Source organism: Pseudorhodoferax sp. Leaf274, assembly GCF_001422445.1.
Classification (GTDB): domain Bacteria; phylum Pseudomonadota; class Gammaproteobacteria; order Burkholderiales; family Burkholderiaceae_C; genus Pseudorhodoferax.
Window position 1 is genome coordinate 56,797 of record NZ_LMNA01000012.1, and the last position, 111,431, is coordinate 168,227.

General features: G+C 69.8%; 107 protein-coding genes and 1 other RNA gene (2 of these 108 only partly in view). 37 read left to right on the forward strand and 71 right to left on the reverse strand.

The annotated features are described in order from the left end of the window. Nucleotides 1-33: the start of a CNP1-like family protein gene (locus ASF44_RS14335; RefSeq protein WP_056899906.1), read on the reverse strand. 489 nt of this gene lie to the left of the window's left edge; the window shows 33 of its 522 coding nt (coding positions 1-33); the start codon lies at nt 31-33; the stop codon falls past the left edge of the window. Then, the gene (locus ASF44_RS14340; RefSeq protein ID WP_056899907.1) at nt 20-673 is read right to left on the reverse strand and encodes an RNA pyrophosphohydrolase; all 654 of its coding nucleotides are present in this window, start codon (nt 671-673) and stop codon (nt 20-22) included. The genes ASF44_RS14335 and ASF44_RS14340 overlap by 14 nt, the downstream gene beginning before the upstream one ends. A gap of 109 nt (nt 674-782) precedes the next feature. Between ASF44_RS14340 and ASF44_RS14345 the strand changes: the two genes are divergently transcribed. Both ASF44_RS14345 and ASF44_RS14350 read left to right on the forward strand, forming a co-directional pair. Continuing rightward, nucleotides 783-2,534 (forward strand): proline--tRNA ligase, encoded by a 1,752-nt coding sequence (locus tag ASF44_RS14345; RefSeq protein WP_056899908.1) that lies wholly within the window; start codon nt 783-785, stop codon nt 2,532-2,534. 76 nt (nt 2,535-2,610) lie between these two features. Beyond that, entirely contained in the window at nt 2,611-3,183 is a 573-nt protein-coding gene (locus ASF44_RS14350) for a lytic transglycosylase domain-containing protein (protein ID WP_235579224.1), read from the forward strand. On the opposite strand, the gene ASF44_RS14355 is transcribed toward ASF44_RS14350, so the two are convergent. From ASF44_RS14355 to hemA, 6 genes are all read right to left on the reverse strand, one after another. Beyond that, nucleotides 3,170-4,504, reverse strand: coding sequence for a hemolysin family protein (locus ASF44_RS14355; protein WP_056899910.1), 1,335 nt, complete (start codon nt 4,502-4,504; stop codon nt 3,170-3,172). The two genes, ASF44_RS14350 and ASF44_RS14355, sit on opposite strands and share 14 nt — an antisense overlap. Beyond that, nucleotides 4,501-5,496, reverse strand: a complete 996-nt coding sequence (locus tag ASF44_RS14360; RefSeq protein WP_056899911.1) for an AAA family ATPase — start codon at nt 5,494-5,496, stop codon at nt 4,501-4,503. The genes ASF44_RS14355 and ASF44_RS14360 overlap by 4 nt, the downstream gene beginning before the upstream one ends. Nucleotides 5,497-5,597: 101 nt before the next feature. Then, nucleotides 5,598-5,924 (reverse strand): Grx4 family monothiol glutaredoxin, encoded by a 327-nt coding sequence (grxD, locus tag ASF44_RS14365; protein WP_056899912.1) that lies wholly within the window; start codon nt 5,922-5,924, stop codon nt 5,598-5,600. Nucleotides 5,925-5,955: 31 nt separating this feature from the next. Further along, entirely contained in the window at nt 5,956-6,777 is an 822-nt protein-coding gene (prmC, locus tag ASF44_RS14370; RefSeq protein WP_369820925.1) for a peptide chain release factor N(5)-glutamine methyltransferase, read from the reverse strand. Between the two features lie 57 nt (nt 6,778-6,834). Beyond that, complete coding sequence (gene prfA / locus ASF44_RS14375; RefSeq protein WP_056899914.1) at nt 6,835-7,920, reverse strand: peptide chain release factor 1; 1,086 nt, start codon at nt 7,918-7,920, stop codon at nt 6,835-6,837. Between the two features lie 73 nt (nt 7,921-7,993). After that, on the reverse strand, nt 7,994-9,271 hold the full coding sequence (gene hemA / locus ASF44_RS14380) for a glutamyl-tRNA reductase (protein WP_056899915.1): 1,278 nt from the start codon (nt 9,269-9,271) through the stop codon (nt 7,994-7,996). A 71-nt stretch (nt 9,272-9,342) separates the two neighbouring features. Here hemA and ASF44_RS14385 point away from each other — a divergent pair, with 71 nt between their 5' ends. Beyond that, nucleotides 9,343-9,609, forward strand: a complete 267-nt coding sequence (locus ASF44_RS14385) for a hypothetical protein (protein WP_056899916.1) — start codon at nt 9,343-9,345, stop codon at nt 9,607-9,609. A 7-nt stretch (nt 9,610-9,616) separates the two neighbouring features. Here the strand turns inward: ASF44_RS14385 and ASF44_RS14390 are convergent, their stop codons facing one another. Genes ASF44_RS14390 through ASF44_RS14405 form a run of 4 tightly spaced genes read right to left on the reverse strand, consistent with a single transcriptional unit; the run spans nt 9,617 to nt 13,356 of the window. Then, the gene (locus ASF44_RS14390; protein WP_056899917.1) at nt 9,617-10,921 is read right to left on the reverse strand and encodes a GNAT family N-acetyltransferase; all 1,305 of its coding nucleotides are present in this window, start codon (nt 10,919-10,921) and stop codon (nt 9,617-9,619) included. 28 nt (nt 10,922-10,949) lie between these two features. Further along, on the reverse strand, nt 10,950-11,771 hold the full coding sequence (gene nudC, locus ASF44_RS14395) for an NAD(+) diphosphatase (protein WP_082524809.1): 822 nt from the start codon (nt 11,769-11,771) through the stop codon (nt 10,950-10,952). 54 nt (nt 11,772-11,825) lie between these two features. Then, nucleotides 11,826-12,437 carry a protocatechuate 3,4-dioxygenase gene (locus tag ASF44_RS14400; RefSeq protein ID WP_056899918.1) on the reverse strand — a complete coding sequence of 204 codons (612 nt, stop codon included), beginning with the start codon at nt 12,435-12,437 and terminating at the stop codon, nt 11,826-11,828. 37 nt (nt 12,438-12,474) lie between these two features. Next, complete coding sequence (locus ASF44_RS14405; RefSeq protein WP_056899919.1) at nt 12,475-13,356, reverse strand: NUDIX hydrolase; 882 nt, start codon at nt 13,354-13,356, stop codon at nt 12,475-12,477. A gap of 109 nt (nt 13,357-13,465) precedes the next feature. On the opposite strand from ASF44_RS14405, the gene ASF44_RS14410 reads away from it, so the two are divergent. Both ASF44_RS14410 and gshA read left to right on the forward strand, forming a co-directional pair. After that, entirely contained in the window at nt 13,466-14,377 is a 912-nt protein-coding gene (locus tag ASF44_RS14410; RefSeq protein WP_056899920.1) for an SDR family NAD(P)-dependent oxidoreductase, read from the forward strand. 90 nt (nt 14,378-14,467) lie between these two features. Next, nucleotides 14,468-16,078: a glutamate--cysteine ligase gene (gene gshA / locus ASF44_RS14415; protein WP_056899921.1), complete on the forward strand. Its 1,611-nt coding sequence runs from the start codon at nt 14,468-14,470 to the stop codon at nt 16,076-16,078. Between the two features lie 4 nt (nt 16,079-16,082). Here gshA and ASF44_RS14420 read toward each other — a convergent pair whose 3' ends face one another. Further along, nucleotides 16,083-16,298: a hypothetical protein gene (locus ASF44_RS14420; RefSeq protein WP_056899922.1), complete on the reverse strand. Its 216-nt coding sequence runs from the start codon at nt 16,296-16,298 to the stop codon at nt 16,083-16,085. Next, a complete protein-coding gene (locus ASF44_RS14425) occupies nt 16,295-16,669 on the reverse strand; it encodes an HPF/RaiA family ribosome-associated protein (RefSeq protein WP_056899923.1) in 375 nt (124 codons plus the stop codon). Before ASF44_RS14425 ends, ASF44_RS14420 begins: the two co-directional genes overlap by 4 nt. Nucleotides 16,670-16,816: 147 nt before the next feature. On the opposite strand from ASF44_RS14425, the gene ASF44_RS14430 reads away from it, so the two are divergent. After that, the gene (locus tag ASF44_RS14430) at nt 16,817-17,803 is read left to right on the forward strand and encodes a Bug family tripartite tricarboxylate transporter substrate binding protein (protein WP_056899924.1); all 987 of its coding nucleotides are present in this window, start codon (nt 16,817-16,819) and stop codon (nt 17,801-17,803) included. 7 nt (nt 17,804-17,810) lie between these two features. Here the strand turns inward: ASF44_RS14430 and ASF44_RS14435 are convergent, their stop codons facing one another. The 3 genes from ASF44_RS14435 to ASF44_RS14445 all read right to left on the reverse strand — a co-directional run bounded on the left by ASF44_RS14435 (nt 17,811) and on the right by ASF44_RS14445 (nt 21,719). Continuing rightward, nucleotides 17,811-20,396 carry a fused MFS/spermidine synthase gene (locus tag ASF44_RS14435; protein WP_056899925.1) on the reverse strand — a complete coding sequence of 862 codons (2,586 nt, stop codon included), beginning with the start codon at nt 20,394-20,396 and terminating at the stop codon, nt 17,811-17,813. After that, nucleotides 20,393-21,016, reverse strand: a complete 624-nt coding sequence (locus tag ASF44_RS14440) for a putative 2OG-Fe(II) oxygenase (RefSeq protein ID WP_056899926.1) — start codon at nt 21,014-21,016, stop codon at nt 20,393-20,395. Before ASF44_RS14440 ends, ASF44_RS14435 begins: the two co-directional genes overlap by 4 nt. 118 nt (nt 21,017-21,134) lie before the next feature. Beyond that, the gene (locus ASF44_RS14445) at nt 21,135-21,719 is read right to left on the reverse strand and encodes a VPLPA-CTERM sorting domain-containing protein (protein WP_056899927.1); all 585 of its coding nucleotides are present in this window, start codon (nt 21,717-21,719) and stop codon (nt 21,135-21,137) included. Nucleotides 21,720-21,917: 198 nt separating this feature from the next. Here ASF44_RS14445 and ASF44_RS14450 point away from each other — a divergent pair, with 198 nt between their 5' ends. From ASF44_RS14450 to ASF44_RS14465, 4 genes are all read left to right on the forward strand, one after another. After that, on the forward strand, nt 21,918-22,364 hold the full coding sequence (locus ASF44_RS14450) for a copper chaperone PCu(A)C (protein WP_056899928.1): 447 nt from the start codon (nt 21,918-21,920) through the stop codon (nt 22,362-22,364). 126 nt (nt 22,365-22,490) lie between these two features. After that, nucleotides 22,491-24,701, forward strand: a complete 2,211-nt coding sequence (locus tag ASF44_RS14455) for a hypothetical protein (protein ID WP_056899929.1) — start codon at nt 22,491-22,493, stop codon at nt 24,699-24,701. A 114-nt stretch (nt 24,702-24,815) separates the two neighbouring features. Further along, on the forward strand, nt 24,816-25,679 hold the full coding sequence (locus ASF44_RS14460; protein WP_056900290.1) for a peptidyl-prolyl cis-trans isomerase: 864 nt from the start codon (nt 24,816-24,818) through the stop codon (nt 25,677-25,679). Next, the gene (locus ASF44_RS14465; protein ID WP_235579225.1) at nt 25,676-26,632 is read left to right on the forward strand and encodes a HupE/UreJ family protein; all 957 of its coding nucleotides are present in this window, start codon (nt 25,676-25,678) and stop codon (nt 26,630-26,632) included. The genes ASF44_RS14460 and ASF44_RS14465 overlap by 4 nt, the downstream gene beginning before the upstream one ends. Before the next feature lie 37 nt (nt 26,633-26,669). On the opposite strand, the gene ASF44_RS14470 is transcribed toward ASF44_RS14465, so the two are convergent. From ASF44_RS14470 to ASF44_RS14500, 7 genes are all read right to left on the reverse strand, one after another. Next, nucleotides 26,670-27,377: a DUF4198 domain-containing protein gene (locus ASF44_RS14470; protein ID WP_056899930.1), complete on the reverse strand. Its 708-nt coding sequence runs from the start codon at nt 27,375-27,377 to the stop codon at nt 26,670-26,672. Nucleotides 27,378-27,397: 20 nt separating this feature from the next. After that, nucleotides 27,398-29,455, reverse strand: a complete 2,058-nt coding sequence (locus ASF44_RS14475; RefSeq protein ID WP_056899931.1) for a TonB-dependent receptor — start codon at nt 29,453-29,455, stop codon at nt 27,398-27,400. An 89-nt stretch (nt 29,456-29,544) separates the two neighbouring features. Further along, on the reverse strand, nt 29,545-30,150 hold the full coding sequence (locus ASF44_RS14480) for a HupE/UreJ family protein (protein WP_056899932.1): 606 nt from the start codon (nt 30,148-30,150) through the stop codon (nt 29,545-29,547). Then, nucleotides 30,147-30,734, reverse strand: coding sequence for a HupE/UreJ family protein (locus ASF44_RS14485; RefSeq protein WP_056899933.1), 588 nt, complete (start codon nt 30,732-30,734; stop codon nt 30,147-30,149). Before ASF44_RS14485 ends, ASF44_RS14480 begins: the two co-directional genes overlap by 4 nt. A gap of 30 nt (nt 30,735-30,764) precedes the next feature. Next, entirely contained in the window at nt 30,765-31,748 is a 984-nt protein-coding gene (locus tag ASF44_RS14490; RefSeq protein WP_056899934.1) for a hypothetical protein, read from the reverse strand. A gap of 191 nt (nt 31,749-31,939) precedes the next feature. Beyond that, complete coding sequence (locus ASF44_RS14495; protein WP_156374508.1) at nt 31,940-32,500, reverse strand: hypothetical protein; 561 nt, start codon at nt 32,498-32,500, stop codon at nt 31,940-31,942. Between the two features lie 114 nt (nt 32,501-32,614). After that, on the reverse strand, nt 32,615-34,432 hold the full coding sequence (locus ASF44_RS14500) for a glutamine--tRNA ligase/YqeY domain fusion protein (RefSeq protein ID WP_056899936.1): 1,818 nt from the start codon (nt 34,430-34,432) through the stop codon (nt 32,615-32,617). Nucleotides 34,433-34,608: 176 nt separating this feature from the next. Between ASF44_RS14500 and ASF44_RS14505 the strand changes: the two genes are divergently transcribed. Further along, nucleotides 34,609-34,986, forward strand: a complete 378-nt coding sequence (locus tag ASF44_RS14505) for a hypothetical protein (protein ID WP_056899937.1) — start codon at nt 34,609-34,611, stop codon at nt 34,984-34,986. A 9-nt stretch (nt 34,987-34,995) separates the two neighbouring features. On the opposite strand, the gene crcB is transcribed toward ASF44_RS14505, so the two are convergent. Genes crcB through ASF44_RS14525 form a run of 4 tightly spaced genes read right to left on the reverse strand, consistent with a single transcriptional unit; the run spans nt 34,996 to nt 38,202 of the window. Beyond that, a complete protein-coding gene (gene crcB, locus ASF44_RS14510) occupies nt 34,996-35,373 on the reverse strand; it encodes a fluoride efflux transporter CrcB (RefSeq protein ID WP_056899938.1) in 378 nt (125 codons plus the stop codon). Further along, entirely contained in the window at nt 35,373-36,683 is a 1,311-nt protein-coding gene (locus ASF44_RS14515; protein ID WP_056899939.1) for a TRAP transporter large permease, read from the reverse strand. The genes crcB and ASF44_RS14515 overlap by 1 nt, the downstream gene beginning before the upstream one ends. Nucleotides 36,684-36,687: 4 nt before the next feature. Further along, entirely contained in the window at nt 36,688-37,221 is a 534-nt protein-coding gene (locus ASF44_RS14520; RefSeq protein ID WP_082524810.1) for a TRAP transporter small permease subunit, read from the reverse strand. 15 nt (nt 37,222-37,236) lie between these two features. Then, entirely contained in the window at nt 37,237-38,202 is a 966-nt protein-coding gene (locus tag ASF44_RS14525) for a TRAP transporter substrate-binding protein (RefSeq protein WP_056899941.1), read from the reverse strand. 137 nt (nt 38,203-38,339) lie between these two features. On the opposite strand from ASF44_RS14525, the gene ASF44_RS14530 reads away from it, so the two are divergent. Beyond that, a complete protein-coding gene (locus ASF44_RS14530) occupies nt 38,340-41,969 on the forward strand; it encodes a hydantoinase B/oxoprolinase family protein (protein ID WP_056899942.1) in 3,630 nt (1,209 codons plus the stop codon). On the opposite strand, the gene ASF44_RS14535 is transcribed toward ASF44_RS14530, so the two are convergent. From ASF44_RS14535 to gyrA, 12 genes are all read right to left on the reverse strand, one after another. Beyond that, a complete protein-coding gene (locus ASF44_RS14535; protein ID WP_056899943.1) occupies nt 41,930-42,220 on the reverse strand; it encodes a helix-hairpin-helix domain-containing protein in 291 nt (96 codons plus the stop codon). The genes ASF44_RS14530 and ASF44_RS14535 overlap by 40 nt on opposite strands. 6 nt (nt 42,221-42,226) lie before the next feature. Then, complete coding sequence (gene rfaD / locus ASF44_RS14540; protein ID WP_056899944.1) at nt 42,227-43,225, reverse strand: ADP-glyceromanno-heptose 6-epimerase; 999 nt, start codon at nt 43,223-43,225, stop codon at nt 42,227-42,229. A 1-nt stretch (nt 43,226) separates the two neighbouring features. Next, the gene (gene rfaE1 / locus ASF44_RS14545; protein WP_056899945.1) at nt 43,227-44,189 is read right to left on the reverse strand and encodes a D-glycero-beta-D-manno-heptose-7-phosphate kinase; all 963 of its coding nucleotides are present in this window, start codon (nt 44,187-44,189) and stop codon (nt 43,227-43,229) included. 136 nt (nt 44,190-44,325) lie between these two features. After that, a complete protein-coding gene (gene lapB, locus ASF44_RS14550) occupies nt 44,326-45,483 on the reverse strand; it encodes a lipopolysaccharide assembly protein LapB (protein WP_056899946.1) in 1,158 nt (385 codons plus the stop codon). Then, complete coding sequence (locus tag ASF44_RS14555) at nt 45,473-45,793, reverse strand: lipopolysaccharide assembly protein LapA domain-containing protein (RefSeq protein WP_369820930.1); 321 nt, start codon at nt 45,791-45,793, stop codon at nt 45,473-45,475. Before ASF44_RS14555 ends, lapB begins: the two co-directional genes overlap by 11 nt. A 76-nt stretch (nt 45,794-45,869) precedes the next feature. Beyond that, nucleotides 45,870-46,184: an integration host factor subunit beta gene (locus ASF44_RS14560; protein WP_056899948.1), complete on the reverse strand. Its 315-nt coding sequence runs from the start codon at nt 46,182-46,184 to the stop codon at nt 45,870-45,872. Between the two features lie 119 nt (nt 46,185-46,303). Continuing rightward, on the reverse strand, nt 46,304-47,992 hold the full coding sequence (rpsA, locus tag ASF44_RS14565; protein WP_056899949.1) for a 30S ribosomal protein S1: 1,689 nt from the start codon (nt 47,990-47,992) through the stop codon (nt 46,304-46,306). 179 nt (nt 47,993-48,171) lie between these two features. After that, on the reverse strand, nt 48,172-50,187 hold the full coding sequence (locus ASF44_RS14570; RefSeq protein ID WP_056899950.1) for a bifunctional 3-phosphoshikimate 1-carboxyvinyltransferase/cytidylate kinase: 2,016 nt from the start codon (nt 50,185-50,187) through the stop codon (nt 48,172-48,174). 2 nt (nt 50,188-50,189) lie between these two features. Further along, complete coding sequence (locus ASF44_RS14575) at nt 50,190-51,068, reverse strand: prephenate dehydrogenase/arogenate dehydrogenase family protein (protein ID WP_056899951.1); 879 nt, start codon at nt 51,066-51,068, stop codon at nt 50,190-50,192. A 13-nt stretch (nt 51,069-51,081) separates the two neighbouring features. Continuing rightward, on the reverse strand, nt 51,082-52,188 hold the full coding sequence (pheA, locus tag ASF44_RS14580) for a prephenate dehydratase (RefSeq protein ID WP_056899952.1): 1,107 nt from the start codon (nt 52,186-52,188) through the stop codon (nt 51,082-51,084). 27 nt (nt 52,189-52,215) lie between these two features. Then, nucleotides 52,216-53,325 carry a 3-phosphoserine/phosphohydroxythreonine transaminase gene (gene serC, locus ASF44_RS14585; protein ID WP_056899953.1) on the reverse strand — a complete coding sequence of 370 codons (1,110 nt, stop codon included), beginning with the start codon at nt 53,323-53,325 and terminating at the stop codon, nt 52,216-52,218. A 74-nt stretch (nt 53,326-53,399) separates the two neighbouring features. After that, nucleotides 53,400-56,045, reverse strand: a complete 2,646-nt coding sequence (gene gyrA / locus ASF44_RS14590; RefSeq protein WP_056899954.1) for a DNA gyrase subunit A — start codon at nt 56,043-56,045, stop codon at nt 53,400-53,402. A 212-nt stretch (nt 56,046-56,257) separates the two neighbouring features. Here gyrA and ompA point away from each other — a divergent pair, with 212 nt between their 5' ends. The 4 genes from ompA (at nt 56,258) to ssrA (ending at nt 58,807) form a co-directional block, all read left to right on the forward strand. Continuing rightward, a complete protein-coding gene (ompA, locus tag ASF44_RS14595; protein WP_056899955.1) occupies nt 56,258-56,902 on the forward strand; it encodes an outer membrane protein OmpA in 645 nt (214 codons plus the stop codon). A gap of 93 nt (nt 56,903-56,995) precedes the next feature. Further along, complete coding sequence (gene ubiG, locus ASF44_RS14600) at nt 56,996-57,724, forward strand: bifunctional 2-polyprenyl-6-hydroxyphenol methylase/3-demethylubiquinol 3-O-methyltransferase UbiG (protein ID WP_056899956.1); 729 nt, start codon at nt 56,996-56,998, stop codon at nt 57,722-57,724. Then, a complete protein-coding gene (locus ASF44_RS14605; protein ID WP_056899957.1) occupies nt 57,714-58,412 on the forward strand; it encodes an HAD-IA family hydrolase in 699 nt (232 codons plus the stop codon). Before ubiG ends, ASF44_RS14605 begins: the two co-directional genes overlap by 11 nt. Nucleotides 58,413-58,420: 8 nt before the next feature. Next, nucleotides 58,421-58,807, forward strand: a transfer-messenger RNA (tmRNA) gene (gene ssrA, locus ASF44_RS31050). 53 nt (nt 58,808-58,860) lie between these two features. Here ssrA and ASF44_RS14610 read toward each other — a convergent pair. Continuing rightward, a complete protein-coding gene (locus ASF44_RS14610) occupies nt 58,861-59,751 on the reverse strand; it encodes a YihY/virulence factor BrkB family protein (RefSeq protein WP_056899958.1) in 891 nt (296 codons plus the stop codon). A 238-nt stretch (nt 59,752-59,989) separates the two neighbouring features. On the opposite strand from ASF44_RS14610, the gene ASF44_RS14615 reads away from it, so the two are divergent. From ASF44_RS14615 to ntrC, 10 genes are all read left to right on the forward strand, one after another. Beyond that, nucleotides 59,990-60,742: a 16S rRNA pseudouridine(516) synthase gene (locus tag ASF44_RS14615; RefSeq protein WP_056899959.1), complete on the forward strand. Its 753-nt coding sequence runs from the start codon at nt 59,990-59,992 to the stop codon at nt 60,740-60,742. Between the two features lie 76 nt (nt 60,743-60,818). Further along, nucleotides 60,819-61,772, forward strand: coding sequence for a cytochrome D1 domain-containing protein (locus tag ASF44_RS14620; protein WP_056900292.1), 954 nt, complete (start codon nt 60,819-60,821; stop codon nt 61,770-61,772). Beyond that, nucleotides 61,759-62,592 carry a polysaccharide deacetylase family protein gene (locus tag ASF44_RS14625; protein ID WP_056899960.1) on the forward strand — a complete coding sequence of 278 codons (834 nt, stop codon included), beginning with the start codon at nt 61,759-61,761 and terminating at the stop codon, nt 62,590-62,592. The genes ASF44_RS14620 and ASF44_RS14625 overlap by 14 nt, the downstream gene beginning before the upstream one ends. Continuing rightward, nucleotides 62,580-63,548, forward strand: coding sequence for a sterol desaturase family protein (locus tag ASF44_RS14630; protein ID WP_056899961.1), 969 nt, complete (start codon nt 62,580-62,582; stop codon nt 63,546-63,548). The genes ASF44_RS14625 and ASF44_RS14630 overlap by 13 nt, the downstream gene beginning before the upstream one ends. A gap of 21 nt (nt 63,549-63,569) precedes the next feature. After that, nucleotides 63,570-64,493, forward strand: a complete 924-nt coding sequence (locus ASF44_RS14635; RefSeq protein ID WP_056899962.1) for an EI24 domain-containing protein — start codon at nt 63,570-63,572, stop codon at nt 64,491-64,493. Beyond that, nucleotides 64,465-65,301, forward strand: a complete 837-nt coding sequence (locus ASF44_RS14640; RefSeq protein ID WP_056899963.1) for a molybdopterin-binding protein — start codon at nt 64,465-64,467, stop codon at nt 65,299-65,301. The genes ASF44_RS14635 and ASF44_RS14640 overlap by 29 nt, the downstream gene beginning before the upstream one ends. A 214-nt stretch (nt 65,302-65,515) precedes the next feature. Next, the gene (gene glnA, locus ASF44_RS14645; RefSeq protein ID WP_056899964.1) at nt 65,516-66,931 is read left to right on the forward strand and encodes a type I glutamate--ammonia ligase; all 1,416 of its coding nucleotides are present in this window, start codon (nt 65,516-65,518) and stop codon (nt 66,929-66,931) included. A 157-nt stretch (nt 66,932-67,088) separates the two neighbouring features. Further along, nucleotides 67,089-67,580 carry a hypothetical protein gene (locus ASF44_RS14650; protein ID WP_056899965.1) on the forward strand — a complete coding sequence of 164 codons (492 nt, stop codon included), beginning with the start codon at nt 67,089-67,091 and terminating at the stop codon, nt 67,578-67,580. 83 nt (nt 67,581-67,663) lie between these two features. After that, on the forward strand, nt 67,664-68,686 hold the full coding sequence (gene glnL / locus ASF44_RS14655) for a nitrogen regulation protein NR(II) (RefSeq protein ID WP_056900293.1): 1,023 nt from the start codon (nt 67,664-67,666) through the stop codon (nt 68,684-68,686). Nucleotides 68,687-68,736: 50 nt separating this feature from the next. Next, the gene (ntrC, locus tag ASF44_RS14660; RefSeq protein WP_056899966.1) at nt 68,737-70,269 is read left to right on the forward strand and encodes a nitrogen regulation protein NR(I); all 1,533 of its coding nucleotides are present in this window, start codon (nt 68,737-68,739) and stop codon (nt 70,267-70,269) included. Between the two features lie 9 nt (nt 70,270-70,278). Here ntrC and ASF44_RS14665 read toward each other — a convergent pair whose 3' ends face one another. From ASF44_RS14665 to ASF44_RS14695, 7 genes are read right to left on the reverse strand one after another with little or no spacing between them, the layout of a single operon-like run. Next, nucleotides 70,279-72,282, reverse strand: a complete 2,004-nt coding sequence (locus tag ASF44_RS14665; protein WP_056899967.1) for a transketolase — start codon at nt 72,280-72,282, stop codon at nt 70,279-70,281. Beyond that, complete coding sequence (locus tag ASF44_RS14670; RefSeq protein WP_056899968.1) at nt 72,282-73,289, reverse strand: transketolase family protein; 1,008 nt, start codon at nt 73,287-73,289, stop codon at nt 72,282-72,284. Before ASF44_RS14670 ends, ASF44_RS14665 begins: the two co-directional genes overlap by 1 nt. Next, nucleotides 73,286-74,140: a transketolase gene (locus ASF44_RS14675; protein ID WP_056899969.1), complete on the reverse strand. Its 855-nt coding sequence runs from the start codon at nt 74,138-74,140 to the stop codon at nt 73,286-73,288. Before ASF44_RS14675 ends, ASF44_RS14670 begins: the two co-directional genes overlap by 4 nt. A gap of 18 nt (nt 74,141-74,158) precedes the next feature. Continuing rightward, a complete protein-coding gene (locus tag ASF44_RS14680) occupies nt 74,159-75,418 on the reverse strand; it encodes a TRAP transporter large permease (RefSeq protein ID WP_056899970.1) in 1,260 nt (419 codons plus the stop codon). Between the two features lie 10 nt (nt 75,419-75,428). Then, nucleotides 75,429-75,965, reverse strand: a complete 537-nt coding sequence (locus tag ASF44_RS14685; RefSeq protein WP_056899971.1) for a TRAP transporter small permease — start codon at nt 75,963-75,965, stop codon at nt 75,429-75,431. Between the two features lie 8 nt (nt 75,966-75,973). Next, complete coding sequence (locus ASF44_RS14690; protein WP_056899972.1) at nt 75,974-76,954, reverse strand: TRAP transporter substrate-binding protein; 981 nt, start codon at nt 76,952-76,954, stop codon at nt 75,974-75,976. A 60-nt stretch (nt 76,955-77,014) separates the two neighbouring features. Beyond that, complete coding sequence (locus ASF44_RS14695) at nt 77,015-77,764, reverse strand: SDR family NAD(P)-dependent oxidoreductase (RefSeq protein WP_056899973.1); 750 nt, start codon at nt 77,762-77,764, stop codon at nt 77,015-77,017. Between the two features lie 138 nt (nt 77,765-77,902). On the opposite strand from ASF44_RS14695, the gene ASF44_RS14700 reads away from it, so the two are divergent. After that, complete coding sequence (locus tag ASF44_RS14700) at nt 77,903-78,799, forward strand: LysR substrate-binding domain-containing protein (RefSeq protein WP_056899974.1); 897 nt, start codon at nt 77,903-77,905, stop codon at nt 78,797-78,799. A 1-nt stretch (nt 78,800) separates the two neighbouring features. Here ASF44_RS14700 and xth read toward each other — a convergent pair whose 3' ends face one another. Continuing rightward, entirely contained in the window at nt 78,801-79,574 is a 774-nt protein-coding gene (gene xth, locus ASF44_RS14705; RefSeq protein ID WP_056900294.1) for an exodeoxyribonuclease III, read from the reverse strand. 76 nt (nt 79,575-79,650) lie between these two features. Then, the gene (locus ASF44_RS32355) at nt 79,651-80,742 is read right to left on the reverse strand and encodes a helix-turn-helix domain-containing protein (protein ID WP_162243811.1); all 1,092 of its coding nucleotides are present in this window, start codon (nt 80,740-80,742) and stop codon (nt 79,651-79,653) included. A gap of 196 nt (nt 80,743-80,938) precedes the next feature. Here ASF44_RS32355 and ASF44_RS31795 point away from each other — a divergent pair, with 196 nt between their 5' ends. The 3 genes from ASF44_RS31795 to ASF44_RS14725 all read left to right on the forward strand — a co-directional run bounded on the left by ASF44_RS31795 (nt 80,939) and on the right by ASF44_RS14725 (nt 86,297). Next, nucleotides 80,939-83,362, forward strand: a complete 2,424-nt coding sequence (locus ASF44_RS31795; RefSeq protein WP_056899976.1) for a hypothetical protein — start codon at nt 80,939-80,941, stop codon at nt 83,360-83,362. Nucleotides 83,363-83,411: 49 nt separating this feature from the next. Continuing rightward, entirely contained in the window at nt 83,412-85,232 is a 1,821-nt protein-coding gene (locus tag ASF44_RS14720; protein WP_056899977.1) for a hypothetical protein, read from the forward strand. A gap of 270 nt (nt 85,233-85,502) precedes the next feature. After that, the gene (locus tag ASF44_RS14725) at nt 85,503-86,297 is read left to right on the forward strand and encodes a phosphodiesterase (protein WP_056899978.1); all 795 of its coding nucleotides are present in this window, start codon (nt 85,503-85,505) and stop codon (nt 86,295-86,297) included. Here the strand turns inward: ASF44_RS14725 and ASF44_RS14730 are convergent, their stop codons facing one another. Both ASF44_RS14730 and ASF44_RS14735 read right to left on the reverse strand, forming a co-directional pair. Next, the gene (locus ASF44_RS14730; protein ID WP_056899979.1) at nt 86,298-87,128 is read right to left on the reverse strand and encodes an amidohydrolase; all 831 of its coding nucleotides are present in this window, start codon (nt 87,126-87,128) and stop codon (nt 86,298-86,300) included. 40 nt (nt 87,129-87,168) lie between these two features. Further along, entirely contained in the window at nt 87,169-88,080 is a 912-nt protein-coding gene (locus ASF44_RS14735) for a TauD/TfdA family dioxygenase (protein ID WP_056899980.1), read from the reverse strand. A 115-nt stretch (nt 88,081-88,195) separates the two neighbouring features. Here ASF44_RS14735 and ASF44_RS14740 point away from each other — a divergent pair, with 115 nt between their 5' ends. Together ASF44_RS14740 and cysS are read left to right on the forward strand one after the other, a co-directional pair. Continuing rightward, nucleotides 88,196-89,161: an arsenic resistance protein gene (locus ASF44_RS14740; protein WP_056900295.1), complete on the forward strand. Its 966-nt coding sequence runs from the start codon at nt 88,196-88,198 to the stop codon at nt 89,159-89,161. 288 nt (nt 89,162-89,449) lie between these two features. Beyond that, nucleotides 89,450-90,841 (forward strand): cysteine--tRNA ligase, encoded by a 1,392-nt coding sequence (gene cysS, locus ASF44_RS14745; protein WP_056899981.1) that lies wholly within the window; start codon nt 89,450-89,452, stop codon nt 90,839-90,841. A gap of 105 nt (nt 90,842-90,946) precedes the next feature. Here the strand turns inward: cysS and ASF44_RS14750 are convergent, their stop codons facing one another. The 5 genes from ASF44_RS14750 to coxB form a co-directional block, all read right to left on the reverse strand. Continuing rightward, nucleotides 90,947-91,606, reverse strand: a complete 660-nt coding sequence (locus ASF44_RS14750; RefSeq protein ID WP_056899982.1) for a CoA pyrophosphatase — start codon at nt 91,604-91,606, stop codon at nt 90,947-90,949. Nucleotides 91,607-91,665: 59 nt separating this feature from the next. Continuing rightward, nucleotides 91,666-92,412: a cytochrome c oxidase assembly protein gene (locus tag ASF44_RS14755; RefSeq protein WP_056899983.1), complete on the reverse strand. Its 747-nt coding sequence runs from the start codon at nt 92,410-92,412 to the stop codon at nt 91,666-91,668. Further along, nucleotides 92,397-92,789 carry a hypothetical protein gene (locus ASF44_RS14760; RefSeq protein WP_056899984.1) on the reverse strand — a complete coding sequence of 131 codons (393 nt, stop codon included), beginning with the start codon at nt 92,787-92,789 and terminating at the stop codon, nt 92,397-92,399. Before ASF44_RS14760 ends, ASF44_RS14755 begins: the two co-directional genes overlap by 16 nt. Before the next feature lie 191 nt (nt 92,790-92,980). Further along, the gene (ctaD, locus tag ASF44_RS14765) at nt 92,981-95,503 is read right to left on the reverse strand and encodes a cytochrome c oxidase subunit I (RefSeq protein WP_082524779.1); all 2,523 of its coding nucleotides are present in this window, start codon (nt 95,501-95,503) and stop codon (nt 92,981-92,983) included. Beyond that, nucleotides 95,500-96,243, reverse strand: a complete 744-nt coding sequence (gene coxB / locus ASF44_RS14770; protein ID WP_200930605.1) for a cytochrome c oxidase subunit II — start codon at nt 96,241-96,243, stop codon at nt 95,500-95,502. Before coxB ends, ctaD begins: the two co-directional genes overlap by 4 nt. On the opposite strand from coxB, the gene ASF44_RS14775 reads away from it, so the two are divergent. Next, nucleotides 96,235-96,717, forward strand: coding sequence for a DUF2231 domain-containing protein (locus tag ASF44_RS14775; RefSeq protein ID WP_056899985.1), 483 nt, complete (start codon nt 96,235-96,237; stop codon nt 96,715-96,717). The two genes, coxB and ASF44_RS14775, sit on opposite strands and share 9 nt — an antisense overlap. Nucleotides 96,718-96,888: 171 nt before the next feature. Here the strand turns inward: ASF44_RS14775 and ASF44_RS14780 are convergent, their stop codons facing one another. The 8 genes from ASF44_RS14780 to ASF44_RS14810 all read right to left on the reverse strand — a co-directional run bounded on the left by ASF44_RS14780 (nt 96,889) and on the right by ASF44_RS14810 (nt 101,526). Continuing rightward, nucleotides 96,889-97,332 carry a CopD family protein gene (locus tag ASF44_RS14780; protein ID WP_056899986.1) on the reverse strand — a complete coding sequence of 148 codons (444 nt, stop codon included), beginning with the start codon at nt 97,330-97,332 and terminating at the stop codon, nt 96,889-96,891. 7 nt (nt 97,333-97,339) lie between these two features. Further along, nucleotides 97,340-97,468, reverse strand: a complete 129-nt coding sequence (locus ASF44_RS33100; RefSeq protein WP_255358199.1) for a hypothetical protein — start codon at nt 97,466-97,468, stop codon at nt 97,340-97,342. A gap of 232 nt (nt 97,469-97,700) precedes the next feature. Then, entirely contained in the window at nt 97,701-98,201 is a 501-nt protein-coding gene (locus tag ASF44_RS14785; protein ID WP_056899987.1) for a dihydrofolate reductase, read from the reverse strand. A 10-nt stretch (nt 98,202-98,211) separates the two neighbouring features. Continuing rightward, a complete protein-coding gene (locus ASF44_RS14790) occupies nt 98,212-99,024 on the reverse strand; it encodes a thymidylate synthase (protein ID WP_056899988.1) in 813 nt (270 codons plus the stop codon). 13 nt (nt 99,025-99,037) lie between these two features. Further along, nucleotides 99,038-99,352: a CcdB family protein gene (locus tag ASF44_RS14795; protein WP_056899989.1), complete on the reverse strand. Its 315-nt coding sequence runs from the start codon at nt 99,350-99,352 to the stop codon at nt 99,038-99,040. Nucleotides 99,353-99,355: 3 nt separating this feature from the next. Next, a complete protein-coding gene (locus tag ASF44_RS14800; protein ID WP_056899990.1) occupies nt 99,356-99,625 on the reverse strand; it encodes a type II toxin-antitoxin system CcdA family antitoxin in 270 nt (89 codons plus the stop codon). Nucleotides 99,626-99,680: 55 nt separating this feature from the next. Continuing rightward, nucleotides 99,681-101,117, reverse strand: coding sequence for an FAD-binding oxidoreductase (locus ASF44_RS14805; RefSeq protein ID WP_056899991.1), 1,437 nt, complete (start codon nt 101,115-101,117; stop codon nt 99,681-99,683). Between the two features lie 16 nt (nt 101,118-101,133). Continuing rightward, nucleotides 101,134-101,526: a DUF2069 domain-containing protein gene (locus tag ASF44_RS14810; RefSeq protein WP_056899992.1), complete on the reverse strand. Its 393-nt coding sequence runs from the start codon at nt 101,524-101,526 to the stop codon at nt 101,134-101,136. A gap of 21 nt (nt 101,527-101,547) precedes the next feature. Here ASF44_RS14810 and ASF44_RS14815 point away from each other — a divergent pair, with 21 nt between their 5' ends. After that, a complete protein-coding gene (locus ASF44_RS14815) occupies nt 101,548-102,789 on the forward strand; it encodes a YihY family inner membrane protein (protein WP_056899993.1) in 1,242 nt (413 codons plus the stop codon). A 76-nt stretch (nt 102,790-102,865) separates the two neighbouring features. Here the strand turns inward: ASF44_RS14815 and ASF44_RS14820 are convergent, their stop codons facing one another. From ASF44_RS14820 to ASF44_RS14835, 4 genes are read right to left on the reverse strand one after another with little or no spacing between them, the layout of a single operon-like run. Then, nucleotides 102,866-103,207: an Mpo1-like protein gene (locus ASF44_RS14820; RefSeq protein WP_056899994.1), complete on the reverse strand. Its 342-nt coding sequence runs from the start codon at nt 103,205-103,207 to the stop codon at nt 102,866-102,868. 37 nt (nt 103,208-103,244) lie between these two features. After that, nucleotides 103,245-105,611, reverse strand: a complete 2,367-nt coding sequence (locus ASF44_RS14825) for a GDYXXLXY domain-containing protein (RefSeq protein ID WP_056899995.1) — start codon at nt 105,609-105,611, stop codon at nt 103,245-103,247. Beyond that, nucleotides 105,611-106,429 carry an alpha/beta fold hydrolase gene (locus tag ASF44_RS14830; RefSeq protein ID WP_056899996.1) on the reverse strand — a complete coding sequence of 273 codons (819 nt, stop codon included), beginning with the start codon at nt 106,427-106,429 and terminating at the stop codon, nt 105,611-105,613. Before ASF44_RS14830 ends, ASF44_RS14825 begins: the two co-directional genes overlap by 1 nt. Then, nucleotides 106,426-107,748, reverse strand: a complete 1,323-nt coding sequence (locus ASF44_RS14835) for an O-acetylhomoserine aminocarboxypropyltransferase (RefSeq protein ID WP_056899997.1) — start codon at nt 107,746-107,748, stop codon at nt 106,426-106,428. Before ASF44_RS14835 ends, ASF44_RS14830 begins: the two co-directional genes overlap by 4 nt. Before the next feature lie 100 nt (nt 107,749-107,848). Between ASF44_RS14835 and ASF44_RS14840 the strand changes: the two genes are divergently transcribed. After that, nucleotides 107,849-108,307, forward strand: coding sequence for a CBS domain-containing protein (locus tag ASF44_RS14840; RefSeq protein WP_056899998.1), 459 nt, complete (start codon nt 107,849-107,851; stop codon nt 108,305-108,307). 33 nt (nt 108,308-108,340) lie between these two features. Here the strand turns inward: ASF44_RS14840 and ASF44_RS14845 are convergent, their stop codons facing one another. Next, nucleotides 108,341-109,558, reverse strand: coding sequence for a polyhydroxyalkanoate depolymerase (locus ASF44_RS14845; RefSeq protein ID WP_056899999.1), 1,218 nt, complete (start codon nt 109,556-109,558; stop codon nt 108,341-108,343). 138 nt (nt 109,559-109,696) lie between these two features. Between ASF44_RS14845 and ASF44_RS14850 the strand changes: the two genes are divergently transcribed. Beyond that, nucleotides 109,697-110,356 carry a glutathione S-transferase gene (locus ASF44_RS14850; RefSeq protein ID WP_056900000.1) on the forward strand — a complete coding sequence of 220 codons (660 nt, stop codon included), beginning with the start codon at nt 109,697-109,699 and terminating at the stop codon, nt 110,354-110,356. 27 nt (nt 110,357-110,383) lie between these two features. Here the strand turns inward: ASF44_RS14850 and ASF44_RS14855 are convergent, their stop codons facing one another. Next, complete coding sequence (locus ASF44_RS14855) at nt 110,384-110,806, reverse strand: cupin domain-containing protein (protein WP_056900001.1); 423 nt, start codon at nt 110,804-110,806, stop codon at nt 110,384-110,386. Nucleotides 110,807-110,923: 117 nt separating this feature from the next. Between ASF44_RS14855 and aroC the strand changes: the two genes are divergently transcribed. Beyond that, nucleotides 110,924-111,431, forward strand: partial view of a chorismate synthase gene (gene aroC, locus ASF44_RS14860; RefSeq protein ID WP_056900002.1) — the beginning only. 587 nt of this gene lie beyond the right edge of the window; the window shows 508 of its 1,095 coding nt (coding positions 1-508); its start codon is at nt 110,924-110,926; the stop codon falls past the right edge of the window.

Here is a 111,431-nt window from a genome sequence, read left to right on the forward strand (position 1 = left end):
CCAGGCCGACAGGCGGCCACTACGAAGAAACATGGTTGTTGTGTGGAGCGGCACCAAGCCGCTCGTTGGTTTGGGGGTCGGGTTCGAAACTGCCGCCCGGCGGCAGCTCGAACTGCTGCGCCGGCGTGTCGCGGCGCATGTCCTGCATCTCGCCTTCGCGCGCGCGCATGCTGGAGCGCAGGTAGCGGTTGCGGTGGTCGTGGCGGGGCAGGTAGCGCGCCAATTCTGTCAGCGCCATTTCATAGACGCCGCGTTTGAACTCCACCACCACATCCAGCGGAACCCAGTAGTCGTTCCAGCGCCAGGCGTCGAACTCCGGGTGGTTGGTCGCACGCAGGTTCAAGTCCCAGTCGTGGCCCACCAGCTGCAGCAGATACCAGATCTGCTTTTGTCCCTTGTAATGGCCGCGCGCATCGCGGCGGATGAAGCGGTCCGGCACCTCGTAGCGCAACCAGTCGCGCGTGCGCGCAACGACCCGCACATGCTCCGGACGCAAACCCACTTCTTCGTGAAGTTCACGGAACATGGCCTGCTCTGGCGACTCGCCCCGGTCAATGCCCCCTTGAGGGAACTGCCATGAGTGGGTGCGAATGCGCTTGCCCCAGAACACCTGGTTCTTCTGGTTGAGCAGGACGATGCCGACGTTGGGCCTGAAGCCTTCCCGGTCAAGCATAATCAAACCCCAATTTTTTAACTGAAACCATTATGCACAGCGTGCCCTGTGTATCAAGCGGCGACCTGCCCGCGACGGTTTCGGGTCTTCCCTGTACACCCCCGCCGACATGAAAGCGTCCCAGTTCCTGATCTCCACACTCAAGGAAGCGCCTGCCGATGCCGAGGTCGTCAGCCACCAGCTGATGACCCGCGCCGGCATGGTCAAGAAGCTCGGCGCGGGCATCTACACCTACATGCCCATGGGCCTGCGTGTGATCCGCAAGGTCGAGGCCATCGTGCGCGAGGAGATGAACCGCGCCGGCGCCGTCGAGATGACCATGCCCGTGGTCCAGCCCGCCGAGCTGTGGCAGGAAACCGGCCGCTTCGAGAAGATGGGGCCGGAGCTGCTGCGCATCCAGGACCGGCATGAACGCAACTTCGTGGTGCAGCCGACCAGTGAAGAGGTGGTGACCGACATCGCGCGCCAGGAGCTGCGCAGCTACAAGCAGTTGCCCAAGAACTTCTACCAGATCCAGACCAAGTTCCGCGACGAGCGCCGTCCGCGCTTCGGCCTCATGCGCGGACGCGAGTTCACGATGAAGGACGCCTACAGCTTCGACCGCGACCAGCCGTCCGCCAAGCTGAGCTACCAGGTCATGGCGCAGGCCTACCGCCGCATCTTCGACCGTTTTGGCCTGCGCTACCGCGCGGTGGCGGCAGACAGCGGCGCCATCGGCGGCGATATGTCCGAAGAATTCCAGGTGATCGCCGCGACCGGCGAGGACGCCATCGTCTACTGCCCGGACAGCGAGTACGCCGCCAACATGGAGAAGGCCGAGGCGCTGGCACCGACGCAGGCCCGCGTTGCCGCGACCCAGGCCATGGCCAAGACGCCCACGCCCGGCAAGGCGACCTGCGCGGACGTGGCGGAGTTCCTGGGCGTGCCGCTGGCCACGACCGTCAAGTCGCTGGTGCTGGCCACCGAGACCGCCGGCGCCGATGGCGCCACCGTGGTGCGCGTCTGGCTGTTGCTGCTGCGCGGCGACCACGGCATGAACGAGGTCAAGGTCGGAAAGCTGGCGGGCATGGAGCAGGGTTTCCGCTTTGCCACGCTGGCCGAGATCGACGCGCATTTCGGCTGCCAGCCGGGCTACCTGGGCCCGGTCGGCATGCGCAAGCCGGTGACCGTGGTGGCCGACCGCGAGGTGGCCGTGCTGCACGACTGGATCTGCGGCGCCAACGCGCCCGACTTCCACATGACCGGCGTGAACTGGGGCCGCGACCTGCCCGAGCCCGACCTCGTGGCCGACCTGCGCAACGTGGTGGCCGGCGATCCGTCGCCGGACGGCAAGGGCGCGCTGGCCATCGAGCGCGGCATCGAGGTGGGCCACGTGTTCTACCTGGGCACCAAGTACAGCCGCGCCATGAACGCGACGTTCCTGGCCGAAGACGGCAAGCCGCAGTTCCTGGAGATGGGCTGCTACGGCATCGGCATCACGCGCCTGCCGGCGGCGGCCATCGAGCAGAACCACGATGCGCGCGGCATCATCTGGCCCGACGCGATCGCGCCGTTCACGGTGGCGGTCTGCCCGATCAGCCCGGACCGCAGCCCCGCCGTCAAGGAAGCCGCCGAAGCCCTGTACCAGGAACTGCTGGCCGCGGGCATCGACGTGATCCTGGACGACCGTGGCGAGCGCCCCGGCGCGATGTTCGCCGACTGGGAGCTGATCGGCGTGCCGCACCGCGTGGTGATCGGCGACAAGGCACTCAAGGATGGCCAGGTCGAGTACCAGCACCGGCGTGACGCGTCCGCAACGCGCGTGGCTTCCGCAGAGATTGGCGCGTTCGTAAAATCGCGCCTTTCTCCTGCAGCCGCCTGAGTTGAAGCCTGTTGCATCTCATCAATCGCTGGGTCTTTCGCGCCGCGGGCTGCTGGGCGGCCTTGCCGGCGTTGGCTTGCTGGGAAGCAGCACCCTGGCGCATGCCGGCGGCCAGGTCGAGGAACCGCTGGTCGATTCGGTCCGCAGCGCGCTGAGCGCCGCGGTGGCGCAGGCCGCGCCGCCGGTTCCCGAGTTCCACAGCACCGATGCACGCATGGCCTACCTGCGCTGGCTTGGTGCGGCCAGCCCGCTGCTGCTGCGGCGCAAGCCCGAGTGGGGCGAGCGGCGCGAGTTCCTCGACACGGTCTGGTACGAGAGCCGGCGCGCCGGCCTCGACACGGCCCTGGTGCTGGGGCTGATCGAGGTCGAGAGCAATTTCCGCCGCTTTGCCATCAGCGTGGCCGGCGCGCGAGGCTACACGCAGGTCATGCCGTTCTGGACGCGGGTGTTGGCCGATGGCGACGCGAGCCGGCTGTTCCATATGCAGACCAACCTGCGCTTCGGCTGCGTGATCCTGCGCCACTACCTGGACCGCGAGCGCGGCGACCTCTTCCTGGGCCTGGGCCGCTACAACGGCTCGCGCGGGCAGGCACCTTATCCGAACGCGGTGCTGGCGGCGCGCCGGCGCTGGGAGTTCAGCGCGGCGTAGCCGCAGCCGGCACGACCGGCCCGGCCGCGGGCGTGATGCGCGAGACCATCACCTGGTCGATGCGGAAGCTGTCCACGTCCAGCACCTCGAAGCGAAAGCCACCCCAGCTCACCGTGTCGGTGCGCCGCGGCACCCGGCGCAGCATCACCATCATGAAGCCGGCCAGCGTCTCGTATTCCTCGGCATGCGGCATCTCCTCCAGCAGCAGCGCGCGCTGCACGTCCTGCACAGGCGTGGCGCCGTCGATGAGCCAGGAGTTCTCGTCGCGCTTGACGATCTGCTCCTCGTCCAGCGGGTAGGACACCAGCTCGCCCATCACCGTGCTCATGACGTCGTTCAGCGTGACGACGCCGACGACGAGGCTGTACTCGTTGACGATGACCGCGAAGTCCTCGTGCACCAGGCGGAACTGGTCCAGCACCTCGGTCAAGGTCAGCCGGTCCGGCACCACGAGCACCTTGCGCACGAGTGCGTCGTCCATCAGCGAGATCGACTGGTTGTTCAGCACGCGTTGGAAAAGGTCTTTGGCGTCCACGTAGCCGACCACGCGGTCGATCTCGCCGTCGCAGACCGGGTAGGTCGAGAACGGCTCTGCCGCGATGCGCAGCCGGATCACGGCATCGGGCTCGTCGCGGCGGAAGAAGGCGATGCGGTCGCGTTGCGTCATGGCCGAGGACACCGTGCGCGTGTCCAGCTCGAACACGTTGGCGATCACCTGCTGCTCGCGCGCGGCCAGTGCGCCGGAGCGGGCTCCGGCCTCTGCCATCGCCAGGATGTCCTCCGACGTGATGCGGTCGTCGCGCTGCGTCGGCAGGTCGAACAGCTTGAACAGGGCGTCGGCCGTTCGGCTGTAGACCCAGACCAGGGGCTTGAACAGCGACATGCAGGTCTGCATGGGCCGCACCACGCGCATGGCCAGGGCTTCGGGTTGGGTCATGCCCAGGCGCTTGGGGAACAGGTCGGCAAACAGGATGAACAGCGAGGTCGTGACCAGGAACGACAGCAGGAAGCCCGCGGTGCGCGCCTGCGCGTCGTCCAGGTCCAGCCAGCGCCACAGGTCGGTGAACAAGGGGCTCAGCGCACCCTCGCCGACGATGCCGCCCAGGATGGCGACCGCGTTCTGGCCGATCTGCACCACGGTGAAGTAGTGACCGGGCTGCTCCTGCACCTTCATGACCAGCGCGGCCCGCGCATCGCCCTCGTCGGCCAGCTGGCGCAGGCGCAGCCGACGCGATGCCGCGAGCGAAATCTCGGCCACGGAAAAGAACGCGCTGGTCACGATCAGCGCGAACACAAGCAGGAGGCTGGTGGACAGGCTCAGTGGACGAACCCTATGCGGCTCTTGGCGGCGGCCGGGCGCGGCAGGTCGTCCACGCGCACGTGGTCGCGGCCGTCGAGCCTGGCGTTGCCAAAGCCGGTCATGAGGGCGCGGCGCATCTCGCGCGGCGCCATCTCGGCCAGCGCATCCAGCACATCGGCCTGGGCGTCGGGCTGGAATTGCGGCCCCCAGCCATGCTCGCCACGGATGGCCCCATAGAGCTGGCCGGCGATCTGGCGCGCCTGCTCGGGCGTGGGCGCCGGAATGCTGAACACGTTCATGCGGTTCAGGATGGGCTCGGGGATGGCGCGCTCGTCGTTGGCCGTCGTGATCCAGATCACCTGGCTGGCGTCGATCGCCACCTCGGCGAACTCGTCGACGAAGTTCTGCGCCGTGTCGTGCTCCAGCAGGCTATACAGCGCGCCGAGGGGGTCGTACTGGGCATCGGTGCCGGCCTTGTCGATCTCGTCCACGACCAGCACCGGGTTGGCGTACTGGCCATCGACAAGCGCCTCGAACACCTTGCCGGGCTTGGCGCCCTTCCATTGCGAGGAGGCGCCCGACAGCAACCAGCCGGCGGTCATGGAGCTCATGGGCAGGAGGCTCATGCCCGTGCCCAGCAACTCGGCCAGCTTGCGCGCGAAGTGGGTCTTGCCGATGCCGGGCGGGCCCAGCAACAGCATGGGCGTGACTTCCAGGCCGTCGGGGCTGTTGTGGCTCAGGGCCACGTGGCGGCGCACGTCGTCCAGCGCTTCGGTGAAGTTGGGCAGCGTCTGGTAGAGCGTGGCCATCTCGGGGATGCCGGACGGCTTGACCTGGAAGCGCTCGGGGCCTCGCTCGAGCATGCGCTCGTACGTGCTGCGCAGGTGGTCCTGGTCCTTGGACTGCAGCTTGGCCAACCTGCGCTCCACATCCTGCGTCTGGTAGACGCTGCGCATGCTGGCCACAGGCAGGTGGATCGGGGTGGCCGTCAAGGCGGTGCTGCGCGATTCCATCGAAGCTCCTCGTGAAAGTGACGAGAGTGACGAAACCATTTCAGCATAAGCCGTGCCAGCCCACCAGCGGCGCGCCGCCCGCTGTCGGGCGGCCGCAACCGTCAGGCCGGCGTGGCGCCCAGCAGCTGGCGCAGTTCGCCGGATTCGTACATCTCCATCATGATGTCCGAGCCGCCGACGAACTCGCCCTTCACGTACAGCTGGGGGATGGTGGGCCAGTTGCTGAATTCCTTGATGCCCTGGCGGATGGCATCGTCGTCCAGCACGTTGACAGTCTTGACGTTCTTGGGGTCGACGCCGCAGGCCTTCAGGACCTGGATGGCGCGGCCCGAGAAGCCGCACATGGGAAAGCTCGCGCTGCCCTTCATGAACAGCAGGATGTCGTTGGACTTGACCAGGTCGGCAATGCGTTGTTGGGTGTCGCTCATGGGGGGAACCTCCAGACGGAAATGGCCGCAATTATCCCGTGATCGGCCACTGCCCGCCGGAGCAGCGCGCGATGCCCGCCAGATCCATGCGGCTGCCCACCTGGACGAAGCCCTGGGCGCGCAGCAAGGCGCAGACGGCGTCGGCCTGGTCGTGTCCGTGTTCCAGCAGCAGCCAGCCGCCAGGGCTCAGGTGCGCTCCCGCGTCGGCGGTGATCGTGCGCAGGTCGTCCAGCCCGTCGGCACCGGCGGCCAGGGCAGCAAGCGGCTCGTGCACAAGCGCCGCCAGGTGCGGGTCTTCTTCGGCGATGTAGGGCGGGTTGGAGACGATCAGGTCGTAGGGCCCGTCCACGCCGTGCAACCAGTCGCCCTGCATGAACTGCACGCGCAGGTTCAGTTGCCGGGCATTGGCGCTGGCCACGGCCAGCGCGTCGGCACTGCGGTCCACGGCCGCCACCAGGGCGTCGGGCCGGGCATGGGCCAGGGCCAGCGCGATGGCGCCGCTGCCCGTGCCCAGGTCGACGACGCTGCCACCCGCGGGCAGGTGCTCGAGCGCCCATTCCACCAGCGTCTCGGTGTCGGGCCGCGGCACCAGCACGCGGGCATCGACCTGCAGTGGCAGGCCGAAAAACTCCTTGTGGCCGAGCAGGTAGGCCACGGGCTCGCCGGCAAGCCGGCGCGCGGTGTGGGCGTCGAAGCGCTGCAACACATCGGGCGCCAACGGGTCCTGGTCGTGCGCCAGCAGCCAGGCCCGGTCGTTGGCGTCGTGGCCCAGCGCGTGCAGCAGCAGCAGCTGGGCATCCAGCCGGTCCAGGCCGCGCGTGGCAGCCGCCGCCAGAAGCTCAGCGATGCGCATGGCCATTCCTTCTGCTTTCTTCGGAGTTCGCTTGCCTGGGGTGGCCCGGCACGGCGCTCACGCGGCGCCGACTTCCAGCTCGGCCAGTTGCTCGGCCTCGCGCGCGGCGCGCAGTGCCTGCACGACTTCTTCCAGGTCGCCTTCCATGATGAAGGACAGCTTGTAGAGCGTGAGGTTGATGCGGTGGTCGGTCAAGCGGCCCTGCGGGAAGTTGTAGGTTCGGATGCGGTCGCTGCGGTCGCCGCTGCCGATCAGGCCCTTGCGCTCGGCCGCGTCCTTGGCGGCGCGCTCGCTGCGCTCCTTCTCCTGGATGCGCGCGAGCAGCACCTGCAGGGCCTTCGCCTTGTTGCGGTGCTGCGAGCGGTCATCCTGGCATTCGGCCACGATGCCCGTGGGCAAGTGGGTGATGCGCACCGCCGAGTCGGTCTTGTTGATGTGCTGGCCGCCGGCGCCGCTGGCGCGGTAGGTGTCGATGCGCAGCTCGGCCGGGTTGATCTGCACGGCCTGGGCCTCGTCCGGCTCGGCCAGCACGGCGATGGTGCAGGCGCTGGTGTGGATGCGGCCCTGCGTCTCGGTGGCGGGCACGCGCTGCACACGGTGGCCGCCGGATTCGAAACGCAGGTGGCCGTAGACGTCGTCGCCGTCCACGCGCATCACCACTTCCTTGTAGCCACCCAGCTCGCTGGCGGATTCGCTGATGAGTTCGGTCTTCCAGCCGCGGCGCTCGGCGTAGCGGGTGTACATGCGCAGCAGGTCGCCCGCGAACAGGGCCGATTCGTCGCCGCCGGTGCCGGCGCGGATTTCGAGGAAGGCCGCGCGCGCGTCGTCCGGGTCCCTGGGCAGCAGCATGCGCTGCAGCTCGTTCTCCAGCTCCGTCAGTTCGGCCTGGGCGCCGTCGATCTCCTCGCGCGCCATGTCGGCCATGTCCGGGTCGGCCAGCATCTCCTGGGCGGTGGCCAGGTCGGACGAGCGCTGCTGGTGGCGCACGTAGCGGCCCGCCACCTGTGCCACGTCGGCATGCTCGCGCGACAGGGCCATGAATTGCTTCATGTCCGCCATGATGTCCTGGCGCGACAGAAGGAAGTCGAGCTCGGACAGGCGCAGCGCATAGCGCTCGAGTTGCTGGCGGAGAAAGGGTTTCAAGGCGGCGATCCGGTGTTCAGGCGCAAAAGGGGAGGGAGGCCCGGTGTGGCGGGCCGTCGCAGGCAGGACGCCGCTAACGTTCTTTGCGCAGGAACAGGCGCGAAATGGTCTCGGCCGCGTGCTCGCGCGCCGGGCCGTCGCCGGCATGCAGCTCGGCCATGGCGCCGTGCAGCATCTTCTGCGTGAGGCCCCTGGCCAGCGCCTCGAGCACGGCATGCACGTCATCGCCGCGCGCCAGTTGCTTGCGCGCACGGGTCAGCTCGGCCTGGCGCCACGCGTCGGCCTGGCTGTTGAGCTGGCGGATCAGCGGCACCACGCCGTGCTGGGGATCGCGCTGGCCCATCCAGTGCAGGAAGCTCTGCACGCCGGCGTCGATGATGACCTCGGCCTGCGCCACCGCGGCCTGGCGCTGCGCCTGGCCGGTCTGCACCACGCTGGCCAGGTCGTCCACGGTGTAGAGGAACACGTCCTCCAGGCCCTTGACCTCGGGCTCGATGTCGCGCGGCACGGCCAGGTCGACCATGAACATGGGGCGGTGCTTGCGCTGCTTGAGCGCGCGCTCCACGGCACCCAGGCCGATGATGGGCAGAGTGCTCGCGGTGCAGCTCACGATGGCGTCGAACTCGTGCAGCCGGGCCGGCAGGTCGGCCAGGCGCATGACCTCGCCGCCGAAGCGGCCGGCCAGTTTCTCGCCGCGTTCCAGCGTGCGGTTGGCAATCGCGATGGACTTGGGGCTCTTGGCCGCGAAGTGCGTGGCGGCCAGCTCGATCATCTCGCCGGCGCCCACGAACAGCACGCGCACCTGGCCCAGGTCCTCGAACAGCTGCGAGGCCAGGCGCACGGCGGCGGCCGCCATGCTGATGGAATGCGCGCCGATCTCGGTGGCCGTGCGCACTTCCTTGGCCACGGCGAAGGAGCGCTGGAACAGCTGGTTCAGCGTGGATCCCAGCGCACCAGCCTGGTCGGCCACGCGCACGGCGTCCTTCATCTGGCCCAGGATCTGGGCCTCGCCCAGCACCATCGAATCCAGGCCGCTGGCCACGCGGAACACATGGCGCGCGGCCAGGCCGTCGTGCAGCGTGTAGGCGTGCGAGCGCAACAGCGCCGGCGCGACGCCACCGGCCTGGGCCATCCAGTCCACCGTGCGGTCGATGGCCTGGGCGTCGGCCGCGCCATGCGCGCAGTAGATCTCGGTGCGGTTGCAGGTGGAGATGATGGCGGCCTCGGGCCCCGACAGCGCCGAGCGCAGGCCGGCCAGCGTCGGGGCGATCTGGTCCAAGGCGAACGCAAACCGCCCGCGCAGATCGAGCGGGGCGGTGTGGTGATTGATGCCGAGTGCCCAGACAGCCATAACCGGCGATTATAAAATCCGGCGCTTCTTCCTGCCGCTTGACCTGCGTCAAGCCTTGCGCTCTCTGTCCCATGGGTGTTGTCGATCTGCTGCTGCATGGGCTGGCTTTCGTGCTGCCGGCCTTGTGCGTCGCCCTGTGCACCACGCTGGCTGGCCGCATGGGCCGTGGCGGTGGCATGCGCTGGTGGGGCGAATGGCTGCTGACCAGCGCGGCCGGCAGCCTGGCGCTGCTGGGCGCGCTGTGGGCCATGGGCCGCGATGGCAGCATCGCCGGCTATGCGGCGCTGGTGGCCTGCTGCGCAACCTCGTCCTGGCTGTTGTCGCTGCGCCGCGGCTGAGCCGCGTTCACGACAGCAGGTCGTGGTGCGTATGCCCCGACTGCAGCGCGTGCACGCATTCGCGCCAGGGTTGGTCGGCCTGCGTGATCAGGAAACCGTAGGCGCCGTAGTCGTCGTAGCGCCGCCCGCGCATCACCGTGACCTGCAGCACCGATTGCTCGTCCGTGCCCAGGTGCACCACCACGCGCCCCGAGGCCTTGAGCGGCAGTTCTTCGCGCGCATGGGCCTGGAAGCCCTCGTTCGAGACGTCGACCACCTGCAGTTTCACGAGCCGGCGCTGGCCGCCGATCTCGATTTCGAGCCGGCCCTTGCACTTGAGCGAGAAGCGCGGGTGCCGGCGCAGCGTGTCCATCTGGTCCGGCGGCTTGTCCAGCGGCGGCAGCACGGCCTGGTAGGCCGGCAGGTCGTAGATCTCGTGCAGCATGGCCTTCTTGCGCGCGTCGAGTTCCGCGAAGCCCTGTGTGCGCTGGTTGAAGAAGTGGTCCAGCAGCGCCGGTGTCATGACCGGATCGTTGGTCGTGTAGTAGCGCCGCACCGGCAGCTTGATGTTGGGCAGCTCCATCTGGAAGAAGTAGTGGTGCAGGCTCTTGCGCGGCGGCTTGCCGGCGTAGGCGCGCGCGAACAGGGTCTCGGCCTGGCTCAGGTCCAGCGTGGCGCCCACGGCCGGCGCGCCGTTGGCGAAATCGTAGGCTGCCACGGTCTTCTGCGGCAACCGGCGGAACGACAGCAGCGATTCGTAGAGCTCGATGTGGTACGGGTTGACGGCGATCACCAGGTGCCGCGTGTCGAAGAAGCGCGTGCAGTAGGCGTGCATGAACTTCATCAGCGGGAACAGGATGGCGCCGCCCGTCTTGCGGTGCTTGGGGTGCACGGCCAGTGCCGAGACCTCGGCGATCTGGCCGCGCTCTGCCTCCACGCTGGACAGGTCGAACACCGCCTGCAGCGGAAAGCCGAACGGGCTCTGGCGGATCAGCGAGATGGTGCCGACGACCTCGTCGTCGTACTTGGCGCACAGCGTGGTGGTGGTCGGCAGCGCGTGGTAGAGCGTCGCGCGCAGGCCCGACGGTGACGGTTGCATGAAGCCCACGGCCACGTAGGCGTCGTGCAGCAGCCGGAAGCACGCCTCCAGTTCTTCCTGCGTGTCGGCGATCTTCAGCGTCAGGCGCGGGCCGGGCTCCGGGTCGCAATCGACGAAGGAGCGGGCCACCGCGAAACGCGCCGACTGCGGCAGGAAGCCGATGGCCTGGCGCATGCCCTTGTGCAACGCGCGCCGCGTGCGCGAAAGCAGGGTCTGTGACTTCGATCGGGCCATGGCGTGCTCCTCGCGCCGCAGTATCCCTTCAGCGGCCGGGCAGGTGGGCCTCGATCAGGTGTCCGGCGATGGACAGCCCGCGTGGGGGGATGGCCGGCATCGCGTCGCCGGGGCCGACCCACACCGCCTCCTCGATCTCGTTGTCGTCCAGCCGGATGTCGCCGCCGGCGTACTCGGCCGTGAAGGCGATCATGAGCGAGTGCGGGAACGGCCAGGACTGGCTTGCGAAGTAGCGCAGGTCGCGCACCTGCAGGCCGACCTCTTCCTGCACCTCGCGGTGGATGGCTTCCTCCACCGACTCGCCGGCCTCCAGGAAACCCGCCAGCGCCGTGTAGAACCGCGTGGGCGAGTTGCGGTGGCGCGCCAGCAGGATCTCGGGTCCGCGCCGCACCAGCACCATCATGGCCGGCGAGATGCGCGGATAGGCCATGTGGCCGCAGGCCGGGCAGCGCATGCAGCGTTCGCCGGCCACGTGGGTGGTGGCGCCGCCGCAGGCGCCGCAGAAGCGGTGCGTGCGCGCCCATTCGGCGATCTGCCAGGCGCGGCCGGCCACGGCCAGCAGGCCTTCGTCCATGCTGCCGAACAGGGACCGCAGCCGGCGCGTGCGCAGGCCATCGGGCAGCGGCGTGCCCTTGGGCAGCCAGGCCACGCGGCCATAGGCCTGGTCGAGCAGGCCCACGGGCAGGAAGTCCCGCGTGCCGATCCCCAGGGCGGCACACGCGGGTGTGCCAGGCAGGGCCAGGTCGGCCTCGCCGACCACGAGTTCATCACCACAGAACACGAAGTTCTGCACCAGGTCCTGCTCGCGTGCTGCCAGCAGCGGCGTGAACGAGGGAGGGGTCTGCAGCATGGCGGGCATCCGGGCCGTTGGGGCCCGCATGCTAACCGCCGCCGGCGGCGTGCGTCAGAGGGCCAGCACCAGGGCGGGGCGGGCGTGCAGGCCGTCTGCGGCCGGGGTGTAGGGCAGCGTCACGGCGGCGCGGTCGGCGGCATCGAGCCGGCGCCACAGGAAGTCGCGCGCATTGCCCGGGTCGCCTTGCACATAGAGCTGCGTGGTCAGCAGCGTGCGCGCGCCCAGCCGCACCTTGACGTGGATGTGCGGCGTGCGGCCGCTGTAGGGCACGGGCTGGATGGTGCGGAAACGCCAGCGCCCGTCGGCATCGACCGTGGTGCGGCCGAAGCCCTGGAAGGCCGGGTCCTGGCGGCTGCCATCGCCCGGGTGGTCGTAGTGGCCGTCTTCGTCGCATTGCCAGATCTCCACCTGGGCGCCGCGCACCGGCCGGCCGTCGACATCGCGCAGCGTGCCGTCCAGCCAGGCCGCACGGCCACGCGTGTAGCGCAGCGCGCCGTTGCGCAGCAGGTCGTTGTCGGCGTCGGCCGGGAAGGCGACGGGGTAGAACGGGCCCTCGGTCTGCGCGGGCGTGGGCCGCGGCCGCTGTGCGGTGGGCTGGGCCCGCGCGGTCAGCAGGGCGGGGCAGGCGATCAGGGCGGCGGCAAGCGTGCGTCGGGTCGGCATGGCGGTCAGATGCCGTCGGCCGCGTTGTGGTTCCGCGCTACAGGAACAGCGCGTCGAAGCCGTCCACCGGCTCGAAGCGCTTGTTGTTCCAGCGCAGGCGCAGCGGCCCGGCCATGGCGCGCTCGCGCACCGGGTGGCAGGCGTCGCCCGGGTAGCAGACCACGCGCGTGCCGCCATCCTCCAGGCTCTCGGGCTGGATCAGCGGGGGGCGGCGCGTGCGTGCCGCGGCCACGGCTTGCCCGGCGTTGTCGTGGCGCGCCAGCTGGGCCAGCGTCATGATCTGCGGCGGCGCCATCTCGATCTCGCGGTCCCAGTAGCGCTGCAGCGCGGCGCGCGGCGACAGCCAAGTGCTCTCGGTGGTCTCGTAGTCGTCGTGCGTGGCCACCTGTTCGGGCGGCACCACGGCGGCGAAGAAGCGCGTGTCGAAGCGCTTGTTCATGACCGAGGGCACGCGCGGCGTGATCCAGCGCGACCAGGGCGCCAGCCGGCGCGTCTGCAGGCGCAGGCCCAGCTCGGCCAGCATGGCGTTGAACGGCGTGCCGGCCTTGAGCAGCGCGGACGCGCGGGCCAGGTCGGGCTCGCCGCCCTCGAAGGTCTCGGCCAGCAGCACGCCGGCCTCCTCGAACGCCTCGCGCACGGCCGCCACGTACAGGCCGGCGGCATGCGCGTCGTCCAGCTCGGCGTCGTGCAGGCTGGCGTGCAATTGCGGCGCGGCCTGGTCGAGGTGGCGCGCCGCGTCGAGCTCGGCGTCGGCCGCATCGAGCTTGCCGCCCGGGAACACGTAGGCGCCGCCCAGCACGTCGGACAGGCCATGGCGCTTCATGAGCAGCACCTCCAGGCCGGCCGCCCCGTCGCGCAACATGACCACGGTGGAGGCCGCGCGGGGCGGGGTGTCGATGGCGTGCAGGTTCAGTTCCATGGGGTCTCGTCTCCAGTACAGTTGCGCGGCTTTTTCGCTGCGCCGCAGGCTAACAGAGGCCGCCGGCCCGTGCTGTCGCGCAGCTTGCACTTGCCAAGGAGACGAACGAATGGGTCTGGATTTCAAGGGCCGTGTGGCCATCGTGACGGGCGCCGGCGGCGGCCTGGGCCGTGAACATGCCTTGGCGCTTGCCCGGCGCGGCGCCAAGGTGCTGGTCAACGACCTGGGCGGCGCGCGCGATGGCAGCGGCGGCTCCACCAGCGCGGCGCAGGCCGTGGCCGACGAGATCGTCGCGGCCGGTGGCCAGGCGCTGGCCAGCGGTGCCTCGGTCACCGACTACGAGGCCGTGGCGGGCATGGTGCAGCAGGCGGTGGACGCCTGGGGCCGGGTCGACATCCTGGTCAACAACGCCGGCATCCTGCGCGACAAGAGCTTCGCCAAGATGGATCTGGCCGATTTCCGCCTCGTGATGGACGTGCACCTGATGGGCGCCGTGCACTGCTGCAAGGCCGTCTGGCCGTTCATGACCGAGCAGAAGTACGGCCGCATCGTGATGACGAGCTCGTCCTCGGGCCTGTACGGCAATTTCGGCCAGGCCAACTACGGCGCGGCCAAGATGGCGCTGGTCGGCCTCATGCAGACGCTGGCCATCGAGGGCGCCAAGAGCAACATCCGCGTCAACAGCCTGGCACCGACGGCGGCCACGCGCATGACCGAGGACCTCATGACGCCCGAGGTGCTGCGCGCGCTGGAGCCGTCTGCGGTGGTGCCCGCCATGCTGGTGCTGGCCAGCGAGGACGCGCCCACGCGCGCCGTGCTGTGCGCCGGTGCCGGCTCGTTCGAGGCCGCGCACGTGACGCTGACGCAGGGCCAGTGGATCGGCACCGGCGAGCAGGCCCCCGAGCGCCTGGCCGCCGCGCTGGACGCCGTGCGCGCGCGCGAGGGCGAAACCGTGCCGCAAAGCGGCTCGGAGCAGGGCCGGCTGGAAGTCGGCCGCGCCATGCAGCAAGCGGCGCGCTGAGCCCGCGCCAGCCTTCCAGGCCCTGCCCTGCAGGGCTTGTCGGCCTGTGATACCTTCCGGCCCCACACAGATTCCGGGGCTCGAAACAACATGGCCACAACGACCTTGCACGCCAGCACGCCCCTCACGGAGCGCGCCGGCGCCCTCGCGGCCGAACGCCTGCGCGGCATCCGCCGCGGGCTCGAAAAAGAAAGCCTGCGCGCCACGCCGGACGCGGGCCTCGCACTGACGCCGCATCCGGCCGCGCTGGGCTCGGCCCTCACGCACGAGCACATCACCACCGACTTCAGCGAGTCGCAGCTGGAACTCATCACCGGCGTGCACGCCGATGTCGACAGCTGCCTGGCCGAACTGCGCGAGGTGCACCAGTACGTGTACCAGGTGCTGCGCGAGCAGGGCGACGAGATGCTGTGGGTCTCCAGCATGCCCTGCGGCCTGCCGACCGACGAGACCATCCCGATCGGCCGCTACGGCTCGTCCAACGTGGGGCGCGCCAAGAGCGTCTACCGCATGGGCCTGGGCCACCGCTATGGCCGGCGCATGCAGACCATCTCGGGCATCCACTACAACTGGTCGATGCCGGGCGTGGGCAGCGAAGACTACTTCGGCCTCATCCGCAACTTCCGCCGCCACGCCTTCCTGCCGCTGGTGCTGTTCGGCGCCTCGCCGGCCGTGTGTGCCAGCTTCGTGCAGGGGCGCGAGCACGCGCTGCAGCCGCTCGGCGAGCACAGCATGGCCCTGCCGCACGCCACCTCGCTGCGCATGGGCCGCCTGGGCTACCAGAGCGACGCACAGTCCTCGCTGGCCGTGAGCTACAACAGCCTGGAGGGCTACGGCGCCTCGCTGCAGGAAGCGCTCACGCGGCCCTACCCGGCCTACGAGCAGGTGGGCATCCGCAATCCGGGCGGCGACTACAACCAGCTCGCCACCAGCCTGCTGCAGATCGAGAACGAGTTCTACGGCACGATCCGGCCCAAGCGCGTGATCCGGCCAGGCGAGCGGCCGCTGCACGCCCTGCGCGAGCGCGGCGTCGAATACATCGAGGTCCGCCTCATGGACCTGGACCCGTTCGAGCCGCTGGGCATCGCGGCATCGACCATGCGCTTCCTCGACGTATTCCTGCTGCACTGCCTGCTCAGCGACAGTCCGCCCGACACGCCCGAGGAGATCGCTGCGCTCGCGCGCAACCAGCACCGCGTGGCCGCGCGCGGCCGTGAAGGCGGCCTGGTGCTGGAGCAGGACGGCCGTGAGCGCCTGCTGACCGAATGGGCGCTGCAGCTCGTCGACGAATGCCAGCCCATCGCGCAGGCCATGGACGCAGCGCTGGGCGGCGATGCGCACGCGGGAGCCCTGCAAGCGGCCCGTGCCGCGCTGCTGGCGCCCGAGACGCTGCCCTCGGCCCGCGTGCTGGAGCACACCACGCGCGCGCACGGCGGCAGCTTCACGCGCTTCACGCTGCAGCACTCGCTGCAGGCGCGCGAGCAGCTGCTGGCGTTGCCGTTCCCGGCCGCGCTGCGCGAGCGCTTCGTCGCGGCATCGGCCGCGTCCATCGAGGCGCAAAAGCGCATCGAGGCCGGCGACACCATGCCCTTCGATGTCTACCGCGAGGAATATCTGCGGCCCGAGCGGCTGGGGCTGGGCCTCAAGCGCCGCGGCGCCGGTGCCGCGCCGCAGGTGCTGCAGCAGGCTGCTGCGCTTTGAGCCTCTAGCGCCGGTCGGCGCGCCGGCGCCACAGGAAGTGGCCGATGAAGGCCAGCCCCAGCACCAGCGCGAACCAGCCGACGATGGCCGATTGCGCCACCGTGTCGCGCAAGCCCGAGGGCGGCATGAACTGCGGCCCCAGCAGCACGGCCAGGCCGATCAGGCTGCACAGCCCGCCCTTCCAGGCCAGGTCGGCTTCCTTCTTGGCGTCGCGGCTCACAGGGCGGCCGCGTCGGCGTCCGGCACGCCGTCCTTGCGGATCGACTCGCGCTCGCGGTGGCGGCTGTCGCGGCCGCGGTCCACCGTGTGTTCGACCAGGCGCTTGAGCTTGTCGGCCGCGCCACGCACCGCGAGGTCCTGGCTGTCGCCATCATGGTGCACGGCCAGCGGCTGGTGGTGTGCCAGCCGGGCCTCGAGCGTGCAGCGCTTGTCGCCGCTGCCGGCCTTGCCGCCGTTCTCGTCGGACAGGTGCACCTCGATGCGCGTGATGTCGTGGCGAAAGCGCGCCAGTTCGTCCTGCAGGTAATGCTCGGCCCAGCGGTCCAGCGATTCCTTGTTGGGCAGTCCGGTCGTGTTCACTTGCACTTGCATGGGGTCGGGTCTCCGGTAAACCTGTGGACAGCCGAGTGTGCCTGAGCCCGGGCCGCTCCCGTGTAGGAACGGGACGAATCACCCGCCGGTGCTCTGGTATCGTTCTTGCGTTTTTTTCGTGCCCTCCGTCCTACAGGAACCGACCCCATGTCCCGTACTTCATTGCCCCGCACGGCGCGCCGCCGGTTGACCCAGGCGCTGGCCGTGGCCGCGCTGCTGGGCGCTGGCTTCGCGGCCCAGGCCCAGACCACGGTGCGCCTGCTGGTCGGTTTTCCGGCCGGCGGCGGCACCGACGTGATCGCGCGCACGCTGGCTGAAAAGCTGCAGGGCGAGCTGGGCCAGAGCGTGATCGTCGACAACCGCGCCGGCGCCGGCGGCCAGATCGCGGCCAACGCGCTGAAGACCGCCGCGCCCGACGGCAACACCTTGTTCCTCACGCACGACCACACCGTCTCCATCCTGCCGCTGGTCGTGAAGAACCCCGGCTTCGACCCGGCCAAGGACTTCGTGGCCGTGGCCGGGTTCGCCACCTTCGTGAACGCGCTGGCCGTGTCCGGCGGCACGCCGGCCAAGTCCATGCCCGAGTACCTGAACTGGATCAAGAGCCAGGGCGGGCGCGGCACCATCGGCATCCCGGCGCCGGCCTCGACGCCTGAGTTCCTGGTCAAGGTGCTGGCCGACAAGTACAAGCTCGACCTGCAGGCCGCGCCCTACCGCGGCAGCGCGCCCATGATCGGCGACATGCTGGGCAACCAGATCGGCGCGGGCATCGGCTCCGTGCCCGACTTCATCGAGAACCACAAGGCCGGCAAGATCCGCGTGGTCGGCGTGCTGGGCAACGCGCGCCAGGCCGCCATGCCCGACGTGCCGACCTTCGCCGAGCTGGGCGTCGCCGGCTTCGAGGACCTGCCCTACTACGGCATCTTCGCGCCGGCCGGCACGCCGCAGGCCGCGATCGACCGCTTCTCGGCCGCCCTGGCCAAGGTCATCGCCATGCCCGATGTGCAGGGCAAGCTCACGGCGATGGGGCTCACCGTGGGCTACATGCCGCAGCAGCAGCTGCACGCCCGCGAGCAGGCCTACACCAGGACCTGGGCCAGGATCATCAAGGACAGCGGCTTCCAGCCGCAGTAGACCTTCGTCAGGACGGCAGCCGGCGCAGCACTTCGCGGGCCTCCGGGCGCGCCGGCTGCAGCCGCACCAGTTCATCGAGCAGGGCCCGCGCTGCGGGCACGTCCAGGCGCGCCAGCGCGGCCGCCATCTGCAGCAGCGGATCGTAGGCCGGGCGGAAATCGGGGCTGGTGCGCAGCACCTCCAGCAGCGGTTGCTGCACCTGGGCCAGCATGCGCCGCACGTCGGCGCTGGGTTGCACGTCGCGGCCCGCAGCCAGGAAGCGCGTGCGCGCATCCCAGTAGGCGGCCAGCCGCGTGGCCGCGGCCGGATCGGCCTCGACGAGTTCCCGTGGTTGCAGCGACAGTTCGTCCAGCAGCGCAGCCAGCCGCGCGCGCGGCGGCGCGGCCGGCGCATAGGTGGCGCGCGGCGCGAGGTAGGCCACGATGGGGTGGTCGTCCGTGTTCGCGGGCGCGCCGGCCGCCAGCCGCTGCAGCGCCTGCGGCCCGGCCACCAGCGTGCCGAGCACGGCGTAGGCGTCGTCCAGGCCCAGGCTGGCCGGGCTGCGCGGCCACTGGCGGGCCGCGGCCACGCGTGCCTGCAGCTGAGCGAGGTCGAAGCGTCTGCCATCGGCATGGCCGACCAGGCCCAGCACCGGCGTCTCCAGGCTCAGCGTGGCCAGCACCGCGCCGCCGGCCGGGAAGGCCGTGGTGAAGGCGCGCACGATGCTGCGCAGCGTCGGCAGGTCCAGCTGGTGCAGCGGCAGCCACTGGCAGAACAGCCCGCCCGCGGCCAGGCGTTCGCGCACCGCGTGGAAGTGCTCGACCGTGTACAGCGCGGCCGAGCCGCTGCGCGCCGGGTGGAAGTTGTCGGAGACGATGAGGTCGTACTGCGCCGTGGACGCGCGCACGAAGCGCCGCGCATCGGCCGCAACGGTGCGCAGGCGCCCAGCCGGCACCGGCCCGGGCGGGGCGAACCAATGCGCAGCGGCGATCACTTCGGGCAGCAGTTCCACGGCCTCGACCTGCAAGGCCGGGTCCAGCGTGGCCGCGCGGGCGGTGGTGCCGGTGCCCAGCCCCAGGAACAGGGCCTTGTGCGGGGCCGGGTGCAGCAGCAGCGGCAGCAGCGCCTGGCGTGCGTCGGCCGACCAGGCCGCGTTGCTGCCTTCCTGCTGCCGGTTGTTGATGCGCAGCCGGCGCGTGCCATCGGCTTCCTCGACCACGCTGACCGCGGCCATGGCGCCCTCGCTGTAGCTCAGCACACGGCTGCCCTCGGGCAGGTGGACGAAGGCCAGCGGCGGCGCCGCGAGCGCAAGCACCAGGGCCGCCGCGCCGATGGCGGCCGGCAGCACGATGCCGCGCGGCCGCCCCAGCGGCCAGGCCAGCAGCAGGTAGCCTGCCGCCACGCCCAGCAGCGCGGTCTTGGCGCCCAGCGCCGGCAACAGCAGCAGGCCGAACACCAGCGGCGCCGCCGCTGCGCCCAGCGTGTTGACGCCCAGCGCCACGCCGAAGCCGAGGCCGGCCGCACGCGCCTGGGTTGCCAGGTGGCTGAACAGCGCGCCCATCAGCAGCGTGGGCGGCCCGAAGGCGACCGCGGCCAGCACCGCCTCGGCCGCCAGCGCGGCCGGCATGCCGGCGCCCAGCCAGTCCAGCGCCTGCGCCTTGAGTGCCTCGGCACCCCACAGGCTGGCCGTGCCGGCCAGGCAGGCCAGCGCCAGCAGTGCGGGCAGCCGTTCGCCGAGCCGCGCCACGCCGGCGCGGCGGGCCAGCCGGCGGTCGTAGTACGCCGCGCCGGCCGCGCTGCCGACCAGGTAGACGGCCAGCAGCAGCGCGAAGGTGTAGACCGTGTTCTCTGCCACCTGGCTCAGCACGCGCACCACCAGCACCTCGTAGCCGATCCCGAGGAAGCCGGTGGCGGCCAGCAGCGGCAGCCACCCGCGCGCGGCCTGCGGCACGGCTTCGGGTTCGGGTTCGGGTTCGGCCGGCGCGCTGCCGCGCAACAAGCGCAGCGCGGTCACCGCGCACAGCAGGTTCAGCGTGGCGCAGGCCAGCGCCGTGCGCGCCAGGCCGTACGCCGGCACCAGCCAGAACGCGCTGGCCAGCACGCCGGCCACGGCGCCGAAGGTGTTGCCGGCGTACAGCGCGGCAATGGTGCCGGGCCTCCCGCCGCGCCCGTGCTGCGCCAAGGCACGCTCCATCGCCGGCAGCGTGGCGCCCATGGCGGCTGTGGCCGGCAACAGCAGCACGAAGCTGCCGCCGAAGGCCACGCCCCATTGCCAGGCGGGCGAGGGCTGGGCGCCGATGAGGTGCAGCAGGGCCTGGCCGATGGGCGCCATCGCAGTCGCCAGCACCAGGCTCCACAGGCCGATCAGCAGTTCGCAGCCGGCATACCAGCGGCCCGGCCGGCGGCTGGCCGCGATGCGCCGGCCCAGCAGCAGCGCGCCCACCGCCAGGCCGCCGAAGAAGGCGGCTACCACGGCCAGCACGCCGGCGGTCTCGTGGCCCAGCCACAGCGCGCTCTGCTGCGTCCAGACGATCTGGTAGCCCAGCCCGGCGAAGCCCGATGCCAGCATCAGCGCCATCACCGCGGGGCGGTGCGGCCGGTTCTGGGCGCTCATCCGCCGAACGTGATCTTGTAGCCCCAGGAATCCAGCTGGGTCGGGATGGCGTTGAGCGCCATGGTGATGCGGCGCGGTCCCGGGTTGGCCGGCACGGCATGCATGAGGTAGCTCGGGAACAGCACCAGGTCGCCCGGCTCGGGCTGCGGGCTGATCCATTTGTCGGCGCTGTAGGGCGTGGTGTCCACGCCGGCGTGGTCGTTCTTGAACGCGAAGTCATGGCCGCCCGGCGACTTCATGAACACGGTGCGCGCATCGGGGTGGGTGGGCGTCAGGTAGACCACGCCCGAGATGAAGCTGTTCGCGTGGTTGTGCATGGCCTGGCGGCCGCCGGTGTCCAGCAGGTTGACCCACATCTCCTTGAGCGACCAGCCGAGCCGCTCACCGAACATCTGCGCGCCGAACTCGGCGAGGTGCGGCGTGATGGTGCGCGCGGCCTCCACCAGCAGAGGACTGTCGCCAGGCTTGAGCATGGCCGTGTGCGACAGCTGGCCCGACGCGTTGTTGGCGATGCCGGCGGCATGGCTGAAGTGGCCGACCAGGCCGGCGACCAGGGCGGCGTCCAGCGCCGCGGGCACGCGCATGAAGGGCGTGGGAAACAGTCCGAAGAGCTCGTGCATCGTGCTCGGTGGGCGCCGGTGGGCGCCGCTGGAGGAGGAAGTTCAAACGCAGACAGGCAGCATCCGGCGGGATGCTGCCTGTCTGCGCGGATGTGGGCGCGGACGCGTGCTGCGCGGCTTACTTGCGGCGGCGGCGCGAAGCGGCCAGGCCGGCCAGGCCCAGCCCCATCAGCAGCGCGCTGGCCGGCTCGGGCACGGCGTTGAAGGTGACGTCGTCGTAGCCGATGGCCTCGGCGAACGTCACCGAGTAGGCGACGCCGCTGAAGCTGGTGGAGAGCAGGTCGAAGTTGCAGTAGGTCGCGCCGTCGCAACCGTCCTGGGCGTTGCCGGCCAGGTCGAACGAGGCCAGCAGCGTGCCGTTGCCGTCCAGGCCGCTCCAGATGCTGACGCCGCCGAGCACGGCGTCCAGCGACGAATACCAGAAGCTGAACGCGCCGCTGAAGCCGCCGTCCACGTTCATCGTCGCGGCAGCAGCGTTGCCCACCAGGATGCCGACCGGGGACGGGTTGTTGGAGAAGTACACGAAGTCCGGATCCTGGTTGCGCAGGCCTTCGGCACCACCGCCGAAGCGCACGCCGCTGGCGGCGTAGTGCTCCGCGATCGGCGCCCATTCCGGTGCGGTCTCGAAATCGATGGTGACCGGTGCGGCCATGACGGGCGCAGCGGCCAGCAGGGCCAGGGCGGCCAAGGCTTGAAACTTCATTGGGAACCTCCAGGAATCGTGTTGTGGACGAGGGGGCGGCGCGCCAGGGCGCAGCTGTCGGCAAGGTGCAGACGCGGCCGGACTGTAGGCAGCGTTCAAGACAGGCCTGTGACGGCGCGCCGCGGTGCCGGCGTCCGTCATCGGGCTTTCACGGGCGGCCACTACGCTGCCGGCCCACTGCATTGCACAGGAGCCGTCATGCCCCCATCCATCCACCGGCGTGCCGCGCTGCGCGCCGGCCTGGCGTTCGGCGCCGCGCTCGCGCTGCCGCAGGCCCGCGCCTGCGAATACTTCGCCGACAACCTGCGCATCACGCACCCGTGGTGCACCGCCACGCGGCCGGGCGCGCGCTCGGTCATCGTGTCGATGATGTTCGACCAGGTGACCCGCCCCGACCGGCTGGTCGGCGCCACGACCATGGTGGCGGAAGGCGCCGAGATCGGCGGACAGCTCGCGCGGCCCGAGGTCGACTTCGCCATCCCCGAGGGCGCCGAGACGCACCTGAGCGAGCACGGCAGCTTCCTCAGGCTGGTCGGCCTGAAGTTCCCGCTCGAGGTGGCGCGCACCTATCCCATGGTGCTGACCTTCGAACATGGCGGCGTGGTGCAGGCCACGCTCAATGTGGACCTGCAGCGCTTCCTCTGACACATACCCGTCACGGCAGGGTCACGCCCCGTTCCTAGCATCGCCCGCGGTCCTGCCACCGACCCGAACGAGGGACTGCGCCACACCGGCGCAGCCAGGCAATTCCAGAAAGCCCATAGGAGTCTCATGAAGAACGTGTTCAAGAAGAACCCGGTCGCGCTTGCCGCGGTCACGGTTCTGGCCACACTGGCCATCGCACCGGCTGCCCACGCAGCCAAGCCGGCCGGCACCTACGTGACCGGCGACTTCCACAACCACACCACCTGCTCGGACGGTTCGATCTCGATGCAGAAGCTGGTCAAGAAGGTCACCGACAAGACCGACACGCCCTGGGGCCTGGACTGGTTCGTCCAGGCCGGCCACGGCGGCAACGGCAACCGCAACTGCACGCTGGCCGAGGACGCCTCGCTCGCCACGCCGGCCTACCCGCTGGTCTACGCTGCCGATGGCACCACCGTCGTCGGCCCCAACACCACGTGGCAGAACAGCGTGCCGCCGGTCGAGCCACAGGGCACGCCCAACGGCAGCCGCCCGAACCAGAACATGTGGCGCTGGCAGGCGATCCAGCAATACCAGTACCCCCTCACGGAGTACCTGAACGCGCTCAAGAACGTGCCGATCTTCACCGGCATGGAGTCGGTCGTGGCCGGCCATGAGCACACCTCGATGACCGTCATCACCGGCCAGGTGCCGGCCGCCATCGACACGCGCGCGCTGCCCACCACCAAGGGCTACACGCCGCTGGGCAACGCCAACGCGCTGTCGCAATGGGCCTACTGCTTCGACCGCGGCAACGACGGCGACCTCACGCGCGGCGGCACGAACGGCTGGTCCTGCGGCGTGCCGGGCAGCGCCAACGAGAACGGCGTGGGCTGGAACGCGGGCGCCGCCAAGCTGCTGCAGGGCAGCGGCACCGGCTCCGGCGAGCGCGGCCATGCCAAGACCGTCGAAGGCATCAAGTGGATGGCCGCCTACCACCCGGACGGCAGCTACTACGTGCCGGCCCACCTGGAGCGCGCCGGCCCGTTCAACCCGGCCGGCAACAACGGCTTCAACATCGAGCACCTGCGCAACTTCAACAACGCCGGCCCGCGCATCGCGGTCGGCTTCGAGTCGCAGCCCGGCCACCATGCGTCGGACAACCGCGGCGAGTACTCGCCCAACCGCAACAGCATCGGCGGCGTGCGCGTGGACTCGGTCGGCGGCACCACCTATGGCGGCACCGGCGTGTACGCCGCGCAGATCGGCGGCGTGTGGGACGCGCTGCTGGGCGAAGGCCGCAACTGGTGGTTCTTCGGCAGCTCGGACTGGCACAACCGCGGCCAGTTCGGTCCGGACGACCGCCGCTCCACGCAGGACTTCTACCCCGGCGAATACCAGCGCGACTTCGTGATGGTGCGCAAGGGCAACGACACCAAGCTGCGCCCGCAGGTCATCGTCGACGGCATCCGCAGCGGCAACAGCTTCGTGGCCACCGGCCAGCTGATCGACCGCCTGGCCTTCGTGGCCTGCGCGTCGTACGCCGGCCCGGCCACGCGCACCAACGCGGCGGTCCAGGCGATCGCGGTCAAGGCCGCCCTGGCCAACACCGACACCGACGTGGCCGGCTGCGCCACGATGGGCGAGAAGCTGCAGGTGCGTGCGGGCGCCGAGGTGGTGGTGTCCATCGTCGTGCGCGACCCGTCGGGCACGAACTACTCGCCCTACACCTTCAACAACCCCTCGCTGGCCCAGGTCGGCATCAGCCAGCCGCTGAACGCGCCGGTGCTCGCGCAGGTCGACGTGATCCGCGGCCTGGTGTCCGGCTACCGCCAGCCCGGCGCCGCCGACTACGCCGGCCAGTGGCCCAACGACTGGTTGCTCAACCCCAGCATGGCCAACGTGCCGGCTGCGGCCAAGAACACCTCGGCCGCCGTGCTGCGCACCTTCAACGACGCGACCTGGACGCCCGTGGCCGGCAACGCCGAGTACAAGGCCATGACCTTCCGCATCCCGGCCGTGGCCGCCTCGCAGTACCTGCGCCTGCGCGGCTCCAACCTGCCGCCGAGCGTGCCCTACGAGACCGACGCCAGCGGCAACCCGCTGGCCGACGTCTACACCAACGCCGGCGACACGAGCAAGCTGACCATCCCGTGCCAGGTGGCGGGCGTCAACGTGCCGGCCAACGGCGCCAACTACACCGGCACCACCATCGACGGCTGCCCGAACCACCTGCCCACGGTGGCCGGCCAGAAGTACCTGGCCTACGACGTGGCGGCCTGGGCCGACCTGTGGTTCTACAGCAACCCGATCTTCATCGAGGTGGCCGGTTCCACCACGGTGGCAGGTGTCAAGTAAGCAGGGCCTGAACCCCGCCCCGTAGTCCTCGAAGCGCCGCGCGGCCGTGTCCGCGCGGCGCTTTGCCATGCCGGGCGACCCAGGCCGCCCGCATCCGAATTCCGAGTGATCGCCATGTCTTCCTCCAAACCGAACCGCGCTCCCAGGACCCTCCCGGCGGGCGCGGCCGCACCCCGCCCGCGCTGGTGGCGCGAGCCGCTGCTGCACTTCATCGTCCTGGGCGGCCTGCTGTTCGCGGTCGACCACGTGATCGTCGGCCGCGCCGAGGACCCGCGCACCATCGTGCTGACGCAGGACGTCGATGCCGAGGCGCAGGAACTGTTCAAGGCCTCGCGCGGCCGCCTGCCGACCGCCGAGGAACTGGCCGCATTGCGCCGCACCTGGCTGGACAACGAGGTGCTGTACCGCGAAGGCCTGGCCATGCAGGTGGACCGCGGCGACGACGCGATCCGCGAGCGCGTGATCTTCAAGGCGCTCAGCGTGCTGGAGTCCGACAACAAGCTGCCGCCCTACGACGACGCGCTGCTGCGCGCCTGGTTCGAGAAGCACCGCGCCAAGTACGACGAACCCGCGCGCTTCGACTTCCGCGAGGCCGTGCTCTCGGGCGACATGACCGAGGCCGCGGCCGGTGAACTGGCCACGCGGCTGAACTCCGGCGTGCCGGGCGAGGTCGGCGCCGGCCTGCGCGTGTTCAAGGGCCGGCCGCACGCCAACCTGGTGCAGAGCTATGGCGAGTCCTTCGCCAAGGCGGTCGAAGGCGCCAAGCCTGGCGCCTGGCACGCGCTGTCCGGCAAGGACGGCTGGCGCGTGATCCAGCTCGATGCCGTGTCTGCCGCCAGGCCCGCCGACTTCGAGGTGCTGCGCGGCATCGTGCGGCAGGACTGGACCGACCAGGTGATGGCCGAGCAGCGCACCGCGGCCGTGCGCGTGCTGGCCGAGAAATACACCATCCGCATCGAGGCCGAGGCCGCGAAATGAAGCTGGGCCTGTTGTTGCGGCGGCTCATCGCCGCCATGCTGCTGGTGCTCGGGATGGGCCAGGTGTCGGCCCACGAACTGACGATTGCCGAGATGGAGATGCGCGAGACCTCGCGCGGCGAGTTCACCTGGCAGTGGACCGCGCGCGAGCGCGCTACCCAGCGCGACCTGAACCCGGTCTGGCCCGCGGGCTGCACGGCCGAGCCGCCGCTGCTGCACTGCGGCCCGAACGGCCTGACCGGGGTGCTGCAGGTCGAGGGCGTGGGCAAGGGCTACTCCGTCGCCATCGTCAAGATCCGCTGGCTCGACGGGCAGACGCGCGTCTACACGCTGACCACGGCCCAGCCCGCGGTGCACCTGTTCGGCACCGCCGACGACCAGCGTGGCATGGGCGAGATCGCCTCGGCCTACACCGTGCTGGGCATCGAGCACATCCTGACCGGCACGGACCACCTGCTGTTCGTGGTCAGCCTGCTGTTCCTGGTGGGCTTCAACCGCCGGCTGGTGTGGACCATCACCGCGTTCACGGCGGCGCACAGCATCACGCTGGCCCTGAGCGCGTTCGGCCTGCTGGCGCTGCGGCCGCCGCCGGTGGAGGCGACCATCGCGCTGTCCATCATGCTGGTGGCCGGCGAGGCGCTGGGCAAGCAGGCCACGCTGTCGCGCCGCTGGCCGGCGCTGGTGGCCTTCCTGTTCGGCCTGGTGCATGGGCTGGGCTTCGCGGGCGCGCTCAAGCAGATCGGCATGCCCGAGAACCACCTGCCGGTCGCGCTCCTGACCTTCAACGTCGGCGTGGAGATCGGCCAGCTCGGCGTGGTGCTGCTGGCCTGGGTGCTCTGCAAGACGCTGGCGCCGTGGCCCAGCTTCGCGAAGGCACGCACGCCTGCGCTGTATGGCATCGGCAGCGTGGCGATGTACTGGGCGAGCGGGCGGATCTGGGCGATCCTGACGTGATCCGCCCCGCTGGGTCGTGATGTCGACCCACCTGGCTTCAGTGCGTCTGGAACGCGAACAGGTATTCGTAGCTCAGCTGCGTGGTCCTGGGGTCGCCCTGGACCGGGATGCGGATGATCGCCAGCAGCTGGTTGCGGCCTTCCACCGGCGTGACCGTGGCTGTGCCGTCGGCCGCGCTCGTGACGGGCGGGCCGTCCTCGCCGATGGACAGGCGCGCGCCGGCCAGCGGCTTGCCGTCCTTGAGCACCTTCACCTGCAGGGGCTTGCCGGCCTGAGGATCCTTGGACTGCGTGCCGACGATCTCGAAGGCCTGGCCGAGCTCCTTGCGCGCGATCAGGCCCCACTGCAGCACGGTCTTGTGGAACTTCATCGCGTGCACGCCGCTCGTGGCGCCGGGGTTCTGGTCCATGGGCTTGTTGACCATGGGGCTGCCTTCGCTCTTGCTGAAGAAGCCGTTGTCGAACTCGGCCGCCAGCATGGCCGGCTCGCGCTCGGGCGTGACGCGCACACCGTCGCCAGCCGCCTGCGTGCGCACGTCGATCTTGCGGCCACGGCGGTCGTAGGCGGTGACGGACTTGAGCTTGTCGGCCTGCACTTCTTCCAGCTTGCCCTCGTGGCCGCCGAACTGCACCAGGTAGGCGCCCTGTGCGTCGGGCACCAGCCAGACGTTGTGGGCCTGTGCGGCGCCCATGCCCAGGGCCAGTGCGGCCAGGGCGGTGGCGAGGCGGGATCGGATCGGTGTCATGTCGTTGTTTCCTGGTGTGGTCAGAACTGCGCCTGCACGCCGACCTTGAGCGTGCGCGGCGCACCGGGCGCAAAGAGCTGCGTGCCACCGATGACGGAGGCGGAGGTGGCGTAGACCTTGTCCGTGACGTTGGCCACGCTGGCGTAGACCTGGTAGGACTGGGCGCGGTAGGTCAGGCCCACGTCCAGCGTGTTGTAGCCGCCGTAGACGACGCTGTTGTCGGCGTTGACGGCGTAGCTGCCCACGCGGCGCCAGGTCACGGTGCCGGTCCAGTTCGGCACGGGCGACCAGGCCGCGGAGGCGGTGGCCGTGTGGCGCGGCACGGCGGCCACGCGCTTGCCCAGCAGGGCGGGGTTGGCGTTGGCCGTCACTTCCGAGTTGGCGCTGCCGTAGGCCAGCGACAGGTCGAGGTCGCGGCGCGCCGCCCACAGCGCGCTGATCTCCACGCCGGTGCGCCGGGTCTCGCCGTAGTTCTCGTACACGCCCGGCGCCACCGTGCGGATCTCGTCCGACGAGCGCACGCGGTAGGCCGCCACGTCGAGCGAGACGCCGGGGCGCGGCTTCCACTGCGCGCCGACCTCGGTCTGGCGGAACACGTTGGGGTCGAGGTTGGCCGCGCCCAGCGCGTACTTGGCGAAGGTGTTGGGCAGCGCGAAGCCTTCGGACCAGCTGGCGCGCAGCTCGAGTTCGGGCAGCACGTCCGAACGCACGCCCAGCTTGGGGCTGGTGTGCGTGACCTCGTTGAGCGGGCCGCAGGGGTCGGTGCCGGTCTCCGCGCCGTTCTTCGCGCACGAACCGCTGAAGCGGTCCCAGCGCAGCCCGAGCGAGGGCTTGAACAGCCGGTGCACCGGCGCCTCGATCTCGGTGAAGGCCGACAGGCTGTTGAGCTTGGAGCGGCGGTCGTTGATGGCACCGGCCGTGCGCGCGCGCTGGACCAGGTCGTCGAAGTACTGGTAGTCGGTGCTCTCGCGGAAGGTCTCCACACCGGCCACCCAGTTCAACGGGCTCCAGGCCGTCTGGGTGCGGCCGTTCAGGCTGGTGCCTGCGCCGAACACCCTGCGGTCGTAGTTCTCCTCGCGCTGGCGCCAGGCGGTGGCATTGGCGGGCCGGCTGAACCAGCGCGTGAAGTCCTGCCGCGTGGCATACGCGAAGCTCAGCAGCTTGAGCTCGGGCGCGAGGCGATAGTTCACGTCGGCGCGCACGGTGCCGAAGTGCTTCTCGGCGCCGTCGTTCATGGCGCGCGCATCCTTGCCGTAGGGGTTGGTGGCGAACTGCGCGGCCGTCACGTAGCCGGGGTTGTCGCCATCGGCCTGGTGCAGCCGTGCCGACAGGGCGATGTCCAGGTCGGGCGTGACGGCCTTGGTCCAGCGGCCGGCGATGGTGGTGCGCTCGGACTGCGACTGCGCGCGAAAGCCGTCGCTGCGGTAGTGCTGGGCGGCCAGGTTGAGGTATTCGCCTTCGCGCACGCGCAGGCCCAGTGCGGCCTGCGCATCCACCGTGCCGTGCGAGCCGATGCTCACGTCCAGGTCCTTGTATTCGCCGCGCTTGCGCGTCTCCACCGCCACCAGGCCGGCGCGGTTGAAGTTGCCGTACAGGGCCGACACCGGGCCACGGAACACGCGCAGCCGGTTGATCTCCAGCGGCACGATGACGTTGAAGTCCACATACCCGTCGGCATGCGACATGGCCTCGTTCAAAGGGATGCCGTCCAGCACCACGCCCAGGTCACCGCCGTGGCCGCCGCCGCCGAAGCCGCGCAGCACGATGGTGTCGGCCACGCCGGCGAGCTGATAGTTCTGCACGTTCATGCCGGGCACCAGGCGGAACAGGTCCTGCGCCTGGCTCACGTGCTGCTGCTGGATCTCCTCGGCCTCCAGCGTGGTGGTGGAGTAGGAGGCAGCGGCGGCGCGAAGGGTCTCGCCCTTGACGTCCACGGAGCGCAGCTGGGGCGCGGTGTCCGTGGCGGGCGACTGGGCGGCAGCGTGCTGCGACAGCGCGGCGAGGATGGTGCAGGCCGTGGCACGGACGGTGGCGCGGATGGCGGGGGGCCTGCGGTGGCGGGTGGAAAGGGATCGCATGCGGCGTGTGAGATGAATTTGAGAATTTTCCTACACGTATTTGTAACGCACGCGTTCGACGGTGTTGTGACAGCCGCCGACGGGCGGCGTCAGGCGGGCCGGGCGACGGCGAGCGTGAGCACCAGCAGGGCGCTGGCGCTGAGCCAGGAGGCCAGCACGCGCACGCCGACCCGCGCCCAGGGTTGTTGCAGCGGGTTCACGATGCCGGCCAGGCAGGCCGTGCACAGCGTGGCCCCCACCAACGTGCCGACCAGCGCGGCATGGCGTTGCATCGGGGCCATGCCGTCGGGCGCCGAGCCCAGACCCACGGCCAGGCCGACCAGGGCCGCCAGCGGCACCAGCGCCCAGGTGGGCCAGGCCCGCGCCAGCACCACGCTCAGGCCGATCAACGTTCCCAGTGCCAGCAGCAGCGCATCGGGCTCGGGCAGGCCCAGCGGCCGCAGGCCGAGCCACAGCCCCAGCACCAGCGCGGCCACCAGGGCCAGCATGGCCTGCCGGCTGGCCAGCACACCACGCTGGCCGAACAGCAGGCCCAGCGCGACCAGCGCGATCAGGTGCGCAGGGCTGATGTAGGGGTGCAGCACGCCGCTGTAGAACGCGCCCACGCCCTTGATCTCGCCATGCGCCCAGGCGGCGCCGCCAGGCAGCGCCACGGCTGCCGCGCAGGCGAGCCGCGCGAAGCCGCGCCAGCTCACATGGCGCCTTGCAGGAAGAACAGGCCGACCACCGAGATCGCCCCGCCGGCGGCCCGCACCGCGACGCGGCCGGCCGGCGACCGCACGAGCGCGCCGAAGCCGATGCCGGCCAGATGCAGCATGCCGGTGGCGATGACGAAGCCCAGGCTGTAGACCAGCGGGTGGCTTTCGTGCGGCAACTCGGTGCCGTGGGCATGGCCGTGGAACACCGCGAACACGGCGACCATGAGGCCCGCCACCCACAGCGGCGGGCGCACCGCGAACGCGACCATGCCGCCCAGCAGCACGGCCGACAGCGCGATGCCCACCTCCACACCGGGCAGCGGGATGCCCAGCACGCCGAGCACGCCGCCCAAGGCCATCACCAGCGGGAACACCACCGGCAGCACCCACAGCGCCGGCGCGCCCAGGAACGCGCCCCACAGGCCCACGGCCACCATGGCGACCACGTGGTCCGGCCCCAGCAGCGGATGCATGAAGCCGGCGACGAAGCCGCCGCCCATGTGTTCGGTGGAATGGGCGAAGGCTGGCAGCGCGGCAAGCGCGATCAGCAGGCAGAGCAGGGAGCGGGCAATCGAAGGCATGGTCGTCGGCAGAAAAAGAACCGGCGGACTCTAGGGCGCATCCGTGACAGGCTGTTGACGTTCGGGCGGCGGCATGGCGTGGTAGCCCCGGCTCGGCAGCCGCCAGGCCTGCAGCCGCTGCGCAGTCTCGCGCCGTGCACCGGCCAGTTGCCCGGCGATCTGCGCCGCGCAGGCCCAGGCCGGCGGGTCCAGCGTCTCGCGCCAGGCCTGCAGCGCGGGCATCAGGCCGGGCTGCAGCCACACATCCCAGCACTCGGCATCGGCCGGCAGGCGCTTGAGCCCCTCGTGCACGGCGTCGGCCAGCGTGCGCAGCCGCAGCATGGCGCGCTCGGTGCGGCAGGCCGGCCGCAGGTCGCGCACGAGCCGGTTCTTGCCCGCGGGCCGCTGTGCCTGCAGTGTGAGCAGCCGCTGGATCTGCTGCAGCGCCAGCCGGGTGGAGCGGCAGGGCAGCGGCGCGCACAGCGGCAGCGCCGGCGCCGCCAGGTGGCGGGTGGCGAAGGCCGGCCCCAGCATCAGCGTGGCCAGGCGCAGCCACTCGCGCGGCGCGAGCCCGGCCGTGGCGTGCGGCAGGCCGGCCAGCAGCAGCACCTCCTCGAAGCTGCGCGCGCCCTTGGCGCGGTTGGCGCGCACGCTCATCACGGCGAGGTTGCTGGCGGCGTAGGCGGCGTCGTTGTTGAGCCGGTCGATCGACCAGTCGGTATCGAGGTGCTCGCCGTGGGTCAGCGCCTCGCGCGTGACGGGGCAATGCGTCACGTCCAGCGTGCGCAGCAGCGCGGGCGTGACCTCGTCGTCGACGATGCGGCCGCGGCGCCAGGCGCCTAGGCGCAGCTGCAGCCACTTGCGCGCGAAGCGGTCGGGCGTGGCGCGCGGCAGGCGTGCATGGGCGGCGGCGTCGAAGCCTTCGCGCACGGCGCCGGGCCAGCCCTCCAGGCGGGGCCAGCGCGTGCTGGTGTGGATGTCGTGGCCGAGCCGGCGCCCGGCCTCGGCGAGGTCGTGATCGGTCGATGCCGTCATGGGTGTCCTCCTTGCCCGGCCAGCGGACGCGCACGTCCACCGGACGGTGCTGGCTTGTGGGAGACCCGGCGTGCCGCAGCGGTCTGCGGCGGCGCGGGGCCACTGGCAAGGCGATGGCGCACGGCACGGCCTGGCCGGGTCGGCCGGTACGGCGTGCGCCATCGGGGCCCGCGCGCGGCGGGCCGCAGGCATCAGGCGCGCGGTGGGCGTTCGGGCAGGGCAGGCACGTGGCTGTGCCAGGGCGTTTCGCCGCGGTCCGGCCAGCGCAGCAGCCGGGCCGGTGCCGTCGGAATGGCCAGCGCCGCGGGCAATGCCAGCGGCATCAGCGTGCCGCCAGCCGTGGCCGCATCGGTGCCGCCGCCGTGGCCGTCGGTGGCGACGACCGAGGCGTCGTGCGGCGCGTGGTGGTGGCGCGCCAGCGTGTCGTGGTGATGGTGGTGCGCGCCCGACCCATGGGCATGGCCCGAGGCGGCGGGCCGCAGCCGGGCCTGCAGGCGCAGGTTCTCGACCAGCCGGGCGGTCTGCGGTCCCACCACGGACTGCACGAGCGATTGCACCGCCGACTGCAGGGTGCCGCCGACCAAGCCCGGCCAGGACGGCGCCTCGGCCGCCGCTTCATGCCGGTGCTCGGGCCCCAGCATGCGCAGCAGCGCCCCGCCCAGGCCGTGCAGGGGCAGGGCCACCAGCAGCAGGCCGACCACGAACCGGCGAAGGCACGCGGGCAGCTGCAGGAGAAGGCGTGGTGGCGTCACGGCAAGGATTCCGGCGCCAAAGCGCGCGGAACCTGCCATTGTCCAAAGCCATGTGAAACGCCGATGACAGCGGCGCAGCCCGCAAGGCCCTGGCGGCTGGGCCCCGTTGGAGGCTTACTTGCCCCAGCTGTCCCGCAGGCCCGTGGTGCGGTTGAACACCGGCTTGTCGGGATGGTGGTCGCGCCGGTCGGCCACGAAGTAGCCATGGCGCTCGAACTGGTAGCGGTCGTCCACGCCAGCGCTGGCCAGCGAGGGTTCCAGGTAGGCCTGCACGGTGCGCAGGCTGTCCGGGTTCAGGCTGTCCAGGAAGTTCTTGCCGCCGGCATCGGGGTGCGCATCGTTGAACAGGCGCTCGTACAGCCGCACCTCGGCCGGCACGGCGTCGTGCACGCCGACCCAGGTGATCACGCCCTTGACCTTGATGGCGTCCGCGCCCGGCGTGCCGCTCTTGGTGTCGGGCACGAGTTCGGCGTGCACCTCGGTGATGCGGCCCTGGTCATCGCGCAGGGCGCCCGTGCACTGCACCACGTGGCCGTACTTCAGGCGCACGCGGTTGCCGGGCTTGGACGTGCCATCGGCCGCGGTCTGCGGCGGGTACAGGCGGTGAAAGCCCTTGGGCGGCGTTTCCTCGTAGTCGCTGCGCTCGATCCACAGTTCCTTGCCGAACTGGAAGCTGCGCCGGCCCTGCTCGGGTGCGTGCGGGTTGATGGGCGCGCTGCAGTCGTCCAGCAGGCCGGCGCCGTGCAGCGCATCCCAGTTGGTGATGACGAGCTTGACCGGGTCCAGCACGGCCATGGCGCGCGAGGCGGTGGCGTCCAGCGTGTCGCGCAGCGCGCCTTCCAGTGTGCTGTAGTCGATCCAGCTGTCGCTCTTGGTCACGCCGATGCGCTCGGCGAAGAGCTGGATGGCTTCGGCCGTGTAGCCGCGCCGGCGCAGGCCCACGATGGTGGGCATGCGCGGGTCGTCCCAGCCGCTCACGCGCGCCTCGTTGACGAGCTGGGCGAGCTTGCGCTTGCTGGTGATCACGTAGGTCAGGTTCAGCCGCGCGAACTCGTACTGCCGCGGCGGCGGGGCCGACAGCAGGCCGCCTTCGGCCAGGCGCTCGAGCAGCCAGTCGTAGAACGGGCGCTGGTCTTCGAACTCCAGCGTGCAGATGCTGTGCGTGATCTGCTCCAGCGCGTCCTCGATCGGGTGCGCATAGGTGTACATCGGGTAGATGCACCAGCGGTCGCCCGTGTTGTGGTGCGTGGCGCGGCGGATGCGGTAGATCGCCGGGTCGCGCATGTTGATGTTGGGGCTGGCCATGTCGATCCTGGCGCGCAGCACGGCGGCGCCATCGGCGAGTTGGCCGTCGCGCATCTCGCGAAAGCGGGCCAGGTTCTCCGCGGGCGTGCGGCTGCGGAAGGGGCTGTCCACGCCGGGCTTGCCGAAGTCGCCGCGGTTGGCGCGCATCTCCTCGGGGCTCTGCTCGTCCACGTAGGCGTGGCCGGCCTCGATCAGGTACTCGGCCGCGCGGTACATGAAGTCGAAGTAGTCGCTGGCCTGGTAGAGGTGGTTGGTGCCGGCGGACTCCCAGTTGAAGCCCAGCCAGCGCACGCTGTCGACGATGCTGGCGACGTACTCCTGGTCTTCCTTCTCGGGGTTGGTGTCGTCGAAACGCAGGTGGCAGACGCCGCCGTAGTCACGCGCCAGGCCGAAGTTCAGGCAGATGCTCTTGGCATGGCCCACGTGCAGGTAGCCGTTGGGCTCGGGCGGAAAGCGCAGGCGAACCCGCGCCGGGTCGCTGGGGCCCTGGGCATGGTGGGCGGCATCGCCGGGGCTGCCGCCCCAGTGGCGGCTGGCATAGGTGCCCTGGGCCAGGTCGTTCTCGATGATCTGGCGCAGGAAATTGCTTTGCTTGTGGTCGGTCGGCTCGGACGCGGGGGAATTCATGCAACCGATTCTAGGAGGCCCGCGGCAGATGCCCGCTGGTGACGCGCTTGTGCGGCGCCCGCGCAGCAGTCGTTACCCGCCGTAACCGGTTTAACCCGCGCTGCGTCATCCATTTGCATCTTGGTGCGTCAATAGGGCATGGCCGCAGTCCGCGGCGACGCACAAGGAGTACGCACATGGCATTGAAGCAAGCTGGCCGCTGGGCCGCCGCTGCGGCCATCGGCATCGCCGGCCTGGCACTGGTGTCGGGCGCCCAGGCGCGCGACGTGGTCTGGTCGGTGGGCGTGGGCGCGCCGGGCGCCCAGGTCATCGTGGGCAACGCGCCGGTCTATGTGGGGCCGCCCGTCATCGTGCAGGCGCCGCCGCGTTATTACGCGCCGCCGCGCTATTACCAGCCGCCGCGCTACTACGAACCGCCACCGGTCTACTACGCGCCGCCGCCGCGCGTGTACTACCAGCCGCAGCCCATCTACTACGGCCCGCCGCCGCATTTCCATGGGCCGCGCCATGGCCACCGGTACGACCGCCGGGACCGGGACGGCTGGCGGCGTTGAGCGCGGCGTTCAGCGCCCGAGCACCAGCGCCACGGTCTTGAGGCCCGCGAACGTCAGCACCAGCGAGCCCAGCAGGTGCGTGGCGGCCGTGGCCAGGGCCAGGCCATAGCGCTGGGCCTGCAGCATCAGCACCACCTCGGCCGAAAAGCTCGAGAACGTGGTGAGCCCGCCCAGCAGCCCGGTGACCAGCGCGAGCCGCCAGACCGGGTCGATCTGCGGCATGGCCTGGAACACGGCCACGCACACCCCCACGAAGTAGCCGCCGATCAGGTTGGCGGCCAGCGTGCCCAGCGGCATGGGCCCACCGGTGTTGAGCCACACCGACAGCCGCCAGCGCAACAGCGCGCCGACGGCCGCGCCCACGCCCACGGCCACGGGCGCCAGCATCAGCGCGCCGCCCCCATCAGCAGGTCGGGCAGGCCCGTCACGATCTGGGGGAACACGGTGATCAGCACGATGCAGACGATCATGCAGACGAAGAAGGGCACGGCGGCCAGCGCGATGGTGTTGCTGTCCTTGCCCGTCATGTTCTGCAGCACGAAGAGGTTGAAGCCCACCGGCGGCGTGACCTCGGCGATCTCCACCAGCAGTACCACGAAGATGCCGAACCAGACCAGGTCGAAGCCGGCCTTCTGGATCATGGGCAGCACCACGGCGCTGGTCAGCACGATCATGGAGATGCCGTCCAGCGCCGTGCCCAGCACCAGGTAGACGAAGGTCAACACGAAGATCAGCGTGTAGGGCGACAGGTCCATGCTGTCCACCCATTCGGCCAGTTCGCGCGGGATGCCTGTGAAGGCCATGGTCTTGGTCAGGAAGGCCGCGCCGGCCAGGATGAACATGATCATGCAGCTCGTGCGCGTGGTGCCCATCAGGCCTTCCCAGAAGTTCTTCCATGTCAGCGAGCGGCTGGCCGCGGCGATGGCCAGCGAGCCCAGCACGCCCCAGGCCGCGCATTCCGTGGCCGTGGCCCAGCCGGCCACCAGAACCCAGACGATCAGCACGATCAACAGGCCACACGGGATCAGGCTGCCGGAGCGGCGCATCTTCTCGCCGAAGGACATCGGCGGCTCGCCGGGCGGCACCTTGTCGGGGTTGCGCAGGCTCCACCAGCCGATGTACAGCGAGAACAGCAGCATCAGCAGGAAGCCCGGCAAGAAGCCCGCCAGGAAGATGCGGATGATGGACGCATCGGCCGCGACCGCGTAGACCACCATGGTGATGGACGGCGGGATCAGGATGCCCAGCGTGCCGCCGCAGGCCAGCGCGCCCAGCGTGAGCTTCTCGTCGTAGCCGCGGCGCTGCAGCTCGGGCAGGGCCACCTTGCTGATGGTGGCGCAGGTGGCGGCCGACGAGCCCGAGACCGAGCCGAAGATGCCGCAGCCCAGGATGGTGGTGTGCATGAGCCGCCCCGGGATGCGGTTGAGCCACGGTGCCAGCCCCGAGAACATCTGCTCGGACAGCCGCGTGCGGAACAGGATCTCGCCCATCCAGATGAACAGCGGCAGCGCCGCCAGTTCCCAGGAAACGTTGGACTCCCAGAAGGCCGAGAACAGGTTCTTGCCTGGCAGCGTGGTGGTGAAGAACGCCTGGCCGACCCAGCCGGCGATCGCCAGCGCCATGGCGATCCAGACGCCGCCCGCGAGCAGCAACAGCATGACGAGGAGGAGCAGGCCTCCGACGGCGATCAGGCTCATGGTCTCAGATGTCTTCGGAGTAGTCGCCGCGCGCGTGCCGTTCCTCGACCAGGCGCACGTAGGTGGGTTTCTCGCCGCGCAGCACCAGCACGAGTTCGTCGAGCACGGCCAGCAGCAGCACGATGGCGCCGACGACGAAGGTCATCTGCGGCACCCAGATCGGGATCACGACCATGCCGCCGGCCATGTCGTGGAACTCCCAGCTTTCATAGGTGAAGCGCGCGGCCCACCAGGCGAGGTAGGAGACGGACACGGCGGCGATCGCCAGCGAGACGACCTCCAGCACGCGCCGCACGCCGGTGTGGACCTTGTCCAGCACCAACGTCACGCGCACGAAGTCGCCGTGCTTGAAGGCATGGCCCATGGCCAGGAAGGCCGCGGCCGCGCAGGCCCAGGCCACGACGTCGTTGACCCAGCCCACGCGCAGGTCGGCCATGCGGCCGATGGAGGCGTAGATCATGAGCGCGAAGATGGCCAGCACGCACAGGGCGGCGAGCCGGCCCGTCCAATCGAACAGGCCGTCGAGCAGGCGGCGCAGCACCGGACCGTGCCCTTACTTGCGGTAGGCGTCGACCACGGCCTGGCCGTCCGGCCCGGCCTTCTTGAGCCAGTCGGCCAGCATCACGTCGCCGACCTTCTTCATGTCGGCCATGAGCTGCGGCGTGGGCTTGACGATGTTCATGCCCTTGCCGGCGAGCTGCTGCAAATACCAGGCGGTCTTCTCCTCGCTGCTCTTCCACCCGCGCGCCTCGGCCTCGGCCGCGGCCTTCATGAGCGCCTCCTGCGTGGGCTTGTCGAGCGCGTCGAAGGCCTTGGCGTTGACGATCACCGCGTTCTTGGGCAGCCAGGCCTGGGTGTCGTAGAAGTTCTTGATGTGCTCGTAGGTCTTGGAGTCGTAGCCCGTGGAGCCCGAGGACATGTAGGAGTCGATCACGCCGGTGGCCATGGCCTGGGCCAGCTCGGCCTGCTGCACGGTGACGGGCTGGGCGCCCACGAGGTCGGCGATCTTGGCCGTGGCCGGGCTGTAGGCGCGCCACTTGAGGCCCTTCATGTCGGCGCCCGAGTTGATCTGCTTGTTGGCGAAGATGCCCTGCGGCGGCCAGGCCACGGCGTAGAGCAGCTTGAGGTTCTGGCTGGCCAGCAGCTTGTCGAGCGCGGGCTTTTGCGCCTTGTAGAGCTTCATGGCGTCGCCGTAGCCCGTGGCCAGGAAGGGCACGCCGTCCAGGCCGAACAGCGGGTTGTCGTTCTCGAAGTTGACCATCAGGATCTCGCCGGCCTGGGCCTGGCCGCCCTGCACGGCGCGCTTGATCTCGGGCGCCTTGAACAGCGATGCGTTGGCGTGCACCACGATCTTGAGCTTGCCGGCCGTGGCCTTGTCCACGTCGGCCGCGAACTGCGTCAGGTTCTCGGTGTGCAGGTTGGTCGCCGGGTAGGCGCTGGGCAGGTCCCACTTGGTCTGGGCGAAGGCCTGCGCGCCCAGGGTCAGGGCGGCCACGAGCATTCCGATGCGGTACTTCATACGGGAATCCCTCCGGGGAGATGGGGCTGAGATGGGGTGGGTGGAAATGGCGGGGTGCAGGATAAATGCAATTCCCGGGCCACCTTCACCGTGTTTGCCCCGGGGCCGCGGCACGTAGCATGCATGCAGGAGAGCCCATGCGCACTGAAGCTTCGACACCGGCCCGCTGGCAGTTCTGGATCGACCGCGGCGGCACCTTCACCGACATCGTGGGCCGCGGCCCCGATGGGCAGCTCTGTACGCACAAGCTGCTGTCCGAGAACCCGGAGCGCTACGACGACGCGGCCGTCGCCGGCATCCGCGCCGTGCTGGGCCTGGCGCCCGGCCAGCCCATCACGGCCGGGCAGGTGGAGTGCGTGAAGATGGGCACCACGGTGGCCACCAACGCGCTGCTGGAGCGCAAGGGCGCGCCCACGCTGCTGGTGACGACGCGGGGCTTTCGCGATGCGCTGCGCATCGCCTACCAGAACCGGCCGCGGCTGTTCGACCGGCGCATCGTGCTGCCCGAGCAGCTGTACAGCGCCGTGGTCGAGGCCGAAGAGCGCGTCGCGGCCGACGGCGCCGTGCTGCAGCCGCTGGACGAGGCCGCGCTGCGGGCCCGGCTGCAGGCTGCGTTCGACAGCGGGCTGCGCAGCGTGGCCATCGTTTTCCTGCACGGCTGGCGCTTCACGGCGCACGAGCAGGCGGCCGCGCGCATCGCGGGCGAGATCGGCTTCACACAGGTCAGCGCCTCGTACCGCACCAGCCCGATGATGAAGCTGGTGAGCCGCGGCGACACCACCGTGGTCGACGCCTACCTCTCGCCCATCCTGCGCCGCTACGTGGACCAGGTGGCGCGGCAGATGCCGGGCGTGCGCCTGCTGTTCATGCAGTCCTCCGGCGGGCTGGCCGACGCCCACGCCTTCCAGGGCAAGGACGCGATCCTGTCGGGGCCGGCCGGCGGCATCGTGGGCATGGCGCGGACCGCACGGATCGGTGGGCACGAGCGCGTGATCGGCTTCGACATGGGCGGCACCTCGACCGATGTGTCGCACTACGCCGGGGTGTTCGAGCGCGAGTTCGAGACCCAGGTGGCCGGCGTGCGCATGCGCGCGCCGATGATGGCCATCCACACCGTGGCGGCCGGCGGCGGCTCCATCCTGCAGTTCGACGGCCAGCGCTTTCGCGTGGGGCCGCAGAGCGCCGGCGCCAACCCGGGGCCGGCCAGCTATCGGCGTGGCGGGCCGCTGGCGGTGACCGATGCCAATGTGCTGCTCGGCAAGATCCAGCCGGCCTGGTTCCCGCAGGTGTTCGGGCCGGGCGGCGACGAGGCGCTGGGCCTGGAGGTGGTGCGCCAGCGCTTCGCCGAACTGGCGGCGCAGGCCGGGCGCAGCGCAGAGCAGGTGGCCGAGGGCTGCATCGCCATCGCGGTGCAGCAGATGGCCAACGCGGTCAAGAAGATCTCGGTGGCGCGCGGCTACGACGTCACGCGCTACACGCTGCAGTGCTTCGGCGGTGCGGGTGGCCAGCACGCCTGTCTGGTGGCCGATGCGCTGGGCATGGCCCGCGTGTTCGTGCACCCGCTGGCCGGCGTGCTGAGCGCCTACGGCATGGGGCTGGCCGACCAGTCCGTGCTGCGCGAGCAGGCGCTGGAACTGCCGCTGCAGCCCGACCAGCTGGCGGCCGTGGCCGCCGCGCTGGAGCAGCTGGCCGAGGCGGCCGGCACCGAACTCGCGCGCCAGGCCATGGGGCAGGGCGCCAAGCTGGTGCACCGGCGCGTGCACCTGCGCTACCAGGGCAGCGATGCGGCGCTGGTCGTGTCGTTCGGCGAGCTGCCCCGGATGCGGGAGGCGTTCGAGGCGGCCTACCGCCAGCGCTTCTCCTTTCTGATGGCTGGCCGGGCGCTGGTGGTCGAGGCCGTGTCGGTCGAGGCCGTGCTGGCCGGCGACGCGCCGGCCGAGCCGCTGCTGCCCTTGGGCGCGCCTCGGCCTGCGCCGGTGCGCGAAACCGTGCCCATGTACTGCGAGGGCGCCTGGCGCGAGGCCGCGCTGGTGGTACGCGATGACCTGCGGCCCGGCGACCGCATCGCCGGCCCGGCCATCATCGCCGAGCGCAATGCCACCACCGTGCTGGAGCCCGGCTGGGAGGCCCGCCTGACCGAGCGCGGCCACCTGGTACTGGAGCGCCGCCAGCCCCGTGCGTCGGCCCATGCGGCCGGCACCACGGTGGACCCGGTGCTGCTGGAGGTCTTCAACAACCTCTTCATGAACATCGCCGAGCAGATGGGCCTGCAGCTGCAGAACACCGCGCACTCGGTGAACATCAAGGAGCGGCTGGACTTCAGCTGCGCGCTGTTCGACGGCGAGGGCCAGCTCGTGGCCAACGCGCCGCACATGCCGGTGCACCTGGGTTCCATGGGCGAGAGCATCCGGGCCGTGATCCGCGACAACCGGCACCGCATGCAGCCGGGCGACGTGTTCGCGCTGAACGACCCCTACCACGGCGGCACCCACCTGCCGGACGTGACGGTGATCACGCCCGTGTACCTGCGCGAAGCCGATGCGCAGCCGCTGTTCTACGTGGGTTCGCGCGGCCACCATGCCGACATCGGCGGCAGCACGCCGGGCTCGATGCCGCCGTTCTCCACGCGCATCGAGGAGGAGGGTGTGCAGATCGTCAACTTCCTGCTGGTCGAGCGCGGCCAGCTGCGCGAGGCCGAGGTCCTGGCGCTGCTGGCGACAGGAGAGTTTCCAGCGAGGAACCCGCAGCAGAACCTGGCGGACCTCAAGGCCCAGGTCGCTGCCAACGAAAAAGGCGTGCAGGAGCTGCGCAGCATGGTGGCGCAGTACGGCCTGGACGTGGTGCGGGCCTACATGGGCCATGTGCAGGACAACGCCGAGGAGTCGGTGCGCCGCGTCATCACGCGGCTCAAAGACGGCGCCTTCACGCTGCCGCTGGACAACGGCGCGCAGATCCAGGTGGCCATCCGCTTGGACGCCGCGGCGCGCAGCGCGGTCATCGACTTCACGGGCACCTCGCCGCAGCAGGCCAACAACTTCAACGCGCCGACCGCTGTCTGCATGGCGGCCGTGCTCTACGTGTTCCGCACGCTGGTGGACGACGACATCCCGCTCAACGCGGGTTGCCTCAAGCCGCTGCGCGTCGTCATCCCGCCGGGTTCCATGCTGAACCCGAACCCACCTGCCTCGGTGGTGGCCGGCAACGTGGAGACATCGACCTGCATCACCAACGCGCTGTTCGGCGCGCTGGGCGTGATGGCGGCCGGCCAGTGCACGATGAACAACTTCACCTTCGGCAACGCGCAGCACCAGTACTACGAGACGATCGCCGGCGGCTCGGGCGCGGGCGAGGGCTTCGACGGCACCGGCGTCGTGCAGACGCACATGACCAACTCGCGCCTGACCGACCCCGAGGTGCTGGAGCACCGTTTCCCGGTGCGGCTGGAGAGCTACGAGATCCGCGCCGGCTCGGGCGGGGCCGGCCGCTGGCGCGGTGGCGACGGCGGCGTGCGGCGCGTGCGCTTCCTCGAACCGATGACGGCCAGCATCCTGTCGAACGGGCGCGTGCACCCGGCCTTCGGCATGGCCGGTGGCCAAGCCGGCGCGCTGGGGCGCAACCGTGTGGTGCGCGCCGACGGGCGGGTGGAGGAACTGGGCCACATCGGCCAGGTGGCGGTGCAGCCCGGCGATGTGTTCGAGGTGCACACGCCCGGCGGCGGCGGTTTCGGTCAGCGTGGCGCGGAGGAGGGGGCGGCCGGCCGCTCGTAGGCCTGGCCGTTCACGCGCAGGCCCTGGGCCGAGAAGCGCGCGGCGTTGCCCGGGCCGACGCCCTTGATGCGGGCCATCAGGTCGGCCCAGTCGCGGAACGGCGCCTTGGCGCGCTCTTGCAGCATGGGCGTGGACAGGCCGGGGCCGATGCCGCGCAGCCCGTCGAGCTCGGCCGCGCTGGCCTCGTTCACCTCGAGCGCCCAGGCCGGAGCGACCAGCACCAGCAACAGCGCGGCGAGGGCGGCGCGCATCGGATCTCAGGCGCCGGCCAGCGCCAGCGCCTGCATGTAGGCCGTGACACCTGTGCGCACGTCGGCAAAGGCGTGTTCGCAGCCGGCCGCGCGCAGCGCCGTGAGGTCGGCCTGCGTGTGGCACTGGTACTTGCCGCGCAGCGCGTCGGGGAAGGCGGTGTAGACGATGGCTTCCTGCTGCACGGCCTCTTCGAGCGTCAGCGCGGTGCCGCGGCGCGCGTTGACCACGGCCAGCGCCACGTCGTTGAAGGGCTGGGCGCGGCCCGTGCCCAGGTTGAACAGGCCGGAGCGCTCGGGATGGTCGAGGAACCACAGGTTCACGGCGACCACGTCGTCGATGTAGACGAAATCGCGCTCTTGCTGCCCGGGCGCGTAGCCGCCGTACTCGCCGAACAGCCGCACCTGGTTCTCGGCCTGGAACTGGTGGTATTGGTGGAAGGCCACGCTGGCCATGCGGCCCTTGTGCTGCTCGCGCGGGCCGTAGACGTTGAAGTAGCGAAAACCGACGGCCTGGTGGCGCGCATGCTCGAACTGGCTGCCAAGCTCGCGGCGCAGCCGCTGGTCCACCAGCAGCTTGGAGTAGCCGTAGACGTTCAGCGGCGCTTCGTTGGCGGGCTCTTCGCGGAACACGGCGGAGCCGCCGTAGGTGGCGGCGGACGAGGCGTACAGCAGCCGCGTGCGCTGGCGCTGGCAGGCCTGCCACAGGGCGATGGTCAGCTGGTAGTTGTTGGCCATCATGTACTGGCCGTTGCTTTCCATGGTGTCGCTGCAGGCGCCTTCGTGGAACACGGCCTCGACCCGGCCATAGTGGCCCTGGTCGAAGCGCTGGTAGAAGTCGGCGGCGTCCACGTAGTCGGCGATCGAGAGGTCGACGAGGTTGCGGAACTTGTCGCCCTGCGTGAGGTCGTCGACCGCGACGATGTCGGTCTCTCCGCGCGCGTTGAGCCCCTTGACGAGGTTGCTGCCGATGAACCCGGCGGCGCCGGTCACTACATAGCGTGTCATCTCAATGGCCCTCGAACAGTTCTTCGTAGCTGGCCGTCGCCGTGCCGAACTTGCCGACCACGATGGCGCCGGCCTTGTTGGCCATGGGCATGGCATCGCGCAGGCTGCAGCCGGCGGCCACCAGCGCCGCCATGGTGGCGATCACGGTGTCGCCGGCGCCGGTCACGTCGAACACCTCGCGCGCCTGCGCCGCCACATGGGCTTCGCCGTGCTCGTCGTACAGCGTCATGCCTTCCTCGCTGCGCGTGACGAGCAGGCCGTCGAGCGCGAGTTCGCCGCGCAGGCGCTGGGCCTTGGCGCGCAGTTCTTCCTCGTTGCGCCAGCTGCCCACCACCTGCTGGAGTTCGGCCCGGTTGGGCGTGATCAGCGTGGCGCCGCGGTAGCGCGAGTAGTCGCTGCCCTTGGGGTCGATCAGCACGTCCTTGCCGGCCGCGCGGGCCGCCGCGATCATCTGCTCCACATGGGCCAGGCCGCCCTTGCCGTAGTCGGAGAACAGCACGGCAGCGTGCCGAGGCATCAATTCGTCGAACAGTGCGGACTGCGAGGCCAGCGTCTCGTTCTCGGGCGAGGTCTCGAAGTCCAGCCGCAGCAGCTGCTGCTGGCGGCCGATCACGCGCAGCTTGACCGTGGTGCGCATCTGCGGATCGCGGCCGAAGTGCGGCACGATGCCGGTGGCGGCCACCAGCTTTTCCAGCTTGTGGCTGGCCTCGTCCTCGCCGACCACCGACAGCAGCGAGGCCTGGGCGCCCAGCGTGACGATGTTGTAGGCCACGTTGGCGGCCGCGCCGATGCGCTCTTCCTCGCGCGTCACACGCACCACGGGCACGGGCGCCTCGGGCGAGATGCGGTCGACGGCGCCGTACCAGTAGCGGTCGAGCATGACGTCGCCGACGACCAGCACACGGGCCTGCGCCAGCGCTTCGCGGGTGGGCAGGGGGTTGCGCAGCAGCGCAGGTGTTGTCATGGGTACTCCCTTCGGCCTGCGGCCTGTCGCTCCGAGAGAAAGCGAGCTTGCTTGGGGCGGCCGGGCGCGGCGCTCACTGGAGTTGCTTCGCGCTGCGCGCTGCGGTGCCGAGCACCTTGGGGCGGCCCGGCGGTGCTCATAGTTCCTCCACGCGGCGCGGCGGATAGCTGTCCCAGGCCTGGCAGCCCGGGCATTGCCAGAAGTGCTGCTTGGCCTCGAAGCCGCAGGCGGCGCAGCGGTAGCGGGTGAGCGGCCGCGTGGCGTGCTCGATGGCGCGCTGCACCTGCGGGTGGAACTCTTCATGTTCCAGCTTCTCGCCGGCCAGCCAGCGGGCCGTGGCCACCAGCGACTGCTCGCGTTCCAGGTGCTGCAGGTAGCGCTGGCGCGCCTGCTCGCGCTGCATGCCCTGGGCGCCTTCGAGCGCCACGATGGCGTCCAGCACATCCAGCGAGGCGAAGCCGTCGTAGCTGGCCTGCAGCGCGGCCAGCGCCTGCTGCGGCTGGCCAGCGGCGCTGCCGGTCTGGGCCAGCGCACTGGCGACCAGCGGCACCGACTGCGGGGCCACGGCGGCCAGCTCCAGCAGCGTGTGCAAGGCCTCGGTGTGGCGGTCGGCCTTGATCTGCATGAGGGCCTGGTCGATGCGCGGGCGGGGCGCCTGCGGCGCGGTGATGACGGCGCGGGCCAGCAGCTGGGCGGCGCCATCGAGGTCGCCCGTGGCATTGCGCGCGGCGGCCTGCTCGCACAGGTAATGGGCCAGGCGGCCGCTGAAGCTGCCTTCGCCGTGGTCCTGCAGCTTCTGGCCGATCTCGGCAGCCTGCGGCCAGTCGCGCGAGCGTTCGTAGATGGCCAGCAGCGCGAGCAGGGCCTGTGCTTCGTAGCGCGTGCCTTCGAGCTTGCGCAGCGCATCTTCTGCGCGGTCGAGCAGGCCGGCCTTCAGGAAGTCCAGCGCCAGGTCGTGCTGCGCACGGTGGCGGTCGGCGGCGCTGAGGTCGGCGCGCGAGAGCAGGTGCTCGTGCACGCGCACGGCACGCTGGTACTCGCCGCGGCGGCGGAACAGGTTGCCCAGCGCGAAGTGCAGTTCCGTGGTGTCCGGGTCCTTCTGCACCGCCTCGATGAAGGCGTCGATGGCCTGGTCCTGCTGTTCGTTGAGCAGGTAGTTCAGGCCCTTGAAGTAGGCCTTGGGTGCCCGCCGGTTCTCGATGCGCAGCTGGCGCAGGTCGAGACGGGAGGCCAGCCAGCCCAGCACGAAGGCCACCGGCAGGCCCAGCAGAATCCAGCCGAGATCAAAGTCCATGGCGCGGTACGTTGCCCAGGCTGGTGTCGGTGGCGGCCTCGGCCGCAGGTGGGGGCGTGACAGGCACGGGGGCCGGCGGCTCGACCACCGGGGCACGCGCCGTCTGGCGCTGGCGCCACCAGCGCGGTGCCATGGCGACCACGCCGAGCGCCAGGCCCAGCGCGAACGCGGCCAGCACCACGAGCACCATGGGCGCCCGCCATTCGGTGCCGAAGAAGAAGCGCACCGCGCCTTCGTGCTGGTTGTTCAGCGCGAATGCGAACAGGGTAAAAAAAATGGCTGCCTTCAGTATCCACTTGAGCAGCCACACCAGATTTTTCATGAAGCGAATGTCCTCATCCGGGGCATTCTACGGTCGGGCCGCAGGCCCGAAACAACACGCCGCGTCAGCGGTCGTAATGCCTTTCGTCGGCATCCAGCGGGCCCTTGTCCACGGCCTCGCGCAGCGCCTTGCCGGGCTTGAAGTGCGGCACGCGCTTCTCGGGAATGGCCACGCTTTCGCCGCTGCGTGGGTTGCGCCCCATGCGCGGCGGACGCCGGTTGATGGAGAAGCTGCCGAAGCCGCGGATCTCCACGCGGTGGCCCCTGACCAGCGCGTCGCCCACGGCGTCCAGGATGGTCTTGACCGCATGCTCGGCATCGCGGTGGGTCAGCTGGCTGAAGCGGGCAGCCAGTTCTTCAACGAGGTCGGATCGGGTCATGGTGTTCGGTGCTGCATCAACGGAATCGGGCCAGTCCTGCCGCCCCCGAAAGGTGGCGGTGGTGCTGGCCCGGCGACTGTCGCATGGAAACCGAAGTTTCCATGCGGTCCCAGCAACGCTCAGTTGTTGCTGTTGTTGTCCAGCTTGGCGCGCAGCAGGGCGCCCAGGCTGGTGGTGCCGGCGTTTTCACGCGCGGACTGCTGGGCCAGGGAAGCCATGGCTTCGTTCTGGTCGGCGGCATCCTTGGCCTTGATGGACAGCTGGATGTTGCGCGTCTTGCGGTCGACGTTGACGACCACGGCCGTGATCTCGTCGCCTTCCTTCAGCACGTTGCGCGCATCTTCCACGCGGTCGCGGCTGATTTCGGAGGCACGCAGGTAGCCGATGACGTCGCCGCCCAGGTCGATCTCGGCGCCACGCGGGTCCACCGTCTTGACCTTGCCGGACACGGTCTGGCCCTTGTCGTTGACCGTCACGAAGGTCGTGAACGGGTCGCCGTCGAGCTGCTTGATGCCCAGCGAGATGCGCTCGCGGTCCACGTCCACGGCCAGCACGATGGCGTCGACTTCCTGGCCCTTCTTGTAGTTGCGCACCGCGGCTTCGCCGGTTTCGTTCCACGACAGGTCGGACAGGTGCACCAGGCCGTCGATGCCGGCAGCCAGGCCGACGAACACGCCGAAGTCGGTGATCGACTTGATCGGGCCCTTGACGCGGTCGCCGCGCTTGGTGTTTTGCGCGAACTCTTGCCACGGGTTGGCCTTGCACTGCTTCATGCCCAGGCTGATGCGGCGCTTGTCTTCGTCGATCTCCAGGACCATGACTTCGACTTCGTCGCCCAGCGAGACCAGCTTGGAGGGTGCGATGTTCTTGTTGGTCCAGTCCATTTCGGAGACGTGCACCAGGCCTTCGATGCCGGGTTCCAGTTCGACGAATGCGCCGTAGTCGGCGATGTTCGTGACCTTGCCGAACAGGCGCGTGCTTTGCGGGTAGCGGCGCGAAACGCCCATCCACGGGTCGTCGCCCATCTGCTTCAGGCCCAGCGAGACACGGTTCTTCTCGGTGTCGAACTTGAGGATCTTGGCGGTGATTTCCTGGCCAGCCTGAACCACTTCGCTCGGGTGGCGCACGCGACGCCATGCCATGTCGGTGATGTGCAGCAGGCCGTCGATGCCGCCCAGGTCGACGAACGCACCGTATTCGGTGATGTTCTTGACCACGCCCTGCACGATGGCGCCTTCCTTCAGCGTTTCCATCAGCTTGGCGCGCTCTTCACCCATGGAGGCTTCCACCACGGCACGGCGCGACAGCACCACGTTGTTGCGCTTGCGGTCGAGCTTGATGACCTTGAATTCGAGGGTCTTGTTCTCGTACGGCGTCAGGTCCTTGACGGGGCGCGTGTCGATCAGCGAACCGGGCAGGAAGGCGCGGATGCCGTTGACCAGGACGGTCAGGCCGCCCTTGACCTTGCCGCTGGTCGTGCCGGTCACGAACTCGCCGGACTCCAGGGCCTTTTCCAGGGCCATCCACGAGGCCAGGCGCTTGGCGGTGTCGCGGCTGACGATGGTGTCGCCGTAGCCGTTCTCGATGGCGACGATGGCCACCGGCACGAACTGGCCGATCTGCACTTCGACTTCGCCCTGGTCGTTCTTGAACTCGTCGACCGGGACGTAGGACTCGGACTTGAGGCCGGCGTTGACGACGACGAAGTTGTGCTCGATGCGAACGACTTCAGCGGTGACGACCTCGCCAACGCGCGTCTCCGTTTTCTGGAGCGACTCGGCGAACAGATCGGCAAAAGATTCAGACATGTGTTTCCTTGGCCACGGAGCAGGTTTCGCCTGCGCGGGATTGCGCCGGCTTCTAAGGCTGTCGTGGCGGTAGTGTGCGGGAACGTCCCGCGACGGTTGGGTTTCGAACCACCCGGCCGATGCGCTGCTGCGCGGGCTGGCCGGATGGACCTGTCTTCGTGCGGCCCTGAGCCGTTGCTTCAGAAGCCCTGCCGTTGATCCCACCAGGCCAGCACCCGATCGACACAGGCTTGCACTGTCAGATCGGAGTTGTCCAGGGTGAGGGCATCGGCTGCGGCGCGAAGCGGGGCGACGGCCCGGGACGAGTCCCGCGCGTCGCGCGCCTCAAGGTCTGCGCGAAGGTCGGCGATTGTAGTTGAAATCCCCTTGGAAATCAATTGCTTATGCCGGCGCTCGGCGCGCCTCTCCGCGCTGGCCGTCAGATACACCTTGAGCGGGGCGGCCGGGAAGATCACCGTGCCCATGTCGCGCCCGTCGGCGACCAAGCCCGGCAGGCGCCGGAAGCTCAGCTGCAGGTCCACCAGCGCCGCGCGAACGGCCGGCAGGGCCGAGACCTTGGAGGCGTTCATGCCGGCCTCTTCGGTGCGGATGGCGTCGGTCACGTCCTCGGCGTCCAGCCAGATGCGGCCGTCGTCGAAGCGCACCGGCAGCGCAGCGGCCATGCGGGCGATGGCCGCTTCGCCGTCCGGGCCGATCGCGTGGCCGGCGCGCATTGCCGCGAAGGCCGTGATGCGGTACATCGCGCCCGAGTCGAGGAAGTGGTAGCCCAGCGCGCGTGCCACGGCCGCGGCCACCGTGCCCTTGCCCGAGGCCGTGGGGCCATCGATGCACAGCACCGGCACCTGGGCGGTCGGCGTGCGGCAGACCGACAGCAGCGTCTCGAAATAATCAGGGAAGGTCTTGGCCACGCAGCGGGGGTCGAGGATGCGCACCGGCGACCGCGACACGGCTGCGCCCGGACGCAGCCGGTGGAACGCGGCCAGCGAGAAGCACATGGCGACGCGGTGGTCGTCGTAGGTGTGGATGGCGGCGCTGGGCCAGGGCGCTGCGAGCGGCGGCGGCACGATGCGCAGGTAGTCCTGGCCTTCCTCCACCTCGGCGCCGAACTTGCGCAGCTCGGCCGCCATGGCGGCGATGCGGTCGGTCTCCTTGACGCGCCAGCTCGCGATGTTGTGCAGCCGGCTCGGGCCGTCGGCGTACAGCGCCATGACGGCCAGCGTCATGGCCGCGTCGGGGATGTGGTTGCAGTCCAGGTCGATGGCCTTGAGCGGCCAGGCGCCCCGCGCCACCGACAGCCAGTTGGGGCCGGCCTCGACCGCCGCGCCCATGGCCTGGGCGGCCTCGACGAAGCGGATGTCGCCCTGGATCGAGGCCGCGCCCACGCCTTCGATGCGCAGCGGCTCGCCGGCCGCGGCCGCGATCGCGCCCAGCGCCACGAAGTAGCTGGCCGAGGAGGCGTCGGCCTCGACATGGATCTCGCCGGGCGACTGGTAGCGGCTGCCGGCCGGGATCGTGAAGCGCTGCCAACCCTCGCGCGCCACCGCGATGCCGAAGCGCGCCAGCAGGTTCAGCGTGATCTCCACATAGGGCTTGGAGATCAGCTCGCCGACCACTTCGACGGTGATGTCGCGCCGGGCGACCAGCGGCAGCGCCAGCAGCAGCGCCGTGAGGAACTGGCTGGAGACATCGCCGCGCACGCGGATCGGCTGGTCCAGCTGCAGCGCGCCGGGCATGCCGATCTGCAGCGGCGGATAGCCCGGGTTGGCGCCATAGCCGATGGCACAGCCCAGTTGCACCAGCGCATCGACGAGGTCGCCGATGGGCCGCTCGTACATGCGCGGCACGCCGGTCAGCGTGAAGTTGCCGCCCAGCAGGGCCAGCACGGCCGTCAGCGGACGGATGGCGGTGCCGGCATTGCCCATGAACAACTCGGCTTCGGCCGTGCCGAGCTTTCCGTCCAGGCCGGTGATGGTGACGCTGTTGCCTTCGCGTGCGATGGCGCAGCCCAGCTGGGCCAGCGCCGCGAGCATCACGCGCGTGTCGTCGGAGTCCAGCAGGTCGCGCACGGTGGTCTGGCCGGCCGACAGCGCGGCCAGCAGCAGCACGCGGTTGGAGATGCTCTTGGAGCCCGGCAGCGCCACCGTTCCGGCGGCTCCCTGCAGCGGGGGGAGATCCAGAAAGGCGGTGTCGAACATTCTCAGGTCCCGGGTTTGAATGAATCCATGTGCCAGGCGGCACGGGTGTCGCTGGCCTGCGCGATGCGCTGCTCCAGCGCGGCGCCGTCGCCGGCCTCGATCAGCTGCTCGAACTGCGCCAGCGCCTGCCGGTGGTGGCGCAGCTGGTCCAGCAGCTCCTGGCGGTTGGCCAGCAGCACGTCGCGCCACATGCGCGGGTCGGCGGCGGCAATGCGCGTGAAGTCGCGAAAGCCCGGCCCGCCCAGCGCCAGGATGGCGGCGCCGCCGGGCTGCCGGGCGATGCCGTCGATGAAGGCGAAGGCCAGCAGGTGCGGCAGGTGGCTGACCGCGGCGAAGGTGGTGTCGTGGGCGGCAGGCGTCATCTCGACCAGGCGCGCGCCGATCGCGGCCCAGACCTCCTGGGCCAGCGCCAGCTGGCGCGCACCCGAAGTGGCCATGGGCGTGAGGATCACATGTCGACCCTGGTACAGCGCAGCATCGGCATGGTCCACGCCGGACCGCTCCTTGCCGGCGATGGGGTGGGCCGGCACGAAGCAGGGCAGGGCTGGGCCCAATGCGCGTTCGGCGGCGGCTACCACGTCGCTCTTGGTCGATCCCACATCCATGAGCAAGGTGTCGGCACCCAGCGCGGAGCGGATCGCTGCGAACGTGGCTTCGGTGGCGGCCACGGGCACGGCGACCAGCACCAGGTCGGCACCGGCGGCCGCCTCGGCGGCCGAGTCGGCCTGCACATCGATCACGCCGAGCTCGAGCGCGCGCTGCGTCGTCGTCGGCGAGGCGCTGAAGCCCGCGATCTGGCGGACCAGCCCGGCCTGGCGCAGCGCCAGCGCGAACGAGCCGCCCATCAGGCCGCAGCCGATCAGGCCCAGGCGTTCGAACATGGCCGGGCCGCCCTCAGGCGCTGACCGGGTAGGTGCCCAGCAGCTTGTAGAAGGCGCAGATCTCGCGCAGTTCTTCCAGTGCCTTGGCCACGTGCGGCTGCGAGGGGTGGCCGTCCAGGTCGATGTAGAAGTAGTACTCCCACTGGCCGGTGCGGGCCGGGCGCGACTCGAAGCGCGTCATCGACACGCCGTGGGTCTTGAGCGGCATGAGCAGGTCGTGCAGTGCGCCAGGGCGGTTGGGCACCGACACCACGAGGCTGGTGCAGTCCTTGCCCGAGGCCGGCGGCGCATCCAGCGTCTCGGGCAGGCAGATGATGGCGAAGCGCGTGCGGTTGTGCGCGTTGTCCTGGATGGAACGGGCCACCAGGTGCAGGCCGAACTGCGTGGCCGCGCGTTCGCCCGCCAGGCCGGCCCAGGCCGGGTTGGTGGATGCCAGCCGCGCGCCTTCCGCGTTGCTGGAAACCGCCCGGCGCTCGGCGTGGGGCAGGTGCGTGGACAGCCAGTCCTGGCACTGCGCGAGGGCCTGGGGATGGGCCAGCACGGCCTCGATGCCGTCCAGCGAGTCGGACAGGCGAAGCAGGTTGAACTGGACGGCCAGGCTCACGGAGCCGACCATGTGCGTGGGCGTGTTCAGCAGCAGGTCCAGCGAACGCGTGACACCGCCTTCGGCCGAGCTCTCGATGCCGACCACGCCGAAGTGTGCGGCGCCCGAGGCCGTGGCGTGGAACACCTCGTCGAAGTTGGCGCAATACTGCAGTTCGGCGGCACTGCCGAAGTACTGCAGCGCAGCCTCCTCGCTGAAGGTGCCGGCCGGTCCCAGCACGGCCACGCGCTGCGGTGCTTCCAGCGCCAGGCAGGCCGACATGATCTCGTTCCAGATCGACGCGACATGCTCGTCGCGCAGCGGGCCTGTGTTGCGCGACTGGATCTTGGCGATGACCTGGGCCACGCGGTCCGGGCGGTAGAAGGGCGAGCCTTCGCTGCGCTTGACCGCACCCACCTGTTCGGCGACGTGGGCCCGCTTGTTCAAGAGCGCCAGCAGTTCCTGGTCGAGTGCGTCGATCTGCACGCGCAGCGCCGCGAGATCGGGAGAGGAAACGGTGCTGGGCTCTGCGCGCATGGCGGGCTTGTCTCTTTCAGGCGTGTGTCAGGCGTGGGTCTGCGCAAATTCTCGCATGTAGGCCACGAGCGCCTGGACGCCTGCCAGCGGCATGGCGTTGTAGATGCTGGCGCGCATGCCGCCCACGGACTTGTGGCCCTTGAGCTGCAGCAGGCCACGCGCCTTGGCGCCCGCGAGGAAGGCGTCGTTGCGGCTTTCGTCGCGCAGGAAGAACGGCACGTTCATGCGCGAGCGGCAGGTCGGCGCGACCTTGTTGACGTAGAAGTCCGAGCCGTCGATGAACCCATACAGCAACTCGGCCTTGGCGCGGTTGCGCTGCTCCATCGCGGCGATGCCGGTCAGGGCGCCTTCCTGCTGGCGCTTGAGCCACTGGAAGGTCAGGCCGGCGATGTAGATGCCGTAGGTCGGCGGCGTGTTGAACATCGAATCGTGCTCCGCCACGGTCTTGTAGTCGAAGGCGCTCGGGCAGGCCTTGAGCGCATGGCCGAGCAGGTCCTCGCGCACGATCACCAGCGTGAGCCCGGCCGGCCCCAGGTTCTTCTGCGCGCCGGCGAAGGCCAGGCCCACGCGCGACCAGTCGATGGGGCGGCTCGCGACATGCGAGGAGCAATCGATGACGAGCGGCGTGTCCGAGCCCAGGGCCTTCAGGTCGGGCAGGGTCTGGAACTCCACGCCGTGGATGGTCTCGTTGCTGCAGATGTGCAGGTAGCTCGCGCCGGGGCTGAGTTTCCAGGTGGCCGGTTCGGGCAGCGTGGTGTGGTGGTCGCCGGCATTGCTGGCGGCCAGGTGCGGTGTGCAATAGCGCGCGGCTTCCTTGATCGACTTCTGGCTCCAGCTGCCGGTGACGACGAAATCCACCGTGCCTGCGCGCGATAGGTTCAGCGGCACGATGGCGTTCTCGCCCAGTCCGCCGCCCTGCATGAACAGGATCTTGTAGTCGCTCGGGACGGCCAGCAATTCGCGCAGGTCGGCCTCGGCGTTCTCGTAGATCGAGATGAATTCCTTGCCGCGGTGGCTCATCTCCATGACGCCCATGCCGCTGCCATGCCAGTCCAGCATCTCGGAGGCGGCCTCGGTCAGCACCTCTTCTGGGATGGCGGCCGGGCCGGCGGAAAAGTTGTAGGGGCGCTGTTGCATGGGCACTCCGTTGGCAAGAGAAGAAGAAAAAGGCCCCGGCCGCTCGCGCAGGCCGGGGCCGGTACGGGGCAGGGTCAGTTGGCGGGCTTGTCGTCGTCGCTGCCTTCGCCGCCTTCGCCGTCGGACAGTGCGGCATTGGCGTCGTTCTCCACGATGCGCTGCAGTCCGCTCAGCTTGGAGCCTTCGTCCAGCCCGATCAGCGTCACGCCCTGGGTGGCGCGGCCCAGTTCGCGAATCTCGGCGACGCGCGTGCGCACCAGCACGCCCTTGTCGGTGATCAGCATGATCTCGTCGTCCACATGCACCAGCGTGGCCGCCACGACCATGCCGTTGCGCTCGCTCTGCTGGATCGCGATCATGCCCTTGGTGCCGCGGCCGTGGCGGGTGTACTCGGTGATGCTGGTGCGCTTGCCGTAGCCGTTCTCGGTGGCGGTCAGCACGCTTTGCTGTTCATCTTCGGCCACCAGCATGGCGATCACGCTCTGGCCGGCTTCCAGCGTCATGCCGCGCACGCCGCGCGCCGCACGGCCCAGCGGGCGCACGTCGTCCTCGTCGAAACGCACGGCCTTGCCGCCGTCGGAGAACAGCATCACGTCGTGCTTGCCGTCCGTGAGGGCCGCGCCGATCAGGTAGTCCCCTTCGTCCAGATTGACGGCGATGATCCCGCCCTTGCGCGGATTGCTGAACTCGTCGAGCGAGGTCTTCTTCACCGTGCCCATGGAGGTGGCCATGAACACGTAGTGCGTGGCCGGGAAGCTGCGGTTCTCGCCCGTGAGCGCCAGCACCACGTTGATCTTCTCGCCCTCGGCCAGCGGGAACATGTTGACGATGGGGCGCCCGCGCGAGCCGCGCGATCCCTGCGGCACTTCCCAGACCTTGAGCCAGTACAGCCGGCCGCGGTTCGAGAAGCACAGGATGTAGTCGTGCGTGTTGGCGATGAAGAGCTGGTCGATCCAGTCGTCTTCCTTGGTCGCCGTGGCCTGCTTGCCGCGCCCGCCACGCTTTTGCGCCCGGTACTCGGACAGAGGCTGGCTCTTGATGTAGCCCGAGTGCGACAGCGTCACGACCATGTCGGTCGGCGTGATCAGGTCTTCGGTGCTCAGGTCGTACGAGCTGTGCTCCACGTGGCTGCGGCGCGCGCCCACCTTGGTCTGGCCGAACTCCTGCTTGATGGCGGTGAGTTCGTCGGTGATGATGACCGATACGCGCTCGGGCTTGGCCAGGATGTCGAGCAGGTCCTCGATCTCGGCCATGACTTCCTTGTACTCGGCGGTGATCTTGTCCTGCTCCAGGCCGGTCAGGCGCTGCAGGCGCATCTGCAGGATTTCCTGGGCCTGGGTGTCCGAAAGGCGGTACAGGCCGTCTGCGCCCATGCCGTAGGCGGGGTCCAGGCCTTCGGGGCGGTAGTCGTCGGCGTTGACCACGCCGCCGTCGGCACGCGTGCGCGTGAGCATCTCGCGCACCAGTTGGCTGTCCCAGCTGCGCGCCATCAGTTCGGCCTTGGCCACCGGCGGCGTGGGCGATTCGCGGATGATGCGGATGAACTCGTCGATGTTGGCCAGCGCGACCGCCAGGCCTTCCAGCACGTGGCCACGCTCGCGCGCCTTGCGCAGGTTGAACACGGTGCGCCGCGTGACGACTTCACGCCGGTGGTCGAGGAAGACCTCGATCAGGTCCTTCAGGTTGCACAGCTTGGGCTGGCCGTTGACCAGCGCCACCATGTTCATGCCGAAGGTGTCCTGCAGCTGCGTTTGCTTGTACAGGTTGTTCAGCACGACCTCGGGCACTTCGCCGCGCTTGAGCTCGATCACCAGGCGCATGCCCGACTTGTCGGACTCGTCCTGGATGTGGCTGATGCCTTCGAGCTTTTTCTCGTGCACGAGCTCGGCCATGCGCTCCTGCAGCGTCTTCTTGTTGACCTGGTAGGGCAGCTCGTCGACGATGATCGCCTGGCGCTGGCCGCGGTCGATGTCCTCGAAATGGCACCTGGCGCGCATCACCACCTTGCCGCGGCCCGTGCGGTAGCCTTCCTTGACGCCGCTGATGCCGTAGATGATGCCGGCGGTGGGGAAATCCGGGGCCGGCACGATCTCCATCAGCGCATCGATGCTGGCGTCCGGGTTGCGCAGCAGGTGCAGGCAGGCGTCGACGACCTCGTTGAGGTTGTGCGGCGGGATGTTGGTGGCCATGCCGACCGCGATGCCGCCCGATCCATTGATCAGCAGGTTGGGCAGCTTGGTGGGCAGGACCAGGGGTTCCTTCTCGCTGCCGTCGTAGTTGGGGCCGAAGTCGACGGTTTCCTTGTCCAGGTCGGCCAGCAATTCGTGCGCGATCTTGGTCAGGCGGATTTCGGTGTACCGCATCGCGGCGGCGTTGTCGCCGTCGACCGAGCCGAAGTTGCCCTGGCCGTCCACCAGCATGTGGCGCATGGAGAAGTCCTGCGCCATCCGCACGATGGTGTCGTAGACCGACTGGTCTCCGTGCGGGTGGTATTTACCGATGACGTCGCCGACGATACGCGCCGACTTGCGGTATTGCCGGTTCCAGTCGTTGTTCATCTCGTGCATTGCGAACAACACACGGCGGTGCACAGGCTTCAATCCGTCCCGTGCATCGGGCAACGCCCGCCCGACGATGACGCTCATCGCATAGTCGAGATAGCTCCGCCGCATCTCCTCTTCGAGACTGATTGGCAGGGTTTCTTTGGCGAATTGGGTCATGGTGTGAGCGACAAGGAAGGCCAAGCATTTTAGGTCCCTGCATCTGTAGCGTAGTTGCAACAAACGGCTTGGTTTTGGATTTTGTCCTACGGTCCGCCGCCTGGTCGCCAGGGGGGGCTATGGCACAATCAATGCGTACGTGCTCAGTGGTGGTCACTGAAGGCGTTCCGGTTTCGCAGCGCTGCTGCGCCTTTTTCCCCCAGAGGAGAACCATGAAGAAATTGAATAAAGTGGCGATGTTGTTGGCCTCCGCAGCGATCGCTACCGCGGCAGGTGCACAAACGGTCGACAACTGGCGTACCGCCGACGGCGCACTGGTTTGGAAGACTGCCGACCAAGCCCTGTGCTGGCGCAACGCCAACTGGACCCCGGCCACGGCAGCCAAGGGCTGCGATGGCGCCATCGTCGCCCAAGCTGCCGCTGCACCCGCTCCGGCGCCCGCAGCCACGCCGGCTCCGGCACCCGCTCCGGCACCTGCCGTTGTGCCCCAGCCGCCCGCAGCCACCAAGGTGACCTACGCTGCAGACGCCTTCTTCGACTTCGACAAGTCCGTGCTGAAGCCGGAAGGCCGCGCCAAGCTGGACGATCTGGTCGGCAAGATCAAGGGCATCAACCTGGAAGTCATCATCGCCGTGGGTCACACCGACTCCGTCGGCACCGATGCCTACAACCAGCGTCTGTCCGTGCGCCGTTCGGAAGCCGTGAAGGCTTACCTGGTGTCCAAGGGCATCGAGCGCAACCGTGTCTACACCGAAGGCAAGGGCGAGAAGCAACCCGTGGCCGACAACAAAACCGCCGAAGGCCGCGCCAAGAACCGCCGCGTGGAAATCGAAGTGGTTGGCACCCGCGCCAACTGATTCTCGTCAGAGAACAACTGCAGGCGCTTGCCTGCAGGCATCAAAGCCCGCGAGTTGCATCTTGCGGGCTTTTTTCTTTGTGCAGAGGAAACCATGAATGCTGCCTTGAATGCCGACCCGGCCGAACTGGCGAAGTTCTCCGAGCTGGCACACCGCTGGTGGGACCCGCAGAGCGAGTTCCGGCCCTTGCACCAGATCAATCCCTTGCGGCTGAACTGGATCATGGAGTCCGCTGCGTTGGCGGGCCGCCAGGTCGTCGACATCGGCTGTGGTGGCGGAATCCTGGCCGACAGCATGGCGCGTCGAGATGCCGATGTTCTCGGCATCGACCTGTCCACCAAGGCCTTGAAGGTGGCCCAGTTGCACGCTCTGGAAGCGGGCACGCCCAACATCCGCTACCGCGAGGTCAGCGCCGAGGAACTGGCTGCCGAGCAGCCGGCCAGCTTCGACGTGGTCACCTGCATGGAGATGCTCGAGCATGTGCCGGATCCGGCGTCTGTCGTGCGCGCCTGCGCCCAACTGGTCAAGCCAGGCGGCTGGGTGTTCTTCTCCACGCTGAACCGCAACCCCAAGTCCTTCCTGTTCGCCATCCTGGGTGCCGAATACCTGTTGAACCTGCTGCCGCGCGGAACGCACCACTACGACAAGATGATCCGGCCCAGTGAACTCGGCCGCCATTGCCGCGATGCAGGCCTGAGGCTGGAGCACAGCCGCGGGCTGGAATACAACCCGATCACACGGCGCTACTGGCTCAGCGACGACACGAGTGTCAACTACATGCTGGCCACGCGCCGACCAATGGAGGCAGCGCATGGCGCGTGAGCTCAAGGCCGTGCTGTTCGATCTGGACGGCACGTTGGTCGACAGCGCAGGCGATCTTGGCGCGGCCGCCGATCAACTGCGCACCGACCGCGGCCTGCCCGCCCTGGGTCTCGCCGCCTACCGTGCGATGGCAGGGGCCGGTGCGCGGGGCATGCTGGGCGTCGCATTCGGCATGGCGCCCGACCATCCGGACTTTCCGCTCTTGCGCGAAGAGTTCTTCCAGAACTATGAGCGCCGGCTCACCGAATTGACACGCGCGTTCGATGGCGTTGCAGCCCTCGTCGAAGCACTGCAGGCGTGCGGCCTGCGCTGGGGCGTCGTCACGAACAAGCCCTCGCGCTTCTCCCATCCGCTGACCGCGGGCATGCCGCTGTTCGCCAGCAGCGGCGTGCTGGTGAGCGGGGACACCACGCCCCATGCCAAGCCGCATCCTGCGCCCCTGCTGGAGGCCGCCCGCGTGCTGGGTTTGGATCCTGGCGCCTGCGTCTACGTGGGTGACGATGCGCGTGACATCGTGGCGGGCCGGGCAGCCGGCATGATGACCGTCGCCGCATGCTATGGCTACCTGGGCGCCGGTGCCGATACGCAGGATTGGGGTGCCGACGCTTCCATTGCTGCACCTTTGGACCTGTTGCCGGCACTGGATCTTGCGATCGATCTTGCAATTGCGCCAAGTAGCCTAAAATAGCGTGCTCTGGGGCTGCATTGGTTTCGACGTGGGTTCGGAATCGTGGCGGTGCATGTCGAGCTGAATGCGCTCGTTAAACAGATTCAAACAAACTAACTGCAAACGACGAACGTTTCGCACTCGCTGCTTAAACACCAGTGAGCCTTACAACAGCATGCCGACGGGCTGGGCAAGGGGTGACGGATGCAAATCCTGAGCTCCCGGCTGTAAGGTTATTTACGTTGGCTGGCTCCCTGCCGGGTACCTTGGCATGGGGCGAGATCCAAGGGTACTGGCGTCTCGTAGAGCGTGCGGCTGCGCGCTACGGGAAGTGAGATCCAAAACAGACCGCTAAACATGTAGATCTGCGCGAAGATGGCTTGCGGACGGGGGTTCAAATCCCCCCAGCTCCACCAAACCTCCCAAAGGCGTTCACCGCAATCCGGTGAACGCCTTTTTCTTTGGCGCATCAGCCATCCCCGATCGGCGTGGGCAGATCGTCTTCTCGGTCCTCGCGCAGCACACCGTTGACCTCCGCGCCGAAGATCAACGTGGAGCCGCTGATGTACAGGAACACGAGCATCGCCACCACGCCCGCGAAGCTGCCATACACCAGCGCCAGCTTGCCCGCGCTGCGCAGCGTGTACGACAGCGTGGCAGCCGCCACGACCCACAATGCAGCGCCCACGATGGCCCCTGGCAGCACCGTGCCGATCCGTTGCCGCGCGTCCGGAAGCCAGGCGTAGGCGACGGCATACAGGGCGCTCAGCACTACGAAGGCCGAGCCATAGCGCACGCTGTTGCGCAGCCAGGGCGTTTCCTGCCCCGCGCCGACCTGTTGCTGGAGCAAGTGCCAAAGGTAGGGCATCACGATCACCGAGCTGAAGGCGAACAGGATGCCGCCGCCGACGACCACTGTGAACAGCGTGACCTTGATGCGCGCCTTCCAGAACGCCGTGCCGCGCTCGATGCCGTAGGCGCGGTTCAGGGCCGAGCGCACGGCCTGCATGCCGGACGAGCCCGTCCACAGTGTCACCACCACGCCCATGGCCAGCAGCGCCTGGTTGCGTTGGGCCAGCACCTCGTCGATGACGGGCTGCACGGCATCGCGCACCAGCTGCGGGGCATAGCCCATGACGCGGCCGGCCAGCGCCGCGGCGTCGCCGGGCTGTCCCACATAGGCCGCGGCTGCGGACAACAGCAGCAGCAGCGGGAACATGGCCAGCACCGACGAGAACGCCAGGCTGCCCGCCTGGTTCGCGCTCTGGTGCAGGATGTAGTTGTGCATCGCACGCAGCAGCACGCCCAGCCCCGGGGCGGTCAGCGCGGCGTGTTGCAGGCGGCGCCAGGCGTTTTTCATGCGGATCTTCGGGGTGCGGTCGGGGACACCACGATGGGCCATGCGCGTGGATGGCGCTGCCGGACAAGATCGACGACGAGCGTGGGACGCGCCAGCCAATCGCGGGTGCATCGCGTGCGGCCGCAGCGTATGTAGGGACGCACCGCGCCGCCCCATGGCGCATTGCGGTCGCCGGTATCATCGGCGGCCATTTTTGCCAGGCGCCTGTGTCCTGGCCGCTCCGAACCCACCGTCATCCATGCAGCTGCAGGACATTCTGTTTTCACAAGGCTTCGGCACGCGGCGCGTTTGCGCAGGGCTCGTCCAGCAGGGGCATGTCGCCGTGGCGGGTGCGGACGGCGTCTTTGCGCCGTGCACCGAGTCCGCCGCAGACTTCGCTCCCGAAGGCCTGCGCTTTCGCGTCCAAGGCCAGGACTGGGAGTACTTCGAGAAGGCCTATGTGCTGCTCCACAAGCCGGCTGGCACCGAGTGTTCGCACAAGCCTTCGTCCTATCCCAGCGTCTACACGCTGCTGCCTGCGCCGCTGCGCCAGCGCCCGCAGAAGAGCGCGCTGCAGGGCGTGCAGGCGGTGGGCCGGCTCGACCAGGACACCACTGGCATGCTGCTGCTCAGCGACGACGGCCAATTCCTGCACCGCATGACCTCGCCCAAGAAGCTCACGCCCAAGGTCTACGAGGTGCAGGCCAAGCATGCGCTGGACAGCGGCCAGGTCGAAGCGCTGCTGCGCGGCGTGGTGCTCGACGACGACCCGCGCCCGGTGCAGGCCGCGGCCGCCGAGATCGTCGATGCGGGCGGGGCCGCGCGCCACCTGCGCCTGACGCTGACCAACGGCAAGTACCATCAGGTCAAGCGCATGCTGGCCGCGGTGGGCAACCGGGTCGAAGGCTTGCACCGTTCGCGCATCGGTGCCATGGAACTGCCGGCCGACCTGGCACCGGGCCAATGGCGCTGGCTGCGTGCTGCCGACCTCGCCGCGCTGGTGGCGGGCTGACGTCTTGGCGGCGATACACTGCGCGCTCTGTGCAAAGGGTGTCGTGAAATCCTTGTTGTTGTTCCGGATCGGCGCCATGCTGTTCGCGCTGGCCGTGTTGTCTCCTCTGGCTGCGCATGCGCAGCGCGCCCCGGTCTTCGTGCTGAACTCCCTGGACGCTTCCGTCAGCGTGATCGATCCGGTCACTTGGCAGGAAACGCGCCGCATCGCCACCGGCAAGGAGCCGCACCACCTGTACATGACGCCGGACGAGAAGTCGGTGATCGTGGCCAATGCGCTGAGCGACACGCTGACCTTCATCGACCCGCGCACGGCCGAGGTGCAAAAGGTGGTGCGCGACATCGTCGACCCCTACCACCTGCGCTTCTCGCCCGACATGAAGTGGCTGGTGATCGCTGCCAACCGGCTCAACCACGTCGACCTGTACCGCTGGAACGGCCACGACCTGCAGATGGTGCGCCGCCTGCAGACCGGCAAGACGCCCAGCCACATCTGGATCGACGCGCGCAGCACGACGGCCTACGTGTCGGTGCAGGACAGCGACGAGCTGATCGCCGTGGACCTGGCCACGCAGCAGATCCGCTGGCAGGTGGCCACCGGCAAGATGCCGGCCGACGTGTTCGGCACGCCGGACGGCAAGAGCCTGCTGGTCGGCCTCACCGGCGCCGACGGCGTACAGGTGTTCGACATCTCGGGCAAGGAACCCCGCGCCACCAAACTGATCAAGACAGGCAACGGGGCCCATGCCTTCCGCAGTGCCGGCGACGGGCGCCATGTCTTCGTGAGCAACCGCGTGGCCAACACCATCAGCAAGATCGATCTGCACACCCTGGAGGCCGTCGCCAGCTACGTGGCGCCCGGCGGGCCGGACTGCATGGAAGTCTCGGCCGACGGCCGGCTGCTGTACTTCACCTCGCGCTGGGCGCGCAAGCTCAGCGTGCTCGACCTGCAGAGCGGCAAGCTGGTGCAGCAGGTCAAGGTCGGCCGTTCGCCGCATGGCGTGTGGACCCTGGACCATGCCACGCGCTGAGCGTGGCCTGCCCTTGCGCAAGGCCATCGCGGCCGCTGTCGCGCTGGTGCTGACGGGCCAGGCCGCCGCCAATTGCACGCGGCCGCTCTACCTCACGCTGGACACCGGCCACATGGGCGTGGCCCCGCTCGTCGCCGAGGTGCTGCGGCGCCAGGATGTGCGCGTGACCTTCTTTGCCGCCAACGAGGCCACGCAGCAGGGCGATGGCAGCCTGGGCGACGACTGGGCCGCCTGGTGGCGCGAGCGCGCGCGCGAGGGCCACGCCTTCGCCTCGCACACCTATGACCACGTCTACTGGAGCGCCGACGTGCCGCCCGGTCGCGACGGCACGGCGCGCTTTCGCATGCGTGCATCGGCCGGCCCCCACATCGGCCAGACCCGGCTATTCACGGCCGCGCAGTACTGCGAGGAGATCGGCCGCGCCGCGCGCCGGCTCGAGCACATCACGGGCCAGCCGCCGCTGCCGCTGTTCCGGGCCCCGGGCGGGCGGACCTCGCCGGCGCTGCTGTCGGTGGCGCGCGGCTGCGGCTATGCCCACGTGGGCTGGGCGCCCGCCGGCTTCCTGGGCGACGAATTGCCCAGCGAGCGCTATTCCAACGCCGACCTGCTGGCCAAGGCCTTGCGCGACATCCGTCCCGGCCAGATCCTCGTGGCCCACCTGGGCATCTGGTCGCGCAAGGACCCGTGGGCGCCGGCCGTGCTCGAGCCCTTGATCGAGGGCCTGAAGGCCAAGGGCTTCTGCTTTGCGACCTTGCGCGAGCACCCGGACTATGTGCGCTGGATCGCGGCGAACAAGGACGACCCACCGTGGAGTCGCTGACCGACCTGTTCGCCAGCGCGCAGCAGTGGCTGTTCGAGTCGCTGGTGCAGCCGCTGGTGTTCGCGCTGGGGCTGGGTGGCTGGCTGGAGGATGCCTTCACCGCCACCGGCTGGCTGCTGGTCGGTCTGCTGCAGATCGCGGCCATGCTGCTCGTGATCGGCCCGCTGCAGCGCTGGCGGCCGGTCGAGTCCGTGACCGACCGGGCAGCCATCCGCACCGACATCCTCTACACCCTGGTGCACCGCCTGGGCCTGTTCCGGCTCGCGCTGTTCTTCACGCTGGAGCCGTGGATGGACGACGTGTTCGGCTGGCTGCGCGTGGAGGGCTGGTCCACCTGGCACCTGGACGGCCTGTGGCCTGGCGTGACGGACGTGGCCTGGGTCAGCTTCGTGCTGTACCTGCTGGTGTTCGACCTGGCCGACTACGCCATCCACCGTGGCCAGCACCGCTTCCAGTGGTGGTGGAACCTGCATGCGCTGCACCACTCGCAGCGCCAGATGACGATGTGGAGCGACAACCGCAACCACCTGCTGGACGACCTGCTGCGCGACGCCATCCTGGTCGTCGTGGCGCAGCTGATCGGCGTGGGCCCCGGCCAGTTCGTGGCCATCGTGGCGCTGACGCAGCTGTCCGAGAACTTCCACCATGCCAACCTGCGGCTGTGGTTCGGCCGGGTCGGCGAGCGGCTGTGGATCAGCCCGCGCTTCCACCGGCGGCACCACAGCATCGGCATCGGCCATGAATCCGAAGGGCGCAACAGCCTCGGGGGCGTCAACTTCGGCGTGCTGCTGCCCTGGTGGGACATGCTGTTCCGCACCGCCGACTTCGCCGTGCGCTACGACCCGACCGGCATCCGCGACCAGGTCGAACCCGGCCCGCACGGCGTGCGCGACTACGGCCGCGGCTTCTGGCGCCAGCAATGGCTGGGCGTCATGCGCCTGTTCGGGCGCGCCTGAGCGCCGGGGTATCCTCAAGCCATGCGTCTGTTGATGGATTCCTTCTGGCGTGCGGCAGCCTACTGCCTGCACCCGCGTGTCGTCGCCCTGTCGATCCTGCCACTGGTGCTGATGGCCGCGCTGGCGTTGGGCCTGGGCTACTTCTTCTGGGAGCCGGCCGTGGCGTGGATGCGCGCCTGGCTGCACGGCTGGCCGTTGTTCGGCACCGTCATGGGCTGGCTGCAGGGCCTGGGTTTCGGCGCCGTGCAGGCGGCGGTGGCGCCGCTGCTGCTGATCGCGCTGGTCACGCCCGTGGTGGTGGTGCTCTCGCTGCTGCTGGTGGCGGGCCTGGTCACGCCGTCGGTCGTCGCGCTGGTCGGCGAGCGGCGCTTTCCGCGGCTGGACAAGCGCCATGGCGGGTCCTTCCTCGGCAGCCTGTTCGGCGCGCTGTGGGCCACCATCGCCGCGCTGGTGGTGCTGGTGCTGTCGATTCCGCTGTGGCTGGTGCCGCCGCTGGTGCTGGTGCTGCCGCCGCTGATCTGGGGCTGGCTGACCTACCGCGTGATGTCCTACGACGTGCTGGCCGAGCATGCCAGCAAGGCCGAGCGCACCGCCCTCATGCGCGAGCACCGCGCCACGCTGCTGATCCTCGGTGTGCTGACGGGCTACCTGGGCGCCGCGCCGGCGCTGGTCTGGGCCTGGGGCGCGCTGACCGTGGTGCTGGCCCCGGTGCTCGTGCCCGTCTCCGTCTGGCTGTACACGCTGGTGTTTGCCTTCTCTGCCCTGTGGTTCACGCACTTCGCGCTGGCCGCCCTCGAGGCCATGCGCGCGCAGGCCGCCAGCGTGCAGGTGGCGCCGGCAGATGCCGCATGGCCCGCACCCAGCGCGGTGCTGGTGGAGCAGGGCGACGACGCTTCTCACCCGACTTCCCGTCCCTATGCCCCCACGCCACTCCCCCCTCCCTGAGACCCTGCCTGCGGCCGTGGGCCTGGTCATCGTCGGCGACGAGATACTCTCGGGCAAGCGTGCCGACAAGCACATGGCCAAGGTCATCGAGTTGCTGTCGGCCCGCGGCATGCAGCTGGCCTATGCCGACTACGTGGGCGACGCGCCCGAACGCATCACGGCCACGCTCGCGCGGGCGTTCGCCTCGGGCGACCTGGTGTTCTCGTGCGGCGGCATCGGAGCCACGCCGGACGACCACACCCGCCAGTGCGCCGGCGCAGCGCTGGGCCGCCCGCTCGTGCTGCATCCCGAGGCCGCGGCCCTGATCCGCGAGCGCATGCAGGACATGGCGCGCGAGCAGGGCCTGTCCTACGAACCCGACCGCCCGGACAACCAGCACCGGCTCAACATGGGCGTGTTTCCGCAGGGCGCAGCCATCATCCCCAACCCGTATAACAAGATCGCCGGCTTCAGCCTGGGCCACGTGCATTTCGTGCCGGGCTTTCCCGTCATGGCCTGGCCGATGGTCGAGTGGGTGCTGGACACGCACTATGCGGCGCTGCAGCGCCGCGCCGCTTGGGTGGAGCGCTCCGTCGTCGTCTATGGGGCCATGGAGTCGGCTTTGGTGCCGCTCATGGAGCGCATCGAGCGCAGCCATGCCGGCGTGAAGGTGTTCAGCCTGCCCAGCGTCGACCACCCCGAGCACGGCCGCCACATCGAACTGGGCGTGAAGGGCGTGCCGGCGGCTGCCGAGCCGGCCTACGCCGACCTGCTGCAGGACCTGCGCGCGCAGGCCCTGCCGCTTGGCCCCGAATTGGTGCGCTCGTAAGCGCCATTTTGGTGATCTCGCAAGATTGCACCAAGAACGTGCAAACACAGGAGTTTGCGCGCATGCGTTGTAGGATGCACGCCCGTCGTGGCGGGCTTTTCGCGCACGGATCCGCGCGTATCGGCCGGTTTTGGTGCGCACCCGTTTGGCACGGAACCTGCATCCAAGTCCCCGTCTTATCTGTAGACCCCAACCAACCCTCAGGAGCTTTTTGATGGCCAAGACCGTCGCAGACGTGATGAAAATGGTGAAGGAGAACGAAGTCAAGTTCGTCGACTTCCGCTTCACCGACACCCGTGGCAAGGAGCAGCACGTCACCGTGCCGGTGTCCCACTTCGACGAAGACAAGTTCACGTCGGGCCACGCATTCGACGGCTCCTCGGTCGCGGGTTGGAAGGGCATCGAAGCCTCGGACATGCAGCTCATGCCCGACCCAAACACCGCCAACATCGACCCCTTCTTCGAAGAAACCACGCTGTTCCTGCAGTGCGACGTGATCGAGCCGGGCGACGGCAAGGCCTATGACCGCGACCCGCGTTCCATCGCCAAGCGCGCCGAAGCCTACCTGAAGGCCTCCGGCCTGGGCGACACCGCCTTCTTCGGACCGGAACCCGAATTCTTCATCTTCGACGGCGTGCGCTGGAGCAACGAGCCCGGCCGCGTGTTCAGCGAGATCGAAGAGTACGAAGCCCCCTGGAACAGCGGTTCCAAGCTCGAAGGCGGCAACCGCGGCCACCGTCCCACCGTTAAGGGCGGCTACTTCCCGGTGCCCCCGGTCGACAGCACGCAGGACATGCGCGCCGAGATGTCGCTGATCCTCGAATCGCTGGGCATCCCGGTCGAAGTGTTCCACCACGAAGTGGCAGGCGCCGGCCAGAACGAGATCGGCACGCGCTTCTCCACGCTGGTCGAGCGCGCCGACTGGACGCAGGTGCTGAAGTACGTGGTCTGGAACGTGGCCAACACCTACGGCAAGACCGCCACCTTCATGCCCAAGCCCTACGCCGGCGACAACGGCTCGGGCATGCACGTGCACCAGTCCATCTGGAAGGACGGCAAGAACCTGTTCGCCGGCGACGGCTATGCCGGCCTGTCGGACTTCGCGCTGTACTACATCGGCGGCATCATCAAGCACGCCCGCGCGCTGAATGCCATCACCAACCCCGGCACCAACAGCTACAAGCGCCTGGTGCCCGGCTTCGAAGCGCCGGTCAAGCTGGCCTATTCGGCCCGCAACCGCTCGGCCTCGATCCGCATCCCGTACGTGGCGAACCCCAAGGGCCGCCGCATCGAGGCGCGTTTCCCCGACCCATCCGCCAACCCCTACCTGGCCTTCTCGGCCCTGATGATGGCCGGCCTGGACGGCGTGGAAAACAAGATCCACCCCGGCGAAGCCGCCACCAAGGACCTGTACCACCTGCCGCCGGAAGAGGACAAGCTGGTCCCCACCGTCTGCCACAGCCTGGACCAGGCCCTGGAGTACCTGGACAAGGACCGCAGCTTCCTGACCAAGGGCGGCGTGTTCACCGACTCCATGCTGGACGCCTACATCGAACTCAAGATGTCCGAAGTGACGCGCTTCCGCATGGCGCCGCACCCGGTCGAGTTCGACATGTACTACTCGCTGTAAGGCGCATGCCGGCCCGCCGCAACTTGTGGCGGCCGGCGCAGTCACAGCAAAGGACGGCCGCGGCCGTCCTTTTTTCATGGAGCGCGCGCCCAGGGGCATCGGGGTGGCGCGCTACCATGCGCTGCGACCCAACCGAAGGCCTCCTCCCATCCGACGCATGAAGACTGCCATCGTTCTTGCCCTGATTTCCGCCATGCTCGCACCCGCCGCCTGGGGCCAGGTGTACCGCTGCGGCAACGAGTACACCAACAACATCCGCGATGCGCGCGAGGCGCAGCAGCGCGGCTGCAAGCTGGTGGAAGGCGGCAATGTGACGGTCATCGAAGGCCCCAAGCCGCGCGCAGGCACCACGCCCGGACCGGTGCGCGCACCGGCCGCCGCCGCGCCGCGCAGCGACGACAGTGCCCAGCGCACGCGCGATGCAGAGGCGCGCCGCATCCTCGAGAACGAACTGCGCAAGGCCGAGGCGCGGCAGGCCGAGCTGCTCAAGGACTACAACAATGGCGAGCCCGAGAAGGTGGGCGGCGAAGCGCGCAACCACCAGCGCTACCTGGACCGCGTGGCCGAGATGAAGGCCGCCATCGCGCGCAACGACAGCGACATCGCCGGCATCAAGCGCGAGATCGCGCGCCTGCCGGCCGCCCAATGAGCCCCACGAGCCCGACCAACAAGACCCGGCCCGTGCGACCTGTGTCGCCCGCGACGAGTTCGCGCTTCCACACCTTCGACCTGCTGGCCACGCTGGTGACGGTGCTGCGTGCCGACGGCACGGTGCTGTTCGCCAATGCCGCGCTGGAGGACGCGCTGGGCTTCTCGCGCCGGACGATCGAGGGTTCGTCCTTCTCCGATTTCTTCACCGAACCGCACCTGGTGCAGAACGCGCTCGAAGGCGCGCAGAGCAACGAGTTCGCCGCGCTGCGCTACGACGCCTTCCTCAAGCGCGCGACCTACGAGCCCCTGCCCGTCCACGTGATCGTGGCGCCGGCCGAGGAGCCGGGCGAGATCATCATCGAGCTGCTGCCGCTGGAGCAGCAGGCGCGCCAGGACCGCGAGGAACGCCTGATCGACCAGGCCCAGGCCAACAAGGAGCTGATCCGCAACCTCGCGCACGAGATCAAGAACCCGCTGGGCGGCATCCGCGGTGCGGCGCAGCTGCTGGAGATGGAGATCGACTCGCGCGACCTGATCGAGTACACGCAGGTCATCATCCACGAGGCGGACCGGCTGCAGGCCCTGGTCGACCGGCTGCTGGCACCGCACCGCCGCCCGCACGTGGTGGGCGACGTGAACATCCACGAGGTCTGCGAGCGTGTGCGCTCGTTGATCGTGGCCGAGTTCCCGCGCGGGCTGAAGGTCGTGCGCGACTACGACACCTCCATCCCCGAGTTCCGCGGCGACCGCGAGCAGCTGATCCAGGCCCTGCTCAACATCACGCACAACGCGGCCCAGGCCCTGGCCGAACGCGTGGCCGCGGGCGATGCCGAGATCACCTTGCGCACGCGCGTGGCCCGGCAGGTTACCTTTGGTAAACAGCGCTATCGACTGGCACTGGAATTGCATGTCATCGACAACGGACCAGGGGTCCCGGAGTCGATCAAGAGCCGCATCTTCTACCCGCTGGTGTCGGGTCGCGATGGGGGATCGGGACTGGGGCTCACGCTCGCGCAGACCTTCGTGCAACAGCACCATGGCCTGATCGAATGCGAGAGCATCCCTGGCCGAACCGATTTCAAGCTATTGATCCCGCTGCCTTGAGCCAGTCGCTCGCGGCACCCCCGGCGGGACGACCCGAGGTGACGATAACCATGAAGCCGATCTGGATAGTAGACGACGACCAATCCATCCGCTTCGTGCTGGAAAAAGCGCTGCTGCGCGAGAACCTGCCCACGCGCAGTTTCACGAATCCACGCGAAGTGCTGGCCGCCCTGGAGGGCGCCAGCGACGAGGACGGGCCGCAGATCCTGGTCAGCGACATCCGCATGCCGGGTGGCTCGGGCCTGGATCTGCTGGGCAAGGTCAAGGAGCTGCATCCCGGCCTGCCGGTCATCATCATGACCGCCTTCTCCGACCTGGACAGCGCCGTCTCGGCCTTCCAGGGCGGCGCCTTCGAATACCTGCCCAAGCCCTTCGACCTGCCCAAGGCGGTGGAGCTGATCCGCCGCGCGGTGGAGGAAAGCCAGCGCGAGGAAGTGTCCGAGGAGCGCATGGCTGCCGCGCCCGAGATGCTGGGCCAGGCACCGGCGATGCAGGACGTGTTCCGTGCCATCGGCCGGCTCAGCCAGAGCAACGTCACGGTGATGATCACGGGCGAATCCGGCTCGGGCAAGGAGCTCGTGGCACGCGCGCTGCACAAGCATTCGCCGCGCGCCAACGGCCCCTTCGTCGCGATCAACACGGCGGCGATTCCCAAGGACCTGCTGGAGTCCGAACTGTTCGGCCACGAGCGCGGCGCCTTCACGGGCGCGCAGACCATGCGGCGCGGGCGCTTCGAGCAGGCCGAGGGCGGCACGCTGTTCCTCGACGAGATCGGCGACATGCCGTTCGACCTGCAGACGCGCCTGCTGCGCGTGCTGTCCGACGGGCACTTCTACCGCGTGGGCGGGCACAACGCCGTCAAGGCCCATGTGCGCGTGATCGCCGCGACGCACCAGGACCTGGAGCAGCGCGTGCGCGAAGGCGTGTTCCGCGAGGACTTGTTCCACCGCCTCAACGTGATCCGCCTGCGCCTGCCGGCGCTGCGCGAGCGCAAGGAAGACGTGGCCATGCTCACGCGCCACTTCCTGCAGCAAAGCGCCGCGCAGCTGGGCGTGGAGCCCAAGCGCATCTCGGATGCCGCGCTGGCGCAACTGGGCCTGTTCAACTTCCCCGGCAACGTGCGCCAGCTCGAGAACGTGTGCCACTGGCTCACGGTGATGGCGCCGGCCCAGGTCATCGAGGCCAAGGACCTGCCGCCCGAGGTGCTGACGGCTGCCGCCGCCAGCGCCGCTGCGCCGGTGGCGCCGCCACGGCCCGTGGCCAGCCACGACGTGCCGGAGCCCGTGGCGAGCAGCCCCCTGGCCGAGGCCCTGCCGGGCGAGCCGGTGCCCGTGTCCGACCCCCTGCCGCCGCTGGGCGGCGGGACGGTCGCCGCATGGGAGCGTGGCCTGGAAGCCGAGGCGCTCGAGCTGCTGGCCGCCGACCGCCACGACGTCTGGGACGTGCTCACGCGCCGCTTCGAGTCCAAGCTGATCCTGACCGCGCTCAACAACACGCGCGGGCGCCGCATCGAGGCCGCGCAGAAGCTCGGCATCGGGCGCAACACCATCACGCGCAAGATCCAGGAACTCGGCCTGGAATAAGCGCGCGCTTCAGTCCAGCAGGCCCAGCGCCTGCTCGACGATGGCCTGGGCCGTGATGCCGAAGTGCCGGTACAGCGTCTCCGCAGGGCCGGAGGCGCCGAAGCCGGCCATGCCCACGAAGCCGCCGCGCGCGCCCAGCCAGCGCTCCCAGCCGAAGCGCACCGCGGCCTCGCAACCCACGCGCACGCCGCCCTCCACCCCCAGCACCTCGGCGCGGTAGCCGGCGTCCTGGGCCTCGAACAGCTCCCAGCAGGGCATGGACACCACCGCGGTGGCGATGCCGCGGGCCTGCAGCTGCGTGCGGGCCTGCAGCGCCAGCGCCACCTCCGAGCCGGTCGCCAGCAGCGTCGCGCGGCGTGCGCCGCCCTCGGCTTCGGCCAGCACATAGGCGCCGCGGCGGCAGAGGTTGGCCTCGCTGTGCTGGCTGCGCACCAGCGGCAGGGCCTGGCGCGCGAACACCAGCGTGCTGGGGCCGTCCCGGTGTGCGTAGGCGATCTCCCAGCACTCGGCCGCCTCCACCGCGTCGGCCGGCCGCAGCACCCGCATGTTGGGCATGGCGCGCAGCGAGGCCAGGATCTCCACGGGTTGGTGGGTCGGCCCGTTGCGGCCGATGCCGATGGAGTCGTGGCTGAACACGAACTTGACCGGCAGCCGCATCAACGCGGCCATGCGCATGGCCGGCCGCTCGTAGTCGGCGAAGGCCAGGTAGGTCAGCGCCAGCGGCACCACGCCGCCGTGCGCGGCCATGCCGTTGGCCATGGACCCCATCACATGCTCGCGCACGCCGCAGTGCACATAGCGGCCACTGCGGTCCTCGGCCGTGAAGGCGGTGAGGCTGCGCTTGTGGGCGATGGGTGCTTCCAGGTCGGCGCAGGCGACCAGCCGCTCGGGCATGGCCTGGGCCAGCAACTCGTTGAGTTCGGCCGAGATGAAGATGCCGCTGGGCAGCGGCTCGCGCGCGAGGGCCTCGCGCTTGTAGCGCCCCAGCAATGCGCGGAGGTTTTCGGGAGGCGTGCCGGCCAGCGTGCGCTCGAACTCCATGCGCTGGGCCGAGGGCAGGGCGGCCACGGTTTGTTTCCAGGCGGCGCGCTGCGGGCCATGGCGGCGGCCCATCGCGCGCCAGGTGGTGAGCAGATCGTCCGGTACCTCGAAGGCCGGGTGCGGCCAGCCGAGCAGCGCGCGGGCCGCCTGCGCATCCTCGGCGAACAGCCTGCCGCTGTGGCCGCCACGCTGGCCCTGCAGCCGCGCGATGCCGCGCGCGATCACGGTGCGGCAGGCGATGAAGGAGGGCCGCGGGTCGGCCTTGGCCGCGCCGATGGCGGCGGACACCGCCTCCACGTCGTGTCCGTCCACCTCCTGCACATGCCAGCCGGCCACGCGCACGCGCGCGGCCACGTCCTCGCTGATGGACAGTTCGGTCGCGCCGTCGTCGGTGATGCGGTTGTCGTCCCACAGCAGCACGAGCTTGCCAAGGCGCAGGTGGCCGGCCAGCGCCAGCATCTCCTGGCCCACGCCCTCCTGCAGGCAGCCGTCGCCGACGAAGGCGTAGGTGTGGTGGTCGACCAGCGCGCTGCCGAAGCGCGCGTTCAGCGCGGCCTCGGCCACGGCCATGCCCAGCGCGTTGGCGATGCCCTGGCCCAGCGGCCCGGTCGTGACCTCGATGCCCGAGGCGGCATCGATCTCGGGGTGGCCCTCGCAGCGCGAGCCGAATTCGCGGAAGCTGCGCAGCTGCTCCAGCCCCATGCGCTCATAGCCCGTCAGGTGCAGCAGCGCATAGAGCAGCATGGAGCCGTGGCCGTTGGACAGCACGACGCGGTCGCGGTCCGGCCAGGTCGGGTCGCAGGCAGCGAACTTCAGGTGGTCGCGGTACAGCGCGGTGGCGATCTCGGCCATGCCCAGCGGCACGCCCTGGTGGCCTTCGCCGGCGCGCACGATGGCGTCGATGGCCAGGAAGCGGATGGCGTTGGCGAGTGGATCCAGCGGCTCCAGCGGGGCGGTCACGGGTGCGTCCATCAGCCCAACCACCCTTTGATGCGCGCCGCCAGTGCGCTGCGGCTGATGCCGTAGCGTTCGTGCAGCGTGGGCAGCGCGCCGGCGTCGAGGAAGGCGTCCGGCAGCCCCGCCAGCTGAAAGCCCGCGGGCTGCACGCGGTGCCGCAGCAGCGTGCTGGCCACGGCCTCGCCCAGGCCGCCGATGACCGAATGGTTCTCGGCCACGACCACGAGCCGGTGCCTGTAGCGCACGGCCTCGACGATGGCCGCCTCGTCCAGCGGCTTGATGGTGGGGCAGTGCAGCACGGCCACGCCGACCTTGTCGGCCGCCAGGTCCTGCGCCACCTCGAGCGCGCGCATGGTCAGGATGCCGCTGGAGATGACCAGCACATCCGCCCCTTCGCGCAGCAGCTTGGCCTTGCCCAGCTCGAAGCGGTAGCCCTGGACCTCGTCCAGCACCAGCGGCACCTGGCCGCGCAGCAGCCGCATGTAGACCGGGCCCGGGTGCGCCGCGATCTGCGGCACGGCCTGCGCGGTGTCCAGCGCATCGCAGGGGTCGACGATGGTCAGGCCCGGGATGCCGCGCATCATCGCCAGGTCCTCGGTGGCCTGATGGCTGGGGCCGTAGCCTGTGGTCAGTCCGGGCAGGGCGCAGCAGATCTTCACGTTCAGGTGCTCTTCGGCGATGACCTGGTGGATGAAGTCGTAGCCGCGCCGCGTGCCGAACACGGCGTAGGTCGTGGCGAAGGGCACCAGGCCCTCCTTGGCCATGCCGCCGGCGGCCGCCATCAGCAGCTGCTCGGCCATGCCCATCTGGAAGAAGCGCTCGGGGTAGGCCTGGCCGAACAGGTGCAGGTCGGTGTACTTGGCCAGGTCGGCCGTCAGGCCCACGACCTCGGGATGGCTGGCGGCATAGTCCACCAGGGCCTTGCCGAAGGGCGCGGCCTGCGTGCGCTGCCCTTCGTTGGCGATGGAGGCGATCATGGCCGAGGTGGTCAGCCGCGGCTTCTTGTCGAGGACGCTGCTCATGCGTGGACTCCCTGGGCTTCGTGAGGACGGTGCTCGTCGAGGATGGCCAGCGCCTGCTGCCATTCGGGCGGGTCGACGCGGATGAAGTGGTTCTTCTCGCGCTGCTCGAGGAAGGGCACGCCCTTGCCCATCAGCGTGTCGCACAGGATCACGCGCGGCCGCGGCGCGCTGTCGGCGCGGGCCTGGTCGAAGGCCTGGCGCACGGCGGGCAGGTCGTTGCCGTCCACGCGCTGCACCTGCCAGCCGAACGCGGCCCACTTGTCTGCCAGGGGCTCGAAGCCCAGCACCTGGCGCGAGGAGCCGTCGGCCTGCTGGTTGTTGATGTCGACCAGGCAGACCAGGTTGGCCAGGCCGTGGTGGGCGGCGGCCATGGCCGCCTCCCAGGTCGCGCCCTCGTCGAGTTCGCCGTCGCTCATGGAGTTGTAAACGAAGGCCGGGTTGCGCTTGTGGCGCAGCGCCAGCGCCATGCCCACCGCGATGGCCAGGCCCTGGCCCAGCGAGCCGCCGGAGATCTCCATGCCAGGCGTGTAGCTGGCCATGCCGGACATGGGCAGCCGGCTGTCGTCGCTGCCGTAGGTCTCCAGCTCGCTCTCGGGGATCACGCCGGCCTCGATCAGCGCGGCGTAGTGCGCAATCGCGTAGTGCCCGTGCGAGAGCAGGAAGCGGTCGCGGCCTTCCCAGCTCGGGTCGGCGGGCTTCAGGTTCAGCGCGTGGCCGTAGGCTACCGCCAGCACGTCGGCCCAGCCCAGGGCCTGGCCGATGTAGCCCTGGCCCTGCACCTCGCCCATGCGCAGCGCGTGGCGGCGGATGCGCCAGGCGGCCTGCGCCAGCGCGGCATTGCTCGTGGTCATGGCAATCCTTGTTGAAGACTATCGGAGGATGCTGGCGGGCACGTACGAGACGAGCGCCAGCACGAGGAAGGCCACCAGGTAGAACGGCCCCAGTTCGCGCACCGTGTCGCCCACCTTCACGCGGGCCAGCGCGCTCGTGATGAACAGCGTGGTGCCCACCGGCGGCGTGTACAGGCCGATGGCCAGGTTCACCACCATCATGATCCCGAGCTGCGTCATGTCCATGCCGATGGCGTTGGCCAGCGGCACGAACACGGGCGTGAGCAGCAGCACGGCGGCCGGCAGGTCGATGAACATGCCCAGGAACAGCATCAGGAGGTTCATGAGCAGGACCACGAGCCAGGCCGCGTGCACGTTGGCCTGCACCCAGGCGGCGATGCCCTGCGGCATCTGGTCGAAGGTCAGCAGCCAGCCGATCGCGGCCGAGGCCATGATCACCAGCAGCACCACTCCTGTGGCCAGCCCGGCGTGCACCACGGCCTGGCCCAGGCGCTGCCAGCCCAGGTCGCGGTAGATCACGGCCGACACCAGGCCGGCGTACAGCGTGGACAGCACGGCCACCTCCGTCGGCGTGGCGATGCCGAAGCGCAGGAACACGATGATGAGCACCGGCAGCAGCACGGCCGGCGAGGCGTAGGCCAGGTGGCGCTTGAAGGCCGGCATGTCGAAGGGCGTGGTGTCGCGCGGGAAGTTGCGGCGCTTGCCCACCCACCAGCAGGCCAGCATGAAGCCGCCGCACATCAACAAGCCCGGCAGGATGCCCGCGACGAACAGCGCCGCGATCGAGGCGTTCGCGCTCAGCGCGAACAGGATCATCGGGATGGACGGCGGGATCAGGATGTCGATGGTGGCCGCCGCCGCCAGCGTGGCCGCCGAGAACGCCGACGGATAGCCCAGCCGCTGGTGCCAGGGGATCAGGAGCGAGCCGATGGCCGAGGCGTCGGCCACGGCCGAGCCCGAGACGCCGCCGAACAGCGTGGACGACAGCACGCCCACCTGCGCCGGGCCGCCGTGGAAGCGGCCGATCAGCGTGGACAGCACGCCGATCAGCGCCTCGCCCAGCCGCCCGCCCATCATCAGCGAGCCGGTCAGCATGAAGAACGGGATCGCGATCAGCGGGAAGCTCTGGACCTGGGCCACCATCTGCTGCACCAGCAGGTCCAGCGGCACGCGCTCGGAACTGGCGGCTGCGGCCATCGCGGCCATCAGCAGCGCATGGGCGATGGGCATGGCCGTGACGGCCGCGCCCATGAACACGAAGAGGATCAGTGCACTCATGGCCGTGCGCTCACCAGTGGGCCGCGGGCACGCGGGGTTCGCTCGGCGTGTTCGCGCGCGCCGGTTCCGCCTGCGGCGCCTGCCAGGTGCGCCAGGCCGATTGCAGGGCGAGCACGGCCAAGAGCGCCATGCCGCCCATCACGCAGCCGTAGGTCAGCGACCCCGGGATCTGCAGGATCGGCGAGCGCTCGTCGTGCACGATGTCCAGCATGCGCAGCGTGGCCCAGGCCAGCGTGGCGTAGAGGCCGCCCACGGCCAGCCAGCTGCCCGTGGCGACCCAGCGCACCACGTGGGGCGGCACGGCCTCCATGAGGAAGGTGGTCGCGATGTGCGCGCCCTTCAGCGCGGCCAGCACCACGCCGGCCATGACCAGCCAGGGGAACAGCAGCTCGGGCACTTCGCTGGCCCATTGCAGGCTGGCGCCGGTGGCATAGCGCAGCACGGTGTTGATGACCAGGATCACGAAGATCGCGGCCGTGCTCACCCACAGCACCAGCGTGCAGACGGCGGCCACGCCGCGTTCGACGAGGTTCGGAGTCGGTGCCATGGCGCTGCTTAGTTGGCGCGCGCGGCGGCGATGACCTGCTTGACGTAGGCGCCGATGGGGCTGGCCGACCACTTGGCGTCCACCGCCGTCGTGCCCTTCTCGAAGGCGGCCTTGTCCACCGTGTCGATGCGCACGCCCTTGGCCTTCATCTCGGCGATGAGCTTGTCGTCCGATTCCTGCGAGAGCTTGCGCTGCAGCGCCGTCGCCTCGGCGGCGGCCTCCATCACGGCCTTGCGGTCGGCCTCGGGCAGCCGGTCCCAGCTGCGCTTGCTCATGAGGAAGGGCGTCATCTCGTACTTGTGGCCCGTCAGCGAGATGTACTTCTGCACCTCGTAGAGCTTGCTGGCGTGGATGTTCATGAGCGGGTTCTCCTGCCCGTCGACCACGCCCTGCTGCAGCGCCACGTAGAGTTCGGCGAACTTGATCTGCTGCGCCTCCGCGCCCAGCGCCTGCATGATGTCCACGGTGACAGCGTCGGGCGGCGTGCGCATCTTCAGGCCCTTCAGGTCCTCGGGCTTGAGCAGCGGGTGCTTGCTGTTGCTCATGTGGCGGATGCCGTTGTCCCAGTAGCCCAGCACCACCATGCCCTTGGCCGCGGTCTTGTCGGCCAGCTCCTTGCCGAGCGGGCCGTCCATGAGCTTCCAGGCCTGCGGCAGGCTCGCGAACAGGAAGGGCATGCCGAAGGCCGCGTACTCGGGCACGGCATTGGCCAGCGCGCCCTGCGAGTTGGCCGAGAGGTCCAGCGCGCCGGTGCGCAGCGCCGTGACCATGGCCGCGTCGTCGCCCAATTGGGCCGAGGGCGCGACCTGCACCTCGATGCGCCCGCCCGTCCTGGCCTTGAGCACCTCGGCGAACTTGACGGACGCCTCGTGGCGCGGGTTGCCGGGGGCGGCGCCGTGGCCCAGCGTGAGCTTGGTCGTCTGCGCCAGGGCCGCACAGGGCAGGGCGGCGGCGGCCAGCAGGGTCAGCAGGAAGGCGGTGCGTTGCATGGTGTTGTCTCCGTTGTCGATGTGGTTGCAAGGTGCCGGTGGAAAGAGGCGTCCGGGGGCTCAGTGGATCAACATGCCTCCGTTCACGTCCAGCGTCACGCCGGTCAGGTACTTGGCCAGGTCGCTGGCCAGGAAGACCACGCAGCCCGCCACGTCGGCCGGCTCGCCGATGCGGTTGAGCGGGATGCCGTCCAGGATGCCCTGCAGCTTCTCGGGCGGGATCAGGCCCTTGTTGATGTCGGTGGCGATCAGGCCCGGCGTCACGCAGTTCACGCGCACGTTGTCGCCGCCGTACTCGCGCGCCATGGCGCGGGCCAGGCCCAGCACGCCGGCCTTGGCAGCCGAGTAGTGCGGCCCGCCCAGGATGCCGCCGCCGCGCTGCGCGCTGACCGAGGAGATGCAGACGATGGCGCCCGATTTCTGCGCGCGCATCGCGGGCAGCACGGCCTGCGACATGTACAGCGTGCCGCGCAGGCTCACGTCGAGCACGGCGTCGTAGTCGGCGCCCGTGATGTCCAGCGTCTTGCGCGGCTGCGTGATGCCGGCGTTGTTGACCAGGATGTCGATGCGGCCCAGGGCCTGCACCACCTGCGCGGCGGCCGCCTCGCACGAGGCCTTGTCCGTCACATCGGCCACCAGGCCCAGGTGCTGCGGCCCCAGCCGCGCGGCGGCGCCAACCGGCTCGGCGCGTTCGAGGTCTAGCACGACGACGCGCGCGCCCTGTTCGGCCATCATGCGCGCGGTGGCGAATCCCAGTCCGTTGAGTCCGGCGCCGCCGGTGATGACGGCGACTTTGTCCTTGAGCAGCATCTGCGAGGTCTCCTGTGGGTGGTCCGTGCCCGCAGGCTGCGGGCGCGGCCGGATGTTCGCGGCGGCCCTAGATGTACGGCAAGCGATGGTTCATCAACCTAAGATGACCGACCTTCACGATAAGACCGGGTTTCTCCCATGCGTGCCTTGCCCCCCATCACCACGCTGCAGGCCTTCGAGGCGGTGGCGCGCCGGCGCAGCTTCACGCTGGCCGCGGCCGAGCTGCACCTGACGGCCTCGGCCGTGAGCCACCAGGTCGCACGGCTGGAGGGGCAGCTGGGCCTGCGGCTGCTCGAGCGCAACGCGCACGGCGTGCGCCTGAGTGCGGCGGGCGAGCGCTACCTGGAGCGCGTGGGCCAGGCCCTGAACGTGATCGCCACGGCCACCGACGACCTGCGCGAGGGCGTGGCCAACAGCCTGTACGTGCATTCCTCGCCCAGCATCGCCACGCTGTGGCTGATGCCGCGGCTGCCGGCCTTCGCCCAGGCCAACCCGGAGATCGCGATGAACCTGTCGGCCGCGCACATCCACAGCGACTTCGGCCTGGGCACGGTGGACCTGGACATCCGCTACGGCAAGCCGCAGTGGCCGGATCTCGTCATCGAGCCGCTGTTCGAGGAGCCCATCCTGCCGCTGGCCAGCCCGGCCTTCGTGCGCGCGCACTGGCTCAAGCGCATCGCCCAGCTGGCCGATGTGCCGCTGATCCAGAGCAATGTGAACGTGGTGCAGTGGAACGACTGGTTCGCCGCGCATTCGGACCTGCGCGCGCCCGAGCGCTTCAGCCTGCGCTTCGACCGCGCGCAGATGGCCATGGACGCGGCCGTGCTGGGCCTGGGCGTGGCGCTGGAGAGCGCGGTCATCGCGGCCGGCCACCTGGCAGAGCGCCGGCTGGTGCCGCTGTTCGGCCTGGAGAAGGCCGTACGCGTGAAGGCGCACTTCGTGGTCTATCCCGCGCGGCATGCGCGCCGGCCCGCGGTCGAGGCCTTCCTGGCCTGGGTGCACGCCGAGGCGGCGCGCACGGTGGCGCAGGGCTGACTCAGATCTCCAGGGTCACCGGCGCGTGGTCGCTGGGCTTTTCCCATTTGCGCGGCACGCGGTCGATCGTGCAGGCCTTCACCTGCGGCTTTACCGCCGCGCTGACGAGGATGTGGTCGATGCGCAGGCCGCGGTTCTTCTGGTAGCCCAGCATGCGGTAGTCCCACCAGCTGAAGCTCTTGGGTGGTTGCTCGAACATGCGGAAGCTGTCCGTCAGGCCCAGGTCCAGCAGCGCCTGGAAATGGGCGCGCTCCTGTTCGGAGTGGTGGATGGTGCCGGCCAGGCCCACCGGGTCGTAGGTGTCGCGGTCGTCGGGCGTGATGTTGAAGTCGCCCAGCAGCACCAGCTGCGGGTGCGCCGCCAGCTCGGCGCGCAGGTAGGCCTGCAGGCCGTTGAGCCAGTTCATCTTGTAGACGAACTTGTCGGAGTCCAGCGCCTGGCCGTTGACGAAGTAGCCGTTGACCACGCGGATCGGGCCGCTCGGGCCGTCCACCGTGGCCGCGATCACGCGGGCATGCTCGTCGTCGAAGCCGACGATGTTCTTGACCACCTCGCGCACCGGCGTGCGCGAGAGGATGGCCACGCCGTTGTAGGTCTTCTGGCCGAAGATGGCGGATTCGTAGCCCGCCTCGCGCAGAGCGTCCAGCGGAAACTTGTCGTCGGTCATCTTCAGTTCCTGCAGGCACAGCACGTCGACCGGGTTGGCGGCCAGCCAGGTCAGGACATGGTTCAGGCGGGCGGTCAGGGAGTTGACGTTCCAGGTGGCGATGCGCATGGTGTTCACAGGCGATGGAGGGTGAAGAGGAGGATTTCTGGGGGCATGGCTAGCCCGGATGCAGTCGTTGGCTGGATCAGTGCCCGATGGCTACGGCAGCTGGTGCGGTCGTCATTGCCTGGGCCTGCACGTTCTGCGCCGTTTCGAGGCGTGCCAACTGGGTCGCCATGGCCTGGCGCCATGCCGTGGATTGCACGTCTTCAGGATACGCGCGCAGGGCCCGCACCGCGTGCGGTGGCATGCCAAAGCGCTTCTTGAACGCACGGCTGAACGAGGTCGGATGGGCGAAGCCCACCGCATGCGCCAGCTGCTTGAGCCGCGGGTGCGCGGGATGGGGCGCGGTGATGGCCTGGAGCGCCCGGTTCAGCCGGCGATCCAGGATGTAGGCGGCCACGCCCCCCAGCGGCTCGAAGAGCCGGTACAGGGTAGCCCGTGACAGGCCGAAGGCGCGCGCCAGATCGTCCGGACCCAGATCGACGCGGGCCAGCTGGTCTTCGATGAAGTTCGTCATGTCGGTCAGCGAGGCCAGGCCCGCATGCGCGGTCGGGCTGCCGCAGGGGCGCTTGGCATGCTGCAACCCGCCGGCGACCAGCTGGACCATGGCGTCGCTGAAGGAAGGCGATTCGGCGGTCGTGATCCGGGGCGCCAGTGCGTGGCAGGTGCGCATCTGCGCCAGCAGCATGTCGCGCAGGGCACCTTGGCGCAGCACGGTGCCATGGATGTCGGCCACCGAGGGCAGCAGTTCGGCAAGCCGGCGCCGTGCGACGTGCAGCGAGATGTTGTCGACCCGGTCGGTCTGGATGTTGAACGGCCGCGTCAGGTCGAAGAAGGCGATCTCCTCGGCTGCGACCATGCGCACGCTGCCGTCGACCTCGCAGCGGAACGACCCGCTGAGGTAGGTCAGCACCAGGATGTCGTCGATGCCGGATCTGGCGATCGTTCGGTGGTCGCGCTCGAACCGCGCCCCGGCGCCGACCGCGCGCGACAGCAGCACGTCGGGCAGGCAGGTGATGGACGCATGGGCGAAGAACGGCTCCTCGGCCCGCACACGCACCAGATCGAACATCGGATGCACCAGGATCCGGAAGTTCTCGAAGCTGTCCGGCGCCTCTGCGGACAACGCGATCTCCTGGCGCTGGACTCTGGTCGGTGCGGCGGGGTGGGTCATGCGCAGCGATTCTGCCAACACGCCCGGGGCGGCGCATACCCCATGTCTTGATTTCTTGACACAGGGTCTCATCGCGTAGCGGACGGTGCACTGCTGCGGCATGCTGCCGACCTCCCGGCGCGGAGGGCCTCCTGCGCCGTACCGCCCGGGGGCACCGACATCCCTGCCCTGGCCCCACAACAGCCCAATATCTGCCATGCCTGAAGAAACATCCCCCATCGCCCAATGGTGCCGCGAGGCGCGAGAAATCCTGGGCCACAGGAAGACGGCGCGCGCGAGCCTGGTCTCCAGCGAGGATTCGGGAGAACCGCCGGACGACGACACGCCCGAACTGCTCCGCAAGCTTGGAGGCTTCTCCAGCTTCGCCACGCAGGTCGCGTCTTTCCAGGAGCGCCACGCCGACCTGGTGCGCCAGTTCCGTCTGGCGCAGCCCGGTTCGCAGAAGAGCCGCTTGGGCGCCGCGCTGCAAGAGCTGAACCAGGCGGTCAGGGCCGCACTGGACGAAGCGCCGAAGCGCAATGCCGCCGCGCGCTGGCCGGGTGAGGTCGAAGGCGCCCGCACCAGGAAGCCGCGCGACGGACTGCACCACGTCGATCGCATCCTGCGCGAGATCAAGAGCTTTCGCGGCGGCGACGACCAGGCCTGGGAATCACAGCTCGACGTGTTCGCGCAACAGGCGGATGCGATGCGCCTGGCCGTGATCGAGGGCGCCAAGGCGTTCAAGCGCCAGGCGTTGGCGCAATGCGTGGCCGTCCGGACCGAGGCGTCCGGCGGCAAGCTGGCCGGCGGCAAACTGGCGACGACGATCCGCGGACTGCGCGAACGCATGGCTGCGCTGAAGGACGAGTGCCAGGCCTGCGGGCTCGACGTGTCGGACATCGAAGCCACGGTCGATGTCGACGTGCTGGAGCGACTCTACGAGGCAGGCTTTCCGCAGCGCACCGAGGGGGCCACGCCGCGCGAGGTCAAGGCCACCGAGGGCAAGGCGCCGGAGCTGGTCGACGGGCAAGGCACGCTGGACTTCCTCAATTCCGAGCGCGTCGGCAAGAACTGGTTCACGCTCAAGAAGCTGTTCAAGGCGGGCGAAGTCGACGAGGCGCAGATGAAGCAGGCCTGGGCGCTGCGGCAGAAGATCGTGGACGACTACATGGCCAATCCCGTGACCGAGACCTACAAGCTGGTCAAGGGCAAGACCTGGATGGCGCCGGGCTCGACCAACCTGGAGTCGGACATCGACGTCACCATCCTGGACCACCACTGGTCTGGCGGCAAGGACGACGAGCAGCGCAAGATCCTGAAGACCGACGCCGCGATCGTGAAGGAGTTCAACGACTGGTTCCTGGCCAAGTACGGCGCCCAGCCCGGCATCATGTTCGACGTGAACCTCTATGCCAGCGCCAAGCCGCGCAGGCCGCTGCCGCCGGTGGACAAGCAGTCGCCGGTCGAGAAGGCCATGACCAGCATGACCAACGCCGGCCAGGATGTCGGCGCGCTGATGAAGATGCGGCGGTTCATGGATTGGGAGGAGTTCATGGACTACCAGGAGACGGTGCTCGAGCAGATGCGCGAGGCCGGTGCCAGCGACACGGACATCGACACGACGCGTGCCCAGTTCGAGGAGGCCGATGGCAAGTTCCAGCTGTCGATCCGGTCGGGCCTCGACAAGCTGGTCGCGCTGCTCGAACCCAAGAGCGACCGCACGGACGAGCAGACCAAGGCGTTGAAGATCGTCCACACGGCGCTGGAACAGTGCAAGACGCTGTCGGAAGTCGAAGGCCAGCAGCTGATCCTGCAGACGTCGCGCGAGATCGAGCACATGCAGGACGTCGCCATGTGGGTCAACAACGAGCTGTACACCCAGGGCATCGCCGAAGTCCGCCAGCTGGAGCTGGAGGTCGACGCCTTGAAGAAGAAGATCGAGGAGGGCGGTCTCGGCCCCGGCTCGCCCGAGGCCACCGAGATGGCGGGCAAGGTGACGCGCCTGAAGACCCTGTCGACCGACACCGTCTTCTATGCCAACGAGGCCTACCACAGCGAAGGGCCGTTCGCCCACATCGTCGATGCCACGCAGGCGGTCAAGGGATCGCTGGAGGCACAGCTCGGCTCCCCGCCGAGCCCCCAGCAGATCGCCGAGGAAACCAATAGGCGCCTGGAAGCCCTGTCGGTCCACCTGTGCCTGCAGTCGTTCAACGAGCAGGCCGGCGACATGCTCAAGGACCTCGGCCACTACCTGGACGAGCCCAATCCCGGCATCGGCTTCTACCGGGCGTCCAAGTACCTGGTCCGCTTGATGGACGCGCTGGCGCTGCTGATACGCAAGGGTGTGAAGGTCGAGGGCCTCGATCCGGACCACATCGCGCAGCAGGTCAAGAGCACGCTGCTGGCGGCCCGCAAGGGCGAGATCAAGTTCGAGGGCATCACCGACACGACCGCGGAGGAACGCGAGATCCAGGCCTACGCGATCGAGCAGATGCAACGCATCCTGGGCGTGCGCACGCTCGGCGCGCTGGGCGCGTGGGTCAAGAAGACCAGCGCCCAGGTCAATGCCCTGGCCCGCAAGGAAATCGCCAAGGAAATGCGCGCGGCCAAGGAACTCGAGACGGCTTACTTCACGGCATGACGCACCCGAGCCCGCAACTGAACGCATCACCAGAAACTGGAAACCGACCATGAGCGACAAGAACCTCACAGAGCTGGAGTGGAAGAAGTTCTCCAAAGGCAAGGGCTACAAGGACGCTGCCTTCGTCAAGGCCTTGGCGGCGCTGGAGAGCGGCAAGACGCCGCAGGCCAAGCTGGACGCGCTGGCCGAGATCGACAAGCAGGCCGCCGTGCTGCGCAAGGCCGCCAGGAACGACGAGGCGCTGGGCCGCTACCTGGACGGCGCCGAGCAGGCGAGCGACAAGGAGCGCAAGCTGCAGGAAATGCAGGCCCGCAAGGCTGCGCAGGCCGCACCGGCTGCGGCGGCGGATGACGAAGAGGAAACGCCCGCGCTGCTGACGACGAAGATGATCCCGCTGCTGCGCCAGGTGAAGAAGGGCGAACCGATGCAGGTGCTGGTGGCGAACACCGGCAAGGAGGCGGCGGTGTTGCTGAGCAGGCGCGCGATCTCGCCCTCCAAGCGCAAGCTGCTGACGAACTACCTGGGTGTGGGCGGCACGGTGAAGTTCGCGTCCGGCGAGGCGATCTGGGAAGAGAACGCCGTGACCTTCGTGCTGCAGACGCAGGCGGCGGGCATGGCCAAGAAGCTGAAGGCTGCGCTGCTCAAGCAGACCGAGCAGCGGACCAAGGTCCGGGTGCGCGGCGAGGACCCGAGCGACATCGACGACGACGGCGAGCCGCCCGAACAGGAATCCGGCGAGAGCGAACGCCAGGAAGATTCCGGCGCCACGCTGGCAGGCGACGAGGCGGCGGCTTTCAACGCGCGGCTGGCGGCGCTGATGCCCAGCGTCAAGGAGATGCTCACGGCCGGCGGGCCCGGCGCCGACGCCGTCAAGCACAAGGTCAACGAGGCCGGTGTGTCGGCGCGCCAGAAGGAATATGGCGCTGCCAACATGCTGCTGGACGAGGCGCAGGCGCTGATGTCGGCCGGCCGCGCCGGCAGCGATGGCCTGTCCGCCCCTGCGGCTGGCAATCCCTCCGCCGCGTTCAACGCACGCCTGGCTGCACTGGTTCCGCGGGTCAAGGAGGTGGTCGCTGCCGCCGGTGCGAATGCCGCATCGGTCAAGCTGAAGGTGAGCGAGGCCGGCGTCGCCGCCCGCAAGCAGGCATTCGCTGCGGCCAACGCGTTGCTCGACGAGGTGCAGGTGCTGCTCGACCAGGCTGCCGCCACAGGCGCTGCCCATGTGCAGCGTGGCGCCACCGAAGCCGCCGACGGCGGCGGGCCGCCGCAGGAGCCGGCCCAGGCCCAGTACCAGCAGCGCCTGAGCGCCATCGAGCCCCGCTACCAGGCCGCGCTGGGCGATCGCCCGGCCGAGGCAGCGCGCCTGCGCGCGGTGTTCGGCTATGCCGGCGAGCAGGCCGCCGGCGGCGCGTACGCCAAGGCGCTGGAAGCCCTGCGCCGGCTCGAAGGCATGCTGGACACCGCCACGCCCGCGCAGGACAGCGGCAGCCTGGCCGGCTACCGCAGCACCCTCCTGGCATGCCGCGCTGCGGTTGCCGAGGTGAACGCCAGGATCGCCCGGCTGAAGGCGGCGATCTCTGGCCAGGCGCCCCACGACACCGAGCTCGCCGACGAACTGGCCGGCACGCTCGGCCAGTTCAACGAGGAACTTCTAGCCTTCGTCGAGGCGGCGATCGCGGGTTCAGAGGGCGAGGCCCCGCCCGCCGCGCAGGCGCTGAAGGCGCAGGTCGTCGGCTTCATCGCCCAGGTGGCGGCCGACCCGCTGATCCAGCACGTGGACCGCAATCCGTACGGTGTGGCGATGGAGATCGGCAAGACGCTCGGGCAAAGGCTCGAAAGCATCCGTGACGCCGTGCCGGAGCCCGCGTGAACTGCGGATGGCCGGCCGCACGGTGCCCGCGGCTGCGCCGGCAGATGGAGTGCCGGCCACCAGCAGCACCCTGCCTGCGCGCCCTGGGCGGGCGCATCGAGCAGCCGCCTTCCAGCGCGCGTTCGATGTCCTCCGTCTGGCCCCTGATGCAGCGTCCGCAGGCGAGCAGTTGGTCCTTCTGGCGGCGTGGGTGTGACATGGACGCGCGCGGGTCAATATAGTGGACGGGCCATACGAGCCAGGCCGGCTCCAGCCGACCAGGAATGCACCATGCTCATCGCCCAGATCTCGGACACCCATGTCAGGCCGCGGGGCCAGCTGTACCACGGCGTTGCCGATTCCAACCGCATGCTGGCCCAGGCCATCGCGCACCTGCACGGACTGGACCGGCGGCCCGACCTGGTGCTGCTGACCGGCGATGTGGTCGACAAGGGCCACCCCGACGAATACGCCATGGCCCGTGCGCTGCTCGCCGAGCTGGCGATGCCCTGCCTCGTCATCCCCGGCAACCACGACCACCGCGAAGCCTTCCGGACCGCTTTTGCCGACCACCCCTGGCTGCCCGCTTCGGGCCCGCTGCACTACTGCGTGGACACGCACCCGGTGCGCATCGTGGCGCTGGACTCGACCGTGCCGGGCGCGCACCACGGCGCGATCGACGAGGCCGGCCTGGACTGGCTGCGCGCCACGCTCGCGGCCGACGCGGCCAAGCCCACCATCGTGCTGCTGCACCACCCGCCGTTCGCCAGCGGCATCCCCTACATGGATGCCTACCGGCTGCTGGCGCCCGAGCGGCTCGCGCAGGTGATCGGCGGCTTCCGCAACATCGAGGCCGTTCTCTGCGGCCATGTGCACCGCCCGATGCTGCGGCGCTGGGCCGGCACGGTGGCCTGCGCGTGCCCGAGCACCACCACCGAGATCGCGCTGCGGCTGGCGCCCGGCGCCAGGCCCGCCTCCTTCATGGCGCCGCCGGCCTGCATGCTGCACCTGTGGGACGGGGTGCATGGCATGGTGAGCCACACCAGCACCATCGGCAGCTTCGAGGGGCCGTTCGATTTCGCGTGATCAGCCGAAGCCGAACAGGCGCAGCGGCGTCTCCCACAGCACCTGCTGGCGCGCCTGGGCATCGGGCAGCTGGCGTTCCAGCAGCGTCAGCAGCGGCGCATAGTCGATGCGCGCGGGTGCGCGCAGGAAGGGCCAGTCCGAAGCCCAGACCAGCTGGCTCGGCGTGAAGGCCTCGACGAGGGCCTGCACGTAGGGCGCGCAGTCCGCATGCGGCCAGGCCTGGGCCGAGACCTTGGCCAGGCCCGACAGCTTGACGGCTGCGCGGCCCGTGCCTGCCAGCGCCAGCAAAGCCGCGAAGCCGGCCTGGCCCGTGCCTGCAGCCGGCACGAAGCGGCCGACGTGGTCGAACACGAGGCGCGCGCCGCTGTCCTGGAGCAGCGGGCCCAGCGCAACCAGCTGGTCGCCCTCGACCTGCACGTCGGCCCACAGGCCGAGCTCGCGCAGGCGTTCGAGCAGCGGCCCCGTGTCGCGGTAGAAGTCCACGCCCAGCAGCGCGGCGTTCAAGGCCACGCCCACCACGCCCTGGGCCTGCAGGTCCTGCAGCTCGCCGCGGCTGGTGTCGTTGCGCAGCACGGCGATGCCCTTGTAGCGGCCGCCGCCGCGCGCCAGCGTGTCCAGCAGCAGCCGGTTGTCCAGGCCGTAGCCCGAGTTCGGGCCGACCAGCAGCGCATGGCGCACGCCGTGCGCGTCCAGCACCTGGGCCAGCTGTGCGGGCGTGCCGGTCTCGGCCGGCGCCGGCCGGTACCAGGTGTCTGCCGCGTAAGGAAAGCGTTCGGGGTCGAAGACGTGGACATGGCAGTCCACGATGGGCGGGGTGGCGGGCAGCGGCATGCGGCGATGCTACGCCGCGCGCCGGCTCAGAACGGCCTGCTCAGAACGGCCGGCTGCCCGACAGGCTGATGCGCTTGAGCAGCCGCTGCTCGTCCGGCGCAAAGCCCGTGCGCGCATGCAGCGTGGCCTGGTTGTCCCAGTAGACGATGTCGCCCACCTGCCAGCGGTGCGTGTAGGCAAAGCGCGGCTGCGCCAGGTGGGCGCGCAGGCGCTCGATCAGCGCGCGGCCTTCGGCGGCGCCCAGGCCCACGATCTCGACCTCGGTCGCCGCATCCAGGTACAACAGGCGCTGCCCGGTGTCGGGGTGCGTACGCACCAGCGGGTGCACCTCGAACGGCGCCAGCGGCGCGATGTCGGGCGTGCGGTACAGCGGCCGCTCGCCCGAGGGCAACGGGTGCAGGCGGCGCAGGAACGGGTTGTAGGTGATCAGCTGCAGCCCGTCGATCGTGGCGCGCGTGGCACCGTCCAGTGCCTCGTAGGCGGCCACCTCGTCGACCCACGTGGTCTCACCACCCACCGAGGGCACCTGCAGGGCATAGAGGAACGAGCCCGACGAGGGTTGCGGCGTCCAGTGGTGGTCCGAATGCGCGGCCAGCTCGTGGTGGCCCAGCACGCCATCCTCGACGTTGCCGACCTTGACGATGGCAGGCAGATTGCCGCCGCCATACGGGTCGGAGGCCAGCACCGGCACGTCGGCCGGTGGCTGGAACACGCTGCCGAAGTAGCTGGCCAGGCGCAGGTACTGCGCATCGTCGAGCTGCTGGCCGCGCAACAGCACGATGCGGTGGCGCTGCAGCGCATGGCGGATCGCGCGCACCTGGGCCGCGTGCAGCGGCTGGCGTGCGTCGATGCCCTGCGCCACCGCGCCGAGCGCGGCACCCGCGATGGGCGCGACCTGCCAGGGCGGGACGGCGGCGCGCAGCAGGGGCGCGAGGTCGAGGACGGCGGACATGCGGAACTCCTTGTGCGGTGCAGGTCGTGCCCATGCTAGGCAGCGCGGGCGCTTGCGTGAACGCAGCTTTGCGCATGTCGATATGCGCAAAGCGGCGCAGGCTAAGCTCGGCCAGGTGCCCGACCCCCAACACCTGCTCGAAACCCGCCAGCCGGCGATCTACTTCGGCGCCGTGGCCCTCGGTGCTGCGCTGGCGTTCGCCGTGCCCGGCACCGAAGCGCTGCAGCCGGCCATCGAACCGGCCCTGGCGCTCATGCTGTTCCTCACCTTCCTGCAGCTGCCGCTCGCGGCACTGGGCCAGGCGCTGCGCGCACGGCGCTTCCTGGCCGTGCTGCTGGGCGTGAACTTCATCGCCGTGCCGCTGCTGGTGGCGCTGCTGCTGCCGCTGCTGCCGGCAGACCCCTTGCTGCGCCTGGGCGTGCTGCTCGTGCTGCTGTGCCCCTGCATCGACTACGTGGTCACCTTCGCGCAGCTGGGCCGGGCCGATGCCCGGCTGCTGCTGGCCGCCACGCCCTGGCTGTTGCTGCTGCAGATGGCGCTGCTGCCGCTGTACCTGGCCGTGTTGCTGGGCGATGCGGCCGCCGGCCTGGTGCGGCCCGGGCCCTTCGTGCAGGCCTTCGTCTGGCTGATCGCCGTGCCGCTGCTGCTGGCGCTGGCCTGCCAGCGATGGGCCGGCGCGCGCGTGAACGCGGCCCTGGCGCTGCTGCCGGTGCCGGCCACGGCGCTGGTGCTGCTGGTGGTCGTGGCCGCGGTGCTGCCGCAGCTGGGCCGGGCCGGGCCGGCCGCGCTGCGGGCCGTGCCGGTCTACATCGTGTTCGCGCTGCTGGCGCCGGCCCTGGGGTGGCAGCTCGCGCGGCGGGCGCGGCTGCCGGCGCCGGCGGCGCGCGCCGTGGCCTTCAGCGCGGCCACGCGCAACGCGCTCGTGGTGCTGCCGCTGGCCCTGGCCGTGCCGGGCGCGGTGCCGCTGCTGCCGGCCGTGGTGGTGGCGCAGACGCTGGTGGAACTCGTGGCGGAACTGGTCTACATCCGCTGGTTGGCGCGGCTGGGCGCGCAGGACAGCATTTGCGCGCTGCGTCGATGAGAACGGCGCTTGCTTCGCCCCAACTGCTCGTTAGTGCGTGAGAAGAGAAGAGTGGCTGACCTCGGACCGATAGGATGGCCGGGCATCCTCTTCGAGGACCAAGGGGCCTCTCCTGGCAACGCAAGCCGAGGTGTTAGCATCCCCGAATGCAAGCGCAATCCATGTCCACATCGAAGGAGTGTCGCGGCCGGCCCTAGAAGCCTGCCGATCGTGTGATTGCACGTCCATTGTTTTCTAGAGGCCGCATGAGCAAAGCTCCTGCGGCCTTTTTGTTTTTTGGAGCGACCGATGTCCACGGACCTGATGCTGTTCGACACCTTGCAACACGGGTTGCGCCCTTTCGTGCCTTTGCGCGAAGGTCATGTGGGGCTGTACGCCTGCGGGCCAACGGTCTACGACCATGCCCACATCGGCAATCTGCGCAGCTACCTGTTCGGCGACACCCTGCGGCGCGTGCTGGCGCTCAACGGCCTTTCCGTGCGTCACGTCGTCAACATCACCGACGTGGGCCACCTCACCTCCGATGCCGATAGCGGTGAAGACAAGATGGAAACTGGCAGCCGGCGGTTGGGGCGCAGCGCGTGGGAGATCGCTGCCTACTTCACCGATGTCTTCCAGCGCGACGTCGCGGCGTTGCGCATCCTGCCGCCAACGCTCTGGGCCCGCGCCACGGACCACATAGCGGAGCAGATTGCCTTCATCGCCGACATCGAGCGACGCGGCTTCGCCTACCGGACCAGTGATGGCATCTACTTCGACACAGAGAGGCTGGACGACTACGGCGCGCTGGCGAGGCTGGACAAGAAGGGCCTGCGCGCAGGCCATCGCGTGGACGTCGGCGACAAGCGCAGCCCGACCGACTTCGCGCTCTGGAAGTTCAGCGGCAGCGCGCGGCGACAGATGGAGTGGGACAGCCCCTGGGGCCGCGGCTTTCCGGGCTGGCACATCGAGTGCTCGGCGATGTCGGAGAAACATCTGGGCGCGCTGTTCGACATCCACATCGGCGGCGAGGACCACATACCCGTGCACCACACCAACGAAATCGCGCAGCACCAGGCCAGGCACGGGCACGGGCCGGCGAACTACTGGCTGCATGGCGCCTTCCTGCAGTTGGAGGGCAGCGCCAAGATGTCGAAGTCCGCAGGGGGCTTCCTGCGGCTGCAGACACTCGTGGACGCGGGCTACGACCCGCTCGCCTACCGCTACCTTGTGCTCACCGCCCATTACCGCTCGCCCCTTGTCTTCACCTGGGAAGCGCTGAAGGCCGCGCAGACGGGGCTTGGCCGCTTGCGCCAGGCTTTCGCGGCGCTGCCAGAATCGGGCGCGGTGGATGCGGATTGGCAGCATCGCATGCGCAGCGCTCTTCACAATGACCTGAACACGGCCGGCGCCCTGTCCCTGGCATGGGAGCTGCTCAGAAGCCCGGTGTCAGCGGCAGCGAAGCGTGCGACGCTGGCTTGGCTGGACAACGCCCTGGGGTTGGGGCTCGCGGTGTCAGCGGCACCAGTGGTCGACGTGCCGCCGACCGTACTGCGAATGGCCGTCGAACGCGATCTGGCTCGCAAGGAAAAGCGCTGGGCCGATGCCGACGCTCTGCGCCTGCTGATCGAAGCTGCCGGTTACCGCGTGCGCGATGGTGCCGGGCGCAGCGTGGTGGACTGCGTGCCGACTCCGAAATGATGTGGGTGGCGTGTTGCACCACGTGGGTCAATGGCCTGTGACACAAGCACGACCAGGAAGCCTCAATGCACTTTCGGGTGGCAGTTCGTGGTCGCAGGCCCGTCGCTAGCGCCGCGCGAACAGCGGCTGCTCGTAGTGCGCCACGCGCGTGGCACGGCCGGCCAGGCAGACCTCGCGGAACTGGAACAGCAGGGCGGCCGTCGGCGCCGCCACCCAGCCGTTGCCCACCGGCATGCGCAGCACGGGGTGCGGGCTGTCGTCGATGGCTTCGAGCAGCGGCGCATCGGCGCGCTGCAACTCGGTCAGCGGCACGCGGTGGATGCTGGCCACCTCGTCGGGGTTGGGCACGAGCGCATCGCGCACCGGGCCGGCCCAGACCACCACCGGCGTGATCGCGAAGCCCGAGCGCGTGGGGAAGTCGTCGAGCAGGCCCAGCACGGCTTCGCGCGGCAGGGCCAGGCCCACTTCCTCGTGCAGTTCGCGCAGCGCCGCCTCGGCGGCCGATTCGCCCGGCTCGACACGGCCGCCGGGCAGGGCCCATTGGCCCGGGTGGTTCTTCAGGTGCATGGCGCGCCGCGTCAGCAGCATGGCCGCGGCCGGGCTCCAGTCCGTGGGCCGGGGCAGCCCGGGAAATTCGGCGCCGCGGCCTTCCTCCACGAGGGCCAGCGCGACGGCGGCGCGGTGGCCGGCCGCCGGCACGCCGTGCAGTTCGAAGCTGGCGAGGTGGCGGCGTATGTGGTCGCGAAGCGCTGCGTCCAGCTGCATGGTCGGGCGGGGTTCCGGATCGTGGGGCCGGGCCAGTATGCCCGCCCGTCGGCCGGCCGTCAGTGCGCCGGTGTCGCGTCCCGGACCGGGCGCGCCGGCGGTGCGAACCAGCGCAGCGCCAGCGCCACGGCGGCCAGCAGGTAGCCCAGCGCACCGACCACCCACATGAGCAGCCCGGCCAGTTGCTGGTCCTGCAGCGGCTCCAGGCCCCAGGCACGCGCGCCCGCCGCCTGCAAGGTGTACAGCGGCTGCCCGGCGAAGGTCAGCAGCGCGCCCAGCAGTCCGGTGTGGGCCATGGTGGCCAGCAGCGCGAGCAGCGCCGCGCCGCGCTGGGGCAAGGGAGCCAGCAGCACGGCGCGCCAGAACCACCAGGCCGAGGCCAGCAGCAGCGCGAGGGCGGCCACGTGCAGGCCTGGCTGCTCCAGCACGGCCGCGTACAGCGGCGGCCAGTGCCACAGCCAGAGCAGGGCGCCATGCACGGCCGCCGCCGGGCCAGGCCGGGGCATGTGCGCGCGCGGCGACGAGCCCAGCGCCAGCAGCGCCATGCCCGCCAGCAGCAGCATCAGCTGCGCCATGTGGGCCGAGGCCAGCGTGGCGGCCAGCCGGCACAGCGGCGACACCAGGGCCAGCGCGAGCAAGGTCCAGCCGGCCAGCGGCAGCGGTTTGCGCCGGTGCACGAGCAGCCAGGCCAGCAGGCCCAGCAGCGGCAACAGCGTGGCAGGGGCCAGGCTCCAGGCCTGCCACCAGTCCTGCGGCAGGGCCGGCAGGCTGCCGGCCAGGCACAGCGACATCAGGTCCTCGAACATGCGTCGTCCTCCATGGTCGATGCCAGCGTCTGGCCGGCGCAGGGCGGCAAGGCCAGCAGTGGCCAGCCGGTGAAGACCGTGGCGGCCAGCGCCACCGCGGTCAGCACGCGCGCCAGGCGGCGCAGCGGTTCCGTCCAGCCGCCGAACCACCGCCACAGCGCCGCGAGCGCAACCAGGTGGGCGAGCCAGGCCATGGCGAGTGCCACCGTCAGCAGGTTGGCGCCGGCCAGGCGGCGTGCGTGCCAGCCGGCTTCGCATCCGAGCGTCAGGCCGGCGTACAGCACGACGAAGCTGCTGGCCCACACGAGCAGGCCGGCGGTGGTGCCGAGCAGCCAGCGGACCGGGGAGGGGGCGGGTGCGGTGGGGCGGTGGTCCATGTCAGTGATCCATGGCACTGGCGCGCCACCCTTGGGGCACGGCACCCGCTCGTGCGGCGCGGCGCGGAGGGCTGCGGAGCACGCCATGCCAGCAGACGCCGCGGACCTGGCTTGCCAGGCCGCTGGCGGCGGCCCTGGAGGGGCAGGGGATGTCTACTCGGAGCGAGGCATCCAAACGGGGTGGTGTCATCTCAGCGTCCCCAGGCCGGCACATGCATGGCCAGCAGCAGCACCGCGCCCGTGGCGGCCGTGTAGTCCCACCACAGGCGCGCGGTCTGCAGCTCCACGCAGCGTCGGGCCGACAGGAAACCGGCGCGCCCGCGCGCCAGGGCATAGGCCGCGAACACCGCGCCGAGCGCGCTGTGCAGCACGGCGTAGGCCAGGCTGAAGGCCAGCATGGCGCCGTATGCGTGCTCGCGTGGCGAGGGCATGCCCGGCAGCACGCCGGCCGGCAGCAGCAGCGTGGCGGCCAGCGCCGCGGCCAGTGCGGCCAGCAGCGCCAGCTGCCGGCCGCGGGCGTCGCCGCGCGCGTTGGCCCGCACCGCGTGGCGCATCGCAGCGCAGGCCAGCGCCAGGGCCAGCGCGGCGGCCAGCGGCAGCGCCAGCTGCGGCGCCAGCCAGTGCGGCGGCGGCCAGCCCGGCGCCACCGTGGCCAGGTAGGCGTGGCCGAACAACAGCGAGACGAAGAAGCTGCCGTTGGCCACCAGCGTCCACAGCAGGCCTGCGCGGCCGGGTGCGCGCTCCACCACGTCGTGCACGGGCAGGCGCAGGCCCGCGCCCGCATCCACCGGCACGGGGTCGTGCCGCAGCCCGATGGACCAGGCCCAGCGCCAGAACAGCGCCAGCGCCAGCACCGCGGCCGGTGGGGCCAGCCAGTAGGTCTTGGTCAGCAGGCCCATGAACACGCTGCCCACCGCCAGCGCCGCCATGAGCGGCAACCAGCTCGGGCGTGGCAGGCGCACCACGTGCGTGGGCTCGCCACTGACCGGGTCGCAGCCCAGGCTCTGTTGCTCGTCGGCGCTGGCATGTGCCAGCAGGCCTTCGCCTGCGGCGGCGCGCGCGCCCAGGTCGGGCGTGGTCCACAGCGGCTCCTGCCCGGGGGCGCGCGGCTGGCTGGCGAAGTTGTAGAAGGCCGGCGGCGTGGGCATGGCCCATTCCAGCGTGGACGCGCGCCAGGGGTTCTGCGGCGCGATGCGGCCCAGGTAGGCGCTGACGATGAGGTCGATCAGCAGCAGGAAGAAGCCGATGGCCATCACGAAGCTGCCCAGCGAGGACACGAGGTTGGGCAGGTCCCAGCCCATGCCCGTCACATAGCTGCCCACGCGCCGCGGCATGCCCAGGAGCCCGGTCAGGTGCATCACGAAGAAGGTGGTGTTGAAGCCCGTGAAGATGAGCCAGAACGCCCAGGCCCCCAGGCGCGGCAGCGTCTGGCGGCCGAACAGGTGCGGAAACCAGTAGTACACGCCGGCGAGGAACGGGAACAGGAAGCCGCCGACCAGCACGTAGTGCAGGTGCGCCACCACGAAGTGCGTGTCGTGCGCCTGCCAGTTGAACGGCACCAGCGCCAGCATCACGCCCGTGAGCCCGCCGCAGACGAAGACCACGAGAAAGCCCAGCAGCCACAGCATGGGCAGCGCGAGCTTGGGCCGGCCATGCCAGAGCGTGGCGATCCAGGCGAACATCTGCACGGCGGTGGGGATCGCCACCAGCATGCTGGCCGCCGAGAAGAACACCAGCGCCAGGTGTGGGATGCCCACCGTGAACATGTGGTGCACCCACAGCCCGAAGCTGATGAAGCCCATCGCCACCACGCTGGCCAGCACCCAGGACCGGCCGACCAGCGGCCGCTGCGCGAACGTGGGGATCAGCGTGGAGACGATGCCCGCCGCGGGCAGGAAGATGATGTAGACCTCGGGGTGGCCGAACAGCCAGAACAGGTGCTGCCAGAGCAGCGGGTCGCCGCCGCGCGCGGCGTCGAAGAAGGGCCAGCCGGCGGCGCGTTCGAGCTCCAGGATCAGGCTGCCCAGGATCAGCGGCGGAAAGCCCACCAGCATCATGCCGGCCGTGACCAGCATGTACCAGGCGAACAGCGGCATGTCCACGAGCCGCATGCCCGGCGCGCGCATGGTCAGGATGGTGACGATGATCTCCACCGCCGCCGCCACGGCCGAGATCTCCACGAAGGTGATGCCCAGCAGCCAGACGTCGGCGTTCACGCCCGGCGTGTGCGTGGCGTTGGACAGCGGCGTGTAGAGGAACCAGCCGCCGTCGGGCGCCAGCCCCGCCGCCAGCGCGCCAAGCAGGATCAGCCCGCCCAGCAGATAGCACCAGTAGCCGAACGCACCGAGGCGCGGGTAGGCCAGGTCGCGCGCGCCCAGCATCTTGGGCAGCAGGTAGATCGCGAAACCCTCGATCAGCGGGATCGCGAACAGGAACATCATGATGGTCCCGTGCATCGTGAAGACCTGGGCGTACAGCGCGTCGTCCAGGAAGGCCGACTGCGGCGTCGCCAGCTGCGCGCGGATCAGCATCGCCAGCATGCCGCCGACGAAGAAGAACACCAGGGCCGTGGCGATGAAGCGCCGGCCCACGACGTTGTGGTTGACGGCCGAGAGCGATCGCCAGCCCGAGGGGTTGTGCCAGATGCGCTGCAGCCGCTGGTGCAGGGCCACGGGATGGGAATGCGGTTGCGCTTGCATGTCGTGGTGCGTCATGGCGTGCCCCCCGCCAGGCGTGCGGCCAGCGCATCGGGCGCGTGCGCGTGCACCTCCATCGGCATGCGCGCATGGCCGGTGCCGCAGTACTCGGCGCACACGCCCCGGTACACGCCAGGCGCGTCGGCCTGCAGCCGGATCACGTTGGTGCGGCCCGGGATCGCGTCGATCTTGCCGCCGAGCCGGGGAACCCAGAAACCGTGGATCACGTCGGCCGTGCGCACGTGTACATCCACCGGCTGGCCGGCCGGGATGTCGATGCGGTTGGTGGCGGACGGCGCCGTGGGGTGCTGCGGATAGCGCGCATCCCACTGCCATTGCCGTGCCGTCACTTCCACAGTGAACACGGGCGCGGCCCCCGGCAGCGGCAGCAGCGCATGGCCGGCGCGCATGCCCCACAGCAGCAGCGCCGCGATCACCGCGCCGGGCAGCAGCAGGCCGCCGCCCACCAGCAGCGCGTTGGCCGACACGCGCGGCGTGCCGGCGCGCCGGCGCAGCGCGGCGTACAGGGCCAGCCCGGTCATCGCCACCGTCAGCGCCATGCCGCCCCAGAACATGGCCCACCACACGCGCGCGATCGGCGCCGCCCCCGGGCCGGCCGGGTCGAGCGCCGACAGCGGGCCGGCCGTGCTGCAGCCGGCCAGCAGCGCGATCGCGGACAGGCCGCACGCCCAGGCGGCGCCTCTTCCGGCAGTGCGGGTATGGGGTGTGCCGCTAGAGTGGGCCGCACCATGAAGCAATTTGCCGATCCCGTTCCCCACGGCACGACGACGCGCGTGGCCTTCTTCGGCCATCCCGCGCACGCCATGCTGGTGCCCTTTCCGATTGCCTTCCTGGTCGCGGTGTTCGCCAGCGATCTGGCCTGGTGGCATTGGAGCGATCCTTTCTGGGCGCGCATGTCCTTGTGGCTGGCCGGCGGCGGCGCGCTGTGCGGCATCCTGGCCGGCATCGCCGGCACCGCGGAGCTGCTGGCCGTGCGCGACATCCGCCGGCGCGCAGCCGCGTGGAGCCACTTCGTCGTGGCGGTGATGCTGCTGTCCGTGGGCATGGCCAACTGGGGCCTGCGCCTGGGCGACGCCGAAGCCGCCATCGTGCCGCTGGGCCTGTACCTGTCGGGCCTGGGCGTGGTGCTGGTGGGCGTGGCGGGCTGGCTCGGCGGAACGCTGGTGTTCGAGCACCAGGTCGGCGTGCTCAGCGAGGACGAGGAAGACTGAGAAGCTGTGAACGACCCCGACACGCCCGCTCGTCCCGCCCCGGCACGCACCCTCGGCGTTGCACATGCTCGCCATAGCCCGAGCTAAGGCTGCGCTTTGCGCCTTGATGGGACGCACCGGGACGGTCCGCTCGCACGCGCCAGGTTCATCCACAGCTTCTGAGGCGCGCATTCAGAACCCCAGCCGGGGTTGCGCCAGCACCAGCCACAGCACCCCCAGGATCAGCACCAGCGGCACGGCGGCCAGGCCCACGAAAAACCCGGCCGACCAGCGCCGGGGCTGCTCGCGCAGCACCAGCAGCATCTTTCCGCAGGTGGCGTGGAAGAACACCATGCCGGTGACCAGCGTGAGCTTGGCCGCCAGCCACGGCGCGTAGGCACCCATCACGTGGATGAGCGCCGTGCCCGACACCACCGCCAGCACCGCGGCCGGCGAAGCCAGCGCGATGTAGACGAAGCGCGTCCCGGCCTTGAGCCGGTGCCGCGACACGCGCCCGCGCGTGACGGGGTACAGCGCGAGCAGGGGAGGCAGCGCGATCAGGCAGGCGCACCAGGCCGCCAGCGTGCTCAGGTGCACGAACTTGATCCAGGGTGCCCATATGGCCAGCAGGTCCATGCAGGTCTCAAGCCGCCGGCACGGCCCGGGCGATCATGCGGTCGCCGGGCCGCGGGTCCATGCGTGCGTGCCCGCGGTCCGCGGCCATGGCGTACTGGCAGCCGTCGAGGGTGGGGTCGGTCTGGCGGTCAATCACTCGGCGGCGTCCTGGGGTGGGGCGCGGGTGCTGGGCACCCTGGCTTGGCATGGCGGAACCAAGGCACTGACTTCGAGTTGTATTGACCTATGGCATCGGGGCGGTTGGTGCCGGCCAGTGTGTGGGCCGCGCCGCGGCCCGTCGAGCGGCCGGTGCGCCGCACAGGGGTGGGAGCAGGACTACAGCGCCATGGCGCCCACTGTCTCTTGCCGTCCGCGCATGGACGCGTTGGTCAGGGTGTGCGTGCGGTGTTGTGGTACTGCACGAAGCTGAACGCCAGCCCGTTGGCCGAGACGTGGCGTTCGCGCGCCACCTCCTTCCAGGCCTCGCCGAAGGTGGGCGCGTGCGCATCGCCCTCGAACGCGGCCTCGATCTCGGTGACCATGGCCGTGCTGGCCAGGGCCATGGCCTGCGCATAGACCTCGGCCCCGCCCGTCACCCAGACCCTGGCATCGGCCGGGCACAGGCCCAGGGCTTCCTCGAGCGAGGCGGCGCGCAGCGCGCCGTCGGCCTGCCAGCCGGCGTGGCGCGTCAGCACGATGTTGATACGGCCCGGCAGCGGGCGGAATTTTGGCGGCAGCGAATCCCAGGTCTTGCGGCCCATCACCACCGGGCAGCCCATGGTCGTGGCCTTGAAGTGCGCCATGTCCTCGGGCAGCCGCCAGGGCAGGGTGTTGTTGTGGCCGATGACGCCATTGGCCGCCTGGGCCCAGATCAGGTGCAGCGTGGCCATGGCGTGCCTCTCAGACCGCCACCGGCGCCTTGATGGCGGGATGCGGGTCGTAGCCCTCGATGGCGAAGTCTTCGTACCGGTAGTCGAAGATCGAATCGGGCCTGCGCAGGATCCGGAGCGTGGGATAGGGCCGCGGATCGCGCGAGAGCTGCAGCGCGACCTGCTCCACATGGTTGCTGTAGATGTGGCAGTCGCCACCGGTCCAGATGAAGTCGCCGACCTCCAGGTCGCACTGCTGCGCGAGCATGTGCGTGAGCAGCGCGTAGCTGGCGATGTTGAAGGGCACGCCCAGGAAGATGTCTGCGCTGCGCTGGTAGAGCTGGCAGCTGAGCTTGCCCTCGGCCACGTAGAACTGGAAGAACGCATGGCAGGGCATCAGCGCCATCTTCGACAGATCGGCCACGTTCCACGCGCTCACGATGATGCGGCGCGAATCGGGGTTGCCCTTGAGCTGCTTCACCACCTCGGCGATCTGGTCGATGTGCCCGCCATCGGGCGTGGGCCACGAGCGCCACTGCACGCCGTAGACCGGGCCCAGGTCGCCGTCTTCCCGGGCCCATTCGTCCCAGATCGATACGCCGCGCTCCTTGAGCCAGTTGTTGTTGGACGACCCGGTCAGGAACCACAGCAGTTCCACGATGATGGACTTCAGGTGCACCTTCTTGGTCGTCACCAGCGGGAAGCCCTCGGACAGGTCGAAGCGCATCTGGTGGCCGAACACGCTCTTCGTGCCCGTGCCGGTGCGGTCGCCCTTGGCCACGCCGTGCTGCTGCACGTGGCGCATGAAGTCTTCGTATTGGGAGCGGATGGGGCGGGAAGGCATATGGTGACGGGTGTCAGTAGGCGCCGAACAACGTGTCCAGTGCATCCTGGATATGAGACTGCTGGTCGGCCAGATTGGCGACCGGGCGGCGCAAGTCACCGATGGGGATCGCGCCGATCGAGGCAGTGTCCATGACGACAGTCTTGTCGATCACGATCAGCTCCGGATTCAATCTGCGCACTGGGCCCATGAAGCGCTCGCCGAGATGCAAGGGCACAACGACACGTGTTTCCAGCGCTTCCAGATGGTCGCTCTGGATGTCCAGGAAGAAGGGAATGGTGCGTCGTTCCGCTGGATCCGGGTTGGCATAGACATCGAAGCGGGCCATTCGTCAAGACTTCTTGCCGTCGCCAAGGCTGCGCGCAAAGGTGCGGTACCTGGCCAGCGGCAATCCTTCCCTCGCAATGCGGGCGTTGTAGGCCGCAATGGCTTCCTTGTTGTCTTCGTTCCACTTGTCCCAGTAGCGGCGCTTGACTTCTTCGAGGAGCAACGCGTCGACAGTCTGCGACAGATTCATGCCGAGCTCGCGAGCAACCTCGAGCACCTTGCTGTTGAGCGAGAGGTTGGTGGCCTTCTTGGGGGCGTTATCGAAACGAAGCATGGATGGACCCTGCGCATCTGAGCATGCGCACATCTTACGCGCATGCCGCGTGGCTTCACGCCTCCAGCACGCGCCCCGGGTTCATGCGGTTCTCGGGGTCCAGCGCGCCCTTGATCGCGCGCATCAGCTTGAGTGCCACCGGCGACTTGTAGTGCGGCAGCTTGTGCTGCTTCAAGCTGCCCACGCCATGCTCGGCCGAGATCGAGCCGTCGAAGGCCTTCACCGAGTCGAACACGATGGTGTTGACGTTCTCTTCCTGCTCCGCCAGGAAGGCCCTGGCATCGCCGCCGGCCGGGGCCTGCACGTTGTAGTGCAGGTTGCCGTCGCCCAGGTGGCCGAAGTCGACCATGCGCACGCCGGGGATCTGCTCGGCCAGCAGCGCGTCGGTCACGCGCACGAACTCAGGAATGCGCGAGACCGGGATGGAGATGTCGTGCTTGATGTTCAGGCCTTCCTCGACCTGGGCCAGCGGGATGCTCTCGCGGATGTGCCAGAGCTGGTGCGCCTGCGTGAGGTTTTCGGCCACCACGGCGTCGGTCACGCAGCCGGCCTCGAAGGCCTGCTCCAGCAGCTGCTCGAAGCGCGCGCGGGCGTGTTCTTCCGATTCGTCGTCGGAGTTCTCCAGCAGCACGCACCAGGGCGTCTCGTCCGCCGCCTCGGCCGCGCCCGTCACGAAGGGCACGCGCTGCTGCGGGAAGTGCTTGGCCACCAGGCTCACGGCGAAGCGGCCCATCACCTCGAAGCCCGTGAGGCCGGCGCCCAGCGTGCGGTGCGCCATGCCCAGCAGCTCCACGGCCTGGTCCATCGAGGGCACGGCGGCCCAGGCGGTCAGCCGCGCGGCCGGCATGGGGTAGAGCTTCATGGTCGCCGCGGTGATGATGCCCAGCGTGCCTTCGCTGCCGACGAACAGGTCGCGCAGGTCGTAGCCGGTGTTGTCCTTGCGCAGGCCGGTGAGGCCGTTCCAGACCTCGCCCTCGGCCGTGACCACTTCCAGGCCCAGGCACAGGTCGCGCGTGTTGCCGTAGCGCACCACCTGCGTGCCGCCGGCGTTGGTGGCCAGGTTGCCGCCGATGGTGCAGCTGCCCTCGGCCGCCAGGCTCAGCGGGAACAGGAAGCCGTCCTTCTCGGCCAGCTCCTGCAGCGTCTGCAGGATGCAGCCGGCCTCCACCGTCATGGTGAGGTTGGCCGGGTCGATGGCGCGCACGGCGTTCATGCGCGTGAGCGACAGCACCACCTGGCGCCCGCTTTCGTCGGGCGTGGAGCCACAGACCAGGCCGGTGTTGCCGCCCTGCGGCACCAGGCTCGTGCCGGCGGCGGCGCAGGCCTTGACCACGCCGGCCACCTGCTCGGTGGTGGCGGGGCGCACCACGGCCAGGGCCTTGCCCCGGGCGCGCTTGCGCCAGTCCTGTTCCCACGCGGACAGGTCGCCTTCGGTCAGCACGTGCGGGGCGCCGACGATGGCGCGCAGGGAATCGAGCAGGGCAGCGGTCATGGATGCAGGTCCTCGTTCATTCGCCCGTGGCTGCGGCCAGCCGGGCATTGCGAAAGCGCAGCCGCACGTGCATGGCGCACGCCGCGAAGAGCAGCAGGCACAGCAGCAGCTCGGCCAGCGCGCACCAGCGGCCGGCGGGCAGCGGGTCGCTCCAGGCGCGCACCACGCCCTCGGTGAAGTACAGCCAGATGAGCAGGCTCAGCCAGCGGTAGGTGTACATGCGGTTCTTGAGCAGGCCCGCCAGCGGGATGCACAGCGGCAGCACCTTGAGCGCCAGCCAGCTGCCGCCCGGGCGCAGCGGCGCCAGCCAGAGCTCCCAGGCCAGGCCCAGCGCGATCATCGCGAGCAGGCTTGCGACGGCGATCCGGCGGGTCCAGGCGACGGTGGGGTCCAGGGGGGCGGAGGGCATGGGGCTGGCATGATAACGAGCATGTCCGTTGCCTCCCGCCGCTTGCCAGAGCGCCTGCACGCGCTGCTGGGTGATCTGGCGCATTTCCCCTGGCGCACCACCGCGCTCACGCTGCGCCAGCGTTTCCGCGAAGACCAGCTGGCGCTGACCGCCAGCAGCCTGACCTTCACCACCATGCTGGCGCTGGTGCCGCTGTTCACGGTGGGGCTGGCCATCTTCACGGTGTTCCCGATGTTCGACACCATGCAGCAGGTGCTGCAGCGCTGGCTGGTGCAGAGCCTGGTGCCGGAGACGATCGCGCGCCAGGTGCTGGGCTACCTCACCCAGTTCGCCAGCCAGGCCAGCCGGCTCGGCAGCCTGGGCCTGGCGGTGGTGCTGGCCACGGCACTGGCGCTGGTGCTGACCATCGACCGCACGCTCAACCGCATCTGGCGTGTGCCGCGCCCGCGCCCGCTGGGCCAGCGCGTGCTGATCTACTGGGCCTTGCTCACGCTCGGGCCGCTGCTGCTGGGCGCCAGCCTGGCGATGACGTCCTATGCGGTGTCGTCCTCGCGCGGCCTGGTCGACAGCCTGCCGGGCGGCGTGCGCGTGCTGCTGGACACCATCGAATTCGGCCTGCTGGCGCTGGGCATGGCCGCGGTCTACCGCTACGTGCCCAACACCGATGTGAAGTGGTCCCACGCGCTGGCCGGCGGCATCTTCGTGTCGGTCGGCATCGAACTGGCCAAGCGGCTTCTGAGCCTGTACATCGCCTCGGTGCCGACGTATTCGGCCATGTACGGCACCTTCGCCACGGCGCCCATCCTGCTGCTGTGGATCTACCTGGCCTGGACCATCGTGCTGCTGGGCGCCGTGACCGTGGCCTACCTGCCCAGCCTGCTGGCCGGCGTCGCGCGGCCGGTCGCTGCGTACGGCTGGCACTTCCACCTGGCGATCGAGGTGCTGCAGCACCTGTACGGCGCGCGCAGCGGCGAGGCGCATGGCCTGGCGGCCGGCGCGCTCGGCCGCGCGCTGGGCACCACCAAGCTGCAGCTCGAGCCGGTGCTGCAGGTGCTCGTGGGCCTGGACTGGGTGGGGCGGCTGGACGAGTCCGAGCACGGCATGGGCGCGGACACCGAGGCCCGCTACGTGCTGCTGGCAGACCCCGAGTGCACGCCGCTCGCACCGCTGTTCGAGCGCCTGCTGCTGGACCGCAGCGCGCCGATGTCCGGCCTGTGGGAACGCGGGCGCTGGGACGCGCTGCGCCTGCGCGACGCGTTGTGACGCCTGCATCGGCGCGCGCGCGGCCAAGCCCGCAGCGTGGCGTCGATCCAGCCGGTGCCGGGGGTCGACTCCAGGTTCAGAGCTTGATGCGCCCCAGCCAGATGTCGCGGTACATCGCCCAGTCGCCCAGGAAACTGTAGAGCGGGCGCTTGAAGCTGGCGGGCTTGTTGTTCTCGAAGCCGAAGTGGCCGATCCAGGCGAAGGCATAGCCACAGGCCAGGCCGATCGGCAGCCAGCGCCACTGGCCCGTGGCCAGCAGCAGGGCCAGGCAGACCAGGCCCAGCGTGCTGCCGACGAAGTGCAGGCGACGGCAGGTGCGGTCGCGGTGCTCGGAGAGGTAGAACGGATAGAACTCGGCGAAGCTGCCGAACCGGCGCGGATCGACAGCGTCGGAAGACGCCGTGGGAAGGATGCTCATGCGCTGTCTCCTGGCCCTGTCAACGCAGGGCTCCGAGTCATCGTAACGCCTGCAGCTTGGCGTCCGCCAGTCCCACGAGCAATGCGCGGCCGTCCGGTGCGACGCGGAATTCTCCATAGCGCGCCTGCGCGAAGCGATCGGCTTCGCCCTCGCGGAAGAACCAGGCGTCGGTGACCAGCGTCCAGTGGCCGTTTTTGGGGGCCAGCGTGATCGTGAACTCGCCGTCGGCCAATGGCTCGCCCGGTGCGGCCACGCGCAGCAGCTCGGCCACGCCGCGCGCATCGCGCCGCGCGACCGCTTGGGGCCGCGTGCCGGACTGCGGCTGCGCCAGCCGGTCTTGCGTGTCGGTTGGTAGCTGGAACCGCAGCTGCATGTAGTCGCCCTGCATCAGCGAGCGCGGATCGACCGGCGCCAGTGCCACGAAGACCGGCTGGCCCTGCGCGATCAGCCGCTCGTTGCGCCAGATGCCCGTGTTGGCCACCACCAGCGTGGCCAGGCCGCCCACCAGCACCAGCAGCGCGGCGGCGCGGGGCGCGCTGGCCGGCGCCGCCGCGCCGGTGGGCATGCGCGCGGCACGCCAGGCCAGCGCGGCCAGCGCCGCGCCGCAGGCCACCATCAGCACCGCCTTGTGGGCCAGCGGCCAGGCAAGCAGGTAGTAGAAGCTGCCCACCGTCCAGGCCGCGGCCAGTGCGCCGCACAGCGCCAGCTGGCGGCGGCGGGCGGCCGCTGCCAGCACGGTGGTCAGCAGGATGGCGCCCAGCATCGGCAGGAAAGCGCACAACGCCGCGGCGACCAGCGCCACCGCGGCACAGCCCGGCCGGCGCAGCGCGGGCCAGCGCCGCGCGGCCAGGCCCCCGGTGGCCAGCGCCAGCAGCGCCGAGGCCGCCGCCGTCCAGGGGCCGGGCGCCACGAGGCCGCCGCTGCCGGCGAAAGGTTGCGTGGGACCCGGGACGGCACCGACCAGGAAGGCCATGCCCGATGCGCTGGCGAGGCCGGCCAGCGCCAGCGCGAGCCATCCCGAGGCCGTGGCGGCCAGTGGCGGCCGCCGCAAGCCGGCCAGGCCCGGCAACACGGTGCCGTGCAAGGCCAGCCACAGCAGGCTGCCGTCCTGCCAGTCGTTCTCGCCGTGCAGAGCCAGCACCGTGGCGCCGGCCGCCGCAGCACCCAGCAGGCCATGCAGCCAGCGCTGGCGCGTGTCGGCCAGCCAGGCCAGCGCGAGCAGCAGCAGGGCCATCAGGCCTGCCGCCAGCTGCAGCGGCAGATCGCGCGCGAGGCCGTAGCCCAGCGTTCCCAGGCCGGCCAGCAGCAGCGGCAAGGCCAACTGCTCGACGAACACGGACACCTGCGGCCGGCGCAGCAGCGTGCCGGCCAGCGTCAGCAGCAGCACGCCGACGGCGTAGGGGCCGGAGCCGGCATGGACCCAGTCGCCCAGCAACAGCGCCACGGCGCCGAGCAGCGGCAGCGCGGCCAGCCAGGCGCCCAGCCCGGTCAGCAGCACCACGGGCCAGGGGCGATCGCCGGGCGCGGCGGTTGCCGTGCCCGCGGCCCAGGCGCCGCAGGCCTGCGCACGCCGCTGCACCCAGCGCACCGACAACGCCAGCAGCGCCGCGGCGGCCAGGCCCAGCAGCAAGAGGTTGCCGATGGCGTCGATGCCGCCATCGAGCAGCCAGCGCGCCGCGCCGGCGACGAGCAGCGTGTCCAGCGCCAGCGTGGCCACGCTGAGCGCGAACAGGTCGAAGCCGCGGCGGCTGGCGAATCCGGCCGCGGCCAGCGCGAGCAGCAGCAGGCTGCCCGTGGACTGCGGTGCCGGGTCTTCGCGGAACAGGCCGCCCAGCGCGGTCAGCGTCAGCAGCACGGCGAACAGCGCCGCCGCCAGCCGGAAGGCCCAGGGGCCGGCGCCCGTCAAGCGGCGCGCCCAGGGCGACAGCAGCGCCACCACCAGCGCGGCCATGGCGGCGGCAGCGGCGTGCGTGTGCAGGTCCTGCGGGCGCACGCGCCACGCGTGTCCTGTGTGCGCCTGGGCCCACAGCGAGACTGCCGCCATGGCCACCAGGCACCAGGGCAGCCACAGCGCATCGCTGCGCGCGGCCAGCGCCAGCGGCAAGGCCAGCAGCGCCCACAGCGCGAACAGCTGCCAGGGATCGGCGCCGGTCTGGTAGGTCTGACCGAAGTAGGCGAACAGCGCACCCGTGGCAAGCAGCGCCGCCAATGCGCCGGGCACGCGCAGGGCAGGCCGTGCGGCGGCGGCGAGTGCAGCGATGGCCAGCGCGCCTTGCAGCACCGCGAAGCGGCCCATGCGGCCGAAGTCGTCCCAGTTCGCGGCCAGCCAGAGGATGAGGCCGAAGCCGACCAGCGCCGCTGCCAGCAGCGCAACGGCTTGCCAAAAGCGCTGCAGTGCCGGCATCAGCGGGACAGGAAGCCGTGGATCGCCAACAGCGTGTCGTCCGGTGCCTCGGTCATCTGGTGGTGGCCCACGGGCGGCTGCACCACCTGCACGGTCTTGCCAGCGGCCCTGGCCTCGGCGATGAGGCCCTGCGCGGCCTTGGGCGGCGTCATCTGGTCCTGCGCGCCGAGCACGAACAGCACGGGGCAGGCGATCTGCGCGATGGCGTCTTCGCCATGGGTGTAGCGGTCGCAGGCCAGGAAGCCGCGGTGGAACACGTTGGCATCGCGGTTGCTGCGCAGCACGCGCCGGCCCAGCGCCAGGCTCGCGCCATACACCCAGGTGCCCGGGCCCAGGGCCGAGGGCGGTGCGGCCAGCGTGGAGCGCGAGAACACGTTGACCATCTTCAGTGCGGCTTCCGGCTCGTTCAGCGAGGCGTCGAGCAGCGCCTGCGAGACCTTCATCGGAAAGGCCGTGCCGACCAGCACCAGCTGCGTGATCCGCTCGCCGAGCTGGGCCGCGGCTTCCAGCGCGATCAGCGAGCCCCAGCTGTGCCCGACCAGCGCGGCGCGCTGCACGCCGGCCGCGTCCAGCAGCGCGGCGATGAAGCCGGCCGCCTCCTCGACGGTGGACGGGGCCTCGCCCGCGCTGCGGCAGTGGCCGGGCAAGTCGACCGCCAGCACGTTGAAGCCGTGGTGCGCGAGGTAGCGGCTCTGCAGGATCCAGACGCTGTGGTCGTTGAGCACGCCGTGGATGAAGACGACCGTGGGCCTGGCCGCGTCGAAGGGCTTGCCGCCGGTGTAGCAGTAGGTGGGGGCGCCGTGGACGGTGAGGATCATGCTGCCGTCCCTGTCGATTTTTCCGCGGCCTTGAGTGCCCGCTTGAGGTCGTCGATGAGGTCGTCCGCATCCTCCAGCCCGATCGAGAGCCTGATGGTGCCCTGCCCGATGCCGCCGGCCGCCAGCGCCTCGTCGCTCATGCGGAAGTGCGTGGTGCTGGCCGGATGGATCACGAGCGATCGGCAATCGCCCACGTTGGCCAGGTGGCTGAAGATCTTGAGCGTCTCGATGAACTTCTTGCCCTGCTCGCGGTTGCCCTTGAGGTCGAAGCTGAACACCGAGCCCGCGCCGCGCGGCAGCAGCTTGCTGGCCAGTGCATGGCTCGGGTGGCTTGGCAGCAGCGGGTGGCCCACGCGCGAGACGAAGGGCTGGGCGGCCAGGAACTCGACCACCTTGCGCGTGTTGGCCATGTGGCGCTCCATGCGCAGCGGCAGCGTCTCGATGCCCTGCAGGATCAGCCAGGCGGTGTGAGGGCTCATGCAGGCGCCGAAGTCGCGCAGGCCTTCGCGGCGCGCGCGCAGCAGGAAAGCGCCGACCGTGCTCTCCTCGGTGAACACCATGTCGTGGAAGCCGTCGTAGGCCTGCGCCAGTTCGGCGAAGCGGCCGCTCTGCGCATGGGACGCGGCCCAGTCGAAGCTGCCGCCATCGACCAGCACGCCACCGATCACCGTGCCATGGCCCGACAGGAACTTGGTGGCCGAGTGGTAGATGAGGTCGGCACCGAGTTCGAAGGGCTTGATGAGCCAGGGCGAGGTGAGCGTGGAGTCGACCAGCAGCGGCACGCCGGCCTCGTGCGCGATGGCCGAGACGGTGGGGATGTCCAGCACGTCCAGGCCCGGGTTGCCCACGGTCTCGCCGAACAGCAGGCGCGTCTGCGGCCGGATCGCAGCGCGCCAGCCATCGATGTCGCCGGGCTTCACGAACGTGGTGTCGATGCCGAAGCGCCGCATCGTGTAGTGCAGCAGGTTCTGCGAGCCGCCGTACAGCGCCGTGCTGGCGACGATGTGGCCGCCCGCGCCCATCAGCGTGGCCACGGCCAGGTGCAGCGCGGCCTGGCCGCTGGCGGTGGCGATGGCGCCGATGCCGCCTTCGAGTGCCGCCACGCGCTGCTCCAGCACGGCGTTGGTCGGGTTGCTGATGCGCGAGTACACGTGGCCCGCGCGTTCGAGGTTGAACAGCGCGGCTGCGTGGTCGCTGGACTCGAACACGAAGGACGTGGACAGGTGGATGGGCACGGCGCGCGCGCCCGTAGCCGGGTCGGGCGATGCGCCTGCGTGCAGTGCCAACGTGTCGAATCCGGGGTCCGCGTAACCGGGCATGCGAGGGTCTCCTCCAGGGGGGGAACGGGTCAGTTTCGGGATGATTGTGGGCTATATTCCCTTGACAGTTCCGCGTCGCGGACGATCAACAGGAGGCCCCATGAAAGTCAGCGACATTCTGCGCGTCAAAGGCAACACGCTCTACACCGTCACGCCCGACGAGGAACTGGCCGAGGCCGTGGCCATCATGTCCGAGAAGGACATCGGCTCGCTGGTCGTCATGCACCATGGCGACCTGGTCGGCATGCTGACCTTCCGCGAGGTGATCCAGACCGTCGTGAAGAACGGCGGCGCGCTCGGTTCGACGCTGGTGCGCTCGGCCATGGACGATGCGCCGCTGACCTGCACGGCCGAGACCGAACTGGACGAGGTGCGCCGCATGATGCTGGAGCGCCACGCGCGCTACATGCCCGTGATGGACAAGCGCATGCTGATGGGCGTGATCAGCTTCTACGATGTCGCCAAGGCCGTCGTGGACAGCCAGAACTTCGAGAACAAGATGCTCAAGGCCTACATCCGCGACTGGCCGGGCGGCGAGGAAGAAGACGGCAAGGGCTGAGCGCCTTCCACGCGGCCCCGCCGGCCGCGTGCCTCACTGCATTGCGTAGACCATGTCCCGCACGCGCGGGTAGATCTCCTGGTTCCAGCGCCGGCCGCTGAACACGCCGTAGTGGCCCACGCCGGTCTGCACGTGGTGGGTCTTGCGGTAGGGCCGCACATTGGCGCACATGTCCTGCGCGGCGAGGGTCTGGCCGACCGAGCAGATGTCGTCGCGCTCGCCTTCCACCGTCATCAGCGCGGTGCGGCGGATGGCCTTGGGGTCGACGGTGCGGCCGCGGAAGGTCAGCTTGCCCAGCGGCAGGTCGTAGGTCTGGAACACCTTCTCCACCGTCTCCAGGTAGAACTCGGCCGGCAGGTCGTTGACGGCCAGGTATTCGTCGTAGAACACGCGGATGGTCTCGGCCTTCTCGGTCTCGCCCTCGAGCAGGTACTTGTACATGTCCTTGTACTGCTGCTTGTGCCGCTCCAGGTTCATGCTCATGAAGGCCGTGAGCTGCACGAAGCCGGGGTAGACGCGGCGCATGAAGCCGGCATGCGGCAGCGGCACGTGGCTGATGAGGTTCTGCTCGAACCATTCGATGGGCTTGCTCGTGGCCAGCTCGTTCACGCCGCTGGGGTTCACGCGGCAGTCCACCGGGCCGGCCATCAGCGTCAGGCTGGCGGGCTGGGCCGGGTGGTCGTCCTCGGCCATGATGGCCGTGGCCGCCAGCGCGGCCACGCAGGGCTGGCACACCGCCATCACGTGCGTGCCCGGGCCCAGCGCGGCGATGAAGTCGATCATGTAGGCGATGTAGTCGTCCAGCCCGAAGCCCCCGTGCTGGAGGCCGACGTCGCGCGCGTTGTGCCAGTCGGTGATGTAGACGTCGTGGTCGCGCAGCAGCGTGCGCGCGGTGTCGCGCAGCAGCGTGGAGAAATGGCCCGACAGCGGCGCCACGAGCAGCATGCGCGGCTGGGACGGCGTGTGCGGCAGCAGTTCGCGCTTGAAGTGCAGCAGGCTGCCGAACGGCTTCTTGAGCGTGACTTCCTCGGTGACGGGCACGGCCACGCCCTCGACGATGGCCTGGTCGATGCCGTAAGCGGGCCGGCTGTGCGTGAGCCGCATGCGCGAGAACACCGTGCTCGCGGCCGACCACGCGCGCAGCGGGCTGCGGTCGGTGTCGTTGAACCACAGCGAACTCCCCAGCGATTGGGCCAGCATCCGCATCGGCGACATGAGGTCTGACTGGAGCTGGTAGGCCTGGTACAGCATGCAATGTCTCGTGGGAGTGGGGTGTGCGGCCTGACAGGCAATTTGCGGGCCATGCGCGGGCGCCGCGCGGATCGTCCACAAGGCGCAGGGCGCGTTGGCACAGCGCTTGCTGGATACCGCCACACTGGAGGCGATCCCATGGCGACCAAGGCGGTATTGACGATCAGCAGCAAGAACTACGGAGCCTGGGCCTTGCGCGGCTGGCTGATGGCCAGGCTGGCGGGCCTGGAGTTCAACGAGAACGTGGTCTCGCCCGACGACCCGGCCATGAAGGCCGAGATGCTGCTGCTGTCGTCCTCCATGCGCGTGCCTTCGCTGCAGAACGGCAAGGTCCATGTGTGGGACACGCTGGCCATCGGCGAATACCTCAACGAGCTCAAGCCCAAGGCCGGCCTGCTGCCGGCCGACCAGGCGGCGCGCGCGCACTGCCGCGCGATCTGCGGCGAGATGCATTCGGGCTTCTCGGCGATGCGCTCTTCGCTGCCGATGAACATCAAGGCGCACTTCCCGGGCTTCAAGATCTGGTCGCGCGCGCAGGCCGACGTGGACCGCATCCTGGAGATCTGGACCGAATGCCTGCAGGCCTATGGCGGCCCCTACCTGTTCGGCGACAAGCCCTGCATCGCCGACGCGATGTACGCGCCGGTCGTCACGCGCTTCCTGACCTACGACGTGCCGCTGCCGCCGGCCTGCGTGGACTACTGCAAGCAGATCATGGCTCTGCCTGCGATGAAGGAGTGGGTCGCCGAGGCCGGCAAGGAGCCCGAGGAGATCGACGAACTCGACGCGGAGTTTTGACGGCGGCGGCCGGCGCCGCCGCTGCGCTCACTTCCAGGGCGTGGGCGCGGGCACTTCGCAGACCGGCTCCACGTCCACCGACTTGAAGTCGGCCGGCGAGACGATCTCCAGGTATTCCATGTCGGGCGAGTAGTCGAACAGGTAGTGGCGGATGCCGGGGCGCTGGTGCACCACGTCGCCGGCCTCGACCAGGGTTTCCTTGTCTTCGTACATGAACCGGGCCCAGCCCTTGACCATGATGACGATCTGGAAGTCCGCTTCATGGCGGTGCCAGCCGGTGCCCGTTTCTGGTGCCATGTTGGCCTTCACCAGGTGCGCGATCACTTTTCCGTGCGTGGCCTCGGCGATGCCCAGGTCGCGGTACAGGAAGAAGTCGCGCAATCCGCCGCTGACATATTGCGTGTCGCCTTCCTTGACGTGGGAGAACTTGGTGCTCGTGCGGTCCAACATGGCTTGCCTTTCGCTGTGAGGGGGTTCCGCACCATCGGTGGGTGCACTGCATGCGAAGCATGAACCGTTCCCAGGCTGTGGACCGGCCGGGCGCATGGGCTCGTCGATAATCGGGCCATGAGCGGCAACACCTTCGGCACACTTTTCGCAGTCACCAACTTCGGGGAATCTCACGGCCCGGCCATCGGCTGCGTGATCGATGGCTGCCCGCCCGGCATGGAGCTGGCAGAGGCCGACATCCAGGTCGAGCTGGACCGCCGCCGCCCCGGCACCAGCCGCCACGTGACGCAGCGCGCCGAGGCCGACCAGGTCGAGATCCTGTCCGGTGTCTACGAAGGCCGCACCACGGGCACGCCCATCGCGCTGTTGATCCGCAATACCGACCAGCGCAGCAAGGACTACAGCGCCATCGCGCAGAGCTTCCGGCCCGGCCATGCCGACTACACCTACTGGCACAAGTTCGGCATCCGCGACCCGCGGGGCGGCGGCCGCTCCTCGGCCCGGCTGACGGCGCCCACGGTGGCGGCCGGCGCGGTGGCCAGGAAGTGGCTGCGCGAGCGCTATGGCGTGCAGTTCCGCGGCTGCATGACGCAGGTGGGCGAGATCGCGATCCCGTTCGAGGGCT

Bases quoted from the DNA above. Each gene is read 5' to 3' on its own strand.
- ASF44_RS14450 (WP_056899928.1), top strand. From the start codon at position 21,918: ATGCCCCCATCCATCCACCGGCGTGCCGCGCTGCGCGCCGGCCTGGCG.
- ASF44_RS14525 (WP_056899941.1), bottom strand. From the start codon at position 38,202: ATGAAGTACCGCATCGGAATGCTCGTGGCCGCCCTGACCCTGGGCGCG.
- ASF44_RS14425 (WP_056899923.1), bottom strand. From the start codon at position 16,669: ATGCAAGTGCAAGTGAACACGACCGGACTGCCCAACAAGGAATCGCTG.
- ompA (WP_056899955.1), top strand. From the start codon at position 56,258: ATGAAGAAATTGAATAAAGTGGCGATGTTGTTGGCCTCCGCAGCGATC.
- ASF44_RS14385 (WP_056899916.1), top strand. From the start codon at position 9,343: ATGGGTGTTGTCGATCTGCTGCTGCATGGGCTGGCTTTCGTGCTGCCG.
- ASF44_RS14475 (WP_056899931.1), bottom strand. From the start codon at position 29,455: ATGCGATCCCTTTCCACCCGCCACCGCAGGCCCCCCGCCATCCGCGCC.
- ASF44_RS14620 (WP_056900292.1), top strand. From the start codon at position 60,819: ATGCTGTTCGCGCTGGCCGTGTTGTCTCCTCTGGCTGCGCATGCGCAG.
- ASF44_RS14685 (WP_056899971.1), bottom strand. From the start codon at position 75,965: ATGGCACCGACTCCGAACCTCGTCGAACGCGGCGTGGCCGCCGTCTGC.
- ASF44_RS14360 (WP_056899911.1), bottom strand. From the start codon at position 5,496: ATGGAATCGCGCAGCACCGCCTTGACGGCCACCCCGATCCACCTGCCT.
- ASF44_RS14640 (WP_056899963.1), top strand. From the start codon at position 64,465: ATGCCCCCACGCCACTCCCCCCTCCCTGAGACCCTGCCTGCGGCCGTG.
- ASF44_RS14690 (WP_056899972.1), bottom strand. From the start codon at position 76,954: ATGCAACGCACCGCCTTCCTGCTGACCCTGCTGGCCGCCGCCGCCCTG.
- lapB (WP_056899946.1), bottom strand. From the start codon at position 45,483: ATGGACTTTGATCTCGGCTGGATTCTGCTGGGCCTGCCGGTGGCCTTC.
- ntrC (WP_056899966.1), top strand. From the start codon at position 68,737: ATGAAGCCGATCTGGATAGTAGACGACGACCAATCCATCCGCTTCGTG.
- ASF44_RS14435 (WP_056899925.1), bottom strand. From the start codon at position 20,396: ATGAGCGCCCAGAACCGGCCGCACCGCCCCGCGGTGATGGCGCTGATG.
- ASF44_RS14790 (WP_056899988.1), bottom strand. From the start codon at position 99,024: ATGCCTTCCCGCCCCATCCGCTCCCAATACGAAGACTTCATGCGCCAC.
- ASF44_RS14575 (WP_056899951.1), bottom strand. From the start codon at position 51,068: ATGTTCGAACGCCTGGGCCTGATCGGCTGCGGCCTGATGGGCGGCTCG.
- ASF44_RS14725 (WP_056899978.1), top strand. From the start codon at position 85,503: ATGCTCATCGCCCAGATCTCGGACACCCATGTCAGGCCGCGGGGCCAG.
- ASF44_RS14775 (WP_056899985.1), top strand. From the start codon at position 96,235: ATGAAGCAATTTGCCGATCCCGTTCCCCACGGCACGACGACGCGCGTG.
- ubiG (WP_056899956.1), top strand. From the start codon at position 56,996: ATGAATGCTGCCTTGAATGCCGACCCGGCCGAACTGGCGAAGTTCTCC.
- ASF44_RS14535 (WP_056899943.1), bottom strand. From the start codon at position 42,220: ATGCGCGCCGCCCTCGCCGCGCTGTTGCTGGTGCTGGTCGCTCCGGCC.
- ASF44_RS14670 (WP_056899968.1), bottom strand. From the start codon at position 73,289: ATGAGCAGCGTCCTCGACAAGAAGCCGCGGCTGACCACCTCGGCCATG.
- ctaD (WP_082524779.1), bottom strand. From the start codon at position 95,503: ATGACGCACCACGACATGCAAGCGCAACCGCATTCCCATCCCGTGGCC.
- ASF44_RS14755 (WP_056899983.1), bottom strand. From the start codon at position 92,412: ATGTTCGAGGACCTGATGTCGCTGTGCCTGGCCGGCAGCCTGCCGGCC.
- ASF44_RS14460 (WP_056900290.1), top strand. From the start codon at position 24,816: ATGTCTTCCTCCAAACCGAACCGCGCTCCCAGGACCCTCCCGGCGGGC.
- ASF44_RS14485 (WP_056899933.1), bottom strand. From the start codon at position 30,734: ATGCCTTCGATTGCCCGCTCCCTGCTCTGCCTGCTGATCGCGCTTGCC.
- ASF44_RS14440 (WP_056899926.1), bottom strand. From the start codon at position 21,016: ATGCACGAGCTCTTCGGACTGTTTCCCACGCCCTTCATGCGCGTGCCC.
- ASF44_RS14340 (WP_056899907.1), bottom strand. From the start codon at position 673: ATGCTTGACCGGGAAGGCTTCAGGCCCAACGTCGGCATCGTCCTGCTC.
- ASF44_RS14730 (WP_056899979.1), bottom strand. From the start codon at position 87,128: ATGCCGCTGCCCGCCACCCCGCCCATCGTGGACTGCCATGTCCACGTC.
- ASF44_RS14610 (WP_056899958.1), bottom strand. From the start codon at position 59,751: ATGAAAAACGCCTGGCGCCGCCTGCAACACGCCGCGCTGACCGCCCCG.
- crcB (WP_056899938.1), bottom strand. From the start codon at position 35,373: ATGCTGGCGCCCGTGGCCGTGGGCGTGGGCGCGGCCGTCGGCGCGCTG.
- ASF44_RS14760 (WP_056899984.1), bottom strand. From the start codon at position 92,789: ATGGACCACCGCCCCACCGCACCCGCCCCCTCCCCGGTCCGCTGGCTG.
- ASF44_RS14675 (WP_056899969.1), bottom strand. From the start codon at position 74,140: ATGACCACGAGCAATGCCGCGCTGGCGCAGGCCGCCTGGCGCATCCGC.
- cysS (WP_056899981.1), top strand. From the start codon at position 89,450: ATGTCCACGGACCTGATGCTGTTCGACACCTTGCAACACGGGTTGCGC.
- ASF44_RS14505 (WP_056899937.1), top strand. From the start codon at position 34,609: ATGGCATTGAAGCAAGCTGGCCGCTGGGCCGCCGCTGCGGCCATCGGC.
- rpsA (WP_056899949.1), bottom strand. From the start codon at position 47,992: ATGTCTGAATCTTTTGCCGATCTGTTCGCCGAGTCGCTCCAGAAAACG.
- ASF44_RS14850 (WP_056900000.1), top strand. From the start codon at position 109,697: ATGGCGACCAAGGCGGTATTGACGATCAGCAGCAAGAACTACGGAGCC.
- ASF44_RS14345 (WP_056899908.1), top strand. From the start codon at position 783: ATGAAAGCGTCCCAGTTCCTGATCTCCACACTCAAGGAAGCGCCTGCC.
- ASF44_RS14605 (WP_056899957.1), top strand. From the start codon at position 57,714: ATGGCGCGTGAGCTCAAGGCCGTGCTGTTCGATCTGGACGGCACGTTG.
- serC (WP_056899953.1), bottom strand. From the start codon at position 53,325: ATGCAACAGCGCCCCTACAACTTTTCCGCCGGCCCGGCCGCCATCCCA.
- ASF44_RS14785 (WP_056899987.1), bottom strand. From the start codon at position 98,201: ATGGCCACGCTGCACCTGATCTGGGCCCAGGCGGCCAATGGCGTCATC.
- ASF44_RS14445 (WP_056899927.1), bottom strand. From the start codon at position 21,719: ATGAAGTTTCAAGCCTTGGCCGCCCTGGCCCTGCTGGCCGCTGCGCCC.
- ASF44_RS14825 (WP_056899995.1), bottom strand. From the start codon at position 105,611: ATGCCGGCACTGCAGCGCTTTTGGCAAGCCGTTGCGCTGCTGGCAGCG.
- ASF44_RS14405 (WP_056899919.1), bottom strand. From the start codon at position 13,356: ATGGAACTGAACCTGCACGCCATCGACACCCCGCCCCGCGCGGCCTCC.
- ASF44_RS14625 (WP_056899960.1), top strand. From the start codon at position 61,759: ATGCCACGCGCTGAGCGTGGCCTGCCCTTGCGCAAGGCCATCGCGGCC.
- ASF44_RS14465 (WP_235579225.1), top strand. From the start codon at position 25,676: ATGAAGCTGGGCCTGTTGTTGCGGCGGCTCATCGCCGCCATGCTGCTG.
- ASF44_RS14835 (WP_056899997.1), bottom strand. From the start codon at position 107,748: ATGCCCGGTTACGCGGACCCCGGATTCGACACGTTGGCACTGCACGCA.
- ASF44_RS14700 (WP_056899974.1), top strand. From the start codon at position 77,903: ATGCGTGCCTTGCCCCCCATCACCACGCTGCAGGCCTTCGAGGCGGTG.
- ASF44_RS31795 (WP_056899976.1), top strand. From the start codon at position 80,939: ATGCCTGAAGAAACATCCCCCATCGCCCAATGGTGCCGCGAGGCGCGA.
- ASF44_RS14635 (WP_056899962.1), top strand. From the start codon at position 63,570: ATGCGTCTGTTGATGGATTCCTTCTGGCGTGCGGCAGCCTACTGCCTG.
- rfaE1 (WP_056899945.1), bottom strand. From the start codon at position 44,189: ATGACAACACCTGCGCTGCTGCGCAACCCCCTGCCCACCCGCGAAGCG.
- ASF44_RS14795 (WP_056899989.1), bottom strand. From the start codon at position 99,352: ATGGCCCGCTTCGATGTCTATGCCAACCCGGATCCAGCGGAACGACGC.
- ASF44_RS14750 (WP_056899982.1), bottom strand. From the start codon at position 91,606: ATGCAGCTGGACGCAGCGCTTCGCGACCACATACGCCGCCACCTCGCC.
- ASF44_RS14805 (WP_056899991.1), bottom strand. From the start codon at position 101,117: ATGACCGCTGCCCTGCTCGATTCCCTGCGCGCCATCGTCGGCGCCCCG.
- ASF44_RS14820 (WP_056899994.1), bottom strand. From the start codon at position 103,207: ATGAGCATCCTTCCCACGGCGTCTTCCGACGCTGTCGATCCGCGCCGG.
- ASF44_RS32355 (WP_162243811.1), bottom strand. From the start codon at position 80,742: ATGACCCACCCCGCCGCACCGACCAGAGTCCAGCGCCAGGAGATCGCG.
- ASF44_RS14490 (WP_056899934.1), bottom strand. From the start codon at position 31,748: ATGACGGCATCGACCGATCACGACCTCGCCGAGGCCGGGCGCCGGCTC.
- rfaD (WP_056899944.1), bottom strand. From the start codon at position 43,225: ATGACACGCTATGTAGTGACCGGCGCCGCCGGGTTCATCGGCAGCAAC.
- ASF44_RS14515 (WP_056899939.1), bottom strand. From the start codon at position 36,683: ATGAGCCTGATCGCCGTCGGAGGCCTGCTCCTCCTCGTCATGCTGTTG.
- grxD (WP_056899912.1), bottom strand. From the start codon at position 5,924: ATGAGCGACACCCAACAACGCATTGCCGACCTGGTCAAGTCCAACGAC.
- ASF44_RS14650 (WP_056899965.1), top strand. From the start codon at position 67,089: ATGAAGACTGCCATCGTTCTTGCCCTGATTTCCGCCATGCTCGCACCC.
- hemA (WP_056899915.1), bottom strand. From the start codon at position 9,271: ATGGCTGTCTGGGCACTCGGCATCAATCACCACACCGCCCCGCTCGAT.
- ASF44_RS14665 (WP_056899967.1), bottom strand. From the start codon at position 72,282: ATGGACGCACCCGTGACCGCCCCGCTGGAGCCGCTGGATCCACTCGCC.
- ASF44_RS14840 (WP_056899998.1), top strand. From the start codon at position 107,849: ATGAAAGTCAGCGACATTCTGCGCGTCAAAGGCAACACGCTCTACACC.
- ASF44_RS14560 (WP_056899948.1), bottom strand. From the start codon at position 46,184: ATGACCCGATCCGACCTCGTTGAAGAACTGGCTGCCCGCTTCAGCCAG.
- ASF44_RS14815 (WP_056899993.1), top strand. From the start codon at position 101,548: ATGTCCGTTGCCTCCCGCCGCTTGCCAGAGCGCCTGCACGCGCTGCTG.
- ASF44_RS14810 (WP_056899992.1), bottom strand. From the start codon at position 101,526: ATGCCCTCCGCCCCCCTGGACCCCACCGTCGCCTGGACCCGCCGGATC.
- ASF44_RS14470 (WP_056899930.1), bottom strand. From the start codon at position 27,377: ATGACACCGATCCGATCCCGCCTCGCCACCGCCCTGGCCGCACTGGCC.
- xth (WP_056900294.1), bottom strand. From the start codon at position 79,574: ATGCGCATCGCCACCTGGAACGTCAACTCCCTGACCGCCCGCCTGAAC.
- ASF44_RS14855 (WP_056900001.1), bottom strand. From the start codon at position 110,806: ATGTTGGACCGCACGAGCACCAAGTTCTCCCACGTCAAGGAAGGCGAC.
- ASF44_RS14800 (WP_056899990.1), bottom strand. From the start codon at position 99,625: ATGCTTCGTTTCGATAACGCCCCCAAGAAGGCCACCAACCTCTCGCTC.
- ASF44_RS14735 (WP_056899980.1), bottom strand. From the start codon at position 88,080: ATGTCCGCCGTCCTCGACCTCGCGCCCCTGCTGCGCGCCGCCGTCCCG.
- gyrA (WP_056899954.1), bottom strand. From the start codon at position 56,045: ATGACCCAATTCGCCAAAGAAACCCTGCCAATCAGTCTCGAAGAGGAG.
- ASF44_RS14430 (WP_056899924.1), top strand. From the start codon at position 16,817: ATGTCCCGTACTTCATTGCCCCGCACGGCGCGCCGCCGGTTGACCCAG.
- ASF44_RS14455 (WP_056899929.1), top strand. From the start codon at position 22,491: ATGAAGAACGTGTTCAAGAAGAACCCGGTCGCGCTTGCCGCGGTCACG.
- nudC (WP_082524809.1), bottom strand. From the start codon at position 11,771: ATGCTGCAGACCCCTCCCTCGTTCACGCCGCTGCTGGCAGCACGCGAG.
- pheA (WP_056899952.1), bottom strand. From the start codon at position 52,188: ATGCGCGCAGAGCCCAGCACCGTTTCCTCTCCCGATCTCGCGGCGCTG.
- ASF44_RS14570 (WP_056899950.1), bottom strand. From the start codon at position 50,187: ATGTTCGACACCGCCTTTCTGGATCTCCCCCCGCTGCAGGGAGCCGCC.
- ASF44_RS14410 (WP_056899920.1), top strand. From the start codon at position 13,466: ATGGGTCTGGATTTCAAGGGCCGTGTGGCCATCGTGACGGGCGCCGGC.
- ASF44_RS14530 (WP_056899942.1), top strand. From the start codon at position 38,340: ATGCGCACTGAAGCTTCGACACCGGCCCGCTGGCAGTTCTGGATCGAC.
- ASF44_RS14680 (WP_056899970.1), bottom strand. From the start codon at position 75,418: ATGAGTGCACTGATCCTCTTCGTGTTCATGGGCGCGGCCGTCACGGCC.
- ASF44_RS14845 (WP_056899999.1), bottom strand. From the start codon at position 109,558: ATGCTGTACCAGGCCTACCAGCTCCAGTCAGACCTCATGTCGCCGATG.
- ASF44_RS14400 (WP_056899918.1), bottom strand. From the start codon at position 12,437: ATGCCGACCCGACGCACGCTTGCCGCCGCCCTGATCGCCTGCCCCGCC.
- ASF44_RS14720 (WP_056899977.1), top strand. From the start codon at position 83,412: ATGAGCGACAAGAACCTCACAGAGCTGGAGTGGAAGAAGTTCTCCAAA.
- glnA (WP_056899964.1), top strand. From the start codon at position 65,516: ATGGCCAAGACCGTCGCAGACGTGATGAAAATGGTGAAGGAGAACGAA.
- ASF44_RS14780 (WP_056899986.1), bottom strand. From the start codon at position 97,332: ATGGACCTGCTGGCCATATGGGCACCCTGGATCAAGTTCGTGCACCTG.
- ASF44_RS14615 (WP_056899959.1), top strand. From the start codon at position 59,990: ATGCAGCTGCAGGACATTCTGTTTTCACAAGGCTTCGGCACGCGGCGC.
- prmC (WP_369820925.1), bottom strand. From the start codon at position 6,777: ATGCGCATCGCTGAGCTTCTGGCGGCGGCTGCCACGCGCGGCCTGGAC.
- ASF44_RS14830 (WP_056899996.1), bottom strand. From the start codon at position 106,429: ATGATCCTCACCGTCCACGGCGCCCCCACCTACTGCTACACCGGCGGC.
- ASF44_RS14500 (WP_056899936.1), bottom strand. From the start codon at position 34,432: ATGAATTCCCCCGCGTCCGAGCCGACCGACCACAAGCAAAGCAATTTC.
- ASF44_RS14390 (WP_056899917.1), bottom strand. From the start codon at position 10,921: ATGGCCCGATCGAAGTCACAGACCCTGCTTTCGCGCACGCGGCGCGCG.
- ASF44_RS14695 (WP_056899973.1), bottom strand. From the start codon at position 77,764: ATGCTGCTCAAGGACAAAGTCGCCGTCATCACCGGCGGCGCCGGACTC.
- gshA (WP_056899921.1), top strand. From the start codon at position 14,468: ATGGCCACAACGACCTTGCACGCCAGCACGCCCCTCACGGAGCGCGCC.